Source organism: Gynurincola endophyticus (assembly GCF_003991195.1).
In the GTDB taxonomy this organism is placed as follows: Bacteria; Bacteroidota; Bacteroidia; order Chitinophagales; family Chitinophagaceae; genus Gynurincola; species Gynurincola endophyticus.
Genome location: NZ_RCWL01000001.1, coordinates 461,371 through 576,713, shown reverse-complemented (window position 1 = coordinate 576,713; position 115,343 = coordinate 461,371). Strand labels below are relative to the sequence as shown.

Below are 115,343 nucleotides of genomic sequence, written 5' to 3'. Positions count from 1 at the left end.
TCGTATGAAATTATCTTACACCCGTGCGATGATTACTGCAGCATTAGAAGGTAAACTAAACAATGCCGAATTTGTGGCAGATCCTATTTTTGGTGTATTGGTACCAACAGAATGTCCGAACGTACCAACTGAAATTTTAACACCAAGAAATACATGGGCAGATAAAAATGCTTATGACCAGGCGGCTAAAAATCTGGCAGCACAGTTTGTGACCAATTTTAAGAAGTATGAAAGTGGTGTTTCTGCCGATATCTTAGCGGCTGCACCCAAAATATAAAATACGTAACACATAAAGTGTTGCTTGCTTGTTTGTTACACCGACCTCATCAGTCGGTGTTTTTTTTGCTATTTATTGCTTAAATTTAATTAGTCAAACAAACAGCCATGAAACTCCTATTCACCCTTTTACTCAATGTGTGCATAGCCTATTCGTATGCACAGTCAGCCGACCAATGCGGTAAAGACAACAACCCGTTGTTAACCCAATCAGAGTCTATTTTTCTGAACCATTATTTTGCTGAAAAAGCCCATAATTTTGATTTCTCCGGTAAAAAATATTCTTTCTCACCGGTAATATCGGTACTACCACCGGAACAAAGTCAGCTTATTTTTCAAACATCAGACAATGGCAGGAGAATGATCAGAAAATTGCCACTGAGCTCATTATTTTTACACCGGAACAAAAGCAGGAAAGCGGTGGGTATGACGGCGTGCTGACTTATTGGTGTAAAACAGTTCCTTCAACAGCGCGGGTTTTAGAGCGGGTGAAAAAAGTGCAGGCAGGGACATACTTACCACACTTTTAGTTTGTTCGTTGACTTGTGCGAATGCGGCATGTGTGTGACTGCTGCATGGACTATAGTGTCTTTTGATGAATATATTTTGAAAACCTTGACATTATTGTATCTGAACAACCAATTGCCTTGTTCAAAACTTCTTGCAAATCTTCCTTTCTCATTTTAAGTCGTTTGATGCCAATTGCAAGCAAAAACTCTATTAAAGCTTCACCGTCAGCTGAGTTGTATTTATCAATGATGCTTAATAAAAATTCTTTCATTTGTAAACTCAGTTCGCTGTCGAGGTCATAGGCGAAATACTCTGTTTTACCACTCCTTAGCAGTGATGCTTGAATTATGCCGTCATTAAATCGGTGAAAGTTTCGAGGACTTAACATATTTCTTACATAGTTTGTCTGCTTAAGTGATGGATGCAAATTAATCTGCTTTTGTTCAAGATTCGAAATGATTGTCGAAATAGTAAAATAAACCTCAGACTGTGCTATTTCGTTCTCTTTATAATCAAACGATGTCCAAAATGCAAAATTCTTTCGTAACTTTAAATCTTCACCTTTAACAGTTTTTAAAAATACACCATCACTAAATCCCCTAAGTCTTTTGTTGTCAATAAGAATAGCAAGTCTTGCGTTTATATAATTATAAATCTCAGGCTCTTTGTCTTCGTCAATCGAACCTATGAATTCCTCTAAAAAGACTTTTTCAAGTTCCCAAGAAGTTTCGGTTTGCTGAATTGAACAATAAACTGTTTCAACTGCAACAAATGGACGTTCATCGCTTTTATCTTTGCCTTTCTTTAAATCATTAATAAGGTCAGTTGAGAATTTTTCATTTACAGGTCTGTAAATACCAACGAAGTAAACCAAATTCAACTTCTCCATTTTTCGCATTAAACGGCTTATTTGTAATAGTTTCTTACCTGTGGTTATGCAGGAAGCAACAATCACAACAGTCCCAGATGCTTCTTTGATTTTACTTGTAAAATTTGTATCAAGCTTAATTAACTCGGGTTTTATGCTTGATGGGATTTTAGTAAGAATATGTTTTGCTAGTTCTTCCGAACCAATGTCTGGGAGATGCAAAAGATATTTTGTATTTGCAGGTATGTATTTGTCAATGTGCCTGTTTAGTGCTTCATTAAATCTTTTAAACTTAGTTAAATTTTTTAGCAGATAAACAATGTCAAAATATACTTCATAGTTAATATCAGGGACATTGTCTTTGTAATAGACCTTTATAACGCCTTCATTTGGCAATCCACTTTTGTAGTGCTCTGCAAATATTCCAATACTTTTTGCGAAATATTCAGGCTTTATTGTTAGAAGATGCCTTTCAATTTTTGGCTGAACTGTAAGAAATACGTCACCCAGAATATTAATAGGTCGAGAATGGTTTAAACAAAGTGTGCAAACAGGATTATCTGAAGTATTATATGTTTTAAATTCTTCTTCGCCAAGTAGAAAGTACTTATCCTTAGTCAAGTTGCAAATTATATTAGCACCATGATTTAAGAATTTATCATTAGAACCTAAAAAATAAATTACCTGTATCTGTTCTTTTTCCGCTCTTTTTTCCTTTAATATTCTATCAATTATGTTACCCGATGTTGATGATGAAATTAAAATCAATGACTCGGGAGGGAAACTATCTTTACTTTTTTCAAATACATCATACGATTCAAAGCTATAAACAACGGGACAGTCAAAATCCTGTTTAAATCTTCTTCTCAGTTCAAAGACTGAATAGGGCAAAACATTTATTGATGAAGTGTCGCAGTAAATGATATTTCTGTCTTTTGTATGCTTCAAAAGTTGCACAGCAAGGAAGAATATTTCTGACTGATTTATCAGAACATTTCCCGTTCGGATAAACTTCGAACAGTGTTTATTACTTGGGAAAACAAAATGATGGTCGGGAGTTGATTCAACCAGACCTCCATTGTTTTTAAATATCACAGTTGAACCGCATCTTAGCAGGTGAGCGATAAACTTTGACTCGTTTTCTGGCTTATCCCCTTGAAACAAAGTAAAATTGCCTTCAGCATCATACTGATAAATCATTAAGCATTTGTCAAAGTAGTCTGCCGATTTACCCGGAACCCTTTGAAATGTTATGTCTCTACCTGATATGAAAAATTCCAAGGAAGTAACATCTAGGTATTCTGGAACAAGAACAACCAATTTATCGGTAATACTGTGTTCCTGAAAGAAGCTATTTAGTTCTTGAGCCAATGCATTCAGAGAACCTATTTTTGTTTGATGAACGAACAATACAGTCACTTTCAGATTTACCTTTGAAGAAATCACGTCCTCATATTGGTATATAAAATAGCTTCTCATGGCTGATTAAATTCTAAGGGATAAAAAATAGAAAGCACAGAGCCTTCAGCAGCTGGATATACAGTAAAATTATTAGTGCTGTTATTCTGAAAATCGTTCAACTGAATTTCGCTTGCATTATGATGATGGTGGTAGCGATTATTTTTCATGTCACGAAAAACATCTGCACGTCCAGTTTTTATTCTCACAAATCCCTTACCATCAAGCTTTTGAAGAACTCTATCAAGCCCTATCCCTTTAATTTCTCCTGTAAGTCCATCAGCAGATGTGTTATGTCGGTATAGACACTGTTTGATAATTTCCACTTCTTCGGATATATTCAAATTGTAGTCACTTATCTTTTTATATCGCTTCACAAAGCCAGGGCCACTATCTAAAATAGAAATTTCTAAAAGGTATAGTTCACCGAGATTATTAGGTGTAAAACCTGAATTAAAATAATCTACTAATCCTGAATAATCCTGAAACTGTTCAATGAATTTATTTATGGTTTTCTTGTGAAATTTTAACTGCATTGCCCTAATATTTGGATACAGAGTGTAGCCAAGTTCATTGGTTTTTGCATGTTCGTGTGTATTGGTAAAAAGCTCATGAATAATTGCTATAAAGTCATCATAGTGATTTTTTACACCAGTTCTAAATGCTACTTTGTTGAAGTCACCAACTTTTTTAAACCCATTGAAAAGGTTAAAGCCAAGTGTGGTTTCATTAACCAACTCTCTGAAATTCTTGTAAAGATGGCGTGAAAGTCCTCTGTTTGATTTGTCGTGGTCGAAGCAGTAAATAGGAACGGAAGTTCCTTTTAAGTCAAAAAAATCCATTCGATTGAAATATTCCTTACTCGAATTCTTTAATTCGCTTTTTATTTTTTCTCCTTTAGCATTTACAATTTCCTTCTCCCAAGCCAATACGATGGATGGATAAACAAACTCATTCCTATCTAAATATTCAATTGCTTCAGCTATAGTATTGACTGGAAGATGTAATTTCCCTGAACGATTATTCCTTACCCATGTAGCTAAAAACTGCAAGTAGGAGAATAGTAATCCAAAATCTAGTTTTTCAATCTTCTTTGGTAAATGCACATCAATCTCCGCTCCATTTGAAGCAGCAAGTTCAGAATACAAATTCTGGATTTTTGGTATTGATATGTTACCTGTTACTTTAATCATTTTTTGTCTTTTTAGCAGTTATCAGTTGGTAAGAAAACAGTTTTGCTGGAAGCAGAAGTTGTGGCTTGCAAAAGAGCTGTTTTGTGCGTTGAGTTGTCATTTTTTCTCTTTATTTTTTGCGTTCAGGTTCGTCATTTTACATTGATTGATAACAGTTTCGGAGCACAAAACTCTCAACCTGTACGGAACTCAAATAGAAGTACAAAGCTCCAAGTTTATACGTCACCCGTCTGATGAGAAACCCGAATTAGCCGATGTACTATTCCTCCACCATGAGACATGCTGAATCAAATAAATTACTAACATTTCCAAAGCGATGAATGTAAAATGTCTTATCCTTAGGATCAGTAAATGAAACATACGCAACAGGTTCAAGAACATTCGCTAAGTGCATTTTATTTTTCTTGAAGTAATTACTATAAATTTTTATATCTTGCCAACCACCCCACAATACAGGAATTAAGAAAAAGTTCTTGTCGCTCTTTTTACTTTCAATCTTATGCGCAAGTCGATGATTCAAGAATGTTTTAATTTTTTCCTCATCGTTTTCAACTTTATCACTGTTCAAATGAATATTTAAAACTTCCACTAAATATAATTTTCCGTTCTCCAGTTTTTTTATTCTATAATCAATACTTTTTCCACTAACCATTTTCGTTTCTACATATTCAAGTCGGTAATTTTTTGATTTGATAAGATTATTAATTACGGCTAGCTCACCAACATAATTCAAAAATTTTAGGTCAAAACTTGTTAGCAAATCACGAATATTCTTCTTAATAATTTTCTTTTCTTCCGAAGTAAGATTAATGGATAGTTCTTCCAAAAGTCGCTGGAAAAAACTTAACAATCGCATTGCCTGCAAGTTTTGTTTTTTAACTTCAATGATTATGTCATAAATTGTTGCCTCGATCATTAAAGTTGCACCGTTAGCTTTTACTGTGCGCTTTTTTAATTCGTCTGAGAATAATTTCTCAACGCGTCCCCAACCAAAGTCAGTATCGCCAACAATGTCATTAATTGCAGGCAAGTAGAATCGTATATTATCCTTAACTCTGTTCATTATAACTCGTTGGGTTTGCAGTTCTCATAAATGTCATCTAATTTCAGCAAAGCACATTTCCATATTTTTGAATCAAACTCATTTGTTTCTAGCTTTTTAATGTAATTACCTAAGGCATTTTCCAACGAACTCACAAACTTTACTGAATTTATCGTTCTGTTTTCCTTGTCTATCAAAGGTGAATGATCTTGCATAACTCTCCACGCATTTTTTGTTTCAGCTTGATGCAAAATTCAACAACGGATGTCAGAATAAAAATCAATGTCTTTGAATTCGGGAAAAAATTCCACTTCACTTTTAAAAAATTTTTGAACATTTTTCGGCCTTTACCTGTAGTATCTTTTACTCCCTGTTTGAATGATTCTAATATCTCTATAGTAAGGCATGAAACAGCCAATTTTAAGAATCCACTGTCAATCCCTTTCAAATGTTTAATATATCTATTATTAAATAGATGAAAAATAAGATTGATAATTTCCGTTTTAGAACTTTCATCTTTGTCATTCATCCATTTTCTTAATGCACCAACTTGCACAGTTTTCGTTAAAAAGTAATCATTAACATCTTTCATTTTAACTTTATTTTTATGGTCAGTTTGATGCTCCAATGTCACCCGAAGCATTATAGCTAATCCTTAAACATAAGCAATAACTCTTCAATATACAAGGCTATCAAGCACCTTTCTACTAACCCCAACAAATATTTGATTTTAATCAAATTGCTTTAATATTATAATATTTTATCGATTGCGCATGTACCATAACATATCAGCGTTAGCAGGCAATACAACATACGTGTTATAGAGTTAGTATTATTCCAGCTTTTATTTTAACGAAGGTTGGTACAAGGATGTCACACGTAAATGCTCACGGGTTGCAACCCATGAAAGAGGTATTGCAGATGAAAGCTTACAGCCCATCATCCCGGAGGGATGACATATTTATAACCCTAAACTATATACGGGAACGACTCTGAAGGGGTCGCATGTATATACCATGCAATCACTAGGTTTATGATAAACTACATTTGTTGAATACTACTATAAAACCCCTGCGGGTTGGTTCGACCCCGCTGGGGTCGGTCACGGTAGTTATTGCCGGGTAAGAGATATATGTCCCCTACGGGGACAAGGTGTATGACTAGTTATAACCAGAACGACTCTGAAGGGGTCGCATGTATATACCATGCAATCACTAGGTTTTCTGATAAACTACATTTGTTGAATACTACTACAAAACCCCTGCGGGTTGGTTCGACCCCGCTGGGGTCGGTCACTGTAGTTATTGCCGAGTAAGAGATATATGTCCCCTACGGGGACACCCAATGAAAATTATCTTTTTATTCATAAAATCACCTTAAAAAACGTTTTTGTTAAATAGAACTAAGCCGCTCTGCATCCCGGAGGGATGCCATATTTATAACCCGGACATATATAACCCGTACGACCCCAAAGGGGTCGCATGTATATATAAAAAAAATGGTTGGTGACACACCCCAACCACAAACAATTAAAACAGTCCGTATAACTCAGCATCGATCTTACTGATAATATCACCCAGATCTTCTGAATTTTCGGGAAAATGATTTTTATCGATATCAATTACTAATAAAGGGCCTTCTTTATAACTGTCTATCCATTTATTATAATAATCGTTCAGTCTTTTTAAATAATCAAGCCTGATATTCTCTTCATACTCTCTTCCTCTTTTTTGAATCTGAGCAACCAATGTAGGAACCGATCCTTTCAGATAAATTAAAAGATCCGGAGGCTGCACCATTGTTTTCAGCGTTTCAAAAAAAGTAAAATAGTTACTGAAGTCTCTTTTACTCATCAAACCCATTTCGTGCAGGTTGGGAGCAAAGATATGTGCATCTTCATAAATGGTACGATCCTGAATAACAGTTTCGGTACCTCTTCGGATATCCAGTAATTGATTTAAACGGGAGTTTAAAAAGTAGATCTGTAAATTAAAACTCCAGCGGGGCATATCCTCGTAGAAGTCGTTTAAGTATGGATTATGATCAACATCTTCAAATTGAGGAATCCAACGATAATGTTTACTGAGTAATTCAGTAAGCGTGGTTTTTCCTGCACCAATATTTCCTGCTATCGCAATATGTTTGGGTTTCTTAGCTTTAGACATTCCTGAAATTTCAAAAGAATTAAAGGTTCATATTTAAGAAAGTCAAGATATATTTTTTTTCTTAACCTACCTAGCGTTAACGGCTTAATAATAAATCAGCCCCATCGCCTTTCTAACTTCATCGAGTGTTTTACCAGCCGAAATACGGGCTTTTTCCGCTCCTGCTTCCATTACCTTTTTTAAATAAATATGATCATTCTGAATTGCCTCGGCTTTTTCACGAATCGGCGCTATAAACTTCGCCATATCTTCACCTAATTGTTTTTTCATATCGCCATAACGAATGGTACAATTATTAAAATCTTCTTCGTATTTCTGAATAACAGACGGTTCGCTTACCAGTTTCATCAGATTGAAGATATTCTCAATATAATCAGGCTTTTCGCTGTTAGGTTCAGTGGGTCCACCATCAGTTTTGGCTTTCATTACTTTTTTCCTGATCAGTTCATCAGTATCAGCCAGGTAAATGGTCGCATTCTGATTTTCGCTTTTACTCATTTTGCCGGTTCCGTCTAAACTGGGAACTTTTACGAGTTGATGACCAAAATTGAACGGATATGGTTCGGGGAAAACTTCGGCGTAACGTTTGTTAAAACGCTGAGCATAATTTCTGGCAATTTCCAGATGTTGCTCCTGGTCTTTACCCACCGGTACCAAAGCTGCGCGGTGCAATAAAATATCAGCAGCCATCAGAACAGGATAAGTTAATAATCCTGCATTTACATTATCGGGGTGCTGGCGTACTTTATCTTTGAAAGTAGGTGTTTTTTCCAACTCTCCTTTATACGCTAACATATTAAGATACAAGTAAAGTTCAGTAGTTTCTTTCACATGGCTCTGGCAATAAAGAGCAGCTTTTTCCGGATCTAACCCGCAGGCAATATTTTCAGCCAATACTCTTCTTACACTTTCTGCCAGTGTTTTGGTATCCGGATGCGTCGTCAGTGAATGCAGGTCAGCCACCATAAAATAACACTCATATTCCTCCTGCATTTTTACATAGTTACGCATAGCCCCGAAATAGTTCCCTAAATGCAGGAACCCCGTAGGACGGATGCCGCTCATTACAATTTGCTTCTTTTCCATATCGGATGCGAAGATAAGAATACTTCATTGTTAATGATAAATCAAAAGGTTTTTTTGGGTTTTAAAAAGTCTTATTAAAACTTTATATTGAAAGAGTTATTTTTGTTTTATGGAGATTAATGAACAATTAGTTGACCGTTTGGCAAATCTTTCTAAATTAGCTTTTAATGAAGCTGAAAAAGAAATTATTTTGAGCGATTTGAAACAAATGATCGGTTTCGTCGACAAATTAAATGAGCTGGATACCAGCGGTGTAACCCCTTTGATGCATATGACCGACGCTATTAATCAATGGCGAACAGATGAAGTTAAAGGATCAATTAATACCTCTGATGGCTTAAAACCGGCACCCGACGCGAATAACACGTATTTCAGAGTACCGAAAGTGATCAGTAAAAAATAAACATTTCATGAACAGCAAATCTATCATCCATCTAAGAAACATCCGTAAACAATACATTATGGGTAAGAATGTATTGGAAGTACTGAAAGGCATCGACTTAGATATCTTGAAAAATGAATATGTAGCTTTAATGGGTCCTTCCGGTTCCGGAAAATCAACCCTGATGAACATGCTCGGATGCCTCGATACACCTACTTCCGGAACGTATATTTTAAACGGACAGGATGTTAGTAAAATGCAAGACAATCAGTTAGCACGGATCAGAGGCCAGGAAATCGGTTTCGTTTTCCAGCAATTCAACCTTCTGCCCCGCTTAAATGCGCTCGAGAACGTGGCACTGCCTTTGGTATATGCAGGTATAAACGTTAAACAACGTACCGAAATGGCGATGGAAGTAATTGAAAAGGTAGGATTAGGATCTCGCTATCACCATAAGCCGAATGAGTTGTCGGGTGGACAATGTCAGCGTATTGCCATTGCCCGCGCACTTGTTAACAACCCTTCGTTGATATTAGCCGATGAGCCTACCGGTAACCTCGATACTAAAACCTCTATAGAGATCATGGAGATTTTTACCAAAATTCAGGAACAGGGCAATACAGTTGTACTGGTAACACACGAAGAAGATATTGCCAATTATGCTCACCGCGTCGTTCGTTTAAGAGATGGCGTAATCGAAAGCGACATCACCAAAAAATCATTAGTTCACTAAAACATTCCTTATGGCAGGAAAAATCTATACGAAAACAGGAGATAAAGGCAGCACTTCATTGATTGGAGGAACAAAAGTTCCTAAATCTCATTTGCGTATAGAAGCCTATGGAACCGTAGATGAACTCAATAGTTATATCGGGTTAGTGAAAGACCTGCTTCATGAGCAATATAAAGTAGCAAATCTGCTACAGGAAATTCAGGATCGATTGTTTACAGTCGGTTCTGCATTAGCCTGCGATCCGGAAAAAGAAGTAAAACTTAAAATTCCCGATTTATTTGAGAAGGATATCACCTTACTGGAAGAAGCAATTGATCAGATGAACGAAGAACTGGAACCCATGAAGTTTTTTATTCTTCCCGGCGGGCATCCTACCATTTCGCACATTCATATTGCCCGCTGTGTGAGCAGAAGGGCAGAAAGATGTGTAGTACGGCTGCATATGGAAGCGCATGAAATCGCTCCTATCGTTATACAATATTTAAACAGGCTGAGTGATTACCTTTTTGTATTAGCCCGCCATATGGGCCTTGTATTGGGCGTACAGGATATTCCGTGGAAACCCAGAACGTGAAAGAATTAAGAGTTAAGAATTCAGAATTCACCTAACTATTAACTATTAATTCTTAATTATCAAATCCTCCGTCTTTCATTCGCAATACCCGATCACTCATCTGAGCGAGGGCATCATTGTGCGTAACGATCAGGAAGGTTTGATGAAGTTCATTTCTTAATTCGAAGAATAACTGGTGTAACGACCCGGCATTGGCTACGTCCAGATTACCGGAAGGTTCATCAGCAAAAACGATAGAAGGTTGATTAATCAGCGCACGTGCAACTGCCACCCGTTGTTGTTCCCCACCCGACATTTGTCCGGGTTTATTATCTTTCCGATGAGCTACTCCTAAACGTTCTAATAGCATCAAAGCTCTCCCCTGCGTAGTTTTTCTGCTTTTATTAGCAATCCATGCCGGAACACAAACATTTTCGAGTGCCGTAAATTCCGGCAACAGATGATGGAACTGAAATACGAAACCGATGTGTTCATTTCTGAAAAGAGCCAGTGCTTTATCATTTGAAAAATCAATGGGCTGTCCATTAATCGATACAGCTCCTTCCTGAGGCTGATCGAGTGTACCTAAAATATGCAATAAAGTACTTTTTCCAGAACCGCTGGGACCAACAATACTCACAATTTCACCTTTTTGTATCTGAACATCAACACCTTTCAGCACTTTTGTGTCGCCATAATTTTTGTGAATATTTTTAGCTTCTAATATCATCGGAAAAAATATTTTGGTGTTAAATTAGTACAAACCAATGGTTTTTGAGATTTTTTTCTCATTTTTCCATCAGTTCTCAAAAACTAGATTTGGAAAATTCGTAAGTAAATTTACTTTTGCGAAAAATACAGGGTTTTCCAAGGCTTTGTAAAGAGAGTAAATCTATTCAGACTTATCTTAAATTAGATAACAAAATTTAAATCAGGCAAACATGTTTTGGACATTAGAACTTGCATCTTACCTTGAAGACGCTCCGTGGCCAGCCACCAAGGACGAATTGATCGACTATGCCATCCGTAGTGGAGCCCCTATTGAAGTAGTTGAAAACTTACAAGAGTTAGAAGACGAAGGCGAAATATATGAAGGCATTGAGGATATCTGGCCTGACTACCCTAGTCAAGATGACTTTTTCTTCAACGAAGATGAATACTAATTAAAATTATCAGAATAAAAAGCCCCCAACGAATGTTGGGGGCTTATTTATTTTCAGTAATTGCCGGTTCGTAGTAAAACGGGCGCATACATTATTTTTCCATTTGTTCCATTACTGCATGGGTTACGCCGGTTGAAGAGAAACCTCCGTCGTGGAATAGATTCTGCATGGTAACCATTTTGGTTAAATCACTGAATAATGAAACGATATAATTCGCACAATCATCAGCAGAAGCGTTTCCTAAAGGGCTCATTTTTTCTGCAAAGTTGATAAATCCGTCAAATCCTTTTACACCACTTCCTGCAGTTGTTCTTACCGGTGATTGAGAGACAGTATTCACACGTACTTTATTACGGGTAGCATAATGATATCCGAAGCTACGTGCTACACTTTCCAATAAAGCTTTTGCATCAGCCATTTCACTGTAATCAGGAAATACTCTCTGAGCAGCGATATAGCTTAATGCAACTACAGAGCCCCAGTCACTGATCGCATCCATTTCCCATGCTGTACGTAAAACCCTGTGCAGGGATACAGCAGAAATATCGTTGGTTTTTTGATTAAAACCATAATCTAATTCAGTATATGCTTTTCCTTTACGAACGTTCATTCCCATAGCTACAGAGTGTAAAATAAAATCAATTTTACCTCCGAAGTGGTCCATAGCTCCTTGTAAAAGATTCTTCAGATCATCCATATTCGTTACATCAGCAGGAATAATCGGAGCATTTACCGTTTCAGCCAGTTTATTGATTTCTCCCATACGCATGGCAACAGGAGCATTTGTTAAAACGATTTGTGCACCTTCTTCATGACAGCGTAATGCTGTTTTCCAGGCAATCGACTTTTCATCTAATGCACCAAAAATAATCCCCTTTTTTCCTTTTAGTAAATTATGCGACATATTGATTAGTTTTTATACGAATTGCCAAAATTAGCAATATTTATTCAGATACAAATTGATAGATTGCGAAAAACAAATATACCAATAACAGAAAATAAGGGTTTATCAATAGTAACTTTATTCATTGCCCGTATCACCTGTAGCGATCAGGCCGGAACCGTAAGTATTTGTTAACCCGCTGATTGATATAATAGGCAAGATAAAAACCGCCTCTAAAATACAGACCAGAGCTGATTAGCTTCATCATCATATTTATTAGCGAATCATTTCTCTGGCATTTTCATAGGCTGCTGCTGTTGGAGGTTCTCCACCCAACATTTTAGCGATGGCATCTATCCTTTCTTCTAACGTCAGAATACTGATATTAGTTTTTACTTTTTCATTCACCACTTGTTTGTACACGTAGAAATGCGTACTTGCCTTTCCTGCGATCTGTGGTTGATGGGTAATACAGATTATTTGCCTGTTGGCTGATAATCCTTTCAATATAATACCTACCTGTTTAGCAGCCTCTCCTGAAATACCCGTATCTATTTCATCAAAAATAAGAGTAGCTAAATCAACTTTTTCTGCCACCAATGATTTTATACAGAGCATCAACCGGCTTAACTCTCCACCGGAAGCAACTTTTCCTACCGGTTTAAACTGTCCGCTTTTATTCGCATCAAACAAGAACTCTATCTGGTCTATCCCAAAGCGGTTGATATTTTTTTCATCTGCTACAATTTCAACCTTTAGCCGTGCATTCGGCATACCCACCTGTGTCAGCAGATTATTTACTGATTGTTCAAATCCCTGCACTTGTTTTTTTCTGTTAGCAGATACTTTTTGTGCCAAATTGAGGGTTTCTGCCTTTTTAACCTGCAGTGTTTTTTCCAGTTGATGTAACTGATCATCGATATTCAGTACCAATGAAAGTTTTTCGCTTAGATTTTGCTGTAACACCAGCAATCCGGCAGTATCGTTTATTCCATGTTTTTTCTGTAGTTTATATCCTAATGCAACCCTATCATTCAATCTTTCAATAGCTGCAGCGTCGTATTGTGTCTGATCATTCAGCCGTTCCAGCTCTGCTGCAATATCTGCTAATTCGATCTGAGTAGCCTGTATTCTTGTGAGCAATTCTGCTAACTGTGGAAAAGTACTGCCATACCCCAACAGTTGCTGATACAGGCTTTTCAGTTGCTGTACCATAGGTGTTTCACCTTCCTGAAGAATATAAGTAGCTTTCGAAAGTCCGGTTTTTATTTGTTCGGCATTTGATAAAATTTTTAGCTGTTGATCGGCTTCCTCCAATTCATTTGGTTGAAAATTTGCCTGTTCTAACTCTTCAAATAAAAATTTATTATAATCGAACTCTTTTATAAAGTTTTCTTTTTCTTCACTAAGTTGCTGATAAGCTTTTCCAGCATGAACAAATTCATTAAATGACTTACCAAGGTCAGTTAATAATGCAGGATGGTTGGCTAAAGCGTCTATTACTTCACGTTGAAACTGTTCATCACCCAGTGACATTGTATCAAACTGCCTGTGCAGATCTACCAGAAAGCTACTAAGGTTTCTCAGTTGTTCAAGATTTACCGGCGTATCATTCACAAAAGCCCTGCTTTTGCCATTCGTAGCAATTTCTCTCCTGATGACCAGTTCATCATCTACATCCAGATCATTTGTCTGCAAAAAGTTAAGTACCGATTTTTTATTATTTACTTCGAAATAGCCTTCAATAAAACATTTTTTCGACTTATCCGGTAAAGCAGCAGTATCGGCACGTTCTCCTAAAATTAATGATAAGGCGCCCATCAGTATTGATTTTCCTGCACCGGTTTCACCGGTAATGATATTTAACTGCTCTGAGAAATCGATTTCCACAGCATCAATAATCGCGTAATTCTGTATAATTAATTTCTTCAACATATGCCATTCGCTAATAAGCTAATTTAAAGAATATCTTTATCGTCCTGTTAATTTAATTCTTTCCAATCCTGCTTTAGCTCTTTGATCTAAAGCATTTTTGTACTCATGGTTTTTCATATTTAAACATGCCTGATAAGCTTGTTTAGCTTTATCCCATTTTTTCTCATCCTCATAGATCATTCCCACTTGTAATGCTGAGCGCGCAGCAAAATACTCTTTCCGGTTAGTTCCCTGTTTTCTTACCAGTTCATAAAATAGTAATGCTTTCTCTGTCATATTCAATTCGTCACAGATTCTGGCAATTCTATAATTGAACTCCAGTTGTTCTTCTATTTTATCATATGCCTGGGCACTTTTCCCCTGCAATATAATTAATGCCTTCCGGTGTAGCCCGCCATCGCTCAGTAACCTGGCCTGTAATAAATCTATGGAGGGATATTTTCCACTCTGAGCATAACGCTGTGCCTGCTGATCTGCCTCTGTGTCTGTACTGCCTCTTTTTAAAACTTCTTTTAAATAGTAATCGGCTTTATTGGTATTTCCCTGAAGATAATACCACCAACTCAGTTTCAGTAATACGTCTTTGAGATAAAATTTTCCTTTAAAATTTTTCTCAAACCGTTCCAGGTATTTTGGAGCTTCTGGTTTTAACTGATAAAGCAAAGCATACCCCATTTCCAGGTCCCATACCGGGCTTTGCATATATCCACCATAAAACTGTCTTTTGGTTAATACTGCTTCCGCTTTTTCTGCCTGTTGATTATTCAGGTACAAATTTGCACTTAAATAATTAAACAAATGATTTCTTTCTATATCTAATTCCTGGTGCTGAATAAATTGTAGTACAGCATCTTTTTTATTCAGCACATGAAACTGAAGATAACAATAATAAAAAACGGCTTCCTCACGATACAATTTTGCCAAAGGACGATTATTTTTTACAAATGCATCCATCCTTCTGGTACCTTCTTTTAAGTTTCCTTTGAGTCCGAATAAGTTTCCCAGCCATTTGTAACCATCGGGAATAGAAGATAAAGCCACCAGCATTGAACCGTAGTACAACTCTGCAGGCTCGAAGTGAGGGGCCTTATTCAAGCATTCTTTAATCTGCAGAAATGACCGGCGCAGTTCCCAACCGGCATCCCACTTGTCTCCAAACTTTATACGTATTGTGGCCCATTGAAAGTTAATGACTGCTTTGGTAAAAAGATAATAAGGACTGCCCGAAGGACCTTTATCCATCCATGCCAGTCTTTTTTCACGTTGAGGGGAGCGTTGTTTATACTGAGCCTGATCTTCATTGAAAAAGAGCACAAAAAAATCAATATAATTCTCCAGATAATATGGAATAAGATTATCGGGATGCTGTGTTTTTTCCAGCTCAATCAGGCGTATACCTTCCTGTAGCTTTAATTGCAGAATCGCCTTATAAGCAGCCTGACACTGTTCATTAAAGTCAAAAACATAATCTTTTGACCAGGCTGTTTGCCAGCAAAAAAATATCCCTACTATCGTTGTGAATATAGGTTTCAACATAGGTAAATAATTTGCCAGGGCGGGGTTAAGTAAGTACTCACTAAAGGTAAACAAAACGACTGAATCAAGGTAAATAACTTCAGCCGGCAATACCAGTTGAAGTTATTTCAGCCGGGAGAAAGATTTGTCAACAAAAATACCCCCCAATTAATTGGGGGGTATTTTACTATCGGTCTGACCAATATTAAATTTCTTTTAACTCGAAATTGTCGAAGATTTCTTCGTCTACTAAAATACGTCCGCAGTTTTCGCAAACGATAATTTTTTTACGTTGACGGATCTCAGACTGACGTTGAGGAGGAATTGCATTGTAACAACCACCGCAAGCATCTCTTTCTACCGGAACAACGGCTAAACCGTTACGGTAATTTTCGCGGATGCGATCGTAAGAAACCAGTAAGCGATCGTCTACTTTTTGGCGGGCTTCAGCAGATAAACCATTATAATAATTTTCTTCTTTTTCTGTAGAAGCAATGATTTTTTCTAATTCGCCTTTTTTAGTATTCAGGATAGCGTCTTTTACAGATAAGTTTTTCTTTGCTTTTTCCAGTACCACAACTTTATCAGCAATTTCTTCATTTGCATCACGGATATGTTTTTCAGCTAACTTCATTTCAAGCTGTTGCATCTCAATTTCTTTATTGATAGCTTCAAACTCACGGCTGTTTTTTACATTCTCGCTTTGCTTTTCGTATTTCTTGATTAAAGCTTCAGCTTCTTTAATGATCTCTTTTTTTGAATTGATGAAATCCTGAATTCCGTTAATCTCTTCTTCAATTCTTGTTTGACGTGAATTCAAACCATGAATTTCATCTTCCAGATCACTAACTTCCATAGGCAACTCCCCTTTTAGAATCTGGATTTCGTCGATTTTAGATTCTACTTTTTGGAGAGCAATAAGGGAAGATAATTTTTCTTCCACAGAATATTCTTTTTGGATAGCCATATGAATGTGATGGTTTATTTTTTATATAGTCTATTTACTTTTACCTTAAATATAATACTGAACCGGATTGGTCGGAATTACAGATTTAAGGACGGCAAAGGTAGGAAATTTTTTGTGCAAAATTTCAAACAGTAAATCTATAGTATATTGCTCACTTTCAAAATGCCCGATATCCATCAGCCACAATTGATCTTCTGCATCAAAATACTCGTGATACTTCAGATCTGCAGTAATATATGCATCCACTTTTGCTCGTAATGCTTTATGAATCAAGAAACTACCAGCTCCGCCACAAAGAGCAATCCGTTTTATTTTTTTGGCCGGAATACCTGTATGTTTGATACAGGGTACTTTCATTATTTGTTTCACAGACTTTATAAATTCTTCTGCTTCAATCGGTTCTGAAAACTCAGCAATTAAACCAGCACCTATTTGAGGATGATTATTTTGCACTTCAATAATTTCATATGCAACTTCTTCGTATGGGTGGGATGCTTTTAAGGCCTGAATAATCGGGTTGGCCGCATAGGCCGGAAAAATAACTTCCAGTTTGGTTTCGGGCTCATGATGACGTGTTCCAACCTGTCCGACAAAAGGTGCTGCTCCAGGAACCGGCTGAAAAGTGCCGACGCCATGTGTTGAAAATGAGCATTCCTTATAATTTCCGATCTCCCCTGCTCCTGCCGCAAACAAAGCCGCCTGTACTTTTTCTACATGGTCATGTGGTACATAGGTATACATTTTTGACAAAGTACCGCTTTTTACAGATAATATTTCAACAGGAACCGCTCCTAACTTACTGGCAAACATTCCGTTCACACCATCCCATACATGATCAAGATTGGTATGAATGGCATAAATAGCGATATCGTTCCTGATAGCCTTTATGATTGTACGCTCCACATAATTTTTCCCATTCAACTGTTTTAACCCCTTAAAAATGATCGGGTGATGCGCTACTATAAGATTAAAACCTCTTTCAATAGCTTCATCTACGACAGCCTCGGTACAATCTAACGTACAAACAACACCGGTACATTCCATTGACTGATGACCGGTAATTAACCCTGCATTATCATAATCCTCTTGCAAAACGGGTGGAGCAAAAGCTTCCAAAACTTGTATGATAGCGGCTATTTCCATAAATCTGATTTATCTGGTCTGCAATAACTTTTAACTGACTCATTAGCTAAGGTATTAATAATGAATTAGATTATTTTAATATATTGCAGTTTTCTACGGATGGCAAGATTTTTGGCAATGCCAAAGTGCAAAATTATAATTATGAAAACACACTGGTATATACTGATTTTTACAATAATAGCTGGCACAGCCATGTTTTTTATTCTTTTTGAATTTCCGAATAATAAAATTGATCAGATCAATATAGATCAGGCGACTAATGGCGATTACAAAGTGTATATTAGTGATTTAACCGACAGCATTTATTACAATGAAGGCAATTTTTACGGCAGAAATTACAAAATGTTTAAAGAATATGCAGTACCGGCTTCCGGACGCCTGTCATGCACTTTAGCTGTTCAGAATTCGATCGTTTTAACCTATCAGGATAAATGGTTTTATGATGTACCGCTTACAAAAAGCGAGAACGGAACCGGTTACCGGATTGACTTTAAGATCACCACAGAGGCAGACGACACTCAATACCTTGAAGCTGTTTTAAAGAAAAGCAATAAAGCTTATCTTTTAATGAACGGTTCTATGATGCCGATGTACAACAAATTTGAAATGTATATCAAAGATCAACAGCACCGGAATATCAGAGTCATTGAAGAGCCTCTTATAGAAGACAGCACCACCATCAAAGATTCTTTAGCCTTATAAAAAACAAAGTCATTATTGAAAATATTTACACTAATAAAAAGCGCCCCAAATGTGATTGGGGGCGCTTTTTTTATTGTGCATTTACCAATTTTTCTACACGTGCCAGTTTACCTTCGGGAGTCATTCCCTCTACGATAATTCTGTACTTTTTAGTAATATCATTATTAAAGAATTCGATTTTTACTCTTTTACTATTACTGTCGGTTAAAACATAAGGGTTCCAGTAAAGAGTTGAACGTAAATCTTCTGCTGCATGGGCATCTGATTTCTCTGCATAATTCGGAGAATAAAACACTTTCGCTGAGTTGTATCCGTATAATACGGCCTGGCTCAAGTGGCTTGGAATATCTGCAGTGGATGCTTTTCCTCTTTTGGTATAGATGGCAATGGCACCGCCGGCACCGCCTCCCGGAGCACCGAAGAATGGAGGACGTAATACTTTTACATAGGCGATATCATTCACCGGAATATTCATCACACTTTGTGCATCCATTTGCATCTCATCGATAAATACAATTGGTGTTTGCCCTCTCCAGGTCATATTCACACCGCCACCGGCAGTGGTAATTTGTAAACCAGCCACACGACCTTGTAAAAACTGAAAAATACTTTGCATACCTGCGGCAGCTACTTCATTTTCCATATCAAACTGATAACTGTCTCCACCTTTAAATAAACCATTCGTATACTGCTCATCCAGTTCCTGCACTTTTGTTTTACGTTGAGCGGTTACGGTTACGGTTTGTAAAACCTGTCCTTTTTTAGAATCCTTTGTTATACGCGCCAGCTCATCAGCGAAGAATTTATTTCTATTCAATAATGCAGTATCCAATGGCAGTGGAACAAACCATGCACTATCTTTTGCCATTTTCATAGGCGGACGAAGTGTATTGGTGCTGAAATTCACCGTACCGCGGGCTGCTAACGACTCGTCTTTATTGAATTGATAATACAATTTCACCGTATCATAAAATACCAGTTCTTTTTCAATAAACTGTTCGTTTTGATAAGGCATCGCAAACATCTGTTTACTGGAATCAGGCAATACCATAAATACATTTAACTGAGCCTGTTTTGGAACCTGACTAGGTAAAAGTCCTGTAATGGTAGCTTTTAATGAAAGGTAATTTTCATTGGATACTTTTATTTCGGGTAATCCGCCCTTTGTTAATTTTTCCCAGTTATATTTTCTCCATCCATTGGTTAACATTACCAGATCAAGCTGTGATTTCATATATTCATCGTTGCCCAGAAAATAATAATAAGGTGAATAGATTTTCCCTTTCAGGTCTCCCGTCAGTAATAGTCTCGACAAAATATTATCATCATCCGGATTGGTTGCCGATGCATCAGCATCAGTGATTGCAATCGACATATTGGCACTGATTTCATCCGGCACTTCTACAACTACCGAATTATATGCTCTTTTACGTAAATCTTTATCTATCGGATTTACCTGAATATTAAAGTTATAATCTTCTGCATTTACAAAAGCAATCCGCTCTGCAATTGCATTCCAGTTATTATCGAAAACCGTTACAGTAATAATACCGGTAGGAATATTTTCAACCGGAATTTTTCCGCTGATAACAGCGATAGAAGTTAAGTTTATACGGGCTTTGTAAACTACCTGTTGATTAAAGTGAGCGATTACATTCAAGGTTTGCAGATTAGCCGGCGCATTTTTTGATCGCTCCAGTACAAATGGAAGAGCGCCGTCGATCAATCCTAATTTAAGAGTCACTCCAACCGGTTGAACTGCAGGTAAAGCTTTGGTATGTGTTTTTTTCTTATCGTCACGCCAGGTTGCCGTATATTTTTCTCCTGCCACCGGGGTTAACTCAAATTTACCCATACCGTCATGGTCAGGCATAAATTCAGCAACAATACTGCCTTTACTATCTTTCACTTCCCCTATTGCCTGAATAGGATCTCCGAAATGATCCGTTGCTTTAAATGCAATATTGTTAACCATTCCTGCTACAAAGTTTCCTCCTTCCGGTAAAAAATCAATCGTTGGTGGTAATGAAGCGGTATCCGTAGTAAGCGGAATCTCAGGAGAGATAATTTTCACTCTTTTGTTGTATACAAATCCTTCGTCAAAATTCAGCATCCACGGCGTGTAAGCCCGGATGATTACAGCCGGCAATTTAAAATCAGCCGGAATATCCAGATTACCTGATGATGTACCCTCATAAATCGGATACATTTTACGTTGCAGCACATCCCCCGTGTTGGGATTAATCATTTCGATATAAAAATTAGTGCTGTATTTACTGGGATAAATTCCCGAAAATATATAAGATTTAAACCAAATCGACTCTCCGGCGCTGTACACAGGTTTATCCATATGCAAATGCAATTTTTCCTGCGGAAAAAACTGGCCGTACAAATTTATCATGCTATCTACCGCTACCTGTGCTTTTGAATCGATCGCACTCCCCGCCACTAATATAAAAAAACAAAATAATACTCTTTTCATGCAGTACTGTTTATCCTACTAAGATACGTAACACAATCTTTTTTAAACAGAATATCACAAAATTTTAATAGTCTGAAAACTGTAAATTTGGTATTTTAAGAAGTAATAACATCTAAATATTATTCCTATGACGCTTACAACCAGTGCACCGCAATACCAGGCCTATGTTGCTGAAATGAGAAAAATAGCCGATTTGAGATATGCCAGTGCTGTATTGCAGTGGGACCAGGAGACGTATCTTCCTGAAAAAGGAGCTGCCATCAGAAGTCAGCAAATTGCCACCCTGAGTACCATGGCGCATGAATTGTTTACACACGAAAAAATGGGCGCGCTGATTGAAAACCTCCGTTCTCTGGCTACTTTATCAGCCACCGAAAAAAACAATGTGGAAAGATCATGGGAAGATTATCAACGTAATACACTCTTTGAAGCATCTTTTATTCATGAATTAACAATGACTACGCATGAAGCATTTCACGCCTGGGTAAAAGCACGGGAAAACAACAACTTCAAACTTTTCTCTCCTGCTTTAAAAAAGATAGTACTCTTAAAACAAAAAGAAGCAGACATCCTGGGTTATAAAGATCATCCATACAATGCATTGTTGAACGACCACGACAAAGGTGCTACAGTAGCTTTGTGCGATACCATTTTTAATAATTTAAAGAAACCACTGCACGACCTGATTCAGGAAGTAAAAGCTAAACATGAACCACCCGCTTTCATGAATGCTTTCATGGAGAAAACACAACAATGGGATGCAGGCATTGACCTGCTGAAAAAAATGGGCTATGATTTTGGAGCCGGGCGCCAGGATTTATCTGCACATCCTTTTACCGTTAACTTCAATGCCCGTGATGTACGTATCACCACCCGTGTTGATGAACACGACTTCAGTAATATGTTATGGAGCAGTATACATGAGTTGGGGCATGCTCTTTATGAACAGGGTTTACCAATTGAACAATATGGATTACCACTCGGAGAACCGGCGTCTTACTCTATTCATGAATCACAATCCCGTTTGTGGGAAAACCATGTGGGCAGAAGCAAAGCCTTCTGTGATTTTCTTTTACCACATCTTCGATTCTACTTTCCCACGGTATTTAAAGAAGTAGAAACAGATCACTTTTATGAAGCTATTAACCGGGTATCACCTTCTTTTATCAGAACTGAAGCGGATGAATTAACTTATCACTTTCATATCATGATCCGCTATGAATTAGAAAAATTGCTGATCACCGGCGAACTGCAGGTAGAGGATATTCCGGCCTATTGGAATGAAGCATATAAAAAATATCTTGAAATTGACGTACCCGGTGATGATCAGGGATGCTTACAGGATGTACACTGGAGCCATGGCAGTTTTGGTTACTTCCCAACTTACAGCATCGGAAGCTTTTATGCAGCTCAATTTCATCATTTTGCAGAAAAGTCTGTCGAAAATTTAAATCAACACATATCACAAGGTGAGTTTGAACCGTTATTATTATGGCTTAATAAAGAAATACACTGTTACGGGCGCCAATATACCAGCGAAGAAATCTGTCGCCAGGTAACCGGTGAAGGCTTAAACATAGCGTATTTCCTCGATTATGCCCGCCAAAAGTTTTCGAACCTTAAATCCTGAAACGAATGCGTTGGTTACTCGTATTAGTAGTTTTACTAACCTGCAGCTGTAAAAAAACGGTAGAAAAAGTAGCTGAATCAATGATTACCGATCTTATTATCAATTATGACTGGTATGTACACTCGTTCAAAATAAACGGTAAAGACAGTACTTCATTATTTGATAACTATCGGTTCGACTTTCAGAAGAATGACAAAGTAGTAGCCTACGTCAATAACCAATCTTTTACAGGTAACTGGGTGGCAAACGTGAATGCTCTGACGATAGCATCGGCATTTAATGAGGAATTAAAACCCCTACAACTACTCACGAATACGTGGTCAATATTAGGCACTACGACCACCAGTGTAAGGGCCAGCACTATAGTTGGTAATAACAACTATCAAATGACATTATATCGAATCAACTGACAGGTCTAACTGTCAGTATTTTACATATATTTTCTTTTCAAATGCTTTATTATTTGAATAAAGCATTTTTTTATGCTTATAATAAGCAGAATGGCATAAAATTAGTTTAACTTTTTCTAAACATTCCCCTTAGCATCATGATGAGGTTTCTCTTTATTGTAACCGTATCTATCGTAAGTATCCTATCCACACAGGCGCAGGCTCCCGTAGCAGACTTCACTATATCTGCTACTGAAGGATGTGCACCATTCACTGTAAGGTTTACAAATACTTCTACCGGCAATCCAACAGAGTTTTACTGGAGTTTCGGAAATGGAGATTTCTCCGAACAAAGAAATCCCAGCATTACTTTTAACCAGCCCGGTACTTTTGACGTTCACCTGGTAGTAAGAAACTCCAGAGGAACTTCAGAAAAAATTTTAACCGGAGTGATCAAAATAGACGCTTCACCTACCGCTTCTTTCAATACTGCCTCCCCTATCAGCTGCCTTCCTTCCAATATCCAGTTCAACGATCTGTCACAGCCACATCCAAATGGCGGTGCTATTACACGTTGGGAATGGGATTTTGGCAATGGCGTAACGAGTAATGAGAGAAATCCGGTAGTAAGCTATTCAGAAGCAGGATTCTACACGACCAGTCTGAGAGTTTACTCCGAGAACAACTGTGCAGCGTCAAGAACAGTGAACAATTATATCAGAATTCTCAATGGAGTTACTCCTAATTTCATTCATTCTGACCCTTTATCATGCACACCTCCGCTGAATGTTCAATTTACCGATCAAACGAGTGCTCCGGGTAATTTAACCTACTTATGGGATTTCGGCGATGGAACCACCTCCAATGAAAAAAATCCGACTCATGGTTTTTCGCGGGGAGGAACTCATAATGTTTCATTAACTGTCAATTCAGATTATGGCTGTTCTCAGGTACTGCAAAAAACAATCACCATTAATGCTACATCAACCGACTTTACGGTGCCTGATAATATCTGCGTTGGCAAACCGGTAACTTTTATTAATCAACCTGGTGGTGTATTGACGAATACTTTATGGGATTTCGGTAATGGAGCCAGTTCTGTGGAAACTAACGGAACTGTTACTTTTAGCCAACCAGGGCAATATGAAATAACTTTAAATAATTCCTATGAAAACTGTTTGGGTTCTATAACGAAAACAATTACAGTATCCCCGTTACCTGATTTTGATTTCAGTGTTAATAATCTTAACAGCTGTTCTGCCCCCTTTACTACTGAGTTTCAAACTACCGGTACCGGAGCAAGCTATTTATGGGATTTTGGTGATGGCAACACATCAGCTTCTGCAAACCCAACCCATACGTATCAAAGTACCGGTACTTATACAGTTTCACTGACGATTTTTAATGAAAACGGTTGTGAAACAATTGTCACCAAACAGAATTATATCAAAATACAACCTCCGGTTATAAACATTGAGAACCTGCCTCAGGGCGGATGTGCAGATCTGACCGTTCGTCCGAATGCAGTGGTGAATAGTTTAGATGCGGTTACCCAGATTACCTGGAGTACCAGTAACGGAGGTTCAGCACAGGGTGCTAACCCAACTTTTACTTTTAATACTGTTGGTCGCTATACACTCACTGCAACTGCCAGAACCGAACAGGGCTGTGAAGTAAGTACAACCAGAGAAGTGTTGGTCGGAACGCCTCCTACCGGCAGCATTAAAGCCTTACCCGACACCATCTGCGCCAGCACTACACTTCAGATTGAAGGTGAAATTACCGATCCGCCCGGTGGCGAACATGGTTTTTCATGGGTTATCAACGGCGTAACCCATACACGCAATCCTTTAAATATTAACTTAACTGATACAGGCGCCGTAACCATCGAACTGACTCCAATGCATAATTTCTGTCCGGCCACAACGCCATCAGTTACCTCTGTTTTTGTAAAAACGCCTTTTGCAAAATTCAATTCTACCTTTGATTGTGTACGAAATGGATTCGTATTTACCAATACTTCCCTGGTCAGAAATACTGATGATGCAACTTATCTCTGGGAATTTGGTCCGAATGCAAATATTTCTACCAGTACCGATAAAAATCCTCCGCTGATCACTTTTAACCAACCGGGCGATTATCAGGTAAAATTAACAGTTTCGATTGATGCCAATAGTTGTAGTCATTCTGAAACACAAACTGTAACGATGGTATACGATAAGGCAAATATTGAAATGACCACTCCTTTCCTTTGCCTTAATCAGCCAACAAACTTCACAGCTACCGGAAGAGCCGATCATTTCAGTCGCTATGAATGGGCATTTAACAGCAGTTCATATACTGAAGGCGACAGAACTTATACCCGCACGTTTACAACAGCAAACCCCTCCGTTCAACTCCGTGTTACCGATGTTAACGGTTGCAGGTCTGAAGCGAGCCTTGATAATATCACCTCCTATCAGCCATTGAGTAATTTCACAGCAGATGTACTAAGCGGCTGTCAGGGACTTGATGTTTCATTTACCAACAACAGCAGCAGTGCCAACAGTAATATCATCAGCTATTTATGGAATTTTGGCGACGGTACAACTTCTACCAATGCTAATCCTACCCATATTTACAGAAATTCAGGAAACTACAATGTAAGATTAACCGTTTCAGATGATAAACTCTGTCAGAATACTTTCCAGTTACCGAATGTAGTGGCTATCTCAGGATTACAATCAGCGTTTTCTCCTGCTTCTGCAATCACTTGTCCGGATGCACCCTTACAGTTTACCTCTGAAACAGTAGGTAACAATGTGAATTATGCATGGAATTTTGGTGATCAGCAAACCAGTAATGAAGCGAACCCTGTTCATAGTTTCAGTGAAGCACAAAGCAGTTATCAGGTAAGATTAACCGTTAGTGATGAAACAGGTTGCGAATCAACCAGTCAGCGTACTATTACTATTCAGAAACCTACAGTGGATATCAGCGCTATTCAAAAACATTCGATCTGCCCCCCTCTCGAAACATTCTTCCAACAGAACGCAGCGAATTACAGAAGTCTTTTGTGGGACTTTGGCGATGGGCAGCAGTCGACCGTTGAAAATCCAAACCATTTTTATAACTCTTATAACACGTATAAAGCCAAATTAACTGCAGAGGGATATGGCTGTTCAACATCCGACTCTGTAGAAATCAACCTTGTTGATATCACTGATACCCGTTTGAATTATGATCCTTTACAGGGATGTGGCGATATGGTGGTGAATTTTAACGGTACGGTAACTTCAGGTACTACTTATGCATGGAATGTTGGTGGCACACGTTATGAAAATATTTTATCATTCGAGCATCAGTTCAGAAACCCAGGCAACTATGTTCCTTCAATTGCTTTAACCGACTCGATCGGTTGTACACGCACCGTTAATGGCAGAGAACGAATACAGGTATTAGGCTCAAGAGTTCTATTCGATATGAACAGAGACCTTTTATGTGATAATGGAGAGGTTCTATTCAGTGATTTTTCACTGGTTTCATCACTAGACAGGTTAAACCGCCATGTCTGGGACTTCGGCGATGGAAATACCTATGAAGGCAAATCTGCCACCCATACCTATACCAACCCCGGAACTTACGTTGTAACAAAATATGTTTATACAGACAGATGTGAAAATATTGAAAGAGATACTGTAAGAGTATTCCGCACGCCAACTCCTGTTATTGAGAGTGCAGATTTCGTTTGTTTAAATAACAATATCCGTTTTGATGGTAACCTGGCAATTGCTGATACAGCTATCAGCTGGACATGGGCTGTCAATAATAACCTTACCAGTAACGAACAAAGCACTTTACAAAATTTCAATCAACCGGGCAGAGTGAGTGTGCGGTTGACAGCTTCTACCGAAAACGAATGTACCGGCGAAACCCAGAAAGAAATAGAGGTGATTGCGCTACCTGAAATTACCTTTCAACCGAATCCGCTTACACTACTGTTAGGGTCGGAAGCCAACTTACCGGTAGTATACGATAAACAAAATCTAACGTACAACTGGACACCGAATTTTGGATTAAGTTGTAATGATTGTGCAGTACCGATCACCTCCACCAAAGCTGATATCACCTATCACGTAACAGCAACGGATGAGTTTGGCTGCAGAAGCTCAGAAGACATCGCCGTAAAAGTAGTTTGTAATGATTTAAACTTTTTCATTCCAAATACTTTCTCTCCAAATGGTGATGGTAAGAATGATGTATTTTTTCCGAGAGGAAGAGCGATGACGATGGTGAAGTCATTCAGGATATTCAATCGCTGGGGCCAGGTTGTTTTTCAGAAAATGAATATTCCTGTCAATGACGCCAGCGCCGGATGGGATGGAACATTTAACGGAAAGCCGGCATCACCTGACGTATACATATATACTATTGAACTGGTATGTGAAAACGGAGCAACCATTCCATATACAGGAAACGTAACCTTATTGCGATGAGAAAACTATTAACAACGATAGTACTATTATATGGATGCTTATTTTCGTATGCACAGGATGTCCATTTTTCTCAATTCTATGAAACCCCCTTATTAAGAAATCCGGCCCTTGCAGGCATTTTTGAAGGCGATTTCAGATTACAGGGTGTATACCGGGATCAATGGAATAACATTACGAATGCCTACAGAACCGGCTCCTTTAATGGTGAGTACAAAATGCCTATCGGAAGAGGAAATGACTACATGACGGTAGCACTACAGGCTTTATTTGATAAAGCCGGTACTGCCGGATTAACTCAAACCCAGTTGCTACCTGCATTTAATTATCATAAATCATTGAGTGATCAGAGAACATTGTTTTTGTCACTGGGTATGTCAGGAGGTTTGATTCATAAACGCATCGATTTGTCACGTATCACTACTGATGAACAATGGGGCGGTGGTGGATTTGACCCCAGTATGCCTACCGGCGAATACAACTTGTATCCCAACTTTAACCAATGGGATGCAAATGTAGGTATGAGCTTAAACGGAGCATGGGGCCCGGATGAAGGATCAAGATTCTTTATAGGCTTTGCCTATCATCACCTCAACCGTCCTAAAAACAGTTTTTACAGAAATGCAGCTATAGAATTATCACCTAAATATGTTGCCTCCGGAGGAATCAATGTTGAGTTAAATTACAGTAATCATCTGGTATTTCAGGCCGATTATTCAACACAGGGAAGTTTTCAGCAGATTCTTGTAGGAGGTTCATTTATTCATACACTCGATGATTATAATGAAGACCCGGAATTTAAAATAGCCGGCGGTTTGTATTTCAGGTCTGAAGACGCCATTATTCCCGTTATTCAGATTTATAAACGTCCTTTAACCGTTTCAATCAGTTATGATGTAAATATCTCAACACTCAAAACCGTAAGCCAGGGCCGTGGCGGATTTGAATTGAGCATTGTATATACCGGCTGGATCAATCGTACAGGAAGATCACTTAGCAGCCTGTTATGTCCTAAATTCTAATCATCAAGTCTTATATTTGTAGTACAAAAATCATCAATATGAAATTAGAGATCGGACAAGTTGCGCCTGATTTTTCACTTTACGATAGTGATAAAAACAAAGTTTCTTTGAAAGACTTTGCCGGAAAAAAATTAGTAATACTATTTTTCCCACAGGCATTTACAGGAGTTTGTACTACGGAATTATGTAATGTACGTGATAACATCAGCTTATATAACAATGTGAATGCAGCTGTTGTTGGAGTAAGTGTAGATTCTATTTTCACTTTAGCAAAATTCAAAGAAGAGCAAAAATTAAACTTTCCTTTGCTAAGCGATTTCAATAAAGAAGTTTCAGCTGCTTACGGTGCGCTATATGATACTTTCGTTTTCGATATGAAAGGGGTATCTAAAAGAAGTGCTTTTGTGATCGACGAAAACGGTAAAATTGCTTACGCAGAAGTATTAGAATCTGCCGGCGATCTGCCTGATTTCGATGCGATTAAAGCCGCATTATAAAAAAATTAGCCCGTCAAAGGCCTATTTAACAAAAAATATAGGTCTTTGATGGCTCTTTTGACCAATAAAAAACCTTTCAAAAGCGTTTTATTTTTACATTTGTATAGACGCGTATGAAGAAATTTTACACCTTAATCTTATTGTTCTGTATATCAGCCAATTATTGCATTGGCCAGAGCATTCCGGTATCAAAAGATCCGGTAAAGGTGATCAATTGCTTCCCCAACCCCGCTACTTCACAAATTACATTTACACTCGACTTAACTCCCCAAGAGAATTACAGCCTTGTGATTTTCAATCTTTTAGGAAAAATCGTATTTGAAGAGAAGAAAATGTCACCCAGAATGACCATTCAATTAGGCGATTTTTACAGAGGGATGTATATCTATCAGTTAAAAGACAAAAGCGGTAAATTAATTACTACCGGTAAATTCCAGGTATCTAAATAATTAAGAGCTGAGAATTCTTAATTATTAATTCTCAACTCTTAACTTAATTAAAGTACTTGTACTATTAAGAATTTCAAATAGTTTGTATTTTCCCATCCCCATACAATCGGGTGATCGGCAGCCTGTGTTTGAAAGGTTACCTGACGCAACTTCCTCCTTGCATCTTTTGCCGCCATCTGAATGGTTTCCAGAAACATTTCCGGTTGAATCAGATTGGTACAGCTCGAAGTTACCAGAAAACCACCCGGTTTTACCAGCTTCATTCCACGCAAATTGATTTCTTTATAACCAGTAATCGCTTTCTGAATATTACTTCGTGTTTTGGTAAAAGACGGCGGATCTAACATCACTACATCATATTTCTTCTGATCTTTTGCCCATTGTTTTAATACATCAAAAGCATTCACACATTCAAACTTACAGATATCCTGATATCCGTTGAGCGCCGCATTGGCATTTGCCTGAGCAACAGCAGATTCAGAAATATCCAGTCCTAATACAGACTTAGCACCATAATGCGCAGCGTGAATTTCAAAAGTACCTGTATAAGTAAAAGCTCCTAATACATCTGCTCCTTTTACAATATGCTGAATTGCTCTTCTGTTATCCTGCTGATCAAGAAAATAACCGGTTTTCTGGCCGTTTTCCACGTCTACATTGAACTGTAACCCATTTTCCACTATCCGGATTTTAGTATCAAACGGTGCTGATAAAAAACCTTTTTGTTGTGCCAATCCTTCCAGTTCACGCACCGGAACATCGTTGCGTTCAAAAATTCCTTTCGGATTGAAAATCTTTTGCAAAGCATCCACAATAGCAGGTTTCCACTTATCAATACCCAGGGCAAGTGTTTGAATCACAAAGTAGTCATTGAACTTATCAATGATTAACTGAGGCAAATCGTCGGCTTCTCCAAAAATCAAACGGCAGTTTTCAACATACCCGATCTGTTGGCGATAAGCCCAGGCTTCCTGAATTTTATTGAAAAAAAACTGCTCGTTTACTTCAACCTGTGCATTCCGGGTGAGTAAACGTACTGCAATTTGTGATTGCGGATTAAAATATCCTTTTCCCAAAAACTTTCCGTCAAATGTCTGAACGGTAACGATGTCGCCTGCTTGTGCCCCTTCTGTTACACTGGCAACTTCATTTGCAAAAATCCACGGGTGACCGTTTAGCACCCGATGGCCAATTTTCTTTTTTAATAATACGATATTCATGGGCGCAAAAGTAGTGATTGGCTGACAAAAAACACGATGAAAATACCAATCCAGGTCAAATTGACTGCAAAAACGTATTGGCTTATTAGTTGTTCTACTTGAGAGAACCTATTAAAATAGGTATATTTGCGACTTTGTTGCCAATAGGCAATCTTATGTACCGACAAATTTTCAGTTATGCAGGATAAAAATCAAGAATCTGGAATGAATGAACAGACGCAACAACCTGAGAATGTTGACACTAATTCAACGACGAACGATACAGCAGCTGTAAATGCTCAGGAAGAAACAGTTATTGCTTTACAAAAGGAAGTAGAAGAATTAAAAGATAAATATTTACGTCAGGCTGCTGAGTTTGATAACTTTAGAAGAAGAACGGCAAAAGAAAGAATCGAATTGATTCAAACAGCCAGCAAAGACCTGGTAACGGAGTTATTAGAAGTATTGGACGATTACGAACGTGCAGAGAAACAAATGGAAAACTCTACCGATGTAGAGGCATTAAAAGAAGGCTCGAAATTAATCTTCGCAAAACTAAGAAATATTTTAAGCGCCAAAGGTTTGAAACCGATGGAAGCAGAGGGTGAAGATTTTAATCCGGACCTTCACGAAGCAATTACAGAAATTCCGGCTCCAACCGAAGCGTTACAGGGAAAAGTAATTGATCAGGTGGTAAAAGGGTATTACTTAAATGACAAGATTATTCGCTACGCAAAAGTGGTAGTGGGTAAATAATCATTGAAATTATTATATGAAAAGAGACTACTACGAAATATTAGGCGTATCTAAAACAGCTACAGCCGATGAGATTAAAAAATCTTATCGCAAAGTAGCGATGCAGTATCACCCTGACCGCAATCCTGGTGACAAAGCAGCCGAAGAGAAATTTAAAGAAGCAGCAGAGGCGTACGAGGTATTGAGCGATGCTGATAAGAGAGCGCAGTACGATCGATTCGGGCATGCCGGAGTTGGAGGAGCAGGTGGCAGAAGAGGCGCCGGTGGTCCGAACATGGAAGATATTTTCAGTCAGTTTGGTGATATTTTTGGCGATGATATTTTCGGAAGTTTCTTTGGCGGCGGCGGAAGAGGTGGCAGAAGTCAACAACGCGCACGCGGCACACGCGGATCAAATATCCGTGTAAAAATCAAGCTTACTTTTGAAGATATTGCCAAAGGCGTAAACAAACAGATCAAAGTAAAAAAATATGTAGGTTGCCAAACCTGTAGTGGTTCCGGTGCAAAAGATAGTAACAGTGTTCAAACCTGTTCTACCTGCGGCGGTAGCGGCCAGGTAAGAAAAGTAACCTCTACTTTCCTTGGGCAAATGCAGACCGTTACAACCTGTTCTACCTGTAACGGTGAAGGATCTGTTATCACAGCAAAATGTACATCCTGTAAAGGAGAAGGACGTGTTTACGGTGAAGAAACTGTAAGCATTGATATTCCACCTGGAGTTCAGGAAGGAATGCAGTTAAGCGTTAGTGGAAAAGGGAATGCAGGAGAAAGAGGCGGCGCTTACGGCGATTTACTGATTCTCATTGAAGAAGAACCACACAAAGAATTAGTACGCGACGGACTCAACGTTGCCTACGAATTAAACTTATCGTTCCCTGATGCATGTTTAGGTATTTCCTTAGAAGTACCTACCATCGATGGTAAAGCTAAAATAAAAATACAACCCGGAACACAGGGAGGCAGCATACTCAGACTGAAAGGAAAAGGTTTCCCGGCCATTAACTCTTACGAAAAAGGCGATCAGTTGATTTATATAAATGTATGGACACCGCAAACTTTATCGGCCAGTGAGAAAGAAATGCTAGAGCAATTAAAAGAAGCTGAGAATTTTAAACCGCAGGGTGAAAAAAATTCAAAAGGTTTTTTTGACAGAATAAAAGAACGGTTTTCATAAATAAATGATATTACTGAAAGAGCTATTCGTTGATTCGAATAGCTCTTTCAATTAAAACTTGAGAATTAATAATTAACAACTACAGTACTCTCAATTATTAATTTATTTATTCCAGTGTTTTCTAAGATCACCTTTATATCTGTTATAAATTTTGCGGGTTTTATCTAGCAGAAACAGATACTCCACTTCCGTTTGATCTTCTTTGTCAATTAAAGGCTCAGCCATTTTGTATATATCGTTCCACTTCATACGCGGTACGTATTTATTCTGTTTCAGTAGTTGAGTGAATATGGTAAGATTGGTTAATAGCTGATACTCTCTGGGAATTTTGTTAAACGCGACTACCTGGTTACTAACCGGGTATTTATTGTATAAAACAGTAGAATCATAAGGAAGCATATATTGAAAATTCACTTCTGCCAATGGCAACTTAGAATCTTTTGTATGATCATCAAGAGTAAGCTCAAAAACAACGAGCGAAGTATGTCCGGGCCCTATTTCACCACCTTCAAAAACAGCTTGTGTATCTTTTAAAATTCTTTCTCTGTTTTCATATCCGATTAAACGGTAATCAGCTACCTGATCTGCATTAAATTCTATCGTTAAAGCTGCATTATCACCAATAGTATATAATGTTTTGGTAAGTTCTTTCACCAATACCTTTTCAGCTTCTTTCAGGTTATCCAGGTAGGCAAAATTTCCATTTCCCATTTTACTGAGGGCATCCAGTTTTGAATCTTTATAATTACCCATGCCTACCCCCAGGCAACTCAGGTAAATGCCCAGATCACGGTGTTCTCCGATCAGTGTTTCGAGTGACTTTTCATTTTTTTGACCAACGTTAAAATCGCCGTCTGTTGCTATAATCACACGATTGTTTCCGCCTTCAATAAACTGGTTCTTTGCTACCTGATAAGCAGTTACAATACCAGACTCACCGGGGGTTGCTCCACCGGGCTCTAATTCGTCAATACGTTTTTTTATTTTATCTTTTTCAATACCACTGGTTGGAGGAATCCACAGACCTACAAAACTTCCGTAAACAACCATAGAGATTGTATCTTTTTCTCTGAGATTATCAATCAGTTGTTTAAATGCAATTTTCAACATTGGTAACCGGTTCGGCATATCCATAGAACCTGATACATCCACCAGAAACACAAGGTTACTGGGTGGAATAGCCGAATCAGGTATTTTACGGGAAGATAAGCTCAACCACAAAAGGTGGTTCTTTTCGTTCCAGGGGCATTCCGTTAACTGATATTCAAAATGAAAATCGTGTCCTTCTTCAGGCGTCCGATAAGCCAGATTGAAATAGTTCAGCACTTCATCCGTTCTGATCGCATCAGGCGGAATCAGCATATTCTTATTCAAAAATCTTCTGATATTACTATACGAGGCTTTGTCGGTATGTAAGGCAACCGATGTGGCAGCATGTGATCGGGCATTTACAAACATGTTTTCAGCTAATGAAGAGTAAGACTCTGAACGTATAATCTGTTCCGTTTTATCTTTGGCTGAATAACCTCTTACCGATGAGATCAATTTAGGAGCAGCACTTAAAGGAGTTCCTATTTTTTGTAATACCAACTGATGGTAATCAGAGTATTCGATTCCAATCTTCAAGCGCTCATATCCGGCTACTTCAATCAGAATCGTATCAGCTTTGAGTGTAGAGTAAAAGCCAAACTTCCCACCCGAACCGGAAGAGTATAATATGGAACTTGATAACAATGTAATCTTAGCATTCGTAATGGGCTGCTGCAAAGAGTTCTTCACCTCTCCCCGAAAATAGTATTGAGCTTCAGCAGAGAAATGAATAAATAATAAGGTTAATATGGAAAGAATGTTCTTCAAGGAATGGTAATCAATAAGTAAAAACAAACAACAGCTTATATCATAGCCAAACCAATTAACGTAATAAATTCAGAAAAAGTATGAATGCCTGTTTAGAAAAAAGCACTATCTCCATTATTTTCACGGAACAGTGCTTCATATGGTTAATTTCATTTATGCAAGTTGATAAATCGCGGGCAGATTCCTTCCCAAGCCGTCATAGTCTAATCCGTATCCAACCACAAACTTATTAGGAATAGAGAATCCAAGGTACTTAATATCGATAGGGAAAACGGTAGCATCCGGTTTATGCAATAAAGAAACAATAGACAAAGAGGCCGGTTGCTGATGTTCTAATTGCGGTAAAAATTCACTCAATGTTTTTCCGGTATCTACAATGTCTTCGATAATAATAACATCTCTACTGAATATATCGGTATCCATACCGATAGCTGTGATCACATTACCTGTAGATTTTGTTCCCTTATAACTGGCAAGTTTTATAAAACAAAGTTCCACATCAATAGTCATACGTTTAAAAAGATCTGCGGCAAACATAAACGAACCATTCAATATTGCCACAAATAAAGGTTTTTTGCCTTTATAATCTTCACTTAGCTGAGCTGCTATAGCTGTAATCCGTTCTTGTAATGTATTCTCGTCAATATAAGGCTTAAAGTACTTATCGTGCACCTGAATTTGAGACATAATCCTATTTTTTTATAATGAGCTTTTGTCCGATAGCCAGTTGATTTGATTTCAAACTGTTCCAATCTTTGAGTTGTTCTACAGTTACGTTATAATCTCTGGCCACACTCGATAATGTTTCACCCTTTTTAATCGTATGGTTCAGTACAGTATTTTCAGGAACAGAAAGAGCTTCCTGTTTCGCGCGTGCTTCTTCTATCAGTAACGGCCGAACCGGTGCTTTGGTTTTAAGGTAGAGCTGCTCTCCTACTGCGGGTATCTGATTATATTGTAAATGGTTGAGCTCTTTTACACTTTCTAACCGAATCGCATTGATTTGGGCGATATCATGTAGAGTTTCACCTTCTTTCACTATATGAAAGTTCCGGTGGCTATGTTTTCTTTTTCTTTGCAGATAGACGAGCTGGTCTGTTTCAAGATGTGCTTCGCGCTCAAAATCATTAAAATCAAGTAAGCGGCGTAAAGGTATTCCGTAGTTTTGAGCTAAAGCTAACAAACTTGTTCCCGCTTCTACATAAATAGCACGGGTTTCGTTTACCTTTTGTTCACCGAAAGCATATGAATTAGAAAAATCAGTTTTAGATTCTTCAATCGTATTATTTTTTGCAACATCAGTTTTACGCGGAGGTTTCACATGATATTCAGCTTTCTTATCGACCGGAGGAATTTTTATATCCGCCATTCCAATATACGTATATTCCTGAAGGTTATACGTCTCAATAAGATTGATCAACAATACCGGATATTTGGGATTGGTAGCATAACCCGCGCTTTTTAAGCCGTTTGCCCACCCTTTATAATCCGAAGGATCCAGTTCAAACAAAAAATGATAACGCGATGAATTTCTTAAAAAGTCAGAATGATCTTTATAAGAAGATTCAGCATTGGCATAACCTCTGAAACATTCATTCTTAGCATCATCATCGTGATAAAACTTTGAACCGTCCCAGTTTGTTTTACACTTAATACCGAAATGATTATTCGATTTTAGTACCAACGGGCTTTTTCCGGCCATTGTTTCATGAATACCCTGCGCAAGTTTTATAGCAGCCGGAACACCCGTTCTGCGCATTTCACTGATCGCTATTTCTTTATACTCATCGATGTATCGTAACACATCAGGATGCAGTTGCTGACTCCATCCCGGTTGAAACCATAAAGTTGCCAGTAATAAGAAGAATGCTTTTTTCATCCCTTTTATTTTTTCCATATCAATAATAGTCCGTCTCTGAGTGTCAATAAAACCTGATCTGTTCTTGGATCTTGTTTTACCCATTCGTTAAAATGGTGAATTGCTTTTGCATTTTTTCCGGTAATAGGATCTTCCAGAACCTGACCATGAAATAAAACATTATCGGCAATGATGACGCCACCGGGAGCCAGTGCGGGTACTACCAGTTCATAGTAGTCTACATAACTCACTTTGTCGGCATCGATAAATACAATATCCCATAACTCATTCAGAGTCGGTATAATTTCTTTCGCATCGCCCAGGTGTATTTTAATTTTATCTCCCTGCGGATGCTCGTTAAAAAATATTTGTGCTGTTTTTGCGTCTTCTTCTCTTAACTCTAAAGTGTGTAATACACCATCTTCTGACAATCCTTCTAATAAACAGAGCGCGCTGTATCCTGTGAAAGTGCCGATCTCAAGAATTCTTTCAGCCTGTTTAATCTTACTGATCCCTGCCAAAAAGCGCCCTTGTTCGTGCCCGCTGATCATATGAGCATGGGCATGATTTTCAAGCGTATGCTGATAAACTTTTTCTAACAGCTCAGACGAGGTTCCGGTAAACTTTGCCGCGTATGACTGTAAAAGTCCTGACATCCATTCCACAAGTTAACTATTTTACCGGCAAAGATACAACGATTTTTTGGCTGCTAAGCACGAATAAAAATCCCCCTGCCACTACCCGGCAGGGGGATAAGTTTATGAATATGATGATTTTTTTAAGCGTTAGCTGGTTTTTTGGAAATCATCCAAAGCCCTAAAAAGGTAATTAACCCATTGTAAATTAAGATTTCATAACCCATTTTAAAGTTCCCGAAGATAGAGTGCGAGATCGCCTTCCAGTTAGCTACTGTAGCCTCCTCCAACCTGAAAACATTCGCATAAAATTGTACATTACTTAAAAAGTCAATGCCCAGAATCAGCATCGGAGCTATTATGCAAACGTAAATAGAGAGTTTGTCTTTGATCTGACGTTTTGTTAAAATACCAAAGGCGAAAAGCCCTAATAATGGTCCATAGGTGAAGCCGGCCACTTTCAAAATAATGTCAATAATAGATTTATTGTCTAACCATTTAAAAAACAGCACTGCCAGAAAAAACACAAAAGCAAACAGGAAGTGAACGGTTAAGCGAACTTTCCGTTGTTTCTTTTCGCTCCATTCAGGTTTTCTTTTAAGTCCGATAATATCAATACAGAAAGAAGAAGTTAAAGCTGTTAAAGCACCATCGGCTGAAGGGAATAGAGCCGATATTAATCCGATAATAAATACAATAGAAATAACCGGTGGTAAATAGTTCAGGGCAATGGTTGGAAACAAGTCGTCACCTTTTACATCAATCGCATGCTGACTGGCGAATATGTATAGAAGACCTCCCAGAATCAGAAATAATAAGTTTACTAAAGCCATTATTACGCTGAAAGTCATCATATTTTTTTGAGAATCTTTCAGGTTTTTTACACTGATATTTTTCTGCATCATTTCCTGATCCAATCCTGTCATGGCTACAGTAATAAAAGCTCCTCCCAGAATATGTTTAAAGATATTTGAACTGGCATTTATATCGAAGTTGAAAACACGTGAAAAGTTTCGCTGATCAAACTCCTGAAAAGCTGTAACAAGTGATAAATCGAGGCTTTTCAGAATATACCAGGTACAAACTGACAAACCAATCAGCATGAAAGAGGTTTGTAAAGTATCGGTAATTACGATGGTTTTTACTCCTCCTTCAAAAGTATACAGTAGTACCATCAGTAACAAAACGAGGGTCGTAACTACGAAAGGAACCCCTAATTGATCCAGAATGAAAATCTGGATAACATTAATTACCAGATACAATCTTCCGGTAGCACCCAACGTTCTAGAAATAATAAAGAAGAGTGCACCTGTTTTATAAGAAGTAACACCAAACCTTGTCAACAAATAATTGTAAATAGAGGTGAGGTTCATTTTATAATAAAGCGGAAGCAATATAAAGGCGATAAGAGCATAACCGATGAGGTAACCGATCACTACCTGGAAATATTCAAAACCGTTGGTTCCGACCAGTCCTGGTACAGAAACAAAGGTTACTCCACTGAGTGAGGTTCCAATCATACCAAATGCTACCAGCATCCAGTTTGAATTTTTGTTTCCGATAAAAAAGGAGTCGTTATTCGAATTTCTGGATGCCCAGAAAGCAACTACTAATAACAAAACGAAATAACCGATTACAAAGGAAAAAAGTAATGTGGGTGACATAAACTGTAGTTAGTATTGATTCTTAAATACCTATGCTTAAATATAATACAGGATTGAAGGTATTAAAAAAAAATTGTCTTTATAGCAATCCAGGCTGTATTATCTTAGTGCAATCTTTAAAGTTTTTAAAGAAAATAAGAAAAATATGAACGCTTTAGAATCAGTAGCGGTTTTCTGCGGATCACGTCCGGGCAAACATCCGATCTATATGGAACATGCGGCAGAACTGGGCAGATTACTGGCTATGTTGAATGTGAAAATGGTTTATGGCGGCGGTAATGTGGGTATCATGGGCGCCGTTGCAGAAGGAGTTTTAAAATATGGCGGTAAAGTGATGGGAGTTATGCCTAAAATTTTAGTAGAGCATGAGCGTCAACATGAAGGACTCACCGAATTAATTGTAGTGGATGATATGCATACACGAAAAAAGCTGATGTATGAGATGAGCGATGCTGTCATCATTCTTCCCGGAGGATTTGGTACAATGGATGAATTGTTTGAAGTAACCACCTGGAATCAGTTAAAGATCCACGACAAAAAAATATATGTTTTAAATACCAGTGGATTTTATGATCATCTGATTGCTCAGATTCACACGATGGAGCATGAAGGCTTTTTGTATACAGCCCTCACACATCAGATGGTTATTTGCAGTACCCCGCAGGAGATTTTTAACAAGTTAAGTTTATAAACCTACTACATATCCGATATTCACAAATGGGCGATTGCTATAAGGTGATCGCGCATTTTGGAGGATATCGTATTGCAACATAATCATAAAACCGCCCCGTCCGCCTGTTGGCAATACGGCTCCTACTCCTCCTATTAAAGAAGGCACTACTTTTCCGTCTAATTTAACGTCTGCACGACTGTCATCATACTTCAGAGTACCCCAGGTATAGTTCATTTCGGGCTGTAACTGAAGAATAATATTTTCGATGGGAAATACCCGGCCAAATACATTTAAGCCGGCAACGCCGTAATTTTCTTTGTATCCACCTCTTTTAAAAGAAGTGTAAATACCATTCACTCCGGCACCGGCAGCAAAAAAGCGGCTAACGCGGTAACCTATTTGCGGAGAAAGATTCAGATGTGTAACATTACTACCAAATGAAAACCCGAAGTTTCCACCCACAAATAGATTTTCTCTTTTGAAGCCTCCCATCCCCCTATCATCGTCCTGAGCCATTAATTGCACTGAAATAAGACTGAGAAAAAAAATCGTGATAATATTTTTCATATATCATTGGTTTTGTTAAAAATAGGTAAAATAGAGCGAAGCGGAAAGTGACTGAATCCATTATTAACAAAAATCTACCATTCAGGAAGTTCGATAAGTTCTTCTTTTTTAGACCATTCAGCTTATATTAATAAAACTTTAACAGCCGGTTTTATGGTTTCGGCAGCATTTTTTCATCCAATAAAAATCGAGGTTATTGTAGTTTATATAAGAAGCCCCTGCTTATAATCACAAGCAGGGGCTTTTTTTATTATATTCAACAATTTACTTTGGCCGCAAACTAAATAATTAATAAACAATCACTTACATTTTCCGACCAGGTTACAATGTTTATAAATCGAATATTTTACCTGCGTTGAGGATATTATTCGGATCGAAAGTTTTTTTAATACCACGCATCAATTCCAGTTGGGTATTGTTAAATACAATGTCGATATAGCTCTTTTGCAGCAAACCGATGCCGTGCTCACCTGAAATGGTACCACCAAGCTTATAAACCAGTCTGAACAATTCTTTGATACCCTCAATTACAGAAGGGTCGTCGTTCGAATTTGCAACTCCTTCTTTTTTGATTCTGATATGCAAATTACCATCACCGGCATGTCCGTAACAAACTACTTTAAAATCATATGTTTTAGCAATTTCTTTTACTCCCCTGATCAATGCAGGCAATTCAGCTCTCGGCACAACGGTATCTTCTTCAATGGTATAACCGTTTACTTTTACTGCTTCAGCTGCACGGCGTCTTAATTTCCAGAGTTCATTTTTTTGCTGGTTATCATCGGCAAAATAGATTTCGCCGATTTCATATTCAGACAGCAAATGCCCGATAGCCTCCATTTCCAGCATCAGTGTATCGAGATGATTTCCATCTACTTCAATAATCAGATGCGCTTCATCATCGTCTGCCACCGGTACGATAGAACTATCTACAAAAGCACTGGTAATTTTCAGTGCATCCACTTCCACCAGTTCAAGTGCTGAGGGTGTAAAGCCTGCTCTGAAAATAGCAGAAACAGCATCTCCTGCTTTTTCTAAAGATTTAAAGGGAACCAGCATGAGTAGATCATATTTTGGCAGTGGAATTAACCGCAATACGATTTTGGTAACGATACCGAGTGTTCCTTCAGAGCCTACTATCAGTTGAGTTAAATTATAACCGGTAGCATTCTTTAATACATTGGCACCCGTCCATATAATTTCACCATTGGGTAAAACCACTTCGAGATTCAACACATAATCTTTCACCACGCCATATTTTACGGCTTTGGGGCCACCGGAGTTTTCTGAAATATTACCTCCAATGAAACAGGATCCTTTAGAGCTGGGATCGGGAGGATAAAAAAGTCCTTTTTCTTTTACTGCATCCTGCAATACTTCAGTAATTACACCGGGTTCGGTGACCACTTGTAAATTTCGTTCGTCAATCTGCAGTATTTTATTCAACCGGCTGGTGGCTATTACCACTCCACCCAATTGAGGCAAAGCGCCACCGCTTAAACCGGTACCTCCTCCTCTCGGAGTAACAGGGATGTGATGTTCGTTACAAATTTTAAAAATCTCACTGATTTCGAGTGCAGAAGAAGGCCTTAAAACAATATCGGGAAGATATAAAAGGTGTTCAGTCTGATCTTTTCCGAATTCATTCAACACTTCAGGGTCTACTGAAATGTATTCGTCTCCTACAATTGTGCGAAATTGATCAATAATTTCAGCTGTTAATCGCTCCATTTTTTGCATGATAGATTCTAGTTAAACACTAAGAGTATTCTGTCGGTGCAAGCAACATTCAGAATCACGGAGTTTTTAGAAGTAATACTCTGGGTTTTGCTTCGTTGATAATGGTCCATTGAGACTGATACTGCAAAAGTAAGGAATCTAAGTAATGGGTAGATTGAACGAGGCCATAATTATTCTTTTCAGGAAATACTAACAATTGTTTACCCGTTGATATTGCCTGTTGAATAGCGGCATCTACAGTAATATGGCTTACACTATCCTGAGGAGATACGATAATGTCAGCCGGTGTAAAATAATCGATGAAGTCTTTCAATATCCAGCCATCCTGAAACACAGCCAGGGTGTTTTCAGTTAAATGCCGGTCTAATTGTTTTACCTGAACATAATATAAGTCATTATTAAGATCGCGCATATACTTCATGCTTCCCCACCAGTTGATAGAGAACAAAGTAATTACCAATGCATATACTAAGTAAGTGTGTATTTTTTTCTTAAAGAAGCCGTAAAGGTGTGCGCTTCCTAATAAGATAATCCAGATAGTGATGGTTTGAAAAATCCAGAATTCCAGAATCTCCGGCATCCAGAAACAGAAGAATATGGAGTAACAAACTGTAGCAATAAGGAAAGGATAGATCACTTCTCTTCTGGCAATATTTATTTTCTTAAAATTTTTAACCAGCTGAACATTCAGGTATACGAACAGGAAGGCGAAAAATATGCATAAGGCAGATAGAATAACAGCGATGGATGAAGGCATATTTCTTACCAGGTACATTTCGTCGGCCAGAGAGTGTCCTGTATAATCTTTTAAAAGATCCTGCACCGGTTGTAACTGAAATACAAAATGTCCTCCGATATAAGCATGTGTGAATCCGGTAAATACTTTTACCAACATTTCGAGGCCCGGTGTTTGCCAGTAGAAGTCAGAGTTCGTATAACCGCTTAACCATTTCCACATATCCTCTGTGGTATGATTACCTTCAACAAAGTACCCGATAGATAAATAGACGGTACCAACAAGAATGGTTCCTATACCTGCGTAAACAAAAAATGTTTTTAAAGATTTTTGTTGTACGAGTTTCCATAACACAACGATAGCGAAAATAATATGAACCTGATGGTAAAGAATCGCCAGTGAATGAAAGAGGGCAATCCATACAATATCTTTCCTGATATTATTATTACTCAGAAAGTACAGTGTACATAATAAGAAAAAGATAGGTGGGGCATAAACTTCTACATTCGTGCTATACAACCACATTCCATAAGTAAAGACAATTACCAGAAGGAAAACGATATTATGTAAAAGAGAAACCTGAAAACGGTCTCTAAAAATCCTGTACAGTATCCAAACGTTTAATGCACCGAAAAAAGCTGTAAAAGATTCTACAAGGTAAAAAGATTCAACACCTGAAAATATTTTACTCCACCACAAATACCACACATGTGCGGAGGCATGATACAACAAGTGATGTTGATGAAATAAATCTCTCCCGTTAACAATTCCGTTCAAGTAATTAATAGCATCGTGGGGCCCTGAAAAGTTAGCCACGAGTGTTTGGAGGAACAAAGCAAACGCCACCAAAAACACCATAAAATCACCTAAATATTTGCTTATTCTCTGCATCCTTCAAAGTAAGTTTACCCTATTCTAATTGATAATTTATAACCTTTTATTTGACAATAAAGGCGAATCTATCTTTAAACTTCAAGAACCATTTTTCAAACAAGTGATAAGATAGTAAACTTATAACAATCGATAAAATCAAACCAATGATTGCTGAGCCAATTGCTACTAAAATGTTACCCTCGAACCATCCAAGCTTAACTACGATTTTAACGGTAATATACATGGCTAAAAGATGAAGACAATAAAGCCCATAAGTATATACACCTAACTTCGAAACGATCTTGAATTTTGACATTTTAAAAGGTGAGTGTAGTGCGTAGTTTTGCTCAGCTATAATTAAGCCGAAACAAACGCCAATCACCAGTCGTTCAAAAACAATCGGCCAACCGTAAGAGAAAATGATTCCTTTAAATAAACAAACACTGATTGTAAAGAGGTATAAAAATAAGATAGCTGCTTTGGGCAGATGTGTAATCCATTGTTTGAATTTCGATTCATAGGAACAGAACCAGGCGATCAATCCACCTAAAGCCATATCACCGATTAAAGAGAGTGTATGAAAATATCTAACGGCATGATCACTATCGGTACCGGCCGTATAGAACGACCTGAATAACAATGAGCCACCCATTATTAACAGAAACAGGTATTTGAAATATTTGGTAGGCACGAATTTCAATATAACAGGCCATAACAGATAAAATTGTTCTTCTACAGCCACAGACCATAAAACCGACAATAAAATTGCTGATGGTTTTTCAGGCCAGGTTTGCATATAATCAAAATTAGCAAGAAAAAATACATATGACAATGGCCCTGCTGATTCAGTACTGGTTTCTCCGGTATATTGTTTAATGAGTGGAAAAACAATAAATCCTATTGCTAAGCACAGGTAATAAAGTGGCCAGATACGCAGAATCCTTCTTACATAAAATTTTCCAACATGGATGGTACCGTTTAATTCTTTTTCTTTAATCAACAGATAAGTGATCAGGAAACCACTTAATACAAAGAAAAAATTAACGCCTAATGTTCCATACTGAAACAAAAAGGATTGCACCTTAAATGCAGTAGGTTCGTTATTCTCCAGATAAGTGAAAAAAGATAAGTAACAATGGTGTAGATACACCACAAAGAATGAGAAAAATCTCAATCCGTCGAGGTTAGGGAAAAATATCTTTACTTTTTCTTGCGAGGCCATGCGTTATAATTATAATCTTCTAAGTATGTTATCTAACTCTGATCCAACGAGTTCTTCCAGTTCTATTTTCGCCACATTATAGTTTCTGTTCAATTCAGCATAACGCATTCTTAACTCGAAGTATCCTGACTCTGCCTGTTTAAATTCTTCGCTTGAGATTCTTTCAAGCTTAAATTCATTTTCAGCAAAGGTATAATCGCTTAACTCTACCTGTAAGATACGGGCCTGAATTTCCAGTTTTTCTTTATGCATTAATAAGTCTTCAAAGCGGATGAGGATTTCTTTTTTAATTTCTCTTTCTTTTACTTCTTTTTCTCTTTCGGCAATGGTTAAAGCTTCTTTTTTGATTTTTACATCATTTGCTTTCCCGGTAAACATATCCAACGGAATACGTAAGCTGAAGTTGTAACGCGGAAAGAAGAGACTATTGTTGGTAGCTAATCCTGTTACAGGGTCAACAGCTCCTGTTCCGGAACCTTTCAGTGTATACTCATTCAAGTTACCGGTAGCTTCGAACATACCTAACCATGCTCCTTTCGCTTTAGCAACATCCCATTTAGCTGATCTGATTTTTGCTAAAGAAATTTCGTAGTTAGGATTTTTCAACGCCATCGCTACCAATAATTTCTTCGCATCTTCTTTTGTAATGGAGTCAAGCGCATTCACGCCTTCCTGCTGCGTTCTTCCTGTTGGGTCCTGAGCTTTTACTGTTACAAAAGAGAATAAAGCTAAAATCAATACAATTGGTTTCATCTTGAATGATTATGAATGATTTAATTTTTTCGTATTACTGCTGTCAAACTCATGCAATCGCATAAATATTGCGAGTGCTGCGAGATAAAATAAGATTCCCGGGTACTGTCCGATTGCCAACTGTGAATACTGGGCAACGAAGAGTGTAAAAATGGTCACCAGATAGGCGGTATAGATCGTTTTTATATCATCATCGTACACCCGGTAGAAGTGTTTAATACCGACTCGCATAATGAGGTAATAAAAGATCAACATAATGGCCAGACCTATAAATCCTTGTTCCATCATTGTTTGCATATAAGCACTATCCGGTGGAATCATCGATAGGAAGTGTCCGGGGTTATACATTTTCCCTACAATCCCGGCCGTATTTACTCCTCCTCCAATCGGGTGCGAATATACATAGGGTTGAACAATTGCCCTATTAATATCTCTTACTTTAGCCGACGGGTCTTTTGAACCTTCAAAAGTTGACCGCAGCCTGTTAATAACCATGTTATTATAAATGGGCGCAAACAATAAAAACAATAACATAAAACCGAATACGCCAGAAAATATGAGGGTTCTTTTTTCGTATAAGGTTAAAACGCAATAGAATACAGCGCCGGCAACAATCATTAAGGTGGCGGTTCTGGTACCGGTATAACTGGTGGCCAGAAAATGTATTATCATCAGGATACCGTATACGATCTGTTTCATTCTGTCTTTAGACCTTAACATCATCACCAGTAACAAAACGGTACCCATCGCATAGAGAATGCCTGCAGAAGCCGGATCAGACAGTAGTCCGAAACGTCTCATAAACCCACCGTTAACATAGAGGTTATATCTTTTTTCATCACTGATCAGCCATACATATTCAAAATTAAAAAAGCCCAGCCATTGTTGTTTACAGGCATAGAGCGCATTCACCGTTGAATAAATAATCCAGAATTTATTAAACCTGAAAATAGCTTCTTTCTTATTAAAGAAAAGGTAGGATAAATAAAAGAACGCCACAAAACTCACCTGCTTACGAAAGAAGTTAAACCATCCCAGCTTATTAAACATGTTTGGATTAAAAAGCTGAAATGCATAATATCCCAGTTGCAACAACATCCAGATGGTAAGCATATTCGTCCAGAACTTACTATTATTATCAGCTCTGTATGCCTGGTGTGTTACAATTCCGATAAGTGCCAGGTACGACAAATATTCGGGAATCATTCCGGTAGGAATCTGACCCGCCGCATTACTCAACCTTCCCGGTAACATCAAAAACAAGGATACGAGAAAAGGGAAATAGAATCCGAAAGTGGGAGATTTAATACAACCCACGCAAACCAGAATTCCGATTACCCCCGCCAGCAGCCCTACTCCGGCAAAGGAGCTGACCAATACGGTAAGATAAGAGATACCGATACAAACCAGCAGTAACATCAGGATGGCACTGGGCGTCATCAGTTTTTTCTCTATCGTATGGTAACGAAGATTCTGAACAATTTTATTTTCAATATTTTGTACGAATTGCTTCATCGATCAATTTAAAAAAACATAAACTTAAAGAACATCGCAGCACAAAATGCCAGGGCAAATAAAGTACTGATAATCTCAAAATTTTTTAAGTTAGGTTTTTGTTCCATTATTCACTTTTTTACGTCTCAACGGATCTTTTTTTAACGAAAACAGCCACCACATACCCATTTTAGCAGCAAAGTTGTAGGCAATCATCGGAATCACAATTCCCAGTGTAATACAAATCAACATCAATGGTATTACCTCTTCATAGCCTAACACTTTTACAAAAAACACTCTGGTTCCGGCAGCAATCATCAGGTGCATCACGTAGATATACAAAGAGTGATATCCTACAACTCTTAAAAATCTCAGGATATTTTTACGCTCTAAAAAAAACGATAACGCAATTATAAATAAACAACCTACTAAAGCGATTACCAGATACAAAAATGAATTTTTATGATGTACATAGTAATCATCACCGGTTGAAAAACTTTGATAAACAAATACAGCCTGTGCAGCTACAAACAAGGGCAAAAGCAATAAAATCGTTTTCCCTTTACCTATATTCTGCACTGTTTTTTCTGCAAAAATAAATTTGCTGAAATAATCACCTACTGCAAAAAATATATAATAAAACAATACGTCAATCAAGAATCCTATATTCCACCCATAGTGGTATACAATAGCTGCCGCCGCATATAAAACCAGTCCTATAATCAACTGTGTTTTATTGGATACTTTACAGTAATAATGTACCAAAGCATATAAGCAGCCTACCGAAAACAAAGCGTTTAAATACCAGAACTGCTCAATTCTACGCGGTTCGATTAGTAAATTCAGATAATCGATCGGTTCTCTCTGTACATTAACGCTGCCGGCAAATACTAATTGTAGTGTTACCTGAATTCCGCCCCATACCAATAAAGGATACAAAATGGTTTGCACACGGTTATTGATGTATTCGCCTAATCCTTTCCGCAAAAAACTGGCAGCAAAAAAAAGTCCTGACACCACAAAAAACAAAGGCATTCTGAAACTAAACAGTGCTGCATTCAACACCCGTAATAACAAAAAACTATCAGTTCCTTCGCCTACAATTTCTAACGCTTCATACACATGCCTGTATACTACTAATATGATACAGATACCCCTGGCATAATCGATCCAAGGGTATCTACTTTCTTTTAATATAACATCCTTGTTGAATAAAAAATTGAGCATCTTATAAACTCATATTTAGTGTGTCAACCTGATTTAACACAGCTCCTAAATATTTTCCTTTCTGATCTGACAAAAACTGATATGATTCTTTATCCTCTAATGCTGCGGAAGACTTTGCAGAAACAACGTTAACGATACCGTCAACATATAAGGAAATTTCTTTTGAATCTGCATAGTAATTCAACGCAGATGCTTCAATTAATATATAATCGTATTGATCTTTTAATGAATTCAGGTTCTTTAATAAACTATTCTGAGGTAATAATTCTAAAGGCGTTGCATCGGCAGATCTTGTACCAACTATACTTACTCCTTTAATGGTAGTAGGTTGGATATAAGTCCACAATCTGTCATTAGTAGCAATCTTCGAAAGATCAATCTGATCTAAATTCGGTTTTGCATCATATATCTGAGTAAGTTCATTATTCGACAGATTAGCATCAATCATAAGCACTTTTTTACCTGCCAATGCCAGTATAGAAGCCAGACTTTGCGTAACAAAAGTTTTACCTTCCTTTGCTCTTGAACTGGTGATTAGTATTGACTGAGCATTCTTTTTATCGATTTCATACCTGATTTTTCTCAGGTTCTCGATATAAATATTACCAACTCTCCCCTCTTTATTACTTACACTTTCCTGAATAAACTCGTTAATATTGCCCCCGTGCAGGTCTACTTTATTTAATACACCCAACTGTGGTAACTTACTATTACGTCTGAAAATAGAGGGTGTTTTATAAGAAGAATCTATGATTTCTACTCCTAAAACTGCAAAAGTTGAGAAGAAAAACCCGAGGAACCCACAAAGTCCCATCAAAATTACTTTTTTAGAAGGTTCAGGTTTGTAAGCCGGTATGCCTAAAATGGTAGGTTTGAAGTTATTGATAGGGTTTACATCAAGGCCTAAAGAAGCGTGCATTCTTTTCCTCAGCATTTCATATTCATCGGTAGCCAGGTTCAGTTCTGCTTCTTTTGCTTTCAGCACTACTTCATCGCCACCACCTGAAGAGGTAAGGCGCTCATAGCCGCCACGTTGTCTTTCATAATCTTTAATCAGGTCATTAGATGCTCTGATAGAGTTTTCGAGAGAAATTCTCTTGGCCTCGAGGTCATCTATCTGAATCGCAGTACGTTCAGCCTGCCGATCTCTTACACCGGGATTCACCGTATTTCTCTTTAGCGTTTCAATTCTTTCAAGATTCGCCTGAATCTGCTTATCAATGTCTTTTATCTCTTTTTCAGTTTTTCCGATTTTTTTAACTTCGAGGTCTCCGTTCTCATTTTGCAATAAGCGGATACTTTGGTTATTATTACTCGGACTACCGGATCCACCGGCTCTTGCATTTAACGTACTCAACTGCGCTTCTACAGTTCTGAGGTCGGCCTTATACTGGTTTAAAGTTTTTTGTTCCGCCTGAATGTTTACAGTAAGATCCTGCACCATCACCATAGCTCCGGAAGCTCTGTCATTGATATTTGGTGTTCCGATTCTTTCTCTGAAATCTTTTAGTTTTCCATTTAAACTATCCACTACCAGTTTTTGAGTCTGAATCAGAGAATCTAATTTCTGTGCAGACTCGAGATCTCTCGTTCCGTAAAGATTATTAAAGAAACGGATAAATTGTTCTCCGATAGTATTTACAACATATGCTGAAAGCTCCGGATTTTCAGAGCTGAAAAATATGTTAATAAAGTCTGATCTGTCAACACGTTCAAAACGTAATCCGGTATATAAATCTTCACCTCTGTAAGCATAAAGTGTCAACAGGTCAAACACTTTTTTCTCTTCGGGATCATACGGATTCAGCAGATTCATGTCGAAAATTTTCGACTTCAGAATCTGTTTAGCTTTCTCTATATTAACAGCTGTATATTCCGGGCTATTTTTTTTGTCTTCGGTTAAGGCTCTGAACGGCTTAACATTATCGATATCATGCAAAAGCAGGCTATATGACAACATTGCCATTACCTTAGGAGATCTGAAAGTTTCGATTACGTTTGCAAAACGCATATCGATCTCATAGATATTAAAGGTAGCTTCTTCTGAGATTTTCACTTTTTGTTCCATCGTAAAACCGGTGGAATACTGAGCCAGTGAAACATATTTTTTAGGGAGAAAAAAGGTAAAAGCAAATCCCGCAACCAAGGCTACTGTTGTGAAAAAAAAGATCATCCATTTTTTCCTTAGCAGCACCTGTAGCAAATAGTTAAGATCCATTAGGATAGAGTTTTGTGTTTCAGAGTAAAGTTATAATAAAAATCCGGGACCCTAGAGTAGGCTCCCGGATTTTAAGTAAGCCTTATGAATGTTTTAATTTGATTTCATTACTTTTTTAGTGCTTTCTACTTTTCCGTTTACAACAACAGTTACCAAATAATATCCCTGAACTAATCTGGAATTTCCTAAATTCAAGGTAATCAATTGTTTACCTGCAGGTCTATTATTCATTTGCTGTGTGTGTACCAAACTTCCGTTCATGTTATACACGTTCACCACAACATTTTGGTTCGCTTTTAATGAAGTAAACTGGATATTCAGTTGATCTTTGAACGGATTCGGATAGATTTCAGCATTTCCGATCTGAATTTCTGCCAGTTCTTTCACTTCTACCACGCTCGCTTTTAACTCAGGCTCAACCACGGTAGCTATTCTTAAAGGACCCTGGTCAGGATTTTCCGAAACGCCGATGATATCATAAGATTCAATAATCAATCCTCCATTAAACGCCCATTGTGCTTCATCAATTGTAGAGAACTCCATTAAAACTTCTCCGTCTGAATTTGGCAAAATGTTCTCGATAAATACCACTTTACGGTCATTTAACCATGAGTTCAGCAATACTGTAACACCGTTTACGGTATAAGTTCCGGTATAGTTTCCGGAGAACCAGCCATCGGTACTCATCGAACCAAAGAAACCGATACGGTATTTTTTAGCCTGGTTTAATCCGGTCAGTTTAACCTGAGATTTTTGATTTTTATCAATCCAGTAGTTTGATCTCAGCGCATTATCCGGAACAACTCCGCTATTATTACCGGTGCTCATACCGAAGTTATTATCACCGTTCATTGGTGTTAAGAACTCAACAGATACACCGCTCGGAAGACCGCTTTGATTCACCAGACCCGATTTAGTAAATGCTTCGGTCGGGTTAGATTCCAAATTGTTCCATGGGCTCGCTACATTTAACTCAGCGATGTTAAAGTTTACAAATACCTGAGATAATGAAGTATTAGCGAATGCTACGTTACTCCACTCAGAGTTTTCTCCCCCTACAACAGTTCTCACTCTTGCCCATACACGTTTATTGATCGGTAAGCCGGTGGCTTTGTAGCTAACCGTATTAGCCGGTAAAGTCTGGCTGGTCAGGATAGTACTGAAGTTTGCATCAGAAGCTACCTGTAACTGGAAGGCTGTTTCATTATGATTTCTGTCGCTCCAGGTAATGTTTGCAGCGTCTCTTCCTACAGCTTCCACATGTAAATTGTTTGGTGCTAATGTGATCGCATTATCCAGTTCTTCAATCTGGATGGCGTTAATTACAGTATAAGGTGCACCATATAATTTTAAGATATCTATCGTGATGGCTCCGCCGGTCGGTACTAATCTGTTCAGGTTCGCTGTGTAATAAGAGTTATAACTTCCGTCTAACGTATCAGCTACAGAACCAACACTGAATCTCATTGCAGAACGAACACCATCAGATCTGCTGGCCATAATTACGATGTTGTAAACCTTATTATTATTGAGGTTATTAAATCTGATCTGACGGGCAGCTTCATCATTATCCCACCATCCGTAGTTCAATACCGCATCAGGATAAGTTCCTGAATTATCACCGGTTATCTGACCGTTCATTACCAGTCCTGCCCATTTATTAACAAGCGTTACGCTGTAACTGGTGTTAGCTCCATTTTCGTCCAACAGGTTACTTAATGTATTACCCTGTCCTCCATATCCTAACAAATTATTCCATGGAGCCGGGGCTGCATAACCGGTTGGTGCGAAGTTCACATAAACTGATCGTGTGTTTTTATCAGCAACAGACACAGTAACCATGGTAGTCGTTCTTCCGCCTTTATCATCCAGTACAACTACTTCGAACGTATGTTTACCCACGTTAGAGGCTGTTGGATTTGCATTGATGCGGTAGCTGGTAGCTGATAATTTGGTTAACGTAATGAATGCCGGTGCATCCTGTAAAGAAACAGTAATTACATCACCCGGATCATCTCCTACTGTAAAGTTTGCAGTTGCTGAGCTTTCTGCTTTCACGCTGAAACCTGCAACAGAAGTAACGGTAGGATTATTATTTAATGTTTGAACTAAAACCGTATCACTCGAAATACCTAAACCATGGTTGTTCATACCTTTTACATAATAATAGTAATTAGTGAAAGGAGCCAGGTTTTCGTCATTATATCCGGTACTGTCTCTGTTAGATGCACCAGGATTTAATAATGTATAAGGACCGGTTTTAGCGGTAGCGCGATAAACATTGTAAGCATCTTCATTGTAAGCCTGATCAACCCATGTTAATCTTACACCTTTATCTCTTTGAGTTGCAGTGAGGTTCAATGGTTTCAAAGGAGTGGTACCATCATCCTGATTAGATTCGATAACCATTGCGTTTAAGTTACCACCTACTGCTGTGTTTGCATCACCAATCATTGTTACAACGATACTTCCTGATGCATTCGGAGTAACCTTCACTAAAGTATCAGTCATATTCAGGTTATTGAACATTCTTACCTGAGCAATCTGATCACCTGCTTTGAAAGTGGTTACACTATTATTATTTAAAGAACAATAGTTACAGTTTGTACCTGCATAGAAAATGAGGTTGTATTTTTTACCGGCAGACAATCCGCTGATGGTAACTTCAATCGTATCTGCGCTATTGCTTCCGCCATTGAAGTAACCCCAGTTAATCATATCATAACGAACGTTTGCAGGGTAAACACCGGAACCGGTATTCATTCCGCTACCGCCACTACTGATAGTACCTTTTGTAAGTTGAACTCTTACATTGGTTACTTCATTTTTATGATTTCTAAGATTGCTTTGGTTGATCGTATTGTTAGAAACGTTTACAGTATTCCAGCCAGACTCCTGCGGGCCCCATGCCACGAAGTTCAGTTTATAACTTTCGTTAGGATCCACATCGGTTACATTCACCATAAAATCGAGGTAATTAATGGCTCCGTATTCATCTTCAACAGATAATTTAATCTGATGAGAACCGGCCGCATCAAAACCAGGAACCAGTTGAATATTACCGCTACCATTGGTAGAGTCGGTCGTTAACGTAGCCCAGGTAGGTAATTTCACCGGACGGATAATTAATAATCCTGTATTCTCTTCATCCACTACCTGAATAGGAATATTCAACAACTGACCTTCAGTCATGTTAGTAGTAGTAACCTGATTAAATACAGGTACATTATTATCATTAATCACTAAGGTGAAATAAGTCGTATCCTTTGCACCCAGTGCATCACTTACAATAACATAAGATTCGTAATAACCGATATCCCATATTTCAGCATTTACTACCAGATTAGCAACACCGTTACTTACCGGTTCGATCGTTACGAAATAAGGAAGGTTAATAGCAGAGAAAGTCAGTACGTCTCCGTCAGGATCTGTTGCTTCTACTTTAATATTATGGCTGTTACCATATTTTACGGTTGCATCTTCTATTTTAGAAATTACCGGTTTGGTATTCGGAGTAGTCGCATCTGCTTCATTTGAGAAACCAGAATTCTGAATATCTCCTTTTGCCAGTATTTTATAATAGTATCTGGAATTTGCAAACAGCTCGGTATCTGTGAAAGTTACATTACCTGAAGCGTTGGCTGGTACGGTGTGTACCAATCTGAAAGTTTGATTGTTAGATACAGATCTCCAGATTTCAAAACCAGTTTCGTTAGTACTGTTATCATTCCAGGCTAACTGAATCGAGTTACTGTTTACTACAGTAGCCGTTAAATTAGCAGGGGCTGCAGGAGGAGCAGGAGCAACATCCGTTTTTGTATTAGAAGGAACAAATTCATTGTTCATTACTTTTACTATTTCACTGGCGCTTAACGCACCATTGAGAATGTAAATTTCATCCATTAAACCTGCATAAAAATCAGTACTTGCTGACGCCTGGTTGAAGGCATTGTCACCAGCAGCGGTGCCGGAGTAACCGAATCTTGAGTTATTTCCGGCATTAGCTGCGATTCGAACAAAACTCAGGTTATTATTGGAAGCGACTAATACGCCGTTTAAGAAAATCTGAAGTGAGCTGGTATTATAAACAACAGCTACGTGGTTCCATCCGTTGGCAATCCAATGACCACCGGTTTGGAAATTATTCGCTGCTGCTGTGAATCTTACACCCGCTGAAGCAATACCTGCTTCTAAAGCATTATTGGTATTATTGAAGCGCAATGCTATACCATTTGTGCTGTTACCAATATCAAAAAGTACTTTTCTGTTAGCAATAGTAGTAGGTTTAATCCACATTGCCACTGTTCTTTGCGAATAACCACCGATGTTCGGGTATTGATTAGCTGAAGAACCGTTAATTGTGAAGTAATGTGAAGTACCATTCATCTGAACACCGAAAGTACCATACTTTTTATCTGTTTTATTCCAATATTGAGTAAGTGTACCATTCTGTGTAAGATTGGTATTGGTACCACCTGTTGTATTCCAGGCATTCACCAAAGTACTGTCTAAGGAATAATAAATACCGGTGTAAGCAGAAGTATAAGCAGACTCTCCGCTTAAACCGATGCTTCTCACTTTATAGAAATAAGTCGTATTAGGTGTTAAAGTGCTATCACTGTAACTGAATCCGTTTACTGAAGCTACCTGCTCATACACACCGTTTTCAGTAGTAGATCTTACTACTTCATACCCGGTTGCAGAACCTGAGTTTTCCCATGTAAGTTCTACTGTTTTATAATCAACTTTAGTAGCTTGTAAAGCTGTTGGTGCAGCGGGTAATAATGACGGATTTACACCTATTGCCAGTAAATTCGATTGAGGAATAGTTTGTTTCGATAAACCTGCGTTATTCTGCCATGAAAGACTAAATGACTGTCCTCCGGTTGCCTGAAAATATCCTGCGGCGATAGGGTGTAGGCCTACTGCCAGTTGAACAGTTGCAGTACGACACTGGTTTCCATGCGCTCCATCATTGTTAATAGTGGAAGTTCCATGCGTATAACCCGATCCTATCCATAAACGAGAACCATCATCAGAGCATATTTCAAAAGTATAATTTGCTGCTACATCAACTTTCAGCAATCCTTCCCAAAGGAATGCGTAATTATTTTCAACCAGACGTGCTGCAATATCCGGAGTAGGTGCAATGCCTGTTTTAAGAGGTGTTAACAATGAAAAATCAGGTAAGTTACTCCATGAACCTTCGTAGTATTTGTAATTCAAACCATTCTGGTCATAACTAGTACTTGCTGTTACCTGGTTTGACGGATTCGAGATATTACCCGCTTTATCACGGGCTTTTACAACAATTGTATAAAGACTCTCTTCTTCCAGATCAGGAATACTGAAATTAGTAGCAGTTGTTGTAAATGATTTCTGATTGTTGATAAAAATATCATAACGGTCAACACCAGCGTCATCGGTAGAAGCATTCCATGCAATTGTTGCAAAGTTTTTACCGCTGCTTACTAATCTGAGATTAGTCGGCGCAGTCGGAGGAGTTACGTCAGCAGCTGTTATTACAGATGCTTCGTTAGAATTGGCTGCTGCACCTGAACGGCCTACAGCTCTTACCACATAATAATATTGTGTATTGGTGGTTAAACCTGCATCTAAATAAGATACAACATCCGGGGCTGTGATATGTATTAAGGAATATGGGCCACCGGCATTGGTTGCACGGTAAATTTCAAATCCTGTTTCATTTTCACCTGCATTCGGATTTTCGTTCCAGTCAAGTTGAACACTGGTCAGAGAACTGGCCATTGCAACTAATGTTTTGGCCGGATCGGGTTTGATAGCACCGCTTGCCGATACAACTTCAAACACAGGCGAAAACAACGTTCCGCAACCATACTGCTCTACCACCCGTGCTTTATATTTTCCTACAGAAGCGTTATAAGTTCTACCGCTTCCGATCAATTGATTATTTTCTGCATTATACCATTCGTAAGCATAGAAACCTTCAGGTAAAGTTAGTGTAACTGAATTTTTACCATCAATCCCTGGTAATACATGCGATTGAACACCTTGTACCTGAATGTTAGGGGTTTGCGTAACCGCTTTCTGACGAATAACAGCCGGTCTCGGGCTCCATGCACTCCAGTCACTGGTAGCTGTACGTCTGAAACGAACTTTATAAACACCATAGCTTTTAACGGTAATTTCATTTCCACCTGCACCAAACGAAACAATGCTGGAACCGTCTAAAATAGTATTCGACCCACTTTGACGACGGGCAATGACCACTCCGTCTTTTTCCCACTCATACGCTGCAAATCCTGCTGTAATGCCCAGTTTTGCAGAGATAACATCTTCCGGACACCATTCGTCTCTTTGAAAAAACACCAGCGGGTTAGCTTTATGCCCTCTGTTCATAAAAGGAACAAAATCAGGTTCATTCCAGTGGTTATTCCACATAGAGTGTCCTAATGTTGGATATAAAATATATTTAATGTCAGCTCCTAAGTTTTTCAAAGCATTGTAAACAGACTCTGAAAATGCAGGTGTCGGATTGTTGTCAGTACCCCCACTTGCGAAATAAACAGGAACGTGAACATAATCTGAATAGTTAGTCTGGCCGGTAGCAGCTGCTGATGGAGCAACTGCCGCTACTCTTGCAGGAAATGCTGCGGCCATTGACCACGCGGCACCACCACCATTCGATAAACCTGTTACGATCAAACGGTCAACGTCTGCACGTACATATTTTCCTAAACTGTCTACCAAACGAATTAGTCCGGCATAATAACCTGAAGCCGGAGCCACTCCCCAGTTACCACTACAGTTAGTACTGAAGTTAACTACCTGAGGATATAATAAGAATCCGTCGAAACGGTCATTATCTACATGGTCTCTGAATAATCTGCCACCATGCAATAATTGTTTTTCATTATTATAAACACCACCATTGGTATTACAAGCCGCTTCTCCCGTACCGTGGAAAAACATCATCACAGGATATTTTTTTCCTGCACTGTCGGGGTTGTTATAACTTTTCGGGTATTTAAGACGGAAAGGCATTTGTACTCCGTTAATGTTCATGTAGTATGCCTTGTACGACTGAGTAGAGTAAGAGTTAGAGATACTACTCATAGAGTCAGCCACCCATTTTTGTAATCCGTTAATATTCGGATCGGGCTTTTGAGCAGTACCTACAGATGCATTCGCATTATAGCGAACCAAAGGATCATTCGGGTTAAATACGTTTTGGGCATTAACTACCAAATTCACCAACAGACTAATTGTGGTAAGAAGTAAAATTCGTTTCATAAACAAATTTATTGTCAATGGATAAGTGTGTCCAACCGGACGTTAAGCGGTCTTAAAGAGGATATAATCAGCTATTAGCTGAGTTAATTGAATTTGTGGTTTCTGCACGGAGATAGGAGGTGATTTTATCACAGAGAGATTGGACGAGGTAAGCGTAATTTCGAATCAAAATTAATACTATTTCTCAAAAAGCAAAATACCTGAACGGTTTTTACTGCTTATTTTGATCCGGAGGCGTTACTTCTACCTTTCATTTTGTTAGTTACCAGCTTATTACAGTTAAAAAAAAATACCGTTCCATGTATATCTATTTTACCCATTCGCCCTTACTTTCTTCCTGGTCTGATAATCTTCTGCAATAGTATAAAGAGTATTTAAATACAAATGTTTTCCAGCTGTTAAGAGCTTAGCAAAAAGGTATACATATAATAAGGTATACAAAAAGCGCTATAGAATAACCGGTACAGATCAATAACAATTTATCAGAATTTACGTTTAAGATGAGCTTCCGGCTTATTGATTAGTGACGTGCCGATTAACAGGAGAATCACTAATTAACAATCATTGTTGCAATAGTTTCTAAAAAATTGTTGTTCCTTTGGGGCCGTTTAGCTGTTTACCTTAACCTGCAAAAGATGATATTTTTCAAAATTCTCTTCTGGGCTTCTTTGGCCATTGTATTTTATAGCTATGTCGGATATGGCATACTGCTTTGGGCTTTAGTAAAAATTAAAAATATATTTAAGAAAGCTAAACCCGTGCCGACTGACTTCGAACCGCCGGTAACTTTAGTGGTAGCAGCCTTTAACGAAGCTGACTTTATTGAAGAAAAAATAAAAAATACTTTTGAGCTTGATTACCCTAAGGATAAGTTACAAATCATCTTTATCACTGACGGATCCAGTGATGCGACTCCTTCTATTGTAGAACAATATAATAATATAGAACTGCTACACCAGCCACAACGCCAGGGAAAAGTAGCCGCCATGAATCGTGCGATAGACTTCGTAAAGAACGAAATCGTTATTTTTTGTGACGCCAATACATTATTAAGTAAAGCTTCAGTGAAAAAAATTGCCGCTCATTATAGCAACCCCAAAGTAGGTGGCGTAGCCGGCGAAAAGAGAATATTACTATCCAACAAAGATGCTGCAGCTGCTGCAGGTGAGGGACTTTACTGGAAGTATGAATCATTTCTGAAGAAACTGGACTCTGACCTGTATACAACCGTTGGAGCTGCGGGAGAACTATTCTCCGTAAGAACCACTTTGTTCGAAAAAGCACCCACCAATACCATTATTGAAGATTTTGTACAATCGCTCAAGCTATGTATCAATGGCTATGTAGTACGTTACGAGCCGGAGGCCTACGCTGCGGAACTGCCATCAGCCTCCATTAAAGAAGAAATGAAGAGAAAAGTACGGATCTGTGCCGGAGCCTTTCAGGCCATGCTTTTACTCAAACCATTATTTAATTTCTTTAAATACCCGGTGGTAAGTTTTCAGTTTATATCACATAGAATTTTACGCTGGACGCTTTGTCCGATTGCATTAATATTGTTGTTGATCAGTAATATTCTGATTGTAATCAGCTCAGGGAGCGCCTTTTACTTAATGATACTGATTGCACAGGTGATCTTTTATGTAATGGGAATAACCGGCTGGATCTATGCAAATAAGGATATAAAGATGAAAATATTCTTTATCCCTTTTTATTTCCTATTCATGAATATGGCTGTTTTCATGGGCTTCAAACGATTTATTAAAGGAAATCAATCTGTATTATGGGACAAAGCTGCCCGGAAAGCAGCGTGATAAAAAATGTAAACTACGTCTTAACAAATAGTTAGTGAGTTAGTACTTGTATAAACCAAAATCATTTATACATTTGTACCGGAATTATGCTTGAAGGAATCACGACAGTTGATAAAAAATCATCATATGTAGTTCATAAAGCGTCTTTCTACATAATGCAAAAGGGTAATTTTAGTGGTATTAGTCAGAAAATATATATGAAGAGTTTGCATAATTGATTTTTGTTATTAATTTTACCCCATAGAATTTAAATCCTCAATATTCTTACGAACGACTCCGATTGCCGCCTCACCACCGATCCTAAGAATACCCCTCTGATTAAAGTATCTTATTTTTTTCCAATCCTCCTATTTAACAGTTTAATATATCTGTTCAGTCAGTATATATATTTATTCCAAGCCAATTCTATGTAAGACTAACTTTTAAATTAGTCCATTTTACCTGTTGAAAAATTGCGATTATATCAAAGCACAAATTAGAAAGAATGAAAAAACAGATTCTCGCAATTGATGACAGCAAAGCAATACGCTTTTTATTACAAACAGTTCTTAGCAAAGATTATCAGGTAATCACTGCTCCTGATGCTTGTTCAGCTATGTACTATTTGTCAAACAAAAACTTACCCGACCTGATTATCGCTGATGTTCAATTACCCGACATGGAAGATTGGGAATTGATTGAACAACTTAAATCAAATGGTATTTATAGTGATATTCCAGTAATAGTATTGTCTTCGCTAGACAAAGATCTTGCTCAAGTAAAATGTTTAGAATTAGGCGTTGAAGCTTACTTTAATAAGCCTTTCAACCCGATCGACCTGATTGAAGCTATTAAACGCTTCACCGCTGTAAAGAAAGAACAGTCAGTGCTTGCTTAACCTTTGAAAAATGAGTTTACTCATTAAATCTTACTTTATGAACATTACGAATTTTACCACAGAAAGAAATATTGAAACTAAAAAGACTTACAGGAAATATAGCCTTACCGCTCCCAGTACTGTAACTACCCAACAACCTAAAAACGAGTTTTTCTATATTGGCAATAAATCGCATAATATAGACACACTGATCAAATACTTTGCGGGCGGCTACGCAGCAGAATCTATTAATAATGCTAAATCAATTTTACGCAGATTAATGTCTGGCAGCAACGCTCAACACCTTCCTACCGTAATTATTATTGAGTCAAACATTCCTACAGACCAACTGTTCGATATGGCCCGTTTCTTATCCGAACAACCCACATTGGCAGCTATTCCGTTTGTAGTAGAAGTAAGTGCAGCTAATCCGGCTCAAAAAAATACTTTAAAGAAATTCAAGTTTGTTGATGATATTATTTGTTTAGCAGATTACACTGAAACTAAGCTGAAAAACAAAATCAACTTCCTTAATAAAATTAAAAAGGCAATTGTAGCTAACCCTCCGGTTAATTCAATCGAAGCCAACTTACCGAAACAAAGTGTAAAAATTTCTCCGGCTAAGCGCGCTTTTGATATCGTTGCATCCGGAACAGCTTTATTGCTTTTATCTCCGGTACTTTTAATCATCGCATTGGCGATCAGATTAGAATCAAGAGGACCAATCTTCTATATCTCTAAACGCGCAGGTAAAGGTTATGAAATCTTTAATTTCTTCAAGTTTAGAACCATGTACAAAGATGCTGATAAACGCGTGAAAGAACTTCAACACTTAAATCAGTATCAAACCAATGATAATGGTCCTGTTTTCTTCAAAATTGACAACGACCCGAGAATTACCAAAGTAGGAAAGTTCTTAAGAAATACTTCTATCGACGAAATTCCTCAGTTAATCAACGTATTGATTGGAGATATGTCTTTAGTAGGAAACAGACCTTTACCACTTTATGAAGCTGCTTCATTAACTACCGACGAGTGGGCTAAACGTTTCATGGCACCGGCCGGTATTACAGGTTTGTGGCAGATCAAAAAAAGAGGTCAGTCTGAAATGTCAATCGAAGAACGTATCAGCCTGGATATCAACTATGCTGATAAATACAACTTCTTATACGACCTATGGATCATGGCAAACACTCCTTCTGCCTTAATCCAGAAATCAAACGCTTAATACAACCAACCATAATAGGCTGAGTAAATGGTAGCAATATCATTTATTTGGCCTATATTTATATTTAAAAGAACTTCCTATGGGAAAGGATTTTCAGCCTTTCATTTCTATTATTACCCTGAATTACAACCAAACCAGCGTTACCTGCGATTTTCTGGAATCCACTAAATCGTTGACGTATAGAAACTTCGAGATTCTGGTTTGCGATATGGACTCCAAAATAGATCCTACCGAAGAAATTTCTAAAGGGCAATACCCCCAAACGACGCTCCTGTTGGCAAAACAAAACTTAGGCTTTGCAGGAGGCAACAACTGGGGAATGAAACAAGCTAAAGGTGATTTTATCTTCATCGTTAATAATGATACTGAAGTAACTCCTGATTTATTGGATAAACTGCTGGAACCATTTCAACAAGATCCAACAATTGGTGTAACCTGTCCGAAAATAAAATACTTCGATCAACCCGATACCATTCAATACGCAGGGTTTGAAAAAATGAATCCGATTACCGGACGTACCGATACCATTGGTAATTACGAAAAAGATCTCGGACAACACGATACCCCCTTTTCTACCTTCGGCGCACACGGTTGTGCAATGATGGTCAAAAGAGAAGTGATCGAAAAAGTAGGTATGTTTCCGGAACTCTTCTTTTTATATTATGAAGAATGGGATTGGAGCACCAGAATCAGAAAAGCCGGCTATAAAATCTGGTATACCCCTACTGCCACTATTTATCATAAAGAATCTATGAGTGTTGGTAAAGACAATCCGATGAAAGTTTATTACCACACCCGAAACAGAATTCTTTACATGAGAAGAAATGGAAATTTCTTTGAAAGAGTTTGTTTTGCCGCATTCTTTACTGCGTTCACCTTCCCTAAAAACACTTTAACTTATTTACTCAAAGGCCAAAAAGAACACTTGAGAAATTTTTTAAAGGGAACTTTCTGGAACTTGAAAAACAGCAGTTATTCTAAAGTATAACTATTCAACAATGCTCATCTTACATATTATATTCTGGGTACTCTTTGTAGTGTTAGCAAGTATCACTGTCTATTTTTTTATCGTAAGTATTGCGGGAAAAATCTATTCTTCACCGAAATATCAGGTACATCCCGATAAAAAAAGAATTGCAGTACTTGTTCCGACTTATAAAGAAGATCAAATTATTTTATCTACCGCTAAAAAGGCCAGTGAGCATCAATACTCCGGCATTTTTAAAGTATTTGTAGCTGCCGACCAATTACAGGCTTCTACGATTGAACAACTTCGCACTTTACCAATTGAAGTATTACCTGTAAAGTTTGAAATCAGTTCCAAAGCCAGATCTCTCAACCAGCTACTGAATCATATTGATGAAAATGCCTGGGACATAGCACTGATTCTTGATGCTGATAATGTAATGGAAGCCGGTGTGCTCGAGAAAATAAACCATTCGTTTCAAAATGGCTTTAAAGCAGCTCAATCAAACAGAACTGCTAAAAATCAAAATACGACAGTTGCTATTCTTGACGGACTGAGTGAAGGTATTAACAATCACTTGTTCAGAAAAGGACAAAGAGCCTTAGGTTTTGCTTCAAACACCATCGGATCAGGTATGGCATTCGAATTTAAAACATTGAAAGCCATTTATAATAAGCCCGGAATTTTGGGTAACCCCGCCTGCGACCGGGAAGTGGATTTCGAAATAATGAAACGTGACGTTTGTATTGAATTTATTGATAACGCAAACGTATATGATGAAAAAGTAGCTCAAAAAGCTGTTTACGAAAAACAAAGAACCCGCTGGTTCGAATCACAAATTATTCACCTGAAACTATTCTTTGATCCTAAAGAACAACCTATTCCCCACACCAAAGATTATTATAATAAACTTTGGGTCAATCTTATCCCCCCGCGCCTGCTCATTATTCTCGGCTTAATGATCGGTGGAGGATTTGCTATTATCAATGACTTGTTTAAAATTCACTGGATAGCACCCGCCCCTGTTTATTGGTACGGCCTCATCTTATTATTTGCTGTAACTTTTGCGATTGCAATTCCTAATAAATTTTACCGCTGGAGTACGGTTAAAGCGCTATTCTACGTACCTGTACTGGTATGGAGTGCAGTAAAAGCAGTCATTAATATGAAAGTAAGTAGAAAAGAATTTGTTCACACTCCAAAAACTTTTACAGAAGACCCGCACAATAAGTAGTCATTATCAATGTATTTTCTTTCGCAAGCGGAAATTAATTTTCCACAGCTATCTTTCATGCTGTATTAATAATGTTTTGGTATTTATTTTGCGGATCATCTCCCGAACCGTAAAAAGAGCTATTGCCTGCCATTTCTTTTCAACCAAAAGATAAAAACAACTGCTCAGATGTACCAAACTCTACCACCCGTGCGTTATTCACATATTAAGTTTATTTATTGCTTGTTCGCAAGCGATGTTAATTATTCCATTAATACCCCTATATCCTAATGAAAAACATCTCCGGCTTTCACCAGTTAGGGTGTATCGTTTTGTTATGTATGCTGCCTTTCTTCAGCAATGCCCAACAAGTCGAAAAATCTATCAGTACCTCAAAAGGTAATATTGGTTTTTTAGAATATAAACCAACTGATTACAAACCTACCGGTACCTATAAATATCCACTGATCATCTTCCTTCACGGCCTTGGTGAAATCGGTAACGGAACTACTGATCTCTACAAAGTAGCAATCAATGGAACTCCGAAAAATATCAGAGACGGCCATAACATGAAATTTGATTGGAACGGTGTTTCTGAATCATTTATCGTTCTGAGCCCCCAGTTAAATACCGGGCATGGCTGGTGGCAAGACTACTACGTAGATGAGATCATGGAATATGCAAAAAAGAATCTCAATATAGATCCCGATAGAATTTTTCTGACGGGGCTGAGTTTAGGAGGCGGCGGAACCTGGTACTACGCCGGTTTGAAAGCGGAAAATGCAAAAAAACTGGCAGGTCTGGTCGTTAGTTGTGGAACCTGTCAATCAGTTGATCTTTGTAATATCGCCAAAGCCAATCTGCCAACCTGGGCATTTCACGCGCAAAACGACGGTACTGTTCAGGCATCCTGCACCATCGGTCATATTTATAAAATCAACAGCTGTGGAACTGAAGTACCGCCCTATATGACCATCTGGCCAGATGGAGGCCATGGAATATGGGACCGCGTTTTCTCTACCAACCATAACTGGCAAAATCCGAATGTATACGAATGGATGCTAGGCCAATCCAGCAAAAAAACAATCAACAAACGCCCGGTTGCAAAAGCAGGAGCTGATATCAATATCACTACAGCACAGGCAACAGCAACCCTCAATGCTTCACAATCAACAGACAGCGATGGAAAAATCGTACGTTATGTATGGAGAAAAATAGCCGGACCTTCCACCGGTACTATTCAACAACCAACCAGTACGAATGGTATTACGACCGTCACGAACCTGACAACTGCCGGAACCTATTCATACGAATTAAAAGTAATTGACGATCGTGCCGACTGGACATTTGATACCGTTAATGTAGTAGTAGTCACCGGAAGCCTTCCTCAAAATATTCCTCCGGTAGCAGTAATAGCCAATCCGAATCAAACCATACAACTCCCCACCACTCCTATTACGCTTGATGCCAGCGGCTCTTACGATACGGATGGTAATATTGTAGCTTATTCATGGACATATGTAAGTGGGCCTACTCAATACACATTAACACAAAACAATCAGGCGAAAGCCACCTTATCAAATGTAAGCACCGGTACTTATACTTTCAGAGTTACCGTTACAGACAATGCCGGTAGCACCAACAGTACCAACATACAAATTACCTTTCTGGCTCTTCCGAATATTGCGCCAATAGCCAATATAAAGACAGTTACAGACATCACACTTCCCAACAATAATGTATTTCTCGATGGTAGCGGATCGTCCGATCCCGAAGGCAAAACCCTCAGTTATCAATGGAGTAAAACAAGTGGGCCTGATCTATACCAGATACAGTCACCACAAAGTGCCACTACAACAATTATCAATCTTGTTCAGGGAAATTATACTTTCCGCCTGACAGTAAAAGATCCGGAAGGCCTCGAACATTCTACAGCAGTCAGTTTTGAAGTAAAAGCCCAACCAAACGTTGCACCTGTAGCCAATGCCGGTAATAATATTCAGATCACGGCTCCGGTGAGCCAGGTTATTTTAAACGGTTCTGACTCTTACGACTCAGACGGTAATATTACGAGTTACAGATGGTCACAAACAGCAGGCAACACAACGGCAGTTATAGAAACACCACAGCAAGCCATTACCGGCGTAACCAATCTGCAACCCGGTAACTATACATTCACTTTGACCGTAACAGACAATGCCGGTGCACAAAACAGTAGTGATGTACAGGTTGAAGTTAAAGCAGCTCCTGTAAATCAGTTACCTGTGATCGTGCTTTTGCAGGATATATTTACCATTCAACTACCCGTCTCCTCCATTACAGCAGACGCTTCAGCATCCTATGACCCTGACGGTACAATCAATTCGTTTTTGTATGTACTCGAGGAAGGTAAAAATGATTTCCAATTACAGAACATTACTCCTGATAAAGTACAAATCAGTAACTTATCAGTAGGTACCTATATATTTAAAGTAATAGCAGTAGATGATAAAAACGGACGGGCTGAAAAACTTTTAACGATCCATGTAGCAGCTGCTCCTCCAACAGAAAACAGACCACCGGTTGCCAATGCAGGTAACAATCAGATTGTTCCTGAAAATATCGGGTGGATAACACTGAATGCGGAAAATTCTATCGATCCGGATGGAGATGACCTGACCTATAGTTGGAAACACATTAACGGCCCTTCGCAGTTTCAATTAAACGATGCGGAAACAGCCACTGCACAATTCAGACCCTACAATACCGGTACTTTCGTACTGTTGTTAACAGTAAAAGATTCACATGGTGCAGAGGATTCTGATACTTTACATATCACAGTTTATCCGCTCCATAACCCAACTGATAACTATTTACCAGTGGCAATCGCCGGAAACGATACCACTATTACACTACCCAACCATTCACTCACTTTAGATGCCTCTGCCTCTTATGACCCTTTTGGAAGAGTGCAGGCATATTTATGGACTAAAATCAGCGGACCAGACGCTTACAACCTTCAGTTTGCCGACAGAGCAGTTACAGAACTGTCACAACTGCAGGAAGGTGTTTACCAATTCATGGTACGGGTATGGGGCGACGAATGGGAATCCACCAACGATACCATTCAAATAACCATACTACCCGAACCAAATGCACCGCCGGTAGCTAACGCAGGAACAGATCAGGAAATAACTTTACCTAATAATACCGTTTCGCTAAACGGAACATCCTCCTTCGACCCGAATGGAAACCAGGACATTGTTTCTTACAGCTGGAAGAACTTAACGGCACTTCAGGCAACAATCGAAACAGCTCATCAGGCTTTAACAGTAGTCAATAATTTAGAACAGGGAACGTATGAGTTTGAGTTAACGGTTACCGACCGCGACGGGCTCTCAGATAAAGATACTGTTATTATACAGGTACGTCCTGAACCGAATATTGCACCCGTAGCAAATGCAGGGGCTGATGTTCATATTCAACTACCAACGAATACCGCCGTATTAAGTGGCGCCGCCAGTACGGATGGCAACACCGGTGACGAGTTAACTTATCACTGGAAATATCTCGGCGAGGCAACAAGCGTTCAGATAACTACTCCATCACAGGTATCAACCGTTATCAACGGTTTGATCAGAGGCATCCATTCGTTTGAACTTTTAGTTACAGACGAAGCCGGAGCGTCTGATAAAGATACCGTGTTGATATATGTATATGCAGAAGCTAATAAACCTCCTGTGGCAATCGCCGGTAACCGACAAACCATACAACTGCCCGTTAACTATGTAACGCTGAACGGCAGTCAGTCGCGCGACCCCGACGGTAATCATACTATAGAAAGTTATCATTGGAGTTTTTACTCAGGTCCTGGTCAATATACCATACAACAACCGAACAACGTACAAACGACAGTTACCAACCTGAGAGAGGGTAATTATGTATTTGCGTTAACGGTAAAAGATACTGCAAATGCAACAGCAACCGATACAGTACACGTCATTGTGTTACCAAGAATATTACAGGCACCGGTAGCCAATGCCGGTACTAATGTTACGATCACATTACCGGTCAATTCAATCGGCTTAAACGGTACCGCATCTTATGATCCGGACGGTGAAGTTGAAGAGCTGAAATACCTGTGGCAGGTAATTCCTCCTACCGGTAATTATCAGATTTCAAATGCAACACAAGCATCCTCTACCCTTTCAAAGTTAGAAGAAGGAATCTATTACGTAAGATTAACTGTTACTGATGTAGACGGGCTCTCCAGCAGCGATACGATGCGTATAAGAGTAAACCCATTACCGAATCAGGTACCTGTAGCAATTACAGAAAATGATTTTACACTCAATATGGAGTCTTCCTCATTTGAATTGGATGGCTCAGGCTCTTACGATCCGGACGGAGAAAACACGATTGCTAAAGTTGAATGGTTCACCATCAGCGGACCGAATCAACCTACATTATCGGCCGTAGTTGATAAATCTGTAACAGTTACCAACTTTACTGAAGGTATATATGTATTCGAACTGGTGGTAACTGATGATAGAAATGCCTCGGCGCGCGCGCGAATCACTGTTACGGTACAACCCAAACCTGCACCTAGCAATCAATTACCGGTGGCAAATGCAGGGGGCAATCAAATCATCACACTTCCTACGAATAGTATTATACTTGACGGGTCGGCTTCGCGCGACCCCGATGGACAAATTGTTCAATATGAATGGAGAAGAATCAGCGGACCCACACAGTTCACTTTACAGAACAATCGCGCTGCTATTACAGAACTGAATAATCTGATAGAGGGTACTTATGTATTCAGGTTAACGGTAACTGATAATGAAAATGCCATTCATTTTCAACAGATCACCATCAGAGTATTACCGGCACCGAACGTATTGCCGATTGCAAATGCCGGTGCTAACAGAACGATTTACCTGCCAACAAATACAGTCGTGTTAAATGGATCAACTTCATCCGATCCTGATGGACAAATTGTTGGTTATTTATGGAGCAAAATTTCGGGTCCGGCAGGTTACCGTTTTGATGATTCTACCATAGCGCGGGCAAATGTCAGAAACCTGATAGTAGGTACCTACGAATTTAAATTAGTAGTCACCGATAACCTTGGCGGTAAAGACAGTGCTTCGGTAACCATTGTTGTACAACCGGATCCCAATAAACCTCCGATTGCAAATGCAGGCCCCAACAGAACTATACAATTACCCGTTAATACCGTTCAGCTAGACGGCTCAAATTCATATGATCCGGAAGGAGATGACTTAATATATACATGGACACAGGTAAGTGGTCCGATGACTGCTACCCTCCAAAATAATAATACGGCTTATGCGTATGCATCAGACTTAAATCAGGCAGGTATTTTCGTATTCAGATTAAAAGTAAGTGACAGCAAGGGATTAAGTTCAACAGGCGATATATCAGTAACCGTATTGGAGAAAGCAAACGTATTACCGGTAGCCAGAACCAATAAAGACACCGTACTGTTTGAACCTGCCAATGCATTAATACTGGATGCCGCTGCTTCTACCGATGAAGACGGAACGATTGTTTCGTACGAATGGTCTCTGATCAGTGGAGCGCCCGCACTTATTCTTTCACCCACACAGGTGATTACCTGGATTAACGGTTTAAAACTGGGCGACTACCAATTCAGATTAAAAGTAACCGACAACAGAGGTGGTGTAGCTTATGATACGGTGAACATTCATGTGTTACCTGATCCAAATACGAAAGGACATCTCAAAGTATATCCGAATCCGATAACCACCGGCATTTTAAAAGTTTCTTTTAAATATAAAGAACTTGGAGAAGCCATATTGAATGTGTATGCCAACGATGGTAAAATCGTTTATAAACGATTTATTAATATTACTACCTACGAATCCTTCTGGGAGATTCCTGTTGATCAGTTTATTAACGGAATCTATACAGTAGAGATCGTACTTCCGCTCAAACACAGATCAGCAACACGTTTCATAAAAATGTAACAATTAGTTAACCGCTATAAAAGACAGCCTCACCCTTGTGGTGGGGCTTTATCTTTTACGGCCATTAATAAAGATTCTTCAAAAAATACTTTAGAATATCTTTGATCAAAGTCAAATATTTTAACAATTGCTGCCCTCTTGTATTACATGGTTAATCGTTTTTTTGAATCCAGCTTTTTTTAAAAGAAATTCAGTTAACAAAAGAATTACAGTTTTTAATGACTTGTTAAAAAAGTGGAAAAATTTTTCTGAAACGTAAAAATTTGGTATAAAGTTTGGTGAGTTGATGTGCACTATTCATTACCATCCTTTGAACCAAATCCATGTAAGATTACGTATGTATTAACAATATGGATTCAAAACCCATATAAACCGCTTCCTCCCACACATTGATTATTTAATAACATTATTAGCGTTTTCCGTGTAAGCGGAAGTGGAATTTTTTTGTAAAACAATTCAAATATCCTCGTTCACTATGAGAAACTTTTTAATGGTCCTCGTGTGCGTTTTGGGTCATCTGATGGTAGTAGCACAAAGTCATGAGCCCAAATCATTAAAGGCATCGTCCAATGGAGAAACTGTCGGCTTTTATCAATTTCTACCTGCGGGCTATTCAAAATCCAATAAGCATCCTGTTATCGTCTTCCTCCACGGCATCGGCGAAAGAGGTAACGGCACCAGCGAAGTAAGCAGAGTTTTAGGTGTCGGAATTGCTTCAGACATTAAGAATGGTGATAAGATGACTTTCACCTGGAATGGAAAAACCGAATCCTTCATTGTACTTACCCCCCAATTAAACAGCAAATATGGAAACTGGCAAAACTTCGTCATTGATGAAATGATTGATTATGCCGTGAATGTATTGGGTGCTGACGCAAACAGAGTTTATCTTACAGGTCTCAGCTTAGGTGGAGGCGGTGTATGGAACTATGCAGCATCTACTGCCGAAAGAGCTAAAAAACTGGCGGCCATCGTTCCTATTTGCGGTACCTGTCAAAGCATGAACTGGGCAAACCTGACGAATGCTAACGTAGCAGTTTGGGGCTTCCATGCAAAAGACGACGGTACGGTTGGAGTTGGTTGTACCACCGGCCATATCTACGCTATTAATAATCAGAATCCTGCTGTTAAACCTTATATGACTATATGGGATAACGGTGGCCACGGAATCTGGGACAGAGTATATATGCCCGAGTATACTTATAACAATCCAAGTATCTACGAATGGATGCTCGGTCAGAGCAGAGGAAGAGCAGTGAACGTTCGTCCTCAAATCAGCGCTCCGAATGTTTCTGCCAGTACCGGCAACAGTGCAACACTCGATGCCAGCGGCTCCACTGATCGCGACGGAAAAATTCTTAAATATATCTGGAAACAAATCAGCGGTCCTAACACCGCCACTTTAACCAATGCCGAATCAGCAAAAGCTACGATCAGCAATCTTGCAGAAGGAACCTATACCTTTGAAATTAAAGTGATCGACGACCGCGCTGACTGGGTTACTCAAAACGTAACCGTTACAGTTGCCAAAGGAACTACCACGAATAAATCTCCTATTGCCAGCGCAGGTTCTAATCAAACCATTACTTTACCTACGAGCTCGGCTACATTAAATGGTAGCGGTTCTTATGATCCTGACGGCTCTATTACTAAATATGAATGGACAAAAGTAAGCGGTGGTACTGCTACTATTGCCAGCCCGAATGCAGCTAATACACAAATTACCAATCTTGCACAGGGCAGCTACAGCTTCCGTTTAACCGTTACAGATAACCAGGGAGCCAGTGCGCAGGCAACAGTAAATATTACTGTAAATGCAGCGGCCGGAGGTTCTACCAATCCTCAGGTATCTGTTATTGCCGGTAGCGACCAAACTATCAACCTTCCTACCACCAGTGTTCAGGTAGACGGATCCAGATCTTCTGATACCAGAGGTGATATTAAAAAATGGGAATGGAAAAGAATTTCAGGACCAGCACAACATACTATTGCCAACTATGAGACTGCAAAAACAACAATCAGCAATCTCGTAGAAGGAACTTATCAGTTCACACTGACGATCTGGGATAACAGCTGGACGCCCCAACGCGATACTTTAAAAATTACCGTACTTCCAAATACAGGCGGTAATAATTCAGGATCTACAAAAGCAGATGCCGGTGCCGATCAAAGCATCAACACCAGCACCACTACTTTAGATGGTTCTAAATCATCCGATGCCAAAGGCGTTATTAAAGAATACAGATGGGCTAAAATCAGCGGACCCGCTTCATTTACAATTGCCAATACTGCACAGGCTAAAACAACTGTCAGCAATTTAGCAGTAGGAACTTATCAATTCAGATTAACCATCTGGGACAATGCATGGGTACCTTACTCAGACACTGTTACGATCGTTGTGAAACAAATCACCGACGATAATAATAACTCTCCCGGTACTAATCCGGAACCCGTACCTACAAAAACAACTGTAAATGCCGGCCCTAATCAAACATTGACGCTGCCCACCAACTCTGTAATTTTAGACGGTAGCAAGTCTATAGATCCGAAAGGAAGTATTAAACGCTGGGAATGGACTAAAATCAGCGGACCAGCCTCTTTTACATTAGCTAACGCAGCTACTTCAAAAGCTACAGTATCTAATCTGGTAAGAGGAACTTATCAGTTTCTATTAACCATTTGGGATAACAACTGGATTCCTTATTCAACTTCGGTGACAGTACTGGTTAAGAATGCAGGTGAGCAAGACGTAGTAATACCTACCAGCCCTGTAGTGAGTGCCGGAAACGACCAGACCATTACATTACCCACCAATAATGTAACGCTTGATGGTTCAAAATCAGTTGATCCGAGAGGAGCTATCAAACAATACCAATGGACTAAAATCAGCGGACCCGCTAACTTTACTTTAAGCAATGCTACACAAGCTGTAGCCGGCGTAACGAATCTCTCCGCAGGAACTTACCAGTTCAGATTAACGATCTGGAATAATGATTGGGTACCTATGTCAGATACAGTTACTATTAAAGTCAACAGTTCTGCTGCAAGAGTAGCGAATGCAGGAACAATGGCTGTAGCAACAGCAGAAGAACCCACTTCGGTAGTAGGATTAAAACTTTATCCGAATCCGGCAACCAGTTTACTGCAAGTTGAAATGTCTAATAACTTAACCGGTAAATCAAACATCAGCATTTTCACTAACAGCGGATCTTTAGTAAAGCAGGTTAATTTTGATAAAACAAACTTTTATCAAACACAATCTGTGGATGTTGCCGAATTAACGCCCGGTACTTATTTCGCCCGGGTGAATATCAGCACCGGTAACAGTTCAACAATTGCGTTTATCAAACAATAATACTTTTTATGAAAAACTACAAGGTGGTTAAAGGCCTTGATTTAATTAAATATAGCAGATGACGCCAGCTATCGCTCTTATTTAAAACTTTATTTCTATAAAAAAGGCTTCCTGTTCCGGAAGCCTTTTTTATAACAACTCATTTAATAACTAACTACTCAGCTATATTAAACCGCTCAAAAGTTTGCCAGTATTTATCTTTATAAATCCTGCTATTTATTTCCCAAACATCCTGATACTCCTGTTCTGCTTTATAAAAAACTTTTGAAGGTTTTCTGAACTCTCTGCAGGCAAAAAATATATCTCTTTCATTTTTGGCAGTTTGTCTTCCCATATAAATATAACCGTCATTATTTTTCAACGACTCTAATAACTGGTCTTCAATTTTACTGAGTTCATTCAGCACTTCCTCATCGGGCAAACCGTTTTCATTAACACCCGGATACTTCACATTTAACACTGCTATCCATGGATGCGAAGCTTTACTTTCCCATTTCAATGCTTCAGTATTCACCATAGCAATGATGGGATATTCATCTTCAAGAGAGGCTTCCAGTAAGGTAAACATTTCGTCTTCGTTATCGTATTTTACTTCTTCATACTTTTCAACAAATTCTTTCATTCTCCAGTTCAGAAAATCTTTTAGTTTGTGAATGGGTATTAAATCACGTTCTGCTTCCGCAGGTGTCTTTACAGTTAACTGATCTACTTTATTAATAAAATCAAGCTCACCCAGATAATTATCCAGATAAAGATATAAGCCGTTTACAATAATATTTTTATTTTCCTCCGTAAGATCATCATGCGTAACGGTAATATCGATTTCATCAGGATAATCAGGATTATCGTTTGAATAGAAATTAATTTTAGTACTTACAAATTCATAACCATCCATACTTATATTTACATCCCTTATATCCAATGCCGGTTTTAATGCGGTGAACTGCCATCCGTCAATAACCGGAGCACTGTTGATCAGCTCTTCTACAAATACAACACCTTTTACAAATCCTTCTGCAGAAATAACAAGGTCTACCGTATATTCATCTAACATCCCTACGAGAATATAATACTGGTTACCCAGTTCATTTAATTTTTCACTCATGGGATTAATAAAGTCTTCCAACACACGTTCTTTCGATTTTATAACACGATTAAAGTTCTTCGCTTCTTTTGAAAACCATTTCCAGAATTCTTCATATGTATTGACAGGTTCATCTTTTCTATTCAAAATTTTATCTAAAAAACCCATTGATATTATTTAAAGATATTGAAACAAAATACCGGTTTTTTGTAAACTAAACATATATAAAACGGCAAGGTTTAAATATAACGCATATACTTTAGATCTCCGGTTCTTTACTGTTATTAATACATAGTCTTAACACAATCGAAACTCAATTCATAGAACTGGTACAATAAAAAAGGGATATCAGATTGATATCCCTTTTCATATATGTAATAAACTAGTGATCATTAGATAGCGCTGGCACCTTCTACCAACACAGTAACTTTATTATTCAAAACTTCAACAAATCCGCCTTGGATAGTAAAGAACTCATGCTGTGTATTACTGCGATCTTTCAACACTTTTAAACGACCGGGTTTTAATGCACTTACCATTGCAGCGTGACGGTCTAAGATTTCAAATAAACCATTCACACCTGGTAACTGTACACCATACACTTCATTGCTGTATAGCTTTCTTTCCGGAGTTAATATTTCGAGCGTCATAAATTTGAAATTAAGCTTTAAGAATAATGATGAATAACACTATCAAGGTTAACCCGATCTATTATCCTTGTGCCTGAGCTAATAATTTCTTACCTTTTTCGATCGCATCGTCGATAGTACCTACTAAGTTGAACGCTGCTTCCGGATACTCATCCACTTCACCGTCCATGATCATATTGAAACCACGGATAGTTTCTTCGATTGGTACCAATACCCCTTTCAAACCGGTGAACTGTTCTGCCACGTGGAATGGTTGAGATAAGAAACGTTGAACTTTACGAGCGCGTGATACGGTTAATTTATCCTCATCAGATAATTCATCCAAACCTAAGATGGCGATGATATCCTGAAGTTCTTTATAACGTTGTAAGATTAATTTTACTCTGTTCGCTGTATTATAGTGCGCCTCACCAACAATTGCAGGCGTTAAGATACGTGAAGTAGAATCTAGCGGGTCAACCGCAGGATAAATACCTAAGTCGGCAATTTTACGGCTTAATACGGTAGTTGCATCCAGGTGGGCGAAAGTGGTTGCCGGAGCCGGGTCAGTCAAGTCATCCGCAGGTACATATACCGCCTGTACAGAGGTAATTGAACCATTTTTGGTAGAAGTGATCCGCTCCTGCATTAATCCCATTTCAGTAGCAAGGGTTGGTTGATAACCTACTGCAGATGGCATACGTCCTAATAACGCTGATACCTCTGAACCTGCCTGAGTGAAACGGAAGATATTGTCTACGAAGAATAAGATGTCACGTCCTTTACCCTGACCATCACCATCACGATAGTATTCTGCAATAGTTAAACCTGATAATGCTACACGTGCACGTGCACCTGGCGGCTCGTTCATCTGACCGAATACGAAAGTAGCTTTTGAATCAGCCAGTTCTTTCATATCTACTTTAGACAAATCCCATCCACCGTTTTCCATGCTGTGTTTGAAATCTTCACCGTACTTCATAATACCGGCTTCAATCATTTCACGCATCAGGTCATTTCCCTCACGCGTACGTTCACCTACACCGGCGAATACTGATAATCCTGAGTAAGCTTTTGCGATATTATTAATTAACTCTTGAATCAATACGGTTTTACCAACACCCGCACCACCGAACAAACCGATTTTACCTCCTTTTGCGTAAGGCTCGATCAGGTCGATCACTTTGATACCTGTAAATAAAACTTCAGAAGCCGTACTCAGGTTTTCAAATGCCGGAGGTTTGCTGTGAATCGGGCGACCGTTGGCTTTAGATACTGCTGGTAATCCGTCGATAGGATCTCCGGTAACGTTGAATAAACGTCCTTTAATTTCCTCTCCGATTGGCATCGCAATAGCAGCGCCAGTGTCTGTAACCTGCATTCCACGTACCAAACCTTCGGTACCATCCATAGCAATACAACGAACACTGTCTTCTCCTAAGTGCTGCTGAGTTTCAAGGACTAATGATTCACCGTTTGCCTTTTTAATTTCCAAGGCATTATAAATTTCAGGGAGTTTACCTTCAAACTGCACATCCACAACCGCACCAATGATCTGTTTGATCTTACCAACGTTTGCCATATAGTTAAGAATATATTATTAATTACGCTCCTTAGCTTTAGGAGTTGATTTCAAGGCGCAAAGGTAAGGTTAGAATTGAGAATTATGAAATCATATCAGGTTTTTTACACAGATTTCTCCACAGTTTTCATACTTTTTCCTTTTTTCTGCATTTTTCAAGATTTTTTGCGATTTTATGACACAAAAAATCACCTTCTTTCGAAAAATATAGGTTTTTTTTGCGATTTCTCAAAACCCAACCAGTATATTTAACAAAAATCATTTTCTTAGAATAATTTTGAGCAGATAATTGCGGTTTTTACTTAAAGTAAGTCTTACAAATGATGCAACTAATTGAAATTCAAAACACTACTGACGCGAAAAGATTTGTTACCGGTCCGGTTAAACTTCTTCAAGATGACCCCAATTATATCCAACCCCTCGAAACCGATATTGAAAAGGTATTCGATCCTGCTCAAAATAAAGCTTTCCGGCATGGTGAATGTATCCGCTGGATATTAGTAGACAGCAACAATCACTTCCTGGGCAGGATTGCAGCTTTTGTGAACAGGAAGTATAAAAATAAAGGTGATGACGGTATTGCCGGTGGAATCGGTTTTTTCGATTGCGTGAACGATCAGAATGCCGCCGACCTGCTCTTCGATGTTGCCCGCAACTGGTTATTGCAAAAAGAATGTTTTTGCATGGACGGTCCGATCAACTTCGGAGAACGCGATAAATGGTGGGGCTTAGTAATATCCGGCCACCAGCCACCGTTATACAATATGAACTTTAATCCGCCTTATTATCAGACACTCTTTGAAAACTACGGCTTTAAACCGTTTTTCTATCAATTGTGTTTCGGACTTGACCCGGCAAAAAAGTTCAATCCTAAAATCTACGAACGCCATCGCGCGCTCAGCGAACAGGGAGGATACCAGCTGAAGCATATGGAACTTAGCAAACTAGATAAGTATGCAGCCGACTTTGCCGAAGTATATAATGCTGCCTGGGCAAAACATGGCGGACTAAAAGAGATGAAAGTGGAGCAGGCCATCATTATGTTTAAAACGATGAAACCCGTTATTGATCCCAGAATTGTATGGTTTGTTTACCATTTTGATAAACCTGTAGCAATTTTCATTAACTTACCAGATCTAAATCAATGGTTTAAAAAACTAAGAGGTAAATTCAACCTCATATCAAAACTGAAGTTCTTATATTATAAGTACACAGTTGCCAATACGAAAATGGTAGGGCTCGTATTCGGTATCTCCCCTGAATACCAGGGATTGGGTATCGATTCTTTTATCATCGTAGAGGCGGGTAAAGAAGTAAACAAAATGAGCTATACCCAATATGAGATGCAATGGATCGGAGACTTCAATCCGAAGATGGTTAATATCGCCAAAAATTTTGGGGATACTTTTGAAACCAGAAAACTGGCTACGTTTCGTTACTTGTTTGATCAATCTCAGTCATTTAAGCGTCACCCGATGATTGATTAACAAAAAACATCGTATCTTAGTCAATTGCAGAATTGCACCACCTCTTGCCCTTTTTTCTATGATAAGAATATTTATCACCGATGACCACGAATTGTATTCAGAAGGACTCTCTCTCCTTTTGAATCGTGAAGTTGATTTCGAAGTTGTAGGCACAGCAAACAGTGCAGATCAGTTAAAGGCTGCTTTGTCTGACTTCACTATCGATATTCTGTTAATAGATGTTCATATGCCGGGCAATGACGAAGAAGAATTGCTCAAACATATCCGTTCCCAACATCCCAACCTCAAAATTATTTATCTCTCTGTAATGAGAGGTACACGCTATATTCACCGGCTCGCCAAATATCAGATTCAGGGGTATATCTTAAAAGATACAAAAGTAACTGAACTGTCTGAAGCTATCCGAACCGTACACAATGGCGGTACTTACTTTACTGAGGATATTAATATTTTAGATAAATCACTGGAATTCAGAGGAACCATTTCTATTGAAGGCAAACGGATCGACGATATTTTGTCAAAAAGAGAAATAGAAATACTCACCCTGATCTGTCAGGAATATTCCAATGCTCAGATTGCAGAAAAACTTTTCCTGAGCGTCAGTACGATCGAAACCCATAGAAAAAATCTCATTGCAAAACTGGGCGTAAGTAATACTGTCGGATTGGTAAAGTTTGCTATCAAAAACAACCTGATTAGTTAAGCATTTCGTTGAAATATTTTCTTACCATATTAATATGCTGCTCGGGCTATCTGGGTAGTTCTGCCGAAAACGGTCGAACCGACTCTACCGAAATTATCCGCCTCTATGACCGCTGCCTCGATTTTGCAGAAGATAAAGTCGACTCATTATATTATTATGCTAATTTCATTAAAACTGAATCTGCCAAAATCAACTTCTCCAGAGGGGAATTGTTTTTTCACAGACTGAGCGGCATCGCCCTCGAAATGCAGGAAAAATTCGATAAAGCCCTCGAACATTATCTGATCACCCTAACGATCAGCAAGAAACTTAATAACTACCATTATATCTCTGCTGCCTATACCGATATTGCCATTACTTATGGAACGATCAAACAGCTGGACAAAGCCAAAGAGAATTTTTTAATTTCACTCGAGTACCATAAAAAAACCAAAAGTATCAGCGGGCTCGTAAGTTGCCTTTCTAATTTAGGTACGGTTTATTCACGCCTCGATGACCTCGACAGTGCGGCGTACTACCTCAACGAGTCTTTACGCATCGGAAAACCTTACGATTCATTAATCGATTTAAATACAACTTACAATAACCTGGGTAATATATACTTTAAAACAAAAAAGTATGACCAGGCAGTAGAACATTTCAGATACGGATTACAACTCGATTCCTCCCATATTTATTTACCCGCCAAATGGATTGCCCACCTGAATTTAGGGTATGTATTTGTAGAGTTAAATCAGCTCGACAGTTCTCTTTTTCATATTAATAAAGCAGAACAACTGGCTAACCAGTTACAGTCGAAAAGTAAACTGGCAGACATTTACGCATTGAAAGCATCGCTGGAAGCAAAAAGAGGCGATTATAGAAGAGCCTACGACTACCAGAAAAAATGGTACGAATACGATACAGCTTCTATCCGGTTAGAAACCTATAATACAATTCTTGAGTTGCAGGAAAAGTATAATATCAATGAACAGATCGCGGAAAATAAATTGTTACAGGAAACCATTAAAACCGAAAGCTTCAAAAACCGTACGTTCATTATCTACATTATCGGGTTAGCAATCATTATCATTGTAATATTGAGTGCTTTTATTTATAAAAGAAAAGCCAATAAAGAGTTACAGCTAAATAATGAGCTGATGGCTAAAAAAAATGAACAGCTGGCAATACTGAACAGGCAAAAAAATGACCTGATCGGCATGGTTTCGCACGACCTGAAAACTCCGTTCATTTCTATTGGTATGTGGAGTCATATTTTAGACTCTCAAAGCGACAACCTTTCAAACGATCAGCAAACTGCCATAAAAAAAATACTGCAATCCTGTGGTTACGGCCAACAACTGATTCAACGCATTCTGGATATTGAAAAAAATACCGGCGCAGATAACCTCCATTTAGAAGAAATCGCACTCTTACCAATGGCACACCAGGTAGTAGAGTCGTTCAAACAAAAGTTATCCGAAAAAGAGCTGGAAGTAAATATTCAGGTAGTACCGGAGAACCTGAAAATGATCTCCGATGTACAGATTATCACGAGAATTCTTGAAAACCTGCTTTCAAATGCCATTAAGTTTTCATACCCGAAAGGTAAAATCGAGCTGAAATTTGAAGAAACAGCCGGTATGATTGAAATAATCGTACACGACCACGGAGTAGGAATTCCACCAGATGCATTACCCTTATTATTTGACAAACATGCCAACAAATCTACCACGGGAACGAATGGAGAAGATGGAAACGGTTTCGGCCTGACTATTGTAAAACGCCTGGTAGACGAACTGGGGGGCGCCATAACCTGCCAAAGTACCCCTGAAAACGGTACTTCATTTATAATTGTCATCAGGAAGTAAAACCGATTCCTTTTTTCAGTAAATTTGTTACAATGTTGCAAATTTCATGATACGTTCCACGATCATAAAACCCTTTTTATCTGTTTTTGCCACCGCTGTATTTGTTTTCAGCTCGGTGCCGAAGATCGTATTTCATGAACTTTTCGCCGATCATCATTATAAGTCTTATTATCACATTCCGGATGCTCATCCGCATTATGATCCGCCATCAGCTTCCTGCGACTGTGTTTGTTCATGGTTCGATCAGTTATATGATAACAAACTGATTATTGGTGCAGCCCTGGCGGCACCTGTATTAGCAGCTGACTATTCAGAAAATTTATCTTCCCGGTTCACTATTCCTGAACAACTATACGGCTTGCGCGGTCCGCCGGTTACAAAACATACATAACCACTTATCGTATTCCCAATTTGTAACCCAATAGTATTCAATGAAACATATTTTCAGAATATGGTTTATAGCATTGTGCTATATACCTGTTTTTGCTTTCGCGCAATCTAAAAATGCAACAACCGTAAAAGGTAAAGTAATAGATGCCGCTACCCTAAAAGCACTTAGTGGTGCTACCGTTTATTTTCCAGATTTTAAAAGAGGAGCTGTAGCCGATGAAAGCGGCAGCTTTTCCATTTCAGGTGTACCGGTAGGAGATTACATTATAGAAATCAGTTATTACGGCTATAAAACATTAGTAGAAAAAATCAATACTGCTACTTATCAGGAAAAATCTTTTTCGCTGGTAACCTCTATTGTAGAACAGGAAAAAGTAGTAGTAACAGGTGTTTCTTCAGCAATGAGTGCTAAAAAAGCCCCCATTGCAGTTCAACTAATTAATAAACGTGAACTGTTAGGAAGCTCAGGTACCAACCTGATTGATGTGATTAGTAAAGTACCCGGTTTGCAACAAATATCCAGTGGCCCTGCTGTTTCCAAACCTGTTATCAGAGGCTTAGGTTTTAACAGAGTGGTAGTAGTGAATGATGGTATCCGTCAGGAAGGCCAGCAATGGGGCGAAGAACATGGTATTGAAATTGACGAATTCAGTGTTTCTAAAATTGAAGTACTGAAAGGACCGGCCTCATTAATGTACGGAAGCGATGCCCTGGCCGGAGTAATCAACATTATCAGTTTATCACCTGTACCGGAGGGTACCATCCGCGGTAATGTACTCGGAAGTTTTAATACCAATAATCTTCAAAGAGGCGGACACGTAAACATCGGCGGCAATTCCAATGGTTTTGTTTGGGGTGGATATGCTTCTTTAAAAGCGGCGGCTGATTATCGTAACCGATATGATGGCAGGGTTTTTAACTCTAAATTTAATGAGCAAAACTTTGGTGGATATATAGGATTACATAAAAACTGGGGATCCAGCCAACTCAATATCACTCACTTCGATCAAACGATCGGAATGGTGAGTGGAGAACGTGATAGCGCTACCGGAAAATTAATTATGTATGTACCGCACGGCGATCATACACATGAAGAGTTTCCTACCGAAAAAGATCATAACAGTACACAGCCGTTTATTCCGCGTCAAAGAATTCAACACTTGAAAGTAGGGTTAGAAAACAGCTTCCACCTCGGAGCCAACCGTTTGTCGCTCAACCTCGGCTATCAGAAGAATCACCGGAAAGAATTAGGAAATGTATTGAATCCAAGTGAAACCGAAATGGGATTTGACCTGCAAACTTTTAACTATAATCTCGCTTACCATATCAACACTTTAAAAGATTGGAAAACCAATGTAGGTGTAAACGGGATGTGGCAGTCAAATACCAATACCGGACATGAGATGATGATTCCTGATTACGATTTATTTGATGCAGGTGTATTTATTGTAACTCAAAAAACAATGAATAAAGTAACACTGAGCGGTGGTATCAGATACGACATCAGAAAAATTAACGCTAAAGCTTCAGAAGAAGAGCACCATGACGAAGAAGAAGAACATGATCATGATTTACAGTTTGAAGCATTTAAAAGAGATTTCAATAATATATCGGGAAGCGTCGGTTTTTCTTATGCGTTTCATCCGAAATGGAATCTTAAATTAAATGTAGCTAAAGGCTTCAGAGCACCCAGTTTAGCAGAACTGGCCAGTAACGGAGCTCACCATGGAACCAATCGTTTCGAATATGGCAATGCGCAGCTGAAATCAGAAAGCAGCTTTCAGATTGATGGAGGTGTTGGTTTTGACAACGACCACATTTCTATAGAAGCAAGCCTTTTCTACAATTATGTAAAAAATTATATTTATTACCAGCGCCTGCAATCTGTTAATGGAGGTGATTCTGTTATTGTAGCCGATAATGACCACGAAGACCACGACGGCCATTCACATGGCCATGCTCATGGTGATTTATATGCGTTTGAATTTGATCAGGCAAACGCCTTTCTGGTGGGAGGAGAAATCAAATTTGATATTCACCCGCATCCGCTTCACTGGTTACATATTGAAAATACATTCTCTTATGTAAGGGGAATGTTGACAGAGCGTCGCGATGGCAGCCGTAACCTTCCATTCATTCCTGGGCCACGCCTGATCAATGAAGTGCGCGCTACACTCATTGAAAAATCAAAAAATATTTCCAATCTGTATGTGAAAGTACAACTAGACAATACGTTTAAGCAAAATCATGCTTTTACCGGCTATAATACGGAAACAGTTACGCCGGCCTATAGTTTATTCAACATTGGAATAGGAACCGATGTAACCTGGAAAGGAAAAACAAGATTCTCTATCTATTTAGCAGGTAATAACCTGACAGATGTTGCCTATCAATCACATTTAAGCAGATTAAAATACACTGACGTTAATAATACCACCGGAAGAATGGGGGTATTCAATATGGGAAGAAATTTCAATGTTAAAGTAAACGTTCCGCTACAGTTTTAATGGGAAATGGAGAATTGAAAAATGGAAAACGTTAGCTTAATTCCTTATTTCCTTAATGGTTCAATACCAGAAATACAGGAAAATCTAAGTCTTACTCAACAATCCAACCGCTTTCAATTCTCCATTCTCAATTTTCAATTATTCTTATATTTGAATAAAAAAATGGAATTATCCATCTCTACCCCTGCTCTTCTTTTTCCTGCTATATCACTACTAATGCTGGCATATACGAATCGTTTTTTAGCATTAGCCTCTCTTATCAGAGGATTAAAAGACAAATACAGCGCCGGGCCTGAACAAAACTTAGTTGATCAGATAAAAAACCTTCGAACAAGAATTAAGTTGATTAAATCAATGCAGGCCTTCGGGGTAATCAGTTTTATTTTTTGCGTGATATGTATGTACTGCATCTTCAGAGGATGGGCAGTGGCAAGTTATTGGATATTTGCATTAAGTATACTAGCCTTTACTATCAGCCTGGTATTGAGTTTCATTGAAATAGCACTCAGCACCAAAGCGCTTGATTTAGTACTGAGTGATATTGAAAACTTAGAAGAGGAAAATATTTTTAGAAAACTTTTAAAGTAGTTTATTTAGCAGTACCGCTTACTTCATGTTGATGACGTTCGATCGCTCCCGGATCATACGATACAAAAAAGTGTATATAAATGCTTCTGCTGAGTCTCATAAACCATGGTTGCAGTACTACTAATAACAGTACGTTAATAATCAACCAATGTAAAAAACTCATACTATAAGCGGTGAACCCAACCAATGCAAACCAGGCTACTGCAGTGGCAATAGAAAAAGCAACGCATAAAGCATAACTCACATAACCTGTTCCGTAATAAAAACCTACCTCTAATTCAAATGGCTGACCACAGTTAGGACAGTGGTCATTCATATCAAAGACCTTCTTCAGGTTCCAGGGATTGCTACTTCTAAACATCTTTCCTTTTCTGCATTTCGGACATTTCATCCCAAACACACTTGTCAAAATACTTGGTTTTGAATTACTTGTAGCCATAACTATCAATTTATATAAGCAAAATTACTTAATTTTTGAAGTATAAAACGTATGATTTAAATCAGGTTTTTGCTTCTCTCTCCTATTTGTTGACGCCACATAGCGTAATAAAGCCCTTTTTCTTCCAGTAATTCCTCATGATTGCCCGTTTCTATGATTTTTCCCTGTTCCAGTACATAAATACGATCTACATGCATAATCGTTGACAGTCTGTGGGCTATAATTACGGTGATACGGGTGCGCTCTTTCACAATATCTTTAATCGTTGTGGTAATATCAAGTTCTGTAATGGAATCTAACGCTGAAGTAGCTTCATCAAAGAGCAAAATAGAAGGATTCCTCAACAAGGCACGGGCAATGGATAAACGTTGCTTTTCGCCGCCCGAAAGCTTTAATCCGCCTTCACCGATTTTTGATTCCAGACCGTCAGAAGCTTTGTTTAAAATAGACTGACAGGCGGCTTTTTCTAAAACCCTCATCAACTCTTCGTCTGTAGCTGACGGTTTTACAAACAAAAGATTTTCACGAATGGTTCCTGAAAACAATTGGGTGTCTTGAGATACAAAACCAATCTGGTTTCTAATAGAGTCAAGGGTAATCTTATGAAACGGAATCTCATTATAATAGATTTCGCCTTCTAATGGCGGATATAAACCAATCAACAATTTCATCATGGTTGACTTACCTGCACCAGATGGTCCTACAAATGCAATTGTTTCTCCACGCTTTAAGGTGAAATCAATATTATCGACCGCTTTCTGTTTTGCCGAGCGATGCTGAAAGCTCACTTTCTCAAAACGTAGCGTATCCAGGTGCTCTATATGTAAAGGAGTAATGGGATTTGCCTCTGGTTTTTTAGCCATCAGATCTTTAAAATTCTGAAGAGCAGCCTGCGATTCACGATACGATAATATAATATTCCCGATATCCTGTAAAGGACCAAACAAAAAAAATGAAAACACCTGCATCGTTACCAACTCACCGGCATCCAGTTGTTCGCGATATACCAACCAGAGCAGCAGAAATAAAATTCCTTGTCGTAAAGCATTCACAAAAGTTCCCTGCAAAAAACTAATAGAGCGGATATTCTTTACCTTTTTCAGTTCGAGTCCTAATATCTTGTAAGTATTGCTATTTAAACGATCAACTTCCTGACTGGTGAGACCTAAACTTTTTACCAGTTCAATATTCCGTAAAGATTCTGTGGTAGCTCCTGCCAGAATATTTGATTCGGTAACAATATTCTTCTGAATAGTTTTGATTTTTTTACTCAATATGCCTGATACCACCAACAAAACTGCAATACCGCCAAAATAAATAATCGGTAGCGACCAATGACGCTGATAAGCAAAAACGGCTACCATAATAATACCTACAAAGACGGGAAAAAGGATGTTGACAAAGTTGCTGATAAACTTTACGGTATCTTCACGAACATTTTTTAATACGCTGAGCGTTTCGCCGCTCCGTTGATCCTCAAATTCCTGATAGGGCAAACTCATCGCATGTTTTAATCCGTCTGTGAAGATTTTAGCTCCATATTTCTGAGTGATGATACTCATTACATAATCTTGAAAATTCTTGGCAAGACGAGCTCCCATGGCAACAGCAATTACCACCAGAATATAATACATCACTCCGGGATGTTCCTTATCCATTGAGTACAGAAAATCATGTTCTGTGAAGTTGCCTGAACCAGAACGGTAATCAGCTGCCAGATTCACTATTTTACCAAAAATGATCGGATCAATCAATGAAAAGATGATGCTCATCGAAGACAATAACAACACTATGACGATCAACCATTTATATGGTTTCAAATACGTAAATAAAAGCTTCATTCGAGATTGAAATTTAAGACCCGAAATTAACGTATTCGATTAACAGTAAGAATTAAGTTATTTGAACTTTACGGACTCTTCATTTAACCTTCCGATTCAGTTTTACTTTTCGGAGTAAAATGAGCAGATTGCAGCAATAGTGGTAAAAAAACAAATAAAACCATCCCGTACTGTCGCTCTAAAATAGTGTCGGTAAAAGAGAAAGTAATAAAAATTACTGCAAGGCAGAATAATAGCTTGTCTTTCTGTAAAACAGCCAATCGAACAATTGCAATATAAATAAGTAAAAGAAGCAACAGACCCAATATACCATATTCTAAAGTTGTTTGTAAAAACTGATTATGGGTGTCGTATAAATAGTAACCTGTTTTGCCGGTAGCCGTATTTTCTCCGTATAACTGTAAGGCATCATATTGTTCGTAAAGTGTCTTATTGGTTTCAGAAAAAGTGAGTCCAAACCACCACGCTTCTTTATTATTTAAAATCTCATAAGTATTACGCCATTGTAATAGTCTGAACTCTAAACCGTTCAGGTATTCGCCTTTGCCAATAACATCAGACTTTAACATGGTAAAATTCGTATCCAATAAGTCATGGAAACGGCTGCTGATAGAATTCTTGTAACTTAAACCAACAATAGCCACAACCAGCAATGAAGCCGGTATCCACCACCATCTTTTCCAATCATTCCGTTTCAAATAGATAGCGGGTAATAATAAGAAACTGATGACAATAACCATTTTAGAAGATAAAACAAATAGCAGCAGTAGCAAATAAAGAATGATACCCCACTTGATTTTTTTTAACCACTGAATGGAGTTGATAAAAGGTGTTTCTATCAGGAAAAACATCAGGGATATAAAAACAAAGATGGAATAAAATACTGCATGATGTTTTAATGGAGTTAAGAACTCATGATAAAAGAAATGAGAAGTATCCCCGGTTTTTGTCCAATACATTCCGGCAAAGATCAAACATATTATTGAGCTTACTAAAACAGCAAGAGTAGTAAAGAGTAAAACCAGCTGTCTTATATAAACTGATTTGAATGGTAATAAAGCAAAAGCAAAGGGTAAAATGAGCAAGCTTAATTTAGATTCAATATTTTTTAGTTCTAACGAGAAATTGGAGGTATGGATCAACGCCGACACAATAACAGCAAAGTACAGAAGGTAGGATAATTTAAAGAAATCAAGCTTTATGTTTTTTCGACTTCCCCATCCGACGACTAAACTAAAGGCAACGACCAGAATAATCGCCAGACTATTGATTTTCATCAAATTAAATACACAGCTCACTGGTATAGCAGCTAATAGGATAGCAGCTGTCATTTGCCATCTGTTACTCATTGTGTTTTTTAAATGTTGCATTCGAACCTGTGCCTTATTAAAAGTGTTGGTAGTCTTTTTTGTTCACCTTACTATCCGGGACATTGAATATTTCCTTCAAAGTCATTCATTATTTCACCCGGAAATCTATTACTATAAACTAATTGCAAGGTACAATATAAGCCATTGTAAACAAGGCTATCGAATATCCTAATTTACGTTCAGACGAATATTAACATTTACAACAGCATTTATAATAAATCTCATAAATGTATAAATAAAGATGTTGATTTTCCTAAAATCCTGACCGATTAACATACATATTTTTTTAAATTATTTATTAGACATTTGTACTGCACGCGTCTAAAAGCTGATGTATGTTTTTTTATAGATAGGGGATTGGGGTGTAGTCGATCGATATTTGACAAATATCAAAGTTCAGATAATATCCTTACAGTTATAAAATGTGATGATCGTATATCTTCAGAAATTACCACCGGCAAATCAACAGGAATAATCTCACTGAATAAAAAAAGTAAGAGTATTATCCTCTTACTTTTTTTATGAGATCATAATATTTTTTATTGATCAGATTCCAGTTAAACTCTTCGCTGATCTTTTTTTCATTCAGTTGTACCCATTGCCGGAAGTCAGCTTTTTCTTTACTCAGGTATAATTCTTTTACCTCATCAACTGTTGAAAAATAGAAAGCATTGTCACTCAAAACACCACGGTTGAATTCATTATTATGCGCACAGATCAATGTATGTGATGCCATTGCTTCCAATAAAGAAGGATTGGTACCTCCTACAGAATGGCCATGAAAATATAATCTTGAAAAATAGCGAAGGTTATTCAGTATATCAAGATTGTATATCCCCCCTACAAAGCGGATATGCGCATAAGCACTGAACTTATTTTTAAGATATTCACCAAAAGTATTTTCATGTTTTCCTATAACAAGAAAAGGTTCTTTAGATCCCGACAATACAACCCCGTCCAGAATCATTTCAAGATTATTTTCCGGCTCAAAGCGGGCAATCAGTAAACTGTATTTTTCAATTGCTACATTGTAGTTACTTAATACAGTATGATCAGGATTCTTAAAAACGTTGGCACCATAAGCAATATAAGTAGAATCTTTTTTATACTTTTCTTTCAGGTAAGATTGAATACCTAACGAGTCTGCCACGAGGTGGTGTGAATGTTTGGCACCTAATTTTTCAGCATACTTTAAAAAAGATTGTACTTTTTTAGAATACTTGGAGCGTTTCCATTCCAGGCCATCCATATTAGTTACAACAATTGCTTTACGCGGCATTAAGCGCCACCATATAGTACTACTGGTGTAGCCCAATTGAAGAATAACATCAAACTTTCTTTTTCTTGCATCAAGAATACAATTCAGATCATAGATAAACTGACCCGGAGTACCCAGTTTATCTTCCGGGTCTTTACAGGTAATAATATGAACTCTTTTAAAAGTTGATTTTTTATAGGGATGTAAAGAAGAATTATAAACATATACATCTTCGCCCAGTTCAGCCAGGTACACTGAAAAGAATTCAGCAAATTGTTCGAAGCCGCCGTGATAATTCGGAACGCCTCTGGTTCCTAAGATGGCAATTCTCATATTACTTCAGAAGGATTTTATTATATACTTCCAAGGTTACTTTAGCAGCAGCATCCCAGGTATATTCTTTTTCAATTAATGCTCTTAATGCCGATTGGTCAGCTACGGCAGCTTCTTTTACAGCATTGTAAATACTGTTCACGTCTCCCGGTTCACAATAGCTTGCCAGGTCTCTGAAATATGGTTTTGTATCACCCATAGCACTTACCACTACATTACATCCCATGGCAGAAGCTTCTAACGAGCTCAATCCGGTTGTTTCAAACCAACTGGGTAATACGTGTACTTGTGCAGAAGCCATCTCAGTTAATAAGTCACCGATACTCAGGCGTGCCACGAAGTGAACATTTTTTGCAGCAGCTGTTTGACAAGCTTCGTAATAGTCTTTATGATTGGTTGAAATAATACCAATCAGATACAATTCAAATTCGGTATTATTCAATGCTTTAATTAAGTTCAGCTGATTTTTGCGGGGTTCAATCCGCCCTACACATATCACCTTATTGCCGATTCTTTGTACATGCCGGTATTGGTCAAGGTTGAAAACTTCTTTTCTGATTCCGTTCGGCACCACTACATAATTACCTGCCTGAGGAAAATCTTTTTTAAACCGTTGATATTCCGAATCGGAGTTGGGTAATAAACATTTAGCATTCTTAAGAATTTCCTTAATAGCTGCTTTATGTCCTTTATACCAATAAGGCTTCCATTGAATACGTTCTCCGTTTACTATATCGCGTGCAACGGTTTTTACATACTCCATGCTGTTTTTACCCAGTATTCTTCCCATCATTCCTTTAATACCTTGTTCTCTGATGCTTGAATAATCAAGATAAATCGTAGAAACCACATAAGGTAACTTTGATTTTTCAATATGGTACATGATATCAGCCGGCCTGATGATATTAAAGAAATGGATTAAATCATATGCTGAGTAATCAATCTTTTCATTGGTAGTTTTAATCGTCACATCAATCCCCAAACGAATCAATGCTTTCGCTGTTTGTTCGATCTGAGTAGTATCGCCGCCTTTATTCGTAAATAAACTTGCTCTAGACAGGAAGAGTATTCTCATTTTTCTTTTTAATATTAATAAAGTCAAAATCTTTAAAATTCGGAACAAAGGCAAGTATCCAGATCATATATTCAGCGATGCTGAATATATAGCTGCCGGTAAACTGGTATATAAAGATGAATAGAAATAAGCTTAACCTAAAAGCATTCTTGTACACTTTCGTAGTAAAGAATAAAGTAAGTTGAACTAAAATTCTCAAAATTAACCCTAAATATCCAAAAATGGCGAAAGTTTCGGCAGCCGCATTAGGAATAGCCACTTCTTCAAACGTATATGGGTGCATATAGAACGAACGCCATAATTCAAGTCCTAACACTTTTATCTGCCCGAATCCGATCCCCCAAAACTTATTCTTCATTCCCAACAATACATCTGCCAAAAAGAAAGAGTCTGATGTTCGTCCGTTAAAAGATGTGTCTTTACCACTCAGCACATTGTTCAAACGGGTAACCAACATGCTATGCGGATATAGCTCGGTTACCAACCAGATTGCCCCGATTAATAAGGCAATGACACCGACACCTAACAAAGTAAACTTCTTCAGGCCGATTTTATTATATAAAAGCACGGTTAATACAATTGACAGTGCTATAATCAGTCCTCCGATTACACCCAACGAAAATGACAGAACCAGCAATACCATCAATATCAATACCGGGATGATATTTTTTTTCCACCAATCACTCATTACACTTGAGACAATGAAATAAGAGAAAACCGGTACTAACAACAATGAATAATATGACGCTTCGTAGGTGAGTAGTTTCAATCGTGAAACACCTTCTATACCCGAACTGATGCCTCTGATCCACCACCACTTGTGTGCATACTGTGGTGTTTGATAAGCGATTATAGCAAACACAAGAAACACTGCATTCCAGTACACCAGCCTTCGCATTACTTTATCCCAGGCCTGAAAGTCTTTTGCCCAATGGTACACAAACACACAGAATACAACAACCGTAAACATTAATACGGTAGACTTTACATAGTAGTATAGTTCGATGCCATTCGTGAGATGTTGAATAAAGAAAGGTAGTAGTGCTAAAGGGTACCAATAGATATACTTATATATATTTCTTTGGTATAAACTGTACATGAAAAGAGGAGTCAGTAAAGTAGTGTACAACAACCCATGAGGAAGGAACACAGTATTAAAGAAGAAATAAATTACAATCAAAAACCATTCTCTTTTCTTTAATTCTTCTGTTCCAAACATAATTACTCTAGTTAAAAATACGTGACAAATGGCAGGTTAACAATGTTGCTTTGGAAAAAAATTAGTTTTCCACATCAACGCGAATATAGTAACTTCGTTATATCAAACGAATTGCCATATTCTTTTTTGAGGCCATTTATTGTGTATTACGCTGAATATTTATTCCTTAAAATATAGTTAAATTCAACTTTCTTCATTATCTGAAGGTGATTTTAGATAACGAGGCATATAGTTTGTATTTTTTTTCAACGAAAAAATAAGTTTTAAGGAAAAGCAACGTTTAATAACCTTATAGGATCATAAGAGATATATCCCCTTCAGGATATTAATCATATAAACAGAAAAATATATTGAGGGAATCAATACTATGAACAAACTAAGAACTTCTACAGATAAGCAATATGTTAAAGTAATTGGTGAACAGGCGTCAAGTTATAAATCATACATTACTGAAAGAAAAGGATATTTTGCAACTAAAAGATTCGTTGACATATTCATTTCCTCATTGGTTTGTATTACTTTACTTTCCTGGATGATTCCTCTTTTAGGGCTCATTATCAAGCTTAGTTCAAAAGGCCCTGTTTTCTTTATTCAAAAGAGAGTAGGTTTTGCCGGCAAACCTTTCTACTGCCTCAAGTTCAGAACTATGGTGATCAATGCCGAAGCTGATTTTAAACAAGCCAGCCAGGAAGATCAACGCATTACAAAAATAGGTAAACTACTAAGAAACACTAACTTAGATGAGTTTCCACAGTTTATTAATGTATTGATGGGCGATATGAGTATAGTAGGCCCACGCCCACACATGCACGCAGATGCAGATAAATTTTCGGTAGTTATCCCACAATATAAAACACGCTATTTAGTAAAACCCGGTATCACAGGCCTCGCACAGGTAAAGGGATACAGAGGAATGGTAAATTGCTACGAAGATATTTTTCACAGATACCAGTTCGACGCTTTTTATATCAGAAATGCCAACTTCGGACTCGATTTAAGAATTATCCGGTTAACAGCCATTCAAACCATCATGATTATTGCTGACAAAGCAAAAGGTGGTTTGAGAAAGTCAAAACTTTCCCCTTCTTATAATAAGATATAACTTAATATATAATAAATACTTTCAAACCGGCTTTAAAGCCGGTTTTTGTTTATCTATTCAGCTCCAAATAACTAAGACACTAATAATCAGGTATTTACAAATCTAAATTTTGTCCAGACTCCTATAATGGATTGCTTCTGCAATATGTTCTGCTTTTATCTGGTCAGACTTTGCCAGATCGGCAATTGTTCTGCTTATTTTCAGAATTTTATCGTAAGCTCTACCAGAGAGATGTAGTTTTTCCATTGCTGTTTTTAGTAAACTTTCACCTGCTGAATCTACTTTACAGTATACTTGCAATTGTTTTTTTCTCATCTGTGAATTTGTTAAAAACAATTGATTATCAAATCTTTGCATTTGTAAATCTCTAGCTTGATATATTCTTTCCTGAATAATAACCGAAGCTTCTTCTTCTTTAGCATCCTGTAACATTTCCAATTTAACAGGCTCAACTTCAATATGAATATCAATCCGGTCGAGCAACGGCCCGGATAATTTGCTTAAATATTTCTGTATAGTTACCGATGAACAGGTACATTTTTTTTCAGGGTGAGTGAAATAGCCGCAAGGACAAGGATTCATACTTGCTACTAATATAAATTCTGCCGGATATTCCACACTCATTTTAGCTCTGGAGATCACCACCGATCCATCTTCCAAAGGTTGTCGCAGTACTTCTAATGCAGTTCTTTTAAATTCCGGTAATTCATCCAAAAACAATACACCGCGGTGAGCTAAAGAAATTTCTCCAGGCTGAGGAATGCTGCCTCCGCCTACTAAGGCAACATCAGAAACAGAATGGTGCGGTGCACGAAAAGGAGGTATTCAGATCATTTGCTGATTTAATGGTAGAATACCCGCGATGGAATGAATCTTTGTAATTTCAATAGCTTCTTTCAGGTTCAAGGAAGGTAAAATGGTGGGCAATCTTTTAGCCATCATTGTTTTACCCGCCCCCGGAGGTCCAATCATCAGTATATTATGTGCACCTGCTGCGGCAACTTCCAGCGCCCTTTTAACCAGCGTCTGCCCTTTTACATCACGAAAATCATCCTTCCATTCATTAGAAAAACTTCTTTGTAAGCTGGCCGGATCTGCTTTGAACACCGGTTCTCCTTTTTCGATAAAGGCTACCACTTCCTTTAAACTTGCTGCTCCCAAAACATCTATAGATGCTATTACAGAAGCTTCTCCTACATTTGCCTTAGGCAGAAGAATGCCTTTAAAACCCAGATCGGCTGCCATGATCGACATCGCCAAACTACCTTTGATAGGTTGAATGCTGCCATCCAGATTTAATTCACCCATCATTACATATTCACTTAATACACTGCAGTTTTTAATCTGACCAGATGCCCCCAGTATACCGATAGCAATGGGCAAATCAAATGCTGCACCCGTCTTTTTAATATCGGCGGGAGATAGATTAATGACCAGTTTTCGCCGTGGCATTTTAAAACCCATTTCTTTGATGGCACTTTCTACGCGTTGCAATGATTCTTTAACTGCGTTATCAGGTAAACCGACTATATAATACTTTACGCCGGGCAACTCATTTACTTCGATCACTATTTGCACTGCATTTACCCCATAGATAGCACTTCCGAACGTTTTTACCAGCATAGTAACTTTTAGTATATATACGGGAATACTTTATGTGTGGATTTTAAAATATAAACTTTATGATTTCAAGGGAAGAAAATAAATATACTATAGTAAGAATGTGTATGAAATACAAGATGCCTATTCTAATAAGATACGGTTTTATATTGAAAAATCAAAATTACCGGGTAAAAAAAACCGGGTAATACCGGCTTAAATATTGTTCAACAAATCCACTACTCCTTCCCTGTTAAGAATAAGATAGCCCAACCTGTCTTTAGAGACCCCTTCTTTCAATTTATAACTGAATTCAAGTTGTTCTCCATTTATATTTGTTTCAAAATATCTGAATGATATATTATCATATTCCTTTAGCTCATTCGCAATTTCATAAAGGTGGGTAGATAAAATGAATAATGACTGATCTATTTTTACCAGTCCTTTTATAACGGTAGTGGAGCAACGAACCGCATCTTCTACATTCGTTCCTTTAAATAGTTCGTCAATTAATACCAGCCATTTATTTCCTGACATTACTTTCGTAATGGTATTCTTAATGCGTTGTACTTCATTAAAGAAATAGCTTTCGCCTTTAAAAATATTATCCAGCACATTGATGTTGCTCAGCAATCCGTTGAATACAGACATTTTTGCACTTGCTGCCGGAATTCCCATACCGAGATGGGCCAGATAAACAGAAATTCCGACCGCGCGGATAAAAGTGCTTTTGCCGGCCATATTCGCACCGGTTAAAAATATAAAATTACTTTTCTGATTCAGGTTAACATTGTAACTAACGGGATTATCTAACAGAATATGAAAAAGACCTTCTACTTCTAATTCAGGCTTATCGCTTTCGATAAACTCTGGTAACACCAGTTGATAATGTTCCTGTGCTTTGGCCATGGAATACCATGCATCAAATTTGCCGAAGATGGCAATCAGCTGAAAGATATCGGCACGTGCTTCTTCCTTAAAAAACTTGCCGAAATAGGTATTGTCAGTTATTGATAACTTCTGGTCTTCATTTACTTTAAATACTTCCACAAAAGCAGGCTTTCTGAGAATACTTTCAGCCAATGCTATATAATGTGCAGCCGGATGCGGAAGGTCTGATTGTTTAGCCATTGCAATCAACTGATACATTCCTTTCACAAATCTGATGAAATGCTCTACAGAAAATCGCAGAATAGCATAATCGGCACTATTGAAAAGTCTATAATTGTAAGAGCTGACAACTGATCCTCGTGGAATAGAGTCAAGATTTGATTCGTAAAATTTTACCAGTACCATCAGGGTACCATTCGAGATTTGCGTAGGCCAGTCGGCCATTAACCGGCTCATTTTCCGTACAATGTTTTGTACCTGTGTTATTTCTTTGATATCCTTCAGGGGCGTTTTAAAGAATTTCAATAATTGTTCGCGCCCCTCCACCGTATTGGTAAAATTCAGTTTACTAAATACAGAGTATTCATCTTCACCTTGAAAAATGGATAAATCTTTATAAGTAGTAACATCTATCAGCATATATAAACTTTAATTATGGTCTGTTAAATTGTAAACGGGCTCCTTTAAGAGATTCATCCCATACACCATTTCCATATACTAAATGGCCATTTACAAAAGTTTTTTCGATGGTTGAAGAAAAACGGGTTCCTTCTAACGGGCTCCATGCGCATTTATACAATAATCCGGCTTCGTTCACTTCAGTTTCGTGTTGAAGGTCAACAATTACCATGTCTGCAAAATACCCCTCTCTGATAAAGCCCCTGTTTTCAATCTGAAAACAAACAGCTACTGCGTGGCTCATTTTCTCTACCACTTTTTCAATAGAAATACGTCCTTTTTTTACATACTCTAACATCATCAACAGCGAATGCTGCACCAATGGTAAACCTGCATGGGCGTGGGCGTAGTCTTTTGACACTTCTACCAATTCACCATTACGGCGTTCATAACCTTTTTCACTTAGCAGGTGCGGAGCATGGTCGGTAGCTATTACATCTAACCGGTCATCTAATAAAGCTTCCCACAAAGCTTCTTTATTCTCCGGCGACTTAATAGCCGGATTACATTTAATACGGTTTCCCAAAGCGGCATAATCGTCAGCAGTGAAATGTAAGTGATGAACACAAACTTCATTGGTGATTCTTTTGTCTTTTAAAGGAACCATATTACTAAACAACTGCAATTCTTTTGCGGTGCTGATATGCAGAATATGTAAACGGGTATCATTTTGTTTGGCCAGCTGAACAGCCGTAAATGAAGACTCAAAACAAGCTTCCACGCTTCTGATCACAGGATGGTCGCTTGCTTCCAATTCTTTTTCTGATTGTATACGGGCAAGGTTGGCTTTAATGATTTTTTCGTCTTCACAATGCGTTGCAATCAATACTTCCGCTTCGCCGAAAATCTTATTTAAAGTAAGATAATTATCTACCAGCAAACCGCCGGTAGATGATCCCATAAAGATCTTGATACCGCAAACATCTCTCTTTCTATCGTTTGTTTTTAAAACTTCTTCCAGATTGTCATTAGAAGTACCCATAAAAAAAGAGTAATTGGCTAATGCGTGGTTTTTAGCGATCTCATACTTTTGTTCTAACAACTCTTGTGTAAAAACCGGTGGAACCGTATTCGGCATTTCCATAAAAGAAGTAACCCCTCCTGCTACTGCCGCTTTTGCTTCAGTATAGATACTGGCCTTATGGGTTAAACCCGGCTCTCTGAAATGTACCTGGTCATCGATCACCCCGGGTAACAAATACTTACCGGTACCGTCTATCTCTGTTACCGCACCTTTTACCTCTATTGCAGGTGCAATTTTTGCGATAACTCCTTCGTTAATTAAAACATCACTTACCCATTTTTTACCTTCATTGACTAAGGTAATATTCTTGATTAAATATTGCGCCATAACATGAAATTCATATATTGCAGCACCTCTAAATATCTAAGCCGCTTTAGGGCATCTGCATTCTTAAATTATTTATAAACGTTCGTAATGCAATTTATTGTAAAAAAAGCACTAGCAGCTACATTATTCTGCTTCATTTGTACGAATATTTCCCAAGCACAGTCAAGCCTGTTACCTCAGGGGCATAAATTTGAAGCCCTGCTGAACAGAATTGATATACTGATGCCGGGCCACATCGGTTACACTAAAACTGTGTACCGGAAAGATGCAATGGAGGTAATTCAGAAAGCAGATTCACTTTCAAAACTTGGAGAATTAGAATTATCTGCTGTTGATCAGGCTTATATCCGCAGCTTCTATTTGAACAATCAGGAATGGTACGACACTGATGATCCGGATTTTGCCTCTAAAAAACCTATTTTCAAAACGTTTTATAAAGACAAAGCCAATTTCTTTGAAGTAGATCAAAAAGATTTCTATCTGGCAGTAAATCCGATTCTTCAATATCAGCAGAATAAAGAGTTTGACAACGATAAGAATGTTTTTTTAAATACCAGAGGAGTACAATTAAGAGGGTTAATTGCAGAAAAGGTAGGGTTTGATGCTACCATCATGGAAAATCAGGAAAGAGGTCCGGATTATTTTCACCGCTGGATCGCTGACCACAACGCAACTCCCGGAGTAGGCTTCTATAAACGTTTCAAAACCACTGCAGTTGATTATTTTGACGCAAGAGGCAGTATACATTTCGGTGCTACTAAGTATATAAAACTTCAATTCGGATATGATAAACTTTTTGTTGGTAACGGTTACCGGTCTCTTTTTTTAAGTGATTTCGGCAACAGTTACCTGTTCTTTAAAATCAATACCAGAATCTGGAAGTTTGACTATACGAACCTATTTACCGAACTCGTACCACAAACGATTCATATCAATGCCGGTAATAAAATTCTGGATAAAAAATATATGGCAATGCACCGTCTGAGTTTACAAGCCACCAGATGGCTGAATATAGGTGTATTTGAAGCCATTTCATTCGGAAGAAAAAATCACTTTGAATTCAGTTATTTAAACCCCGTTATGTTTTTAAGAGCGGCCGAACAACAGGTAGGAAGCGGCGACAATGCAATGGTAGGGTTAGATGCTAAAATAAATATTGCGAAAAAGGTTCAGCTATACGGACAACTTCTGTTCAATGAATTTAAAATTAAAGAACTAACATCAGGAAACGGCTGGTGGGGAAACAAGTTCGGAATACAGGCCGGAGCTAAATACATTAATGCATTCGGAGTAAAAAATTTAGATCTGCAGGGAGAAGTGAATCTGGTAAGGCCTTTCAACTATAGCCATTACGATTCCGCTGCAAATTTCACCCATTACAATCAGCCGCTGGCACATCCGTCAGGAGCCAACTTTGCTGAGTTAATAGGAATTGCTCGCTACCAACCGCATCCAAAATGGACCATGCAGGCAATTGCTATCTATTGGGCGCAAGGTATAGACCTGACACCAGCTGATAATGTAGGAAGTAATATTTTTAAATTGTATAACACCCGTTCAATGGGCGATTACGGTTATAAACTTCCTTCAGGCCCTTTGGCAAAATCATTATATGTAAATGCCTACGTAGGATATGAAGTAAGGGAAAATATTTTCTTAGAAACACAGCTTTCATTAAGAAATCAAAAAATGCCTAATGATATTAATATGAATTCTACATTAATATCATTAGGCCTTCGAATGAATATGTTTAGAAGGTTATACGACTATTAGCCTTCAAAAATAAGAGAGAACATGATCATGCGCGATTTGAGTTGGTCAACAGTACTGGAGTACTTAAAGCTGGCATCTCGCGCATGAATATTTTGTACACCGTTACTGATTTTAATCTCAGGCGACAAAATAAACACGGGGAAATAAAAATTAAAACCGATTCCGGCCTCAATGCCATAATCGATCTTCTTCAACTTGATCATATCATCTGCTTTTCTGGCATTCGAATTACTCGATAAGTCATACTCCACCTTTCCTCCGGCAAACATATATACCCTGAAGTTATTGATACGATCGCTTCTGAACTTTAAGTGAACAGGTAATCCTAACTGAATAGATTCAACTCTTTTAGTCACTACTGGTGCTTCGTCATAAAAAGGATCGGGTGTTTTTAAATCATACTGAAGATCTTTGTAAGCAAAGAGTAGCTGAGGGAAGATGGCACGCACTTCAAACCTGTCGCTAAAGCGATAAGTATGCATACCGGCTAAACCAAAACCTCCTGAGTTAAGAGGATTGATGGCACTAACACTATCATGAAATAAGAAGCTGGCATCATGAGAAACATTAAACCTTGAAGTATTATACATCAAAGCTATGCCCAGATAATACTTTTTATCATCATGGTTTTCTAAATGTAAGGTACGATTCTGAGCCTGAACTTTTTGAAAGCTGAGACCACATACCAAAAGGCCAATAACTAATTGGCAGGCTTTGTTCCGCAATAAATTGTACATATTCCTAAGCTCAATCTTTTAAGACTGGTTTGTTTAAATCCAACAGATTGTAAAATGTGTAGAAATGTTTCGCCTTCTGGAAATGCTTTAATTGATTGATTTAAATATTGATATGCGTCTTTATTCTTAGATAGCCACTGGCCGGCTTTAGGAGCAACAATATTCATATACATATTGTAAATACCCTTAAACCAAACTCTTCGTGGTTTTGAAAATTCAAGAATCATTACTTTTCCACCCGGACGGATCACCCTGTACATCTCTGCAAGCCCCAGTTCCAGGTTTTCAAAATTTCTGACTCCAAACGCCACAGTTACAGCATCAAACGACCCCTCAGGAAAGTTTATTGCTTCACTATCGCCCTTTTCAAGCTTGATGATATCGCTTAAGCCGGCTTTAGCAATTTTCTCTTTGCCCACACTCAACATACCCTCTGAAATGTCAATTCCAACAATTTCATTGGGTTTCAGATACTTGTGGGTCATTATTGCTAAATCACCGGTTCCTGTTGCTACATCTAGGATACGCTGAGGTTGAATATCAGCGATTTTTTTGATGGCAACTTTTCTCCAATATACGTCAATTCCGATAGAAAGAAAACGATTTAAAAAATCATATCTGAACGCAATCTGGTCGAACATCGACGCAACTTGCTCTTTCTTAGTCTTTTCCGTACCCTCAAACGGAACTATATCATCGTGCGAAAACTTAGCCATAATGCCTGCAAATATACTTCTTTCATTCATTCGTTACGTTAAAGCTCCTATAAATCAATGCTTCAAATTGTTGTAACTTGCAGCCATGAACATTTTAAGTGCAAAATATATAATCAGCAGTCCTGATGTTGAGTCTTGCCCGCCGGCAGATCTTCCTGAATATGCATTTATCGGAAGAAGTAATGTAGGTAAGTCATCGCTGATTAATATGCTATGTAATCACCAGAAATTAGCAAAAACCTCTTCATCTCCGGGAAAAACCCAGATGATTAACCATTTTACCATCAAAAGTGCTCCGGAAAAAAATAACCTGAAGCCAGGTGACTATTCTGAATGGTACCTGGTAGATTTACCAGGATACGGTTTTGCAAAAGTTTCTCAATCACAACGTAAGTCATGGGCTAAAATGATTGAAAATTATCTGGTAAAACGTGAGAACCTGATTAATGTATTTGTATTGATAGACAGCAGGCATACTCCTCAAAAAATCGATATTGAATTCGTAAATCAATTAGCGAAGTGGAAAATTCCGTTGAGCCTGGTATTTACAAAAGCAGATAAAACCACTCAAAAAGAAGCGAATAATAATGCAAAGGAATTCTTAAATGAATTAAGAAAAACCTGGCAGTTCTTGCCACAACACTTTATAACCAGCGCAGAAAAAAAGTTGGGACGAAAACAGGTACTCGATTTTATCGATCAGTGCAATACAGAAATAGAACAGCAGCAAAAAGAAGAAGAACTGGACTGAATATTTTTTGCCATTAAGAAATTAAGGGAATCAGGAAACTTAATTACCTTAATTTCTCCTATGTTTGAAATGTTAATGGGAAACATGAAGAGAATGAAGGTAAAGCAGCGCGGAAGACAGCACTTCATTCGCTTTTCAACTTCATTTTCTTCATGTTTATGATGGTGATTATAAGATAGAATGAGCCAAAGCGAAGCGGCAGAGTATCTTAATTTCTTAATGGTTCAATTCTTAACGGTAAACCCAAATCTCCATTACGGAATAAAAGCCCAATCATCTGTTCTGAACGGGAAACATGGCCATCCGTCTTCGTTATACAAATTAGCAGTAGCCGGATTATCAGCCCATGCATATCTTACCGCCTGAGGATTTCTTACCGAAGGGCTATATACTTTTACTACATCGCCTTCAATCCACGCCTTCGCCCATACAAATTTCTGATCAACACCTGCAATACTAAAGTAAGTCAGCTCTTTCCCATCTTTAGCAATCAAAGCACTACCGGTATTTTTAAAGTGAAGTACCATCGTATCCTTAATAACTTCCATGTGAGAATATACGGGGCCACTCGCTACAATATCAACCGCACCATACACTCTATTCTTAGCAATAGCTGCTAAACGGTCACTCAGATCTTTTTTATTTAAAGGATGTATATCATTCCACTCTCCCAGATCTATTGCAGGTGCTACATATACATTGGGTAAATACGATAAATTATATTGCGCGTTTCTGGTATGTGCCCAATGGCTCTCTACCGGCTGTGATTGTTCTTTCATATAATTAGCTAACTGAACAATCAAAAAAGGTAAATGTGGCTGCTTCCAGTCGCTTCTCCAGTTTTCAATCAATGTAATCATTAACTGTTCGTATTCAATCGGGCGGCTGGTATTCGATTCACCCTGATACCAAACAACTCCTTTAATCGGATACTGAATTAACGGATGAATCATATCATTGTACAATCCGGTAGGTTTCCATCTGAAAGAAGTCGGAGGCTTTAACGGAGTCATCATAGCACCTATCTGATATTTCCATTCGCCTTCCAGGCTTAATGCCTGGCTATCCCAACGCAGCTCATAAGGTTTTTGAGGAACAAACCCCGCATCTCCGATATTACTGATCACCCTTACTGTAATGATATTTTCTCCCTCTTGTAATATACCTGCAGGAATCGTATAAATCCTGGGCGGATACATATAACTGGTAGTACCTACAAAAACACCGTTCACCCAAACAGAATCAGCATCCACAACAGCGCCCAGCTCTATTGTAGCGGTATTAGCCTGGTCTACATGATCGAGATGAATGGTTTTCGTAAACCAGACAATTCCGTTTATATTCCCTATACTTCCATCCTTCCAGTAGCCCGGTACATTAAATGTTTTCCAATCAGCAGCATCAGTTTTTGTTGAATACCATGGCTGAGTAGCGTTCATGTAGCCGGAGTCTTTTTTTCGTGCATTTGCGTACCAGTTATTGGTACGTAAACGATCAGTCATTTCAACCCCTTCAATAAAATCTTTTTTCTTCAATCTCTGAAGCTCGGCATAATGATAAGAGAAAGCCTGAAGGCGTTCTTCACTGATCCAGGCCTCTGCCGGAGATCCTCCCAGAGAAGCTTCAATAATACCAATAGGAATATCTAAAGATGCCTGAATATTAGTGGCAAAAAAATAAGCTACAGCAGAGAACTCCCTGATCGTTTCGGGCGTTACCGGCAACCATTTTCCACCCGACAGATCATTTTTAGCTTTTAAAAAACTATATTGAACAGGTACATCAAAATATTTAATCAAAGGGGCATTCGCATTACGCATTACTTCTGCATACAGCTTCTCTACTCTCCGCATTGGCATTTCCATATTTGACTGGCCACTGCACAACCATACATCTCCAATCAGAATATCCTCAACAAATGCAGAGTCTGTCAATATCAGTGATACAACTGTTTCAACTTCCTGAATAGTACTGTCATTGATCACCTTGATCACCGTATCAACTTTCTCATTGAAAGTAAATGCATAAATCTCCATATTATAGGGGCCGCCTTCGGGCATGGCCGGCCATTCGAAGCTCCATTTACCATCAGCGCCGACATTTGTTTCAAAAACATTCTCGTGAAATTGAATGCGAATAACAGAAGCGTTTTTAGCCGATCCCCATATAGGAATTATCTGATCTCTTTGAAGAACCATTCCGTCAGAGATCAGTTTAGGTAACTGAATTTGTGCAAACAACGATTGTTGAACAAAGCAAATCAGCAAGACACAGCATATCCATCTTGTTTTCATACTGCCAGGTTTAGATTTGCAAGATAATATTGTTTGTACAATTACTGTACAATTGCACCGGATTTCACAGAAAACGGAATAACTTCTTTTCTTAGCGGATGTTGCTCTACCTCTAAAACATAATCGCCGTTTGGCAACCATAAATTTTGTTGCATTCCCTGTCTGAAGCTGTAAATACCATAAGGAACAGCAGATTCTCCATATTCTTTTGCAACATACACTTTGCAATAAGATGCAACTTGCGGGGTAAATATTGCATTTAAAGAAACCTGGGGCTGGGTGGGATACAAATTAAATAACCAGTTAGGTAATCCGTTCTCTATTTTAGTAACCGGATGAATAATCATCAGGTCTGTTTCTTTTCTGGAAGTAAAATAATGCTGATCTGAAATACCTAATATAACCGGATACTTATTCTTATTAAATGTATAGAACGGATGAACATACTCTGGTTGATCAGAGTAATATAACCCTGTTTGTGTAGCTGAAAACGTTTTATAGCCTGCCTTGGTTAACCAATAACCTACAGACTTCCCCCAACGGGTTTCTTCTTTATTGATATGTGCCGGACCACCATACACGATCAATTTTCCATTGGCAGGATCCCATTGTTTTAAAATATTTATTGTAGCTATAGAATCACGAACAGTATTACTGGAAAAATCATTCCCTTCATATCCAAAAACGGTAAAGCCTAACCGCATTGCTTCTTTAATCATATTTGCAAAATTCGGCTCCTTTGTATACACACCCGCATCTACCGAAACCGTCTTGGTTTTCATTACATCCTCATACAAAGCTTCTAAAGCCAGGTAACGATAGCCGTTAACATATAATTGCTTCAGCATTGAGTGAAGAAAAACACGATGCTGTGGGAGGTGATGTAATTCATCAATGAGCAAAATATCATATGGAACTGACAAGCGCGATAATGTTGCCTGAGCAGGCAATTCAATAGCAGACCTGTAAACACCGAAAAGTGAATCTACTTTATACTTAACAGGAGGTTGTTGTTTATCCCAATAATAAGTAGCCAAAAGATATTGCTGATTAATCGATAAACCGGTAGCATACATTTGTAGCTGATAACTATTGTAGGGGTCTGTTAACTGAGAAGATAGTTTATCTACTGGAGCATATTCAAATTTCCATTGTGCTGCTAAAGAAAGTGATAACGCACAAAAAAAGATAGACAATAAAAAAGATCTGATCATTACTAATTTACAATTTTGTCGGCGCAGCTCGAACTCGCAAAGGCAAGGGGTTTAGTTTTAAAGGCAAAACCCATCCCCATCAAATACCCGGTTGCTTCTCTCAACGCATCATTGCTTTTAAATTGGGGGTTTGTATTGATATCGGCATGTACTTCCATGTCGACGTTATACTTATTAAACAGTTCACAGAGCGAATAAGCCACTTCAATACTCTTAGCTACTTCTAATAGCATTCTTTCTTTTATGGAATACTCTTTATATACCTGCTCCTGTTGTATATACATAAAACCTCCGTTTCCTTCACGCAAAAATACAATAACAGTTGCAAAATCGGTATGGGCACCTTTTACTTGTGAATCGGTACCGATACATACTTTCAGATGAACGCCATTGGATATTTCTCTTTCTATCACTGTTTCCACGGCTTCATAAATGGGCTGTTCAATGAATTTACCACTGAGTGTTCTCCATTTCATGGTGGATCTGTTTCTTAAATTTACCGAAAGTCAAACCAACCACAAAAAAACAATATGTTACAGAACCATTAATTTTTCAACATTTCGTGCACCTTTTTGTAAAATACGCAGCAATACCACTCCTTTTGGCTTATACATTAACGAAATCTTCTGATACCCTTCGCCTAATTTTCCCCGCTGCAGCACTCTTCCGTTCAGATCGATCAGCTCATATTCACCAGGCTCATACATCAATAATTCAATTTTATCTGAGATCATAGTATATGACAACCGGTATGTTTTCTTATCCACTCCCATCTTCAATACTTTTGAATAGCCACCCATAGAACCATCTCTTTCCATTACACCAACTCTATAGTAATGACTACCAGTATTTTGCGGCATCCATGTAAACTCAGCAAGCCTTAAACTATCTTTATAAATCGGACTAAAATTTACACCATCAACACTATGCTGTAATAAAGCGGTACCGTTCATTGTTCCTCCGCTAAAACTCCAGCGCAATTCATGCTGATATCCTTTTTGTAGTCCGTTAATATCTATATTCAGATCATTCAGGGTAACATTATTAACGAGGTAAAGAAACTCATATGAACCAAAACTACTGTAGCGCGGCATATTTTCATTTCCTACAGCCCTGACTGCAAAATAATATGTACCGGCATTAAGAATAGTGTCAATAAAAATATCAATATTATCAGTATCCTGATAAGTTCTGATCAATACTGAATCGGCATCATACAGATCAACTGCAAGGTTGAGATTAATTCCTAGTCTTGTTTGTTTATTAATTCTGTTAGGAGTAATGTCAATATCAACAATACGGGCATGCTTTAAAGAAAGCTTAAAAATATCAATGTCATTTGAATCATTAATAATTCCGTCAGTAACATGAGCTTCAAATTCAGAAAACGTTTTGGCACCCGCGAAGTAATTTGAAATATCATCTGCTACGGGAATAAAACCAAATCTTCCTGAGTGGAACATCGAAATCTCATCCTGTACATCATCACAGGCCAGCACACTGAAATCACTCACCCAACCGGTGATATCACTATCGAAACTTTCACCCATGATCGGAGAAAATGTAGGAAACACTGTACCTGTTTGTCCTTTGTATTCGTTTTTCAGCGTACAGTCTTCATTCCATTCGGATATATGTTGTAGTCCGAGCGCATGCCCGATTTCGTGTGCAACAATTTGTCCGATCTTGTAAAAATGATTTCCTAATCTATCCGAAAAAACAAAGCTGGGAGTTTCGTCTCCGAAGGCAAAACAACCAATTACAGCCACTCCTGTTCCTTCTGCCCGCCAATATGAAGTGGGGGTGATAATTACCCGGTGCCTGCTGTATACACTCGCCTGTTCATAGTACATTGAGTCGGTCGTAATGTTCACATTAAAAGTGATAAAATCTTCTTTTACGATGCGATAGATTTTAAAAATATCTTCTGCACTTAATTCAGCAGGAGCAGCATCAATAGAAGACTCATCGGTATTCCAGGAAGTGTTTTCAACCCGGTGTCCGTCAAAGTCAAGATATACCACCGAAGTTGCAGAAGGCCGGCTGGCATATTTAGGAATCTGAGCAAACAGTATTTGAGAAGAAATCAATAATAGAAACAGGTAAAGAATTTTCATAAGCATAGCATTTAATGGGCGATCACTTTATCTACCGGCATTTTTTGAAAATAATAGCCTTGTTGGTGATGAAAGGATAGCAGATACACTTCTTTCGAGTGAGTTTGGATCATTCTTCCAACAAAACCCTCTCCTTTCGGAACTCCTTTTCTGTACGAGAGAAACAAGGTCGTGTTAGGATAAGAAATGACTTCTATGCTTAAGTTGGATACTGCGTGATTTACAGATTTATTCGATTTTACAATACCGTAAAGAGGTGTTTCGGCTGCAGTTGCAACCATTACAGTATCTCCGACAGCAGCGGTTACCAGATGAATCAGGCAGGAGTCAGACGTAGGCAGAACTTTTCCCGTACGCTCAAAACTTTCAAAAGGAACACTTTGAGACTGAGCGTTTATTTGAATAACAAGCAATCCTAAGATCAATACAATACTATATCGTTTCATTTATGTGTATTAAATGAATGAGCGTTTCAGAGAGTAAATGGTATTGCTTAGGACGGATCTTTAAAACTGATTGGTAGAAAGCATAACAAGCGTACAAGCTTCTAATACTTTTATACCGGCTCTTTCTGCTTCATCGGCAAAAGCATCATTTTCAGCACCTGGGTTAAAGATGATTCTTTTGGGATGTAACTTTAATATATAGTTTTGATATTCTGCCTGATTTTTAGCATTCAGATACAAAGTTACTGTATCTATTTCCTCTAAAGAAGGCTGGCCTTTCTGAATATCTATATCAAACACCTGCCCCTCTTTTTGACCGATCGCCACTACAGGATGACCTTTTTGTCTCAACTTGTCAATTGCCAGATAGCTATAACGATTGGGATTAGTAGATGCTCCTATTACTAAAGTCTTTTTTTGCGCTGCCATAAATTAATATTAACTGACTAAGATTATATACTAAAAATGTTCCAAAGCCAACCTAACCATTCTCTCATCGGTTTTCATTGTAAATATCAACTGTACCGAACACATAATTTATTAAATATTAACACATTAGTCAAATATTAACATTTTTCCATAGTGTATCCATTTAAGTTACGCTTTTTTGGTGAGATTTTGCACATCCGGTCTTTTCTTTAAATAAATTAGGTGCCATTGCCTTTTCAGATCAATAGCACCTAAAAACTTTACCGGTTTGAAAGGGGGTGAGTGGGTTACTTTTGTAAAAAACGAACCAACATAGACAGTCCTTTTAAAGATCTGGACCCAATAAACAATTCCAATATTTTGTTAGCCTGTTCGGCAAATGCGGCAACATCCCTGACAACCTTGATAAAATGTATTTTCTCAAGGCCTCCCTCTACTTCCAGTATTGGTTCCAGCCGGGTTACCAGGGGTTCTAACTCCAATTGTTTTCTTTCTATGGCTACAATTTTAGCCACCTTGTAGATATCGTTTTCGGCAAGATAATGATCTTTACGATCGCCCTCTACCTCTACACGTTCTACGAGGCCCCATCTGATGAGTGCATTCACATTGTAATGCACAATTCCTTTGCTCAATTGCAGATCATTCTTAATCATTTCCTGATGTACGGGAAACTCCTGAATGAGAAGATATCCATGCACCATTGCCATAGTTTTAGAAATCCCCCATTCTTTACCCACCTCGCCCCATAATTCGATAAATTCTTTTTTGGCATCTTGTAGCTCCATTTCCAACTTGTTTATTAACTTGATAAAATTCTTGTATCACCTGCTTTAAACTTATATGTATGTATATGAAACAGCTATTTGTAGTTTTCGTACTATTAATTCCACAACTCTTTCTCTCTGCACAGCAGGAATTACCCTTTAAAGCAATTTTTAAAGGCGATACTTTGTTTGGAACGACGCTTACGCCCGCCGGAAAATATGAAACAGGTGTTTTAATTGTACCCGGTAGCGGACCAACCGACCGGGACGGGGCAAACCCTTTGGGCGTTCATTTCAAATCTTATAAATTATTAGCCGAAGCTTTGACACAAAAAGGATTCTTAACGATACGATACGACAAACGCGGAATCGGAGAAAGTAAATATGGCTATAGAATAGCGGAACATACCGGCATGACACATTCAATAGAGGATGTGGAAGCAATTATTGATGCCATGAAAAAAGAATATCCATCAATTAAAAAGTGGGTACTGATCGGCCATAGCGAAGGCGCACTGCTGGGTGCAGCAGCAATTGTAAACCATCCGGTAGATGTTTATGTTTCTCTTTCGGGTACCTGTGTTGATCTGCTCACTACCATTGAAAAACAATTAAAAGAACGATTACCCGAGAGCTCACATAGCTATTTTAAAGAACCGATTGACAGTTTAAGAGCCGGCTTTACAGTTTCAAAATATCCGCCTGCATTGGCAAATGTATTTGCACCGCCTTCTCAGCCCTATTTAATCTCAAGTACCAGATATGCTGCAAAAGATATCCTGCCCGGGTTGAAAATGCCCATACTGATTGTAAACGGCGGCTCTGATATTCAAATCAAGAATGAAGAAGCGGAATGCTTAAAAGCAGCTCAACCGAAAGCTGAATTATTTATTATCGACGATCTTAATCATGTGATGAAAGCGTCTGCTGCTGATATGAATACCAATATTAAAAGTTATGCAGATGCAGCAGGTGAAATTCATCCTGCGTTGCTTACTAAACTTGTAAGTTTTATTCAGACTAACACGGGAAAGGGAAAAAATAAGAGAAAGGGGAATTAAAAGAAAAGATATATAAAATAAAAAAGGCTATCCATAAAACGGATAGCCCTTTTAAATATGTAGATACTATACTAACATTCTCATGGGTTCTTCTAACAATTGTTGTACGGTTTGTAAGAACGCTGCACCGGTAGCTCCATCAATCACACGGTGATCACAGCTAAGGGTTACTTTCATTACATTACCCACTACAATCTGCCCATTTTTTACAACAGGAACCTGTTGTATCGCTCCTACTGCGAGAATCGCAGCATCCGGAGAGTTAATAATCGCAGTGAACTCGTCGATACCGAACATTCCTAAATTAGAAATAGTGAATGTATTACCTTCCCAGTCACTTGGTTGAAGTTTTTTATCTTTTGCTTTTTGAGCGAAAGTTTTTACCTCAGTAGTAATGGCGGAAAGTGATTTTTGATCGGCATTTCTTACTACCGGAACCAATAAACCATCTTCAACAGCTACAGCCACGCCAATATTTACGTTATGGTTGATTCTTATTTTATCTCCTAACCAGCTACTGTTTACAGCCGGATGTTTTTTCAACGCAACGGCACATGCTTTCAGCACCATATCATTGAATGAAATTTTTACAGGAGAGAATTCGTTGATTTTTGATCTGCTGGCTACCGCTTTATCCATATCGATGGCGATCGTTAAATAGAAATGCGGAGCGGAGAATTTAGATTCTGCTAAACGTTTTGCAATTACTTTACGCATTTGAGAAACGTTCACTTCATCGTAAGCAGCACCTGATGCAGCAGGAGTTGCGCCGGCTTGTTGAGCAGGGGCAGCAGCTGATGCTTTATAGTTATCAATATCAGCTTTAATAATTCTTCCACCATCACCTGAACCTACAACAGAACTGATATCAATTCCTTTATCCGCAGCCATTTTCTTAGCTAACGGAGAAGCTTTTACTCTTCCGTCGGTACTGGTTGAAGCTGCAGGTTGTGCCGCAGGAGCAGCAGCTTTTTGCGACGGTTGTTGTTGAGCAGGAGCTGCAGTTTCAGCAGCTGGCTTAGCAGCAGGAGCCGCAACAGCACCACCTTTGCTGGCTGCAATAATAGCATCCAGATCAACTTTACCTTCTTCGCCAATTACACATAATAATGCGTTCACCGGAACTTTTTCTCCGGCTTCAGCACCGATATATAATAATTTTCCGGTTTTATAACTCTCCAGCTCCATGGTAGCTTTATCTGTTTCTACATCGGCTAATAAATCACCTTTCGCAACAGCATCACCTACTTTTTTGTGCCAGTTAGCAATCACACCTTCAGTCATGGTATCACTCAGGCGAGGCATTAAAATAACTTCCTGCATAGTAGAAAGATCCAAACCCGCAGCAGCAGCCGGGGCTTCTTGTTTTGCAGGTGCCGCTTCTTTGGCCGGAGCAGCTTTTTCTTCGGCAGGTGCAGACTTTTCAGCAGCAGGAGCCGCAGCACCGCCACCATTTACCAGCGCACTGATATCTTCACCGGGTTCACCAATTATCGCTAATAAGTCATTTACTTGCAGTTTGCCCCCTTGCTCAATCCCAACATGTAATAAGGTACCATCCTTATAACTTTCTAACTCCATGGTGGCTTTATCGGTCTCTACTTCCGCTAATAAATCACCCTTCTTGACCGGTTCACCTACCTTTTTATGCCATGCCGCAATCACGCCTTCGGTCATGGTATCACTCAGGCGGGGCATTAAGATCACTTCAGCCATAAATTAATTCTGATTTGAGATTTCTTATAACAAGTTGCTTTCAAGCTTCGAAATTACACTAAAATAGATAAATGATGAAACTTTCGTTAAAAACTAAATAAATCATTTTCCGTTTCAATGCTAATTCCACCGTATTTTGCCTGAAATATTAAATATTATTTAATGCCATTCGCGTTTTCCGCTGCTTTTTTTCTAATAATCTAAGCCTAAATTCAAACGCTCTCTTAACTCATTCACCAGCGGATACTGCTCCACAATCGCTATATATTGCTCTTTTGTAGTAGGAGGTACAACAACATCTGACACCGCCGACACTGCATTCGGATCCAGATGTACTGAATATTTTATCTGACGGTTATGAAAACGCCCCTGAATATATTCACTTAACCGCCTGCGTTCATGCTCCACAAACTGCTTCTGCACATTATCGGTCACCCAAACCTCAAACGTTTCATGATCAATAATTCTACGCTCCGCAAGCGTAAATGGCGAGGCTGCAGAACTTTTTTCGTCTCTGAGTAATTGTGTATAATCCTCCCAACATACTCTCAACGACTCTTCACTTAAATCAATAGCACTATACACCACTTTGCCGGTATTCTGATGTGCTACCTCTGCTCTGATTTTATTCAAACTATTCAGCTTCGGTAATTTAGCCGATACTGTTGCTGTGGTAGCGGCCGGAGGCGGGGCAACCATTGTCGTAGCCGGCATTGTTGTTCTTATAGTTGGCGCAGATGCCGCCGGAGCTTGTACCGGCTCAGACTGTTTTGCAGGTTGAACCGGTACCGCCGTTTCTTTTGCAGCAGCGGGTTTCTCCTTTTTTACACTCTGAATGCCGGGAATATTTTTAAACGCAACAGGCCGGGCCTGATCAACTAGTTTTTTTTTTGCCGGGTCAGCATCTTCTGCCGCCAGCGATATCGCTTGTTGTAGATAAGTCAGTTTAATCAAAGTAAGCTCAACATGCAGCCTTTTATTACGTGCTGCTTTGAACTGTAACTCTGCCTCATTTAATATATTTAAAGCAGATATTAAATACGAAGCGCTGACTGATTTTGCACTTTCAATATATTTATCTTTAAAACTTTCTACCACTGTTAATAAATGCGCCACTTTTTCATCCTTACACACTAATAAGTTTCTGATAAACTCAGCGTAGCCATTCAATACCAGATCTCCTTCAAAACCCTTTTTATCAATATCATCATACAAACTCAACACTGTTCCCAGATCCTGCGCCTGCATTGCTCCCAGTATCTTGAAATAATATTCGGCATCTAAAATATTTAAATGCTCTAAAGTATTTTGATAGTTCAATACACCACCGGTAAAACTTACAATCTTATCCATGATGCTTAATGCATCACGCATACACCCCTCACTTTTCTGAGCAATAATCTGTAAGGCAGGCTTTTCTGCATTTACCTCCTCTTTTACACAAATTTCCTGCAGGTGTTCTACGGTATCGTTATTCGTAATTCTTTTAAAATCAAAAATCTGACAACGACTTAATATGGTAGGAAGAATTTTATGTTTTTCTGTAGTGGCCAAAATAAAAATCGCATAAGAAGGTGGTTCTTCCAGCGTTTTCAGAAAAGCATTGAATGCCGAAGAGCTTAACATGTGAACCTCGTCGATAATATATACTTTATATTTACCTGCCTGTGGAGCAAAACGTACCTGCTCTACCAATGTACGAATATCTTCTACCGAGTTATTACTCGCCGCATCCAGCTCATGAATATTCAATGAGCTCCCTTCATTAAATGATACACACGACGTACACTCATTACAAGCCTCACCTTCAGGAGTTGCATGCAAACAGTTAATCGTTTTTGCCAAAATACGCGCGCAAGTTGTTTTACCAACTCCTCTCGGACCACAAAACAAAAAAGCATGAGCCAGATGCTGACTCTTAATTGCATTTTTTAAAGTAGTGGTGATATGTGACTGCCCAACTACCGTATCAAATGTTTGTGGTCGATATTTCCTGGCCGAAACAATAAACTTCTCCATAATTACAAATGTACAGATTCACTCCCATGTTTTCAAAAAACCTAATACAGCTTTGCACAAAACCTATATAGCTAAAAACCAGTGCCTTTTATAAAATCTTTCACATTTATCCCAATATAAGTTCCGGTATTCAAGCTAACTTTGCGCTATCATAGGATAAGGTTAATGGTTAATGTATTTGATTAGTACACCCCGGGGATCATCTTCGGGGCTTTTTATTTATATAATACCATTTCTTTTTCACCATTAAGATTCTGTGTTAACCTGCTGCTACGCTTTGTCTTATTCTATTTTGATGCCCCCGATTTAAACATGAAGTTAATGAAGCTGAAAAGCGAATGAAGCATTCAAGCCATCATTGAACCATCAGCATATTTGTTGCCGAAGTAAAGAAGTTACTTCCTCTTCATTCCCTCCATTTCCTTCATGTTTCCCATTACCATTTTCAAACACAGGAGAAATTAAGAAACTCCTGTCGCTTCGCTTTGGCTCATTCTATCTTATAATCACCATCATAAACATGAAGAAAATGAAGTTGAAAAGCGAATGAAGTGCTGTCTTCCGCGCTGCTTTACCTTCATACCTTCATTCTCTTCATGTTTCCCATTACAATTTCAAATTCTACACTAAAAAAAACGCCATTCTACAAGTAGAATGACGTTTGAAGTTTGACTCTCAGTTACACGAACTTTTCCTATATGGAATATCTTTTATAATCTTTCAATAATACCGGCAATACCTTGTCCGCCGCCTACGCAAGCCGTAACAATACCGTACTTTTTGTTCAGACGTTTCAGATCACCCGCCAGCTGAATGGTCAGTTTGGCACCGGTACATCCCAACGGATGCCCTAAAGCAATTGCACCGCCATTAATGTTGACTTTTTGCGGATCCAGACCTAATTCACGGATCACGGCTACCGATTGTGAAGCAAACGCTTCGTTTAATTCAATCAGATCAATATCGCTCAGATTTAATTTTGCCTGGTCTAACACTTTCGGAATTGCAGCCACCGGCCCGATACCCATAATTCTGGGCTCCACTCCTGCCGATGCACAGGCTATTAATTTTGCGATCGGTTGAATGCCTGTTTCTTTTACCATCTTTTCACTCATCACTACCACAAAAGCCGCACCGTCTGATGTTTGAGAAGAGTTACCCGCCGTAACAGAACCTCCCATCGCAAATACCGGCTTTAATTTAGCTAAAGCATCCAGACTCGTATCAGCCCTTGGACCTTCATCCGTATCAACCGTGTATTTTTTTGTTTGACGTTTTCCTTTCTCGTCTAAATATACTTGTTCTACATCAATTGGCAATATTCCCTCTTTAAAAAAACCGTTTTCAATTGCATTTAATGCACGCTGGTGCGATTGATAAGCAAACTGGTCCTGCTCCTCTCTACTCACATTAAACTCTTTTGCTACCGCTTCTGCTGTTAAGCCCATACTCAGGTAGTAGTCAGGATCGTCTCCGGCTATACTATAAGAAGGAGCTGTCTTCCAGCCGGCCGTCGGTACCATACTCATACTTTCCACCCCACCGGCAATAATACAATCAGCCATTCCCATTCTGATTTTTGCCGTAGCAATCGCAATGGTTTCAAGCCCCGAAGCACAATAACGGTTAACCGTCATGCCCGGTGCACCAATGCCCACGGCGCGGGCCGCAATAATACGCCCTACCTGTAACCCCTGCTCCGCTTCCGGAACCGCATTACCCACTATTACGTCATCCACACGCTTAGGATCTAACGATGGCACAGAGGCCAATAAACCCTTAATCACTGTAATAGCTAAATCATCCGGACGATAAAAACGGAAAATACCTCGTTTAGACTTACCCACTGCTGTTCTGTACCCCGCAACAATATAAGCTTCCTGCATATGATAAAATATTATAAGTCAAATGAATCTTTTCACAAAGTTGCATAAACAACTTTATATACCAAAGTTAATCATTTCAAACTTTACATCAAAATTTTTAGAAAAGAGTTTTTTCACCTTCTCTGCCTTATTATCTTCGCAGTTAATTATGTATAAGTTTTTTAGAAATATACTGTTTCAATTTCCTACCGAAACAGTTCACCACCTGAGTATGTCTGGATTGCAATTTGTTTGCGCTACAGGCGTAGGCAAGTCAGTAATACGTAAACAGTGCCAGCCGCAATCTGCCCGGCTTACTAAAACGGTTTTCGGATTATCCTTCACCAATCCGGTCGGACTAGCAGCGGGCTTCGATAAAAATGCCAGCTATCTTTCAGAGTTGGAAGCCTTAGGGTTCGGAGCGGTTGAAATTGGTACCGTTACACCGCTGGCACAAGACGGCAACCCCACACCCCGACTCTTTCGTTTACCTACCGATCAGGCATTGATCAACCGTATGGGGTTCAATAATGATGGGGTGAAAGAAATTGCAGTTCGCCTGGCAAACTGGCGCAATAAAAACCGGCATACCAAAATGCT

General features: G+C 38.4%; 86 protein-coding genes and 1 pseudogene (2 of these 87 only partly in view). 34 read left to right on the top strand and 53 right to left on the bottom strand.

Features of this window, described 5'->3' with window-relative positions; genetic code table 11:
* Positions 1–277 carry the final stretch of a phosphoenolpyruvate carboxykinase (ATP) gene (pckA, locus tag D9O48_RS02450; RefSeq protein ID WP_126970231.1) on the top strand. It extends 1,328 nt beyond the left edge of the window, so the window shows 277 of its 1,605 coding nt (coding positions 1,329–1,605); its start codon lies beyond the left edge, outside the window; its stop codon occupies positions 275–277.
* A gap of 107 nt (positions 278–384) precedes the next feature.
* On the top strand, positions 385–717 hold the full coding sequence (locus D9O48_RS02445) for a hypothetical protein (protein ID WP_126970229.1): 333 nt from the start codon (positions 385–387) through the stop codon (positions 715–717).
* A 139-nt stretch (positions 718–856) separates the two neighbouring features.
* On the opposite strand, the gene D9O48_RS02440 is transcribed toward D9O48_RS02445, so the two are convergent.
* The 6 genes from D9O48_RS02440 to trpS all read right to left on the bottom strand — a co-directional run bounded on the left by D9O48_RS02440 (position 857) and on the right by trpS (position 8,598).
* Complete coding sequence (locus D9O48_RS02440) at positions 857–3,133, bottom strand: hypothetical protein (RefSeq protein ID WP_126970227.1); 2,277 nt, start codon at positions 3,131–3,133, stop codon at positions 857–859.
* Entirely contained in the window at positions 3,130–4,305 is a 1,176-nt protein-coding gene (locus tag D9O48_RS02435; protein WP_126970225.1) for a hypothetical protein, read from the bottom strand. Before D9O48_RS02435 ends, D9O48_RS02440 begins: the two co-directional genes overlap by 4 nt.
* A gap of 259 nt (positions 4,306–4,564) precedes the next feature.
* Complete coding sequence (locus D9O48_RS02430) at positions 4,565–5,368, bottom strand: hypothetical protein (RefSeq protein WP_126970223.1); 804 nt, start codon at positions 5,366–5,368, stop codon at positions 4,565–4,567.
* A gap of 172 nt (positions 5,369–5,540) precedes the next feature.
* Positions 5,541–5,939 carry a hypothetical protein gene (locus D9O48_RS02425; protein WP_126970221.1) on the bottom strand — a complete coding sequence of 133 codons (399 nt, stop codon included), beginning with the start codon at positions 5,937–5,939 and terminating at the stop codon, positions 5,541–5,543.
* Between the two features lie 937 nt (positions 5,940–6,876).
* The gene (locus D9O48_RS02420) at positions 6,877–7,512 is read right to left on the bottom strand and encodes a deoxynucleoside kinase (RefSeq protein ID WP_126970219.1); all 636 of its coding nucleotides are present in this window, start codon (positions 7,510–7,512) and stop codon (positions 6,877–6,879) included.
* 84 nt (positions 7,513–7,596) lie between these two features.
* Positions 7,597–8,598 carry a tryptophan--tRNA ligase gene (gene trpS, locus D9O48_RS02415; RefSeq protein ID WP_126970217.1) on the bottom strand — a complete coding sequence of 334 codons (1,002 nt, stop codon included), beginning with the start codon at positions 8,596–8,598 and terminating at the stop codon, positions 7,597–7,599.
* 109 nt (positions 8,599–8,707) lie between these two features.
* Here trpS and gatC point away from each other — a divergent pair, with 109 nt between their 5' ends.
* The 3 genes from gatC to D9O48_RS02400 are packed head-to-tail and all read left to right on the top strand — an operon-like array spanning position 8,708 to position 10,287.
* Positions 8,708–9,001, top strand: a complete 294-nt coding sequence (gene gatC / locus D9O48_RS02410) for an Asp-tRNA(Asn)/Glu-tRNA(Gln) amidotransferase subunit GatC (protein WP_126970215.1) — start codon at positions 8,708–8,710, stop codon at positions 8,999–9,001.
* Between the two features lie 7 nt (positions 9,002–9,008).
* Positions 9,009–9,713: an ABC transporter ATP-binding protein gene (locus D9O48_RS02405; RefSeq protein WP_126970213.1), complete on the top strand. Its 705-nt coding sequence runs from the start codon at positions 9,009–9,011 to the stop codon at positions 9,711–9,713.
* Positions 9,714–9,723: 10 nt separating this feature from the next.
* Entirely contained in the window at positions 9,724–10,287 is a 564-nt protein-coding gene (locus D9O48_RS02400; RefSeq protein WP_126970211.1) for a cob(I)yrinic acid a,c-diamide adenosyltransferase, read from the top strand.
* Positions 10,288–10,339: 52 nt separating this feature from the next.
* On the opposite strand, the gene D9O48_RS02395 is transcribed toward D9O48_RS02400, so the two are convergent.
* Entirely contained in the window at positions 10,340–10,996 is a 657-nt protein-coding gene (locus D9O48_RS02395; protein ID WP_126970209.1) for an ABC transporter ATP-binding protein, read from the bottom strand.
* 211 nt (positions 10,997–11,207) lie between these two features.
* Here D9O48_RS02395 and D9O48_RS02390 point away from each other — a divergent pair, with 211 nt between their 5' ends.
* Positions 11,208–11,429, top strand: a complete 222-nt coding sequence (locus D9O48_RS02390; RefSeq protein WP_014221625.1) for a DUF2795 domain-containing protein — start codon at positions 11,208–11,210, stop codon at positions 11,427–11,429.
* A gap of 91 nt (positions 11,430–11,520) precedes the next feature.
* On the opposite strand, the gene D9O48_RS02385 is transcribed toward D9O48_RS02390, so the two are convergent.
* From D9O48_RS02385 to D9O48_RS02365, 5 genes are all read right to left on the bottom strand, one after another.
* Entirely contained in the window at positions 11,521–12,333 is an 813-nt protein-coding gene (locus tag D9O48_RS02385; RefSeq protein WP_126970207.1) for an enoyl-ACP reductase FabI, read from the bottom strand.
* Between the two features lie 255 nt (positions 12,334–12,588).
* Positions 12,589–14,247, bottom strand: a complete 1,659-nt coding sequence (gene recN / locus D9O48_RS02380; protein ID WP_126970205.1) for a DNA repair protein RecN — start codon at positions 14,245–14,247, stop codon at positions 12,589–12,591.
* A gap of 36 nt (positions 14,248–14,283) precedes the next feature.
* Positions 14,284–15,783, bottom strand: coding sequence for a tetratricopeptide repeat protein (locus D9O48_RS02375; protein ID WP_126970203.1), 1,500 nt, complete (start codon positions 15,781–15,783; stop codon positions 14,284–14,286).
* Positions 15,784–15,967: 184 nt separating this feature from the next.
* Positions 15,968–16,729, bottom strand: coding sequence for a zinc ribbon domain-containing protein (locus tag D9O48_RS02370; protein ID WP_126970201.1), 762 nt, complete (start codon positions 16,727–16,729; stop codon positions 15,968–15,970).
* A 45-nt stretch (positions 16,730–16,774) separates the two neighbouring features.
* Positions 16,775–17,872 (bottom strand): Nif3-like dinuclear metal center hexameric protein, encoded by a 1,098-nt coding sequence (locus D9O48_RS02365; protein ID WP_126970199.1) that lies wholly within the window; start codon positions 17,870–17,872, stop codon positions 16,775–16,777.
* A gap of 141 nt (positions 17,873–18,013) precedes the next feature.
* Here D9O48_RS02365 and D9O48_RS02360 point away from each other — a divergent pair, with 141 nt between their 5' ends.
* The gene (locus tag D9O48_RS02360; protein ID WP_126970197.1) at positions 18,014–18,574 is read left to right on the top strand and encodes a hypothetical protein; all 561 of its coding nucleotides are present in this window, start codon (positions 18,014–18,016) and stop codon (positions 18,572–18,574) included.
* A 70-nt stretch (positions 18,575–18,644) separates the two neighbouring features.
* Here D9O48_RS02360 and D9O48_RS02355 read toward each other — a convergent pair whose 3' ends face one another.
* The gene (locus D9O48_RS02355; protein ID WP_126970195.1) at positions 18,645–21,056 is read right to left on the bottom strand and encodes a hypothetical protein; all 2,412 of its coding nucleotides are present in this window, start codon (positions 21,054–21,056) and stop codon (positions 18,645–18,647) included.
* Between the two features lie 127 nt (positions 21,057–21,183).
* Here D9O48_RS02355 and D9O48_RS02350 point away from each other — a divergent pair, with 127 nt between their 5' ends.
* The 6 genes from D9O48_RS02350 (at position 21,184) to D9O48_RS02325 (ending at position 29,515) form a co-directional block, all read left to right on the top strand.
* Positions 21,184–22,686 carry a carboxypeptidase M32 gene (locus D9O48_RS02350; RefSeq protein ID WP_126970193.1) on the top strand — a complete coding sequence of 501 codons (1,503 nt, stop codon included), beginning with the start codon at positions 21,184–21,186 and terminating at the stop codon, positions 22,684–22,686.
* A gap of 5 nt (positions 22,687–22,691) precedes the next feature.
* Complete coding sequence (locus tag D9O48_RS02345) at positions 22,692–23,096, top strand: hypothetical protein (RefSeq protein WP_126970191.1); 405 nt, start codon at positions 22,692–22,694, stop codon at positions 23,094–23,096.
* A 137-nt stretch (positions 23,097–23,233) separates the two neighbouring features.
* The gene (locus D9O48_RS19010; RefSeq protein WP_126970189.1) at positions 23,234–27,550 is read left to right on the top strand and encodes a PKD domain-containing protein; all 4,317 of its coding nucleotides are present in this window, start codon (positions 23,234–23,236) and stop codon (positions 27,548–27,550) included.
* Positions 27,547–28,569 (top strand): PorP/SprF family type IX secretion system membrane protein, encoded by a 1,023-nt coding sequence (locus D9O48_RS02335; RefSeq protein WP_126970187.1) that lies wholly within the window; start codon positions 27,547–27,549, stop codon positions 28,567–28,569. The genes D9O48_RS19010 and D9O48_RS02335 overlap by 4 nt, the downstream gene beginning before the upstream one ends.
* A 38-nt stretch (positions 28,570–28,607) precedes the next feature.
* On the top strand, positions 28,608–29,066 hold the full coding sequence (locus D9O48_RS02330; RefSeq protein WP_126970185.1) for a redoxin domain-containing protein: 459 nt from the start codon (positions 28,608–28,610) through the stop codon (positions 29,064–29,066).
* A gap of 113 nt (positions 29,067–29,179) precedes the next feature.
* Positions 29,180–29,515: a T9SS type A sorting domain-containing protein gene (locus tag D9O48_RS02325; RefSeq protein ID WP_126970183.1), complete on the top strand. Its 336-nt coding sequence runs from the start codon at positions 29,180–29,182 to the stop codon at positions 29,513–29,515.
* Between the two features lie 47 nt (positions 29,516–29,562).
* Here D9O48_RS02325 and D9O48_RS02320 read toward each other — a convergent pair whose 3' ends face one another.
* Positions 29,563–30,735 carry a class I SAM-dependent rRNA methyltransferase gene (locus tag D9O48_RS02320; protein WP_126970181.1) on the bottom strand — a complete coding sequence of 391 codons (1,173 nt, stop codon included), beginning with the start codon at positions 30,733–30,735 and terminating at the stop codon, positions 29,563–29,565.
* A 177-nt stretch (positions 30,736–30,912) separates the two neighbouring features.
* On the opposite strand from D9O48_RS02320, the gene D9O48_RS02315 reads away from it, so the two are divergent.
* Both D9O48_RS02315 and dnaJ read left to right on the top strand, forming a co-directional pair.
* Positions 30,913–31,470, top strand: coding sequence for a nucleotide exchange factor GrpE (locus D9O48_RS02315; RefSeq protein ID WP_233589155.1), 558 nt, complete (start codon positions 30,913–30,915; stop codon positions 31,468–31,470).
* A gap of 16 nt (positions 31,471–31,486) precedes the next feature.
* A complete protein-coding gene (gene dnaJ / locus D9O48_RS02310) occupies positions 31,487–32,644 on the top strand; it encodes a molecular chaperone DnaJ (protein ID WP_126970179.1) in 1,158 nt (385 codons plus the stop codon).
* A gap of 102 nt (positions 32,645–32,746) precedes the next feature.
* Here dnaJ and D9O48_RS02305 read toward each other — a convergent pair whose 3' ends face one another.
* The 5 genes from D9O48_RS02305 to D9O48_RS02285 all read right to left on the bottom strand — a co-directional run bounded on the left by D9O48_RS02305 (position 32,747) and on the right by D9O48_RS02285 (position 38,658).
* A complete protein-coding gene (locus tag D9O48_RS02305; RefSeq protein ID WP_126970177.1) occupies positions 32,747–34,501 on the bottom strand; it encodes a vWA domain-containing protein in 1,755 nt (584 codons plus the stop codon).
* 153 nt (positions 34,502–34,654) lie between these two features.
* Positions 34,655–35,188 (bottom strand): hypoxanthine phosphoribosyltransferase, encoded by a 534-nt coding sequence (gene hpt / locus D9O48_RS02300; protein WP_126970175.1) that lies wholly within the window; start codon positions 35,186–35,188, stop codon positions 34,655–34,657.
* A 4-nt stretch (positions 35,189–35,192) separates the two neighbouring features.
* On the bottom strand, positions 35,193–36,380 hold the full coding sequence (locus D9O48_RS02295; protein ID WP_126970173.1) for a glucosaminidase domain-containing protein: 1,188 nt from the start codon (positions 36,378–36,380) through the stop codon (positions 35,193–35,195).
* Between the two features lie 5 nt (positions 36,381–36,385).
* Entirely contained in the window at positions 36,386–37,015 is a 630-nt protein-coding gene (locus D9O48_RS02290) for an O-methyltransferase (RefSeq protein ID WP_233589178.1), read from the bottom strand.
* A gap of 122 nt (positions 37,016–37,137) precedes the next feature.
* Complete coding sequence (locus D9O48_RS02285) at positions 37,138–38,658, bottom strand: sodium:solute symporter (protein WP_126970169.1); 1,521 nt, start codon at positions 38,656–38,658, stop codon at positions 37,138–37,140.
* Positions 38,659–38,803: 145 nt separating this feature from the next.
* Here D9O48_RS02285 and D9O48_RS02280 point away from each other — a divergent pair, with 145 nt between their 5' ends.
* Entirely contained in the window at positions 38,804–39,349 is a 546-nt protein-coding gene (locus D9O48_RS02280) for an LOG family protein (protein WP_126970167.1), read from the top strand.
* Here D9O48_RS02280 and D9O48_RS02275 read toward each other — a convergent pair.
* From D9O48_RS02275 to D9O48_RS02235, 9 genes are all read right to left on the bottom strand, one after another.
* Positions 39,344–39,898: a hypothetical protein gene (locus D9O48_RS02275; RefSeq protein ID WP_126970165.1), complete on the bottom strand. Its 555-nt coding sequence runs from the start codon at positions 39,896–39,898 to the stop codon at positions 39,344–39,346. The two genes, D9O48_RS02280 and D9O48_RS02275, sit on opposite strands and share 6 nt — an antisense overlap.
* Before the next feature lie 330 nt (positions 39,899–40,228).
* The gene (locus tag D9O48_RS02270; protein WP_126970163.1) at positions 40,229–41,629 is read right to left on the bottom strand and encodes an FAD-binding oxidoreductase; all 1,401 of its coding nucleotides are present in this window, start codon (positions 41,627–41,629) and stop codon (positions 40,229–40,231) included.
* 64 nt (positions 41,630–41,693) lie between these two features.
* A complete protein-coding gene (locus D9O48_RS02265; RefSeq protein ID WP_126970161.1) occupies positions 41,694–43,265 on the bottom strand; it encodes a hypothetical protein in 1,572 nt (523 codons plus the stop codon).
* A gap of 46 nt (positions 43,266–43,311) precedes the next feature.
* Positions 43,312–44,469 (bottom strand): acyltransferase family protein, encoded by a 1,158-nt coding sequence (locus D9O48_RS02260; RefSeq protein ID WP_126970159.1) that lies wholly within the window; start codon positions 44,467–44,469, stop codon positions 43,312–43,314.
* 9 nt (positions 44,470–44,478) lie between these two features.
* The gene (locus D9O48_RS02255; protein ID WP_126970157.1) at positions 44,479–45,222 is read right to left on the bottom strand and encodes a TolC family protein; all 744 of its coding nucleotides are present in this window, start codon (positions 45,220–45,222) and stop codon (positions 44,479–44,481) included.
* A 9-nt stretch (positions 45,223–45,231) separates the two neighbouring features.
* Entirely contained in the window at positions 45,232–46,737 is a 1,506-nt protein-coding gene (locus D9O48_RS02250) for an O-antigen ligase family protein (RefSeq protein ID WP_126970155.1), read from the bottom strand.
* Positions 46,738–46,827: 90 nt separating this feature from the next.
* Positions 46,828–47,943 (bottom strand): acyltransferase family protein, encoded by a 1,116-nt coding sequence (locus D9O48_RS02245; protein ID WP_126970153.1) that lies wholly within the window; start codon positions 47,941–47,943, stop codon positions 46,828–46,830.
* 1 nt (position 47,944) lies between these two features.
* Positions 47,945–50,161: a GumC family protein gene (locus D9O48_RS02240; protein WP_126970151.1), complete on the bottom strand. Its 2,217-nt coding sequence runs from the start codon at positions 50,159–50,161 to the stop codon at positions 47,945–47,947.
* A 93-nt stretch (positions 50,162–50,254) separates the two neighbouring features.
* Positions 50,255–57,436, bottom strand: coding sequence for a fibronectin type III domain-containing protein (locus tag D9O48_RS02235; protein ID WP_126970149.1), 7,182 nt, complete (start codon positions 57,434–57,436; stop codon positions 50,255–50,257).
* A 635-nt stretch (positions 57,437–58,071) separates the two neighbouring features.
* On the opposite strand from D9O48_RS02235, the gene D9O48_RS02230 reads away from it, so the two are divergent.
* The 7 genes from D9O48_RS02230 to D9O48_RS02200 all read left to right on the top strand — a co-directional run bounded on the left by D9O48_RS02230 (position 58,072) and on the right by D9O48_RS02200 (position 72,862).
* On the top strand, positions 58,072–59,250 hold the full coding sequence (locus tag D9O48_RS02230) for a glycosyltransferase family 2 protein (protein WP_126970147.1): 1,179 nt from the start codon (positions 58,072–58,074) through the stop codon (positions 59,248–59,250).
* A gap of 484 nt (positions 59,251–59,734) precedes the next feature.
* Complete coding sequence (locus D9O48_RS02225) at positions 59,735–60,127, top strand: response regulator (RefSeq protein ID WP_126970145.1); 393 nt, start codon at positions 59,735–59,737, stop codon at positions 60,125–60,127.
* A 37-nt stretch (positions 60,128–60,164) separates the two neighbouring features.
* Complete coding sequence (locus tag D9O48_RS02220) at positions 60,165–61,334, top strand: sugar transferase (protein WP_199750478.1); 1,170 nt, start codon at positions 60,165–60,167, stop codon at positions 61,332–61,334.
* A gap of 79 nt (positions 61,335–61,413) precedes the next feature.
* Positions 61,414–62,322 (top strand): glycosyltransferase family 2 protein, encoded by a 909-nt coding sequence (locus tag D9O48_RS02215; protein ID WP_126970143.1) that lies wholly within the window; start codon positions 61,414–61,416, stop codon positions 62,320–62,322.
* A gap of 10 nt (positions 62,323–62,332) precedes the next feature.
* Positions 62,333–63,535, top strand: a complete 1,203-nt coding sequence (locus tag D9O48_RS02210; protein ID WP_126970140.1) for a glycosyltransferase — start codon at positions 62,333–62,335, stop codon at positions 63,533–63,535.
* A gap of 269 nt (positions 63,536–63,804) precedes the next feature.
* Positions 63,805–69,507 carry a PKD domain-containing protein gene (locus D9O48_RS02205; protein ID WP_126970138.1) on the top strand — a complete coding sequence of 1,901 codons (5,703 nt, stop codon included), beginning with the start codon at positions 63,805–63,807 and terminating at the stop codon, positions 69,505–69,507.
* 475 nt (positions 69,508–69,982) lie between these two features.
* Positions 69,983–72,862, top strand: coding sequence for a PKD domain-containing protein (locus D9O48_RS02200; RefSeq protein WP_126970136.1), 2,880 nt, complete (start codon positions 69,983–69,985; stop codon positions 72,860–72,862).
* A gap of 154 nt (positions 72,863–73,016) precedes the next feature.
* On the opposite strand, the gene D9O48_RS02195 is transcribed toward D9O48_RS02200, so the two are convergent.
* The 3 genes from D9O48_RS02195 to atpD form a co-directional block, all read right to left on the bottom strand.
* Positions 73,017–74,114, bottom strand: a complete 1,098-nt coding sequence (locus D9O48_RS02195; protein WP_126970134.1) for a DUF695 domain-containing protein — start codon at positions 74,112–74,114, stop codon at positions 73,017–73,019.
* Positions 74,115–74,338: 224 nt separating this feature from the next.
* Positions 74,339–74,596, bottom strand: a complete 258-nt coding sequence (gene atpC / locus D9O48_RS02190) for an ATP synthase F1 subunit epsilon (protein WP_126970132.1) — start codon at positions 74,594–74,596, stop codon at positions 74,339–74,341.
* A gap of 61 nt (positions 74,597–74,657) precedes the next feature.
* Positions 74,658–76,157, bottom strand: coding sequence for a F0F1 ATP synthase subunit beta (gene atpD, locus D9O48_RS02185; RefSeq protein ID WP_126970130.1), 1,500 nt, complete (start codon positions 76,155–76,157; stop codon positions 74,658–74,660).
* 320 nt (positions 76,158–76,477) lie between these two features.
* Between atpD and D9O48_RS02180 the strand changes: the two genes are divergently transcribed.
* From D9O48_RS02180 to D9O48_RS02155, 6 genes are all read left to right on the top strand, one after another.
* Positions 76,478–77,644 carry a hypothetical protein gene (locus D9O48_RS02180; protein WP_233589154.1) on the top strand — a complete coding sequence of 389 codons (1,167 nt, stop codon included), beginning with the start codon at positions 76,478–76,480 and terminating at the stop codon, positions 77,642–77,644.
* Between the two features lie 58 nt (positions 77,645–77,702).
* A complete protein-coding gene (locus D9O48_RS02175) occupies positions 77,703–78,347 on the top strand; it encodes a response regulator transcription factor (RefSeq protein ID WP_126970128.1) in 645 nt (214 codons plus the stop codon).
* Between the two features lie 8 nt (positions 78,348–78,355).
* Positions 78,356–80,197, top strand: coding sequence for a tetratricopeptide repeat-containing sensor histidine kinase (locus D9O48_RS02170; RefSeq protein WP_126970126.1), 1,842 nt, complete (start codon positions 78,356–78,358; stop codon positions 80,195–80,197).
* Between the two features lie 46 nt (positions 80,198–80,243).
* Positions 80,244–80,588 carry a hypothetical protein gene (locus tag D9O48_RS02165; protein ID WP_126970123.1) on the top strand — a complete coding sequence of 115 codons (345 nt, stop codon included), beginning with the start codon at positions 80,244–80,246 and terminating at the stop codon, positions 80,586–80,588.
* Between the two features lie 40 nt (positions 80,589–80,628).
* The gene (locus D9O48_RS02160; protein WP_126970121.1) at positions 80,629–83,094 is read left to right on the top strand and encodes a TonB-dependent receptor; all 2,466 of its coding nucleotides are present in this window, start codon (positions 80,629–80,631) and stop codon (positions 83,092–83,094) included.
* 162 nt (positions 83,095–83,256) lie between these two features.
* Complete coding sequence (locus D9O48_RS02155; protein ID WP_126970119.1) at positions 83,257–83,682, top strand: DUF2721 domain-containing protein; 426 nt, start codon at positions 83,257–83,259, stop codon at positions 83,680–83,682.
* 1 nt (position 83,683) lies between these two features.
* Here D9O48_RS02155 and D9O48_RS02150 read toward each other — a convergent pair whose 3' ends face one another.
* The 6 genes from D9O48_RS02150 to D9O48_RS02125 form a co-directional block, all read right to left on the bottom strand.
* Positions 83,684–84,121, bottom strand: coding sequence for a DUF983 domain-containing protein (locus D9O48_RS02150; protein WP_126970117.1), 438 nt, complete (start codon positions 84,119–84,121; stop codon positions 83,684–83,686).
* 56 nt (positions 84,122–84,177) lie between these two features.
* Positions 84,178–85,962, bottom strand: coding sequence for an ABC transporter ATP-binding protein (locus tag D9O48_RS02145; RefSeq protein WP_126970115.1), 1,785 nt, complete (start codon positions 85,960–85,962; stop codon positions 84,178–84,180).
* A gap of 83 nt (positions 85,963–86,045) precedes the next feature.
* Positions 86,046–87,332, bottom strand: a complete 1,287-nt coding sequence (locus D9O48_RS02140; protein ID WP_126970113.1) for an O-antigen ligase family protein — start codon at positions 87,330–87,332, stop codon at positions 86,046–86,048.
* Positions 87,333–87,834: 502 nt separating this feature from the next.
* Positions 87,835–88,923 (bottom strand): DUF1972 domain-containing protein, encoded by a 1,089-nt coding sequence (locus tag D9O48_RS02135; protein ID WP_126970111.1) that lies wholly within the window; start codon positions 88,921–88,923, stop codon positions 87,835–87,837.
* Between the two features lies 1 nt (position 88,924).
* Complete coding sequence (locus D9O48_RS02130) at positions 88,925–89,998, bottom strand: glycosyltransferase family 4 protein (RefSeq protein ID WP_126970109.1); 1,074 nt, start codon at positions 89,996–89,998, stop codon at positions 88,925–88,927.
* Positions 89,976–91,217 (bottom strand): hypothetical protein, encoded by a 1,242-nt coding sequence (locus tag D9O48_RS02125; RefSeq protein ID WP_126970107.1) that lies wholly within the window; start codon positions 91,215–91,217, stop codon positions 89,976–89,978. The genes D9O48_RS02130 and D9O48_RS02125 overlap by 23 nt, the downstream gene beginning before the upstream one ends.
* Positions 91,218–91,584: 367 nt before the next feature.
* Between D9O48_RS02125 and D9O48_RS02120 the strand changes: the two genes are divergently transcribed.
* Positions 91,585–92,319 (top strand): sugar transferase, encoded by a 735-nt coding sequence (locus tag D9O48_RS02120; RefSeq protein WP_126970105.1) that lies wholly within the window; start codon positions 91,585–91,587, stop codon positions 92,317–92,319.
* A 102-nt stretch (positions 92,320–92,421) separates the two neighbouring features.
* Here the strand turns inward: D9O48_RS02120 and D9O48_RS19005 are convergent, their stop codons facing one another.
* The 4 genes and pseudogenes from D9O48_RS19005 to D9O48_RS02105 form a co-directional block, all read right to left on the bottom strand.
* On the bottom strand, positions 92,422–92,751 hold the full coding sequence (locus D9O48_RS19005; RefSeq protein WP_262707371.1) for a magnesium chelatase subunit ChlI family protein: 330 nt from the start codon (positions 92,749–92,751) through the stop codon (positions 92,422–92,424).
* Positions 92,752–92,763: 12 nt separating this feature from the next.
* Positions 92,764–93,942: pseudogene (locus D9O48_RS02115) on the bottom strand (YifB family Mg chelatase-like AAA ATPase); the annotation flags it as partial.
* 192 nt (positions 93,943–94,134) lie between these two features.
* Complete coding sequence (locus tag D9O48_RS02110; protein WP_126970103.1) at positions 94,135–95,448, bottom strand: MutS-related protein; 1,314 nt, start codon at positions 95,446–95,448, stop codon at positions 94,135–94,137.
* Between the two features lie 13 nt (positions 95,449–95,461).
* Positions 95,462–96,838, bottom strand: coding sequence for a dihydroorotase (locus tag D9O48_RS02105; RefSeq protein ID WP_126970101.1), 1,377 nt, complete (start codon positions 96,836–96,838; stop codon positions 95,462–95,464).
* 87 nt (positions 96,839–96,925) lie between these two features.
* Here D9O48_RS02105 and D9O48_RS02100 point away from each other — a divergent pair, with 87 nt between their 5' ends.
* Positions 96,926–98,611 carry a hypothetical protein gene (locus D9O48_RS02100; protein WP_126970099.1) on the top strand — a complete coding sequence of 562 codons (1,686 nt, stop codon included), beginning with the start codon at positions 96,926–96,928 and terminating at the stop codon, positions 98,609–98,611.
* Here D9O48_RS02100 and porT read toward each other — a convergent pair.
* Together porT and ubiE are read right to left on the bottom strand one after the other, a co-directional pair.
* Positions 98,608–99,300 carry a type IX secretion/gliding motility protein PorT/SprT gene (gene porT, locus D9O48_RS02095; RefSeq protein WP_233589152.1) on the bottom strand — a complete coding sequence of 231 codons (693 nt, stop codon included), beginning with the start codon at positions 99,298–99,300 and terminating at the stop codon, positions 98,608–98,610. The genes D9O48_RS02100 and porT overlap by 4 nt on opposite strands.
* 11 nt (positions 99,301–99,311) lie before the next feature.
* Positions 99,312–100,094 carry a bifunctional demethylmenaquinone methyltransferase/2-methoxy-6-polyprenyl-1,4-benzoquinol methylase UbiE gene (gene ubiE, locus D9O48_RS02090; protein WP_233589151.1) on the bottom strand — a complete coding sequence of 261 codons (783 nt, stop codon included), beginning with the start codon at positions 100,092–100,094 and terminating at the stop codon, positions 99,312–99,314.
* Between the two features lie 55 nt (positions 100,095–100,149).
* Here ubiE and yihA point away from each other — a divergent pair, with 55 nt between their 5' ends.
* Entirely contained in the window at positions 100,150–100,815 is a 666-nt protein-coding gene (gene yihA, locus D9O48_RS02085) for a ribosome biogenesis GTP-binding protein YihA/YsxC (RefSeq protein WP_126970095.1), read from the top strand.
* 254 nt (positions 100,816–101,069) lie between these two features.
* Here yihA and D9O48_RS02080 read toward each other — a convergent pair whose 3' ends face one another.
* From D9O48_RS02080 to D9O48_RS02050, 7 genes are all read right to left on the bottom strand, one after another.
* Complete coding sequence (locus tag D9O48_RS02080; RefSeq protein WP_126970093.1) at positions 101,070–103,109, bottom strand: sialate O-acetylesterase; 2,040 nt, start codon at positions 103,107–103,109, stop codon at positions 101,070–101,072.
* 41 nt (positions 103,110–103,150) lie between these two features.
* Positions 103,151–104,323 (bottom strand): hypothetical protein, encoded by a 1,173-nt coding sequence (locus D9O48_RS02075; RefSeq protein WP_126970091.1) that lies wholly within the window; start codon positions 104,321–104,323, stop codon positions 103,151–103,153.
* 2 nt (positions 104,324–104,325) lie between these two features.
* Complete coding sequence (locus D9O48_RS02070; protein WP_126970089.1) at positions 104,326–104,799, bottom strand: ribonuclease H-like YkuK family protein; 474 nt, start codon at positions 104,797–104,799, stop codon at positions 104,326–104,328.
* A gap of 57 nt (positions 104,800–104,856) precedes the next feature.
* A complete protein-coding gene (locus D9O48_RS02065) occupies positions 104,857–106,440 on the bottom strand; it encodes a M10 family metallopeptidase domain-containing protein (protein WP_158624791.1) in 1,584 nt (527 codons plus the stop codon).
* An 11-nt stretch (positions 106,441–106,451) separates the two neighbouring features.
* Complete coding sequence (locus D9O48_RS02060; protein ID WP_126970085.1) at positions 106,452–106,886, bottom strand: hypothetical protein; 435 nt, start codon at positions 106,884–106,886, stop codon at positions 106,452–106,454.
* Positions 106,887–106,946: 60 nt separating this feature from the next.
* A complete protein-coding gene (locus D9O48_RS02055) occupies positions 106,947–107,315 on the bottom strand; it encodes a CoA-binding protein (protein WP_126970083.1) in 369 nt (122 codons plus the stop codon).
* A gap of 287 nt (positions 107,316–107,602) precedes the next feature.
* Entirely contained in the window at positions 107,603–108,103 is a 501-nt protein-coding gene (locus D9O48_RS02050; protein WP_126970081.1) for a GbsR/MarR family transcriptional regulator, read from the bottom strand.
* 65 nt (positions 108,104–108,168) lie between these two features.
* On the opposite strand from D9O48_RS02050, the gene D9O48_RS02045 reads away from it, so the two are divergent.
* Positions 108,169–109,143 carry an alpha/beta hydrolase gene (locus D9O48_RS02045; protein WP_158624790.1) on the top strand — a complete coding sequence of 325 codons (975 nt, stop codon included), beginning with the start codon at positions 108,169–108,171 and terminating at the stop codon, positions 109,141–109,143.
* A 66-nt stretch (positions 109,144–109,209) separates the two neighbouring features.
* Here D9O48_RS02045 and D9O48_RS02040 read toward each other — a convergent pair whose 3' ends face one another.
* The 3 genes from D9O48_RS02040 to D9O48_RS02030 form a co-directional block, all read right to left on the bottom strand.
* Complete coding sequence (locus tag D9O48_RS02040; RefSeq protein WP_126970077.1) at positions 109,210–110,859, bottom strand: pyruvate dehydrogenase complex dihydrolipoamide acetyltransferase; 1,650 nt, start codon at positions 110,857–110,859, stop codon at positions 109,210–109,212.
* Between the two features lie 192 nt (positions 110,860–111,051).
* Positions 111,052–112,878, bottom strand: a complete 1,827-nt coding sequence (locus tag D9O48_RS02035) for a DNA polymerase III subunit gamma/tau (RefSeq protein ID WP_126970075.1) — start codon at positions 112,876–112,878, stop codon at positions 111,052–111,054.
* A gap of 710 nt (positions 112,879–113,588) precedes the next feature.
* Positions 113,589–114,764, bottom strand: coding sequence for an acetyl-CoA C-acyltransferase (locus D9O48_RS02030; protein WP_126970073.1), 1,176 nt, complete (start codon positions 114,762–114,764; stop codon positions 113,589–113,591).
* Between the two features lie 148 nt (positions 114,765–114,912).
* On the opposite strand from D9O48_RS02030, the gene D9O48_RS02025 reads away from it, so the two are divergent.
* Positions 114,913–115,343, top strand: partial view of a quinone-dependent dihydroorotate dehydrogenase gene (locus D9O48_RS02025; RefSeq protein WP_126970071.1) — the 5' end (the start) only. 613 nt of this gene lie beyond the right edge of the window; 431 of the gene's 1,044 nt are visible here — the first part of the coding sequence; its start codon is at positions 114,913–114,915; its stop codon lies off the right edge, out of view.

Bases quoted from the DNA above. Each gene is read 5' to 3' on its own strand.
- D9O48_RS02445 (WP_126970229.1), top strand. From the start codon at position 385: ATGAAACTCCTATTCACCCTTTTACTCAATGTGTGCATAGCCTATTCG.
- D9O48_RS02440 (WP_126970227.1), bottom strand. From the start codon at position 3,133: ATGAGAAGCTATTTTATATACCAATATGAGGACGTGATTTCTTCAAAG.
- D9O48_RS02435 (WP_126970225.1), bottom strand. From the start codon at position 4,305: ATGATTAAAGTAACAGGTAACATATCAATACCAAAAATCCAGAATTTG.
- D9O48_RS02430 (WP_126970223.1), bottom strand. From the start codon at position 5,368: ATGAACAGAGTTAAGGATAATATACGATTCTACTTGCCTGCAATTAAT.
- D9O48_RS02425 (WP_126970221.1), bottom strand. From the start codon at position 5,939: ATGAAAGATGTTAATGATTACTTTTTAACGAAAACTGTGCAAGTTGGT.
- D9O48_RS02420 (WP_126970219.1), bottom strand. From the start codon at position 7,512: ATGTCTAAAGCTAAGAAACCCAAACATATTGCGATAGCAGGAAATATT.
- trpS (WP_126970217.1), bottom strand. From the start codon at position 8,598: ATGGAAAAGAAGCAAATTGTAATGAGCGGCATCCGTCCTACGGGGTTC.
- gatC (WP_126970215.1), top strand. From the start codon at position 8,708: ATGGAGATTAATGAACAATTAGTTGACCGTTTGGCAAATCTTTCTAAA.
- D9O48_RS02405 (WP_126970213.1), top strand. From the start codon at position 9,009: ATGAACAGCAAATCTATCATCCATCTAAGAAACATCCGTAAACAATAC.
- D9O48_RS02400 (WP_126970211.1), top strand. From the start codon at position 9,724: ATGGCAGGAAAAATCTATACGAAAACAGGAGATAAAGGCAGCACTTCA.
- D9O48_RS02395 (WP_126970209.1), bottom strand. From the start codon at position 10,996: ATGATATTAGAAGCTAAAAATATTCACAAAAATTATGGCGACACAAAA.
- D9O48_RS02390 (WP_014221625.1), top strand. From the start codon at position 11,208: ATGTTTTGGACATTAGAACTTGCATCTTACCTTGAAGACGCTCCGTGG.
- D9O48_RS02385 (WP_126970207.1), bottom strand. From the start codon at position 12,333: ATGTCGCATAATTTACTAAAAGGAAAAAAGGGGATTATTTTTGGTGCA.
- recN (WP_126970205.1), bottom strand. From the start codon at position 14,247: ATGTTGAAGAAATTAATTATACAGAATTACGCGATTATTGATGCTGTG.
- D9O48_RS02375 (WP_126970203.1), bottom strand. From the start codon at position 15,783: ATGTTGAAACCTATATTCACAACGATAGTAGGGATATTTTTTTGCTGG.
- D9O48_RS02370 (WP_126970201.1), bottom strand. From the start codon at position 16,729: ATGGCTATCCAAAAAGAATATTCTGTGGAAGAAAAATTATCTTCCCTT.
- D9O48_RS02365 (WP_126970199.1), bottom strand. From the start codon at position 17,872: ATGGAAATAGCCGCTATCATACAAGTTTTGGAAGCTTTTGCTCCACCC.
- D9O48_RS02360 (WP_126970197.1), top strand. From the start codon at position 18,014: ATGAAAACACACTGGTATATACTGATTTTTACAATAATAGCTGGCACA.
- D9O48_RS02355 (WP_126970195.1), bottom strand. From the start codon at position 21,056: ATGAAAAGAGTATTATTTTGTTTTTTTATATTAGTGGCGGGGAGTGCG.
- D9O48_RS02350 (WP_126970193.1), top strand. From the start codon at position 21,184: ATGACGCTTACAACCAGTGCACCGCAATACCAGGCCTATGTTGCTGAA.
- D9O48_RS02345 (WP_126970191.1), top strand. From the start codon at position 22,692: ATGCGTTGGTTACTCGTATTAGTAGTTTTACTAACCTGCAGCTGTAAA.
- D9O48_RS19010 (WP_126970189.1), top strand. From the start codon at position 23,234: ATGATGAGGTTTCTCTTTATTGTAACCGTATCTATCGTAAGTATCCTA.
- D9O48_RS02335 (WP_126970187.1), top strand. From the start codon at position 27,547: ATGAGAAAACTATTAACAACGATAGTACTATTATATGGATGCTTATTT.
- D9O48_RS02330 (WP_126970185.1), top strand. From the start codon at position 28,608: ATGAAATTAGAGATCGGACAAGTTGCGCCTGATTTTTCACTTTACGAT.
- D9O48_RS02325 (WP_126970183.1), top strand. From the start codon at position 29,180: ATGAAGAAATTTTACACCTTAATCTTATTGTTCTGTATATCAGCCAAT.
- D9O48_RS02320 (WP_126970181.1), bottom strand. From the start codon at position 30,735: ATGAATATCGTATTATTAAAAAAGAAAATTGGCCATCGGGTGCTAAAC.
- D9O48_RS02315 (WP_233589155.1), top strand. From the start codon at position 30,913: ATGCAGGATAAAAATCAAGAATCTGGAATGAATGAACAGACGCAACAA.
- dnaJ (WP_126970179.1), top strand. From the start codon at position 31,487: ATGAAAAGAGACTACTACGAAATATTAGGCGTATCTAAAACAGCTACA.
- hpt (WP_126970175.1), bottom strand. From the start codon at position 35,188: ATGTCTCAAATTCAGGTGCACGATAAGTACTTTAAGCCTTATATTGAC.
- D9O48_RS02295 (WP_126970173.1), bottom strand. From the start codon at position 36,380: ATGAAAAAAGCATTCTTCTTATTACTGGCAACTTTATGGTTTCAACCG.
- D9O48_RS02290 (WP_233589178.1), bottom strand. From the start codon at position 37,015: ATGTCAGGACTTTTACAGTCATACGCGGCAAAGTTTACCGGAACCTCG.
- D9O48_RS02285 (WP_126970169.1), bottom strand. From the start codon at position 38,658: ATGTCACCCACATTACTTTTTTCCTTTGTAATCGGTTATTTCGTTTTG.
- D9O48_RS02280 (WP_126970167.1), top strand. From the start codon at position 38,804: ATGAACGCTTTAGAATCAGTAGCGGTTTTCTGCGGATCACGTCCGGGC.
- D9O48_RS02275 (WP_126970165.1), bottom strand. From the start codon at position 39,898: ATGAAAAATATTATCACGATTTTTTTTCTCAGTCTTATTTCAGTGCAA.
- D9O48_RS02270 (WP_126970163.1), bottom strand. From the start codon at position 41,629: ATGGAGCGATTAACAGCTGAAATTATTGATCAATTTCGCACAATTGTA.
- D9O48_RS02265 (WP_126970161.1), bottom strand. From the start codon at position 43,265: ATGCAGAGAATAAGCAAATATTTAGGTGATTTTATGGTGTTTTTGGTG.
- D9O48_RS02260 (WP_126970159.1), bottom strand. From the start codon at position 44,469: ATGGCCTCGCAAGAAAAAGTAAAGATATTTTTCCCTAACCTCGACGGA.
- D9O48_RS02255 (WP_126970157.1), bottom strand. From the start codon at position 45,222: ATGAAACCAATTGTATTGATTTTAGCTTTATTCTCTTTTGTAACAGTA.
- D9O48_RS02250 (WP_126970155.1), bottom strand. From the start codon at position 46,737: ATGAAGCAATTCGTACAAAATATTGAAAATAAAATTGTTCAGAATCTT.
- D9O48_RS02245 (WP_126970153.1), bottom strand. From the start codon at position 47,943: ATGCTCAATTTTTTATTCAACAAGGATGTTATATTAAAAGAAAGTAGA.
- D9O48_RS02240 (WP_126970151.1), bottom strand. From the start codon at position 50,161: ATGGATCTTAACTATTTGCTACAGGTGCTGCTAAGGAAAAAATGGATG.
- D9O48_RS02235 (WP_126970149.1), bottom strand. From the start codon at position 57,436: ATGAAACGAATTTTACTTCTTACCACAATTAGTCTGTTGGTGAATTTG.
- D9O48_RS02230 (WP_126970147.1), top strand. From the start codon at position 58,072: ATGATATTTTTCAAAATTCTCTTCTGGGCTTCTTTGGCCATTGTATTT.
- D9O48_RS02225 (WP_126970145.1), top strand. From the start codon at position 59,735: ATGAAAAAACAGATTCTCGCAATTGATGACAGCAAAGCAATACGCTTT.
- D9O48_RS02220 (WP_199750478.1), top strand. From the start codon at position 60,165: ATGAACATTACGAATTTTACCACAGAAAGAAATATTGAAACTAAAAAG.
- D9O48_RS02215 (WP_126970143.1), top strand. From the start codon at position 61,414: ATGGGAAAGGATTTTCAGCCTTTCATTTCTATTATTACCCTGAATTAC.
- D9O48_RS02210 (WP_126970140.1), top strand. From the start codon at position 62,333: ATGCTCATCTTACATATTATATTCTGGGTACTCTTTGTAGTGTTAGCA.
- D9O48_RS02205 (WP_126970138.1), top strand. From the start codon at position 63,805: ATGAAAAACATCTCCGGCTTTCACCAGTTAGGGTGTATCGTTTTGTTA.
- D9O48_RS02200 (WP_126970136.1), top strand. From the start codon at position 69,983: ATGAGAAACTTTTTAATGGTCCTCGTGTGCGTTTTGGGTCATCTGATG.
- D9O48_RS02195 (WP_126970134.1), bottom strand. From the start codon at position 74,114: ATGGGTTTTTTAGATAAAATTTTGAATAGAAAAGATGAACCTGTCAAT.
- atpC (WP_126970132.1), bottom strand. From the start codon at position 74,596: ATGACGCTCGAAATATTAACTCCGGAAAGAAAGCTATACAGCAATGAA.
- atpD (WP_126970130.1), bottom strand. From the start codon at position 76,157: ATGGCAAACGTTGGTAAGATCAAACAGATCATTGGTGCGGTTGTGGAT.
- D9O48_RS02180 (WP_233589154.1), top strand. From the start codon at position 76,478: ATGATGCAACTAATTGAAATTCAAAACACTACTGACGCGAAAAGATTT.
- D9O48_RS02175 (WP_126970128.1), top strand. From the start codon at position 77,703: ATGATAAGAATATTTATCACCGATGACCACGAATTGTATTCAGAAGGA.
- D9O48_RS02165 (WP_126970123.1), top strand. From the start codon at position 80,244: ATGATACGTTCCACGATCATAAAACCCTTTTTATCTGTTTTTGCCACC.
- D9O48_RS02160 (WP_126970121.1), top strand. From the start codon at position 80,629: ATGAAACATATTTTCAGAATATGGTTTATAGCATTGTGCTATATACCT.
- D9O48_RS02155 (WP_126970119.1), top strand. From the start codon at position 83,257: ATGGAATTATCCATCTCTACCCCTGCTCTTCTTTTTCCTGCTATATCA.
- D9O48_RS02150 (WP_126970117.1), bottom strand. From the start codon at position 84,121: ATGGCTACAAGTAATTCAAAACCAAGTATTTTGACAAGTGTGTTTGGG.
- D9O48_RS02145 (WP_126970115.1), bottom strand. From the start codon at position 85,962: ATGAAGCTTTTATTTACGTATTTGAAACCATATAAATGGTTGATCGTC.
- D9O48_RS02140 (WP_126970113.1), bottom strand. From the start codon at position 87,332: ATGCAACATTTAAAAAACACAATGAGTAACAGATGGCAAATGACAGCT.
- D9O48_RS02135 (WP_126970111.1), bottom strand. From the start codon at position 88,923: ATGAGAATTGCCATCTTAGGAACCAGAGGCGTTCCGAATTATCACGGC.
- D9O48_RS02130 (WP_126970109.1), bottom strand. From the start codon at position 89,998: ATGAGAATACTCTTCCTGTCTAGAGCAAGTTTATTTACGAATAAAGGC.
- D9O48_RS02125 (WP_126970107.1), bottom strand. From the start codon at position 91,217: ATGTTTGGAACAGAAGAATTAAAGAAAAGAGAATGGTTTTTGATTGTA.
- D9O48_RS02120 (WP_126970105.1), top strand. From the start codon at position 91,585: ATGAACAAACTAAGAACTTCTACAGATAAGCAATATGTTAAAGTAATT.
- D9O48_RS19005 (WP_262707371.1), bottom strand. From the start codon at position 92,751: ATGTTACAGGATGCTAAAGAAGAAGAAGCTTCGGTTATTATTCAGGAA.
- D9O48_RS02110 (WP_126970103.1), bottom strand. From the start codon at position 95,448: ATGCTGATAGATGTTACTACTTATAAAGATTTATCCATTTTTCAAGGT.
- D9O48_RS02105 (WP_126970101.1), bottom strand. From the start codon at position 96,838: ATGGCGCAATATTTAATCAAGAATATTACCTTAGTCAATGAAGGTAAA.
- D9O48_RS02100 (WP_126970099.1), top strand. From the start codon at position 96,926: ATGCAATTTATTGTAAAAAAAGCACTAGCAGCTACATTATTCTGCTTC.
- ubiE (WP_233589151.1), bottom strand. From the start codon at position 100,094: ATGAATGAAAGAAGTATATTTGCAGGCATTATGGCTAAGTTTTCGCAC.
- yihA (WP_126970095.1), top strand. From the start codon at position 100,150: ATGAACATTTTAAGTGCAAAATATATAATCAGCAGTCCTGATGTTGAG.
- D9O48_RS02080 (WP_126970093.1), bottom strand. From the start codon at position 103,109: ATGAAAACAAGATGGATATGCTGTGTCTTGCTGATTTGCTTTGTTCAA.
- D9O48_RS02075 (WP_126970091.1), bottom strand. From the start codon at position 104,323: ATGATCAGATCTTTTTTATTGTCTATCTTTTTTTGTGCGTTATCACTT.
- D9O48_RS02070 (WP_126970089.1), bottom strand. From the start codon at position 104,799: ATGAAATGGAGAACACTCAGTGGTAAATTCATTGAACAGCCCATTTAT.
- D9O48_RS02065 (WP_158624791.1), bottom strand. From the start codon at position 106,440: ATGAAAATTCTTTACCTGTTTCTATTATTGATTTCTTCTCAAATACTG.
- D9O48_RS02060 (WP_126970085.1), bottom strand. From the start codon at position 106,886: ATGAAACGATATAGTATTGTATTGATCTTAGGATTGCTTGTTATTCAA.
- D9O48_RS02055 (WP_126970083.1), bottom strand. From the start codon at position 107,315: ATGGCAGCGCAAAAAAAGACTTTAGTAATAGGAGCATCTACTAATCCC.
- D9O48_RS02050 (WP_126970081.1), bottom strand. From the start codon at position 108,103: ATGGAGCTACAAGATGCCAAAAAAGAATTTATCGAATTATGGGGCGAG.
- D9O48_RS02045 (WP_158624790.1), top strand. From the start codon at position 108,169: ATGAAACAGCTATTTGTAGTTTTCGTACTATTAATTCCACAACTCTTT.
- D9O48_RS02040 (WP_126970077.1), bottom strand. From the start codon at position 110,859: ATGGCTGAAGTGATCTTAATGCCCCGCCTGAGTGATACCATGACCGAA.
- D9O48_RS02035 (WP_126970075.1), bottom strand. From the start codon at position 112,878: ATGGAGAAGTTTATTGTTTCGGCCAGGAAATATCGACCACAAACATTT.
- D9O48_RS02030 (WP_126970073.1), bottom strand. From the start codon at position 114,764: ATGCAGGAAGCTTATATTGTTGCGGGGTACAGAACAGCAGTGGGTAAG.